General features: G+C 64.0%; 96 protein-coding genes, 2 tRNA genes, 1 rRNA gene and 1 pseudogene (1 of these 100 running past the window's edge). 47 read left to right on the top strand and 53 right to left on the bottom strand.

The annotated features are described in order from the left end of the window. Positions 1 to 75 carry the 5' end (the start) of a hypothetical protein gene (locus tag O0881_RS16970; RefSeq protein ID WP_289912305.1) on the bottom strand. Its footprint begins 444 nt before the window's first position, so only the first 75 of its 519 coding nucleotides appear in the window; the start codon lies at positions 73 to 75; its stop codon lies beyond the left edge, outside the window. Positions 76 to 298: 223 nt separating this feature from the next. Between O0881_RS16970 and O0881_RS16965 the strand changes: the two genes are divergently transcribed. Together O0881_RS16965 and O0881_RS16960 are read left to right on the top strand one after the other, a co-directional pair. Further along, positions 299 to 451 (top strand): hypothetical protein, encoded by a 153-nt coding sequence (locus O0881_RS16965; RefSeq protein WP_168208500.1) that lies wholly within the window; start codon positions 299 to 301, stop codon positions 449 to 451. A 24-nt stretch (positions 452 to 475) separates the two neighbouring features. Beyond that, positions 476 to 715, top strand: coding sequence for a hypothetical protein (locus O0881_RS16960; protein ID WP_099378551.1), 240 nt, complete (start codon positions 476 to 478; stop codon positions 713 to 715). Between the two features lie 72 nt (positions 716 to 787). Here O0881_RS16960 and O0881_RS16955 read toward each other — a convergent pair whose 3' ends face one another. Both O0881_RS16955 and O0881_RS16950 read right to left on the bottom strand, forming a co-directional pair. After that, a complete protein-coding gene (locus O0881_RS16955; RefSeq protein WP_289912304.1) occupies positions 788 to 5,221 on the bottom strand; it encodes a translocation/assembly module TamB domain-containing protein in 4,434 nt (1,477 codons plus the stop codon). After that, positions 5,221 to 7,134: an autotransporter assembly complex family protein gene (locus O0881_RS16950; protein WP_289912303.1), complete on the bottom strand. Its 1,914-nt coding sequence runs from the start codon at positions 7,132 to 7,134 to the stop codon at positions 5,221 to 5,223. The genes O0881_RS16955 and O0881_RS16950 overlap by 1 nt, the downstream gene beginning before the upstream one ends. A gap of 221 nt (positions 7,135 to 7,355) precedes the next feature. Between O0881_RS16950 and queC the strand changes: the two genes are divergently transcribed. Next, positions 7,356 to 8,081 carry a 7-cyano-7-deazaguanine synthase QueC gene (gene queC / locus O0881_RS16945; protein ID WP_289912302.1) on the top strand — a complete coding sequence of 242 codons (726 nt, stop codon included), beginning with the start codon at positions 7,356 to 7,358 and terminating at the stop codon, positions 8,079 to 8,081. A 78-nt stretch (positions 8,082 to 8,159) separates the two neighbouring features. Continuing rightward, positions 8,160 to 9,065: a sterol desaturase family protein gene (locus tag O0881_RS16940; protein ID WP_289912301.1), complete on the top strand. Its 906-nt coding sequence runs from the start codon at positions 8,160 to 8,162 to the stop codon at positions 9,063 to 9,065. On the opposite strand, the gene O0881_RS16935 is transcribed toward O0881_RS16940, so the two are convergent. Further along, on the bottom strand, positions 9,049 to 9,768 hold the full coding sequence (locus O0881_RS16935) for an AraC family transcriptional regulator (RefSeq protein ID WP_289912300.1): 720 nt from the start codon (positions 9,766 to 9,768) through the stop codon (positions 9,049 to 9,051). The genes O0881_RS16940 and O0881_RS16935 overlap by 17 nt on opposite strands. 288 nt (positions 9,769 to 10,056) lie before the next feature. On the opposite strand from O0881_RS16935, the gene O0881_RS16930 reads away from it, so the two are divergent. Beyond that, positions 10,057 to 13,038: a CHASE domain-containing protein gene (locus O0881_RS16930; RefSeq protein ID WP_289912299.1), complete on the top strand. Its 2,982-nt coding sequence runs from the start codon at positions 10,057 to 10,059 to the stop codon at positions 13,036 to 13,038. Here the strand turns inward: O0881_RS16930 and O0881_RS16925 are convergent, their stop codons facing one another. Next, the gene (locus O0881_RS16925; RefSeq protein WP_289912298.1) at positions 13,039 to 13,425 is read right to left on the bottom strand and encodes a hypothetical protein; all 387 of its coding nucleotides are present in this window, start codon (positions 13,423 to 13,425) and stop codon (positions 13,039 to 13,041) included. A 212-nt stretch (positions 13,426 to 13,637) separates the two neighbouring features. On the opposite strand from O0881_RS16925, the gene O0881_RS16920 reads away from it, so the two are divergent. Beyond that, a complete protein-coding gene (locus O0881_RS16920) occupies positions 13,638 to 13,874 on the top strand; it encodes a hypothetical protein (RefSeq protein ID WP_143451398.1) in 237 nt (78 codons plus the stop codon). Positions 13,875 to 13,996: 122 nt separating this feature from the next. Beyond that, positions 13,997 to 14,509, top strand: coding sequence for a hypothetical protein (locus O0881_RS16915; RefSeq protein WP_152252198.1), 513 nt, complete (start codon positions 13,997 to 13,999; stop codon positions 14,507 to 14,509). A 23-nt stretch (positions 14,510 to 14,532) separates the two neighbouring features. On the opposite strand, the gene O0881_RS16910 is transcribed toward O0881_RS16915, so the two are convergent. The 5 genes from O0881_RS16910 to O0881_RS16890 all read right to left on the bottom strand — a co-directional run bounded on the left by O0881_RS16910 (position 14,533) and on the right by O0881_RS16890 (position 22,257). Then, positions 14,533 to 17,715, bottom strand: a complete 3,183-nt coding sequence (locus O0881_RS16910) for a CusA/CzcA family heavy metal efflux RND transporter (protein ID WP_289912297.1) — start codon at positions 17,713 to 17,715, stop codon at positions 14,533 to 14,535. Between the two features lie 25 nt (positions 17,716 to 17,740). Beyond that, complete coding sequence (locus tag O0881_RS16905; protein WP_289912296.1) at positions 17,741 to 18,946, bottom strand: efflux RND transporter periplasmic adaptor subunit; 1,206 nt, start codon at positions 18,944 to 18,946, stop codon at positions 17,741 to 17,743. A gap of 12 nt (positions 18,947 to 18,958) precedes the next feature. Next, positions 18,959 to 20,197 (bottom strand): TolC family protein, encoded by a 1,239-nt coding sequence (locus O0881_RS16900; protein WP_289912295.1) that lies wholly within the window; start codon positions 20,195 to 20,197, stop codon positions 18,959 to 18,961. Between the two features lie 107 nt (positions 20,198 to 20,304). Next, on the bottom strand, positions 20,305 to 20,667 hold the full coding sequence (czcI, locus tag O0881_RS16895) for a cation efflux protein, CzcI family (RefSeq protein WP_289905660.1): 363 nt from the start codon (positions 20,665 to 20,667) through the stop codon (positions 20,305 to 20,307). 42 nt (positions 20,668 to 20,709) lie between these two features. After that, the gene (locus O0881_RS16890) at positions 20,710 to 22,257 is read right to left on the bottom strand and encodes a C13 family peptidase (protein ID WP_289912294.1); all 1,548 of its coding nucleotides are present in this window, start codon (positions 22,255 to 22,257) and stop codon (positions 20,710 to 20,712) included. Positions 22,258 to 22,442: 185 nt separating this feature from the next. On the opposite strand from O0881_RS16890, the gene O0881_RS16885 reads away from it, so the two are divergent. Continuing rightward, a complete protein-coding gene (locus tag O0881_RS16885; protein ID WP_289912293.1) occupies positions 22,443 to 24,386 on the top strand; it encodes a GAF domain-containing sensor histidine kinase in 1,944 nt (647 codons plus the stop codon). 233 nt (positions 24,387 to 24,619) lie between these two features. Here O0881_RS16885 and O0881_RS16880 read toward each other — a convergent pair whose 3' ends face one another. Further along, on the bottom strand, positions 24,620 to 26,125 hold the full coding sequence (locus O0881_RS16880) for a DUF3369 domain-containing protein (protein ID WP_289912292.1): 1,506 nt from the start codon (positions 26,123 to 26,125) through the stop codon (positions 24,620 to 24,622). Positions 26,126 to 26,560: 435 nt separating this feature from the next. Between O0881_RS16880 and O0881_RS16875 the strand changes: the two genes are divergently transcribed. Together O0881_RS16875 and O0881_RS16870 are read left to right on the top strand one after the other, a co-directional pair. Then, positions 26,561 to 27,064 (top strand): DUF3016 domain-containing protein, encoded by a 504-nt coding sequence (locus O0881_RS16875; RefSeq protein ID WP_289905656.1) that lies wholly within the window; start codon positions 26,561 to 26,563, stop codon positions 27,062 to 27,064. Positions 27,065 to 27,209: 145 nt separating this feature from the next. Beyond that, positions 27,210 to 27,752, top strand: coding sequence for a DUF3016 domain-containing protein (locus O0881_RS16870; protein WP_289912291.1), 543 nt, complete (start codon positions 27,210 to 27,212; stop codon positions 27,750 to 27,752). On the opposite strand, the gene O0881_RS16865 is transcribed toward O0881_RS16870, so the two are convergent. The 3 genes from O0881_RS16865 to O0881_RS16855 all read right to left on the bottom strand — a co-directional run bounded on the left by O0881_RS16865 (position 27,740) and on the right by O0881_RS16855 (position 30,604). Then, positions 27,740 to 28,540 carry a transporter substrate-binding domain-containing protein gene (locus O0881_RS16865; protein ID WP_289912290.1) on the bottom strand — a complete coding sequence of 267 codons (801 nt, stop codon included), beginning with the start codon at positions 28,538 to 28,540 and terminating at the stop codon, positions 27,740 to 27,742. The two genes, O0881_RS16870 and O0881_RS16865, sit on opposite strands and share 13 nt — an antisense overlap. A gap of 41 nt (positions 28,541 to 28,581) precedes the next feature. Further along, positions 28,582 to 29,025, bottom strand: coding sequence for a thioesterase family protein (locus O0881_RS16860; protein ID WP_077399141.1), 444 nt, complete (start codon positions 29,023 to 29,025; stop codon positions 28,582 to 28,584). A gap of 130 nt (positions 29,026 to 29,155) precedes the next feature. Next, the gene (locus O0881_RS16855) at positions 29,156 to 30,604 is read right to left on the bottom strand and encodes a PQQ-dependent sugar dehydrogenase (RefSeq protein WP_289912289.1); all 1,449 of its coding nucleotides are present in this window, start codon (positions 30,602 to 30,604) and stop codon (positions 29,156 to 29,158) included. Between the two features lie 216 nt (positions 30,605 to 30,820). On the opposite strand from O0881_RS16855, the gene O0881_RS16850 reads away from it, so the two are divergent. Next, positions 30,821 to 31,927 (top strand): S-(hydroxymethyl)glutathione dehydrogenase/class III alcohol dehydrogenase, encoded by a 1,107-nt coding sequence (locus O0881_RS16850; protein ID WP_034753481.1) that lies wholly within the window; start codon positions 30,821 to 30,823, stop codon positions 31,925 to 31,927. Positions 31,928 to 32,045: 118 nt separating this feature from the next. Then, positions 32,046 to 32,279, top strand: coding sequence for a hypothetical protein (locus tag O0881_RS16845; protein ID WP_034784311.1), 234 nt, complete (start codon positions 32,046 to 32,048; stop codon positions 32,277 to 32,279). 12 nt (positions 32,280 to 32,291) lie between these two features. On the opposite strand, the gene O0881_RS16840 is transcribed toward O0881_RS16845, so the two are convergent. Further along, positions 32,292 to 33,296, bottom strand: a complete 1,005-nt coding sequence (locus O0881_RS16840; protein WP_251349285.1) for a helix-turn-helix domain-containing protein — start codon at positions 33,294 to 33,296, stop codon at positions 32,292 to 32,294. A 115-nt stretch (positions 33,297 to 33,411) separates the two neighbouring features. Between O0881_RS16840 and O0881_RS16835 the strand changes: the two genes are divergently transcribed. From O0881_RS16835 to O0881_RS16825, 3 genes are all read left to right on the top strand, one after another. Continuing rightward, positions 33,412 to 36,363 carry a DUF6701 domain-containing protein gene (locus tag O0881_RS16835; protein ID WP_289912288.1) on the top strand — a complete coding sequence of 984 codons (2,952 nt, stop codon included), beginning with the start codon at positions 33,412 to 33,414 and terminating at the stop codon, positions 36,361 to 36,363. Positions 36,364 to 36,450: 87 nt separating this feature from the next. Continuing rightward, positions 36,451 to 37,149 carry a dienelactone hydrolase family protein gene (locus O0881_RS16830; protein ID WP_289899433.1) on the top strand — a complete coding sequence of 233 codons (699 nt, stop codon included), beginning with the start codon at positions 36,451 to 36,453 and terminating at the stop codon, positions 37,147 to 37,149. Positions 37,150 to 37,281: 132 nt separating this feature from the next. Then, on the top strand, positions 37,282 to 37,698 hold the full coding sequence (locus O0881_RS16825; RefSeq protein ID WP_251349283.1) for an SRPBCC family protein: 417 nt from the start codon (positions 37,282 to 37,284) through the stop codon (positions 37,696 to 37,698). Between the two features lie 38 nt (positions 37,699 to 37,736). On the opposite strand, the gene O0881_RS16820 is transcribed toward O0881_RS16825, so the two are convergent. Continuing rightward, a complete protein-coding gene (locus tag O0881_RS16820; RefSeq protein WP_289912287.1) occupies positions 37,737 to 39,353 on the bottom strand; it encodes a M28 family peptidase in 1,617 nt (538 codons plus the stop codon). 135 nt (positions 39,354 to 39,488) lie between these two features. On the opposite strand from O0881_RS16820, the gene O0881_RS16815 reads away from it, so the two are divergent. From O0881_RS16815 to O0881_RS16805, 3 genes are all read left to right on the top strand, one after another. Further along, a complete protein-coding gene (locus O0881_RS16815) occupies positions 39,489 to 40,334 on the top strand; it encodes an alpha/beta hydrolase (protein WP_289912286.1) in 846 nt (281 codons plus the stop codon). 272 nt (positions 40,335 to 40,606) lie between these two features. Next, a complete protein-coding gene (locus tag O0881_RS16810; RefSeq protein ID WP_251349280.1) occupies positions 40,607 to 42,763 on the top strand; it encodes a DEAD/DEAH box helicase in 2,157 nt (718 codons plus the stop codon). Between the two features lie 438 nt (positions 42,764 to 43,201). Then, entirely contained in the window at positions 43,202 to 44,857 is a 1,656-nt protein-coding gene (locus tag O0881_RS16805) for a PAS domain-containing methyl-accepting chemotaxis protein (protein WP_099665611.1), read from the top strand. Between the two features lie 35 nt (positions 44,858 to 44,892). Here the strand turns inward: O0881_RS16805 and bamE are convergent, their stop codons facing one another. The 5 genes from bamE to O0881_RS16780 all read right to left on the bottom strand — a co-directional run bounded on the left by bamE (position 44,893) and on the right by O0881_RS16780 (position 48,341). Continuing rightward, complete coding sequence (gene bamE / locus O0881_RS16800) at positions 44,893 to 45,201, bottom strand: outer membrane protein assembly factor BamE (protein ID WP_289912285.1); 309 nt, start codon at positions 45,199 to 45,201, stop codon at positions 44,893 to 44,895. Beyond that, complete coding sequence (locus O0881_RS16795) at positions 45,198 to 45,986, bottom strand: hypothetical protein (protein ID WP_099665609.1); 789 nt, start codon at positions 45,984 to 45,986, stop codon at positions 45,198 to 45,200. Before O0881_RS16795 ends, bamE begins: the two co-directional genes overlap by 4 nt. A 62-nt stretch (positions 45,987 to 46,048) precedes the next feature. Continuing rightward, positions 46,049 to 46,408, bottom strand: a complete 360-nt coding sequence (locus tag O0881_RS16790; RefSeq protein ID WP_289912284.1) for a nucleotide pyrophosphohydrolase — start codon at positions 46,406 to 46,408, stop codon at positions 46,049 to 46,051. Beyond that, positions 46,405 to 46,866, bottom strand: coding sequence for a GNAT family N-acetyltransferase (locus O0881_RS16785; RefSeq protein ID WP_289912283.1), 462 nt, complete (start codon positions 46,864 to 46,866; stop codon positions 46,405 to 46,407). The genes O0881_RS16790 and O0881_RS16785 overlap by 4 nt, the downstream gene beginning before the upstream one ends. Positions 46,867 to 46,901: 35 nt before the next feature. Beyond that, on the bottom strand, positions 46,902 to 48,341 hold the full coding sequence (locus tag O0881_RS16780; RefSeq protein WP_289912282.1) for a cytochrome P450: 1,440 nt from the start codon (positions 48,339 to 48,341) through the stop codon (positions 46,902 to 46,904). A 113-nt stretch (positions 48,342 to 48,454) separates the two neighbouring features. On the opposite strand from O0881_RS16780, the gene O0881_RS16775 reads away from it, so the two are divergent. Then, positions 48,455 to 49,312 (top strand): helix-turn-helix domain-containing protein, encoded by an 858-nt coding sequence (locus O0881_RS16775; RefSeq protein ID WP_289912281.1) that lies wholly within the window; start codon positions 48,455 to 48,457, stop codon positions 49,310 to 49,312. Between the two features lie 10 nt (positions 49,313 to 49,322). On the opposite strand, the gene ilvB is transcribed toward O0881_RS16775, so the two are convergent. Beyond that, positions 49,323 to 51,077: a biosynthetic-type acetolactate synthase large subunit gene (gene ilvB / locus O0881_RS16770; protein ID WP_289912280.1), complete on the bottom strand. Its 1,755-nt coding sequence runs from the start codon at positions 51,075 to 51,077 to the stop codon at positions 49,323 to 49,325. Between the two features lie 99 nt (positions 51,078 to 51,176). Here ilvB and O0881_RS16765 point away from each other — a divergent pair, with 99 nt between their 5' ends. Together O0881_RS16765 and O0881_RS16760 are read left to right on the top strand one after the other, a co-directional pair. Next, positions 51,177 to 51,638 carry an Lrp/AsnC family transcriptional regulator gene (locus tag O0881_RS16765; protein ID WP_070217690.1) on the top strand — a complete coding sequence of 154 codons (462 nt, stop codon included), beginning with the start codon at positions 51,177 to 51,179 and terminating at the stop codon, positions 51,636 to 51,638. Positions 51,639 to 51,731: 93 nt separating this feature from the next. After that, the gene (locus tag O0881_RS16760; protein ID WP_289912279.1) at positions 51,732 to 54,233 is read left to right on the top strand and encodes a TonB-dependent receptor; all 2,502 of its coding nucleotides are present in this window, start codon (positions 51,732 to 51,734) and stop codon (positions 54,231 to 54,233) included. Here O0881_RS16760 and O0881_RS16755 read toward each other — a convergent pair. After that, the gene (locus O0881_RS16755) at positions 54,230 to 54,907 is read right to left on the bottom strand and encodes a response regulator transcription factor (protein WP_289912278.1); all 678 of its coding nucleotides are present in this window, start codon (positions 54,905 to 54,907) and stop codon (positions 54,230 to 54,232) included. The two genes, O0881_RS16760 and O0881_RS16755, sit on opposite strands and share 4 nt — an antisense overlap. Beyond that, positions 54,904 to 55,812, bottom strand: coding sequence for a histidine kinase (locus O0881_RS16750; RefSeq protein WP_289912277.1), 909 nt, complete (start codon positions 55,810 to 55,812; stop codon positions 54,904 to 54,906). Before O0881_RS16750 ends, O0881_RS16755 begins: the two co-directional genes overlap by 4 nt. Before the next feature lie 436 nt (positions 55,813 to 56,248). On the opposite strand from O0881_RS16750, the gene O0881_RS16745 reads away from it, so the two are divergent. From O0881_RS16745 to O0881_RS16725, 5 genes and pseudogenes are all read left to right on the top strand, one after another. Next, a complete protein-coding gene (locus O0881_RS16745) occupies positions 56,249 to 57,064 on the top strand; it encodes an NF038120 family PEP-CTERM protein (RefSeq protein ID WP_289912276.1) in 816 nt (271 codons plus the stop codon). Position 57,065: 1 nt separating this feature from the next. Beyond that, positions 57,066 to 60,230, top strand: coding sequence for a S8 family serine peptidase (locus O0881_RS16740; RefSeq protein ID WP_289912275.1), 3,165 nt, complete (start codon positions 57,066 to 57,068; stop codon positions 60,228 to 60,230). Between the two features lie 85 nt (positions 60,231 to 60,315). Then, positions 60,316 to 61,005: pseudogene (locus O0881_RS16735) on the top strand (AIM24 family protein). 17 nt (positions 61,006 to 61,022) lie between these two features. Continuing rightward, entirely contained in the window at positions 61,023 to 61,664 is a 642-nt protein-coding gene (locus O0881_RS16730) for an AIM24 family protein (protein ID WP_034784288.1), read from the top strand. Between the two features lie 3 nt (positions 61,665 to 61,667). Continuing rightward, a complete protein-coding gene (locus O0881_RS16725) occupies positions 61,668 to 62,405 on the top strand; it encodes an AIM24 family protein (protein WP_152252167.1) in 738 nt (245 codons plus the stop codon). 6 nt (positions 62,406 to 62,411) lie between these two features. Here the strand turns inward: O0881_RS16725 and O0881_RS16720 are convergent, their stop codons facing one another. Both O0881_RS16720 and O0881_RS16715 read right to left on the bottom strand, forming a co-directional pair. Beyond that, complete coding sequence (locus O0881_RS16720; RefSeq protein WP_289912274.1) at positions 62,412 to 63,218, bottom strand: enoyl-CoA hydratase; 807 nt, start codon at positions 63,216 to 63,218, stop codon at positions 62,412 to 62,414. Between the two features lie 42 nt (positions 63,219 to 63,260). Further along, positions 63,261 to 63,890 carry a head GIN domain-containing protein gene (locus O0881_RS16715; RefSeq protein ID WP_251349266.1) on the bottom strand — a complete coding sequence of 210 codons (630 nt, stop codon included), beginning with the start codon at positions 63,888 to 63,890 and terminating at the stop codon, positions 63,261 to 63,263. A 176-nt stretch (positions 63,891 to 64,066) separates the two neighbouring features. On the opposite strand from O0881_RS16715, the gene O0881_RS16710 reads away from it, so the two are divergent. Next, positions 64,067 to 64,624, top strand: coding sequence for a flavin reductase family protein (locus tag O0881_RS16710; protein WP_077399216.1), 558 nt, complete (start codon positions 64,067 to 64,069; stop codon positions 64,622 to 64,624). A 157-nt stretch (positions 64,625 to 64,781) separates the two neighbouring features. On the opposite strand, the gene gdhA is transcribed toward O0881_RS16710, so the two are convergent. The 5 genes from gdhA to O0881_RS16685 all read right to left on the bottom strand — a co-directional run bounded on the left by gdhA (position 64,782) and on the right by O0881_RS16685 (position 71,466). Further along, a complete protein-coding gene (gdhA, locus tag O0881_RS16705) occupies positions 64,782 to 66,125 on the bottom strand; it encodes an NADP-specific glutamate dehydrogenase (RefSeq protein WP_099665596.1) in 1,344 nt (447 codons plus the stop codon). A gap of 206 nt (positions 66,126 to 66,331) precedes the next feature. After that, a complete protein-coding gene (locus O0881_RS16700) occupies positions 66,332 to 67,579 on the bottom strand; it encodes a DUF819 family protein (RefSeq protein ID WP_289912273.1) in 1,248 nt (415 codons plus the stop codon). A gap of 184 nt (positions 67,580 to 67,763) precedes the next feature. Continuing rightward, positions 67,764 to 69,125: a tRNA 5-hydroxyuridine modification protein YegQ gene (yegQ, locus tag O0881_RS16695; protein ID WP_289912272.1), complete on the bottom strand. Its 1,362-nt coding sequence runs from the start codon at positions 69,123 to 69,125 to the stop codon at positions 67,764 to 67,766. A 92-nt stretch (positions 69,126 to 69,217) separates the two neighbouring features. Continuing rightward, positions 69,218 to 70,606, bottom strand: coding sequence for an FAD-binding oxidoreductase (locus O0881_RS16690; RefSeq protein WP_289912271.1), 1,389 nt, complete (start codon positions 70,604 to 70,606; stop codon positions 69,218 to 69,220). Positions 70,607 to 70,827: 221 nt separating this feature from the next. Continuing rightward, on the bottom strand, positions 70,828 to 71,466 hold the full coding sequence (locus tag O0881_RS16685; protein WP_289912270.1) for a TetR/AcrR family transcriptional regulator: 639 nt from the start codon (positions 71,464 to 71,466) through the stop codon (positions 70,828 to 70,830). 105 nt (positions 71,467 to 71,571) lie between these two features. Between O0881_RS16685 and O0881_RS16680 the strand changes: the two genes are divergently transcribed. Further along, positions 71,572 to 72,780, top strand: a complete 1,209-nt coding sequence (locus O0881_RS16680) for a TCR/Tet family MFS transporter (RefSeq protein WP_289912269.1) — start codon at positions 71,572 to 71,574, stop codon at positions 72,778 to 72,780. Here O0881_RS16680 and O0881_RS16675 read toward each other — a convergent pair. The 4 genes from O0881_RS16675 to O0881_RS16660 form a co-directional block, all read right to left on the bottom strand. Continuing rightward, a complete protein-coding gene (locus O0881_RS16675; protein WP_099665586.1) occupies positions 72,777 to 73,022 on the bottom strand; it encodes a DUF1059 domain-containing protein in 246 nt (81 codons plus the stop codon). The two genes, O0881_RS16680 and O0881_RS16675, sit on opposite strands and share 4 nt — an antisense overlap. A 66-nt stretch (positions 73,023 to 73,088) precedes the next feature. Further along, on the bottom strand, positions 73,089 to 75,443 hold the full coding sequence (locus tag O0881_RS16670) for an acyl-CoA dehydrogenase (RefSeq protein WP_289912268.1): 2,355 nt from the start codon (positions 75,441 to 75,443) through the stop codon (positions 73,089 to 73,091). 123 nt (positions 75,444 to 75,566) lie between these two features. Beyond that, positions 75,567 to 75,899 carry a hypothetical protein gene (locus O0881_RS16665; protein ID WP_077399256.1) on the bottom strand — a complete coding sequence of 111 codons (333 nt, stop codon included), beginning with the start codon at positions 75,897 to 75,899 and terminating at the stop codon, positions 75,567 to 75,569. A 561-nt stretch (positions 75,900 to 76,460) separates the two neighbouring features. After that, positions 76,461 to 77,636 carry a hypothetical protein gene (locus tag O0881_RS16660; RefSeq protein ID WP_289912267.1) on the bottom strand — a complete coding sequence of 392 codons (1,176 nt, stop codon included), beginning with the start codon at positions 77,634 to 77,636 and terminating at the stop codon, positions 76,461 to 76,463. Here O0881_RS16660 and O0881_RS16655 point away from each other — a divergent pair. After that, on the top strand, positions 77,635 to 77,805 hold the full coding sequence (locus tag O0881_RS16655) for a hypothetical protein (protein ID WP_289912266.1): 171 nt from the start codon (positions 77,635 to 77,637) through the stop codon (positions 77,803 to 77,805). The genes O0881_RS16660 and O0881_RS16655 overlap by 2 nt on opposite strands. Before the next feature lie 191 nt (positions 77,806 to 77,996). Here O0881_RS16655 and O0881_RS16650 read toward each other — a convergent pair whose 3' ends face one another. Both O0881_RS16650 and O0881_RS16645 read right to left on the bottom strand, forming a co-directional pair. After that, the gene (locus tag O0881_RS16650) at positions 77,997 to 79,148 is read right to left on the bottom strand and encodes a serine hydrolase domain-containing protein (RefSeq protein WP_289912265.1); all 1,152 of its coding nucleotides are present in this window, start codon (positions 79,146 to 79,148) and stop codon (positions 77,997 to 77,999) included. Between the two features lie 135 nt (positions 79,149 to 79,283). Further along, positions 79,284 to 79,359: transfer RNA gene (locus O0881_RS16645), tRNA-Phe, on the bottom strand. A gap of 119 nt (positions 79,360 to 79,478) precedes the next feature. Here O0881_RS16645 and O0881_RS16640 point away from each other — a divergent pair. Continuing rightward, entirely contained in the window at positions 79,479 to 80,249 is a 771-nt protein-coding gene (locus O0881_RS16640; RefSeq protein WP_289912264.1) for a hypothetical protein, read from the top strand. 45 nt (positions 80,250 to 80,294) lie between these two features. Here the strand turns inward: O0881_RS16640 and O0881_RS16635 are convergent, their stop codons facing one another. Continuing rightward, positions 80,295 to 80,726 carry a hypothetical protein gene (locus tag O0881_RS16635; RefSeq protein WP_289912263.1) on the bottom strand — a complete coding sequence of 144 codons (432 nt, stop codon included), beginning with the start codon at positions 80,724 to 80,726 and terminating at the stop codon, positions 80,295 to 80,297. A 208-nt stretch (positions 80,727 to 80,934) separates the two neighbouring features. Between O0881_RS16635 and O0881_RS16630 the strand changes: the two genes are divergently transcribed. Continuing rightward, positions 80,935 to 81,930 (top strand): cytochrome-c peroxidase, encoded by a 996-nt coding sequence (locus O0881_RS16630; protein WP_099665580.1) that lies wholly within the window; start codon positions 80,935 to 80,937, stop codon positions 81,928 to 81,930. Positions 81,931 to 81,972: 42 nt separating this feature from the next. Here the strand turns inward: O0881_RS16630 and O0881_RS16625 are convergent, their stop codons facing one another. From O0881_RS16625 to O0881_RS16615, 3 genes are all read right to left on the bottom strand, one after another. After that, complete coding sequence (locus O0881_RS16625; RefSeq protein WP_289912262.1) at positions 81,973 to 84,357, bottom strand: S9 family peptidase; 2,385 nt, start codon at positions 84,355 to 84,357, stop codon at positions 81,973 to 81,975. 92 nt (positions 84,358 to 84,449) lie between these two features. Continuing rightward, the gene (locus tag O0881_RS16620; RefSeq protein WP_289912261.1) at positions 84,450 to 86,708 is read right to left on the bottom strand and encodes an EAL domain-containing protein; all 2,259 of its coding nucleotides are present in this window, start codon (positions 86,706 to 86,708) and stop codon (positions 84,450 to 84,452) included. Positions 86,709 to 86,845: 137 nt separating this feature from the next. Next, a complete protein-coding gene (locus tag O0881_RS16615) occupies positions 86,846 to 87,652 on the bottom strand; it encodes a YggS family pyridoxal phosphate-dependent enzyme (protein ID WP_099665577.1) in 807 nt (268 codons plus the stop codon). Positions 87,653 to 87,744: 92 nt separating this feature from the next. On the opposite strand from O0881_RS16615, the gene ptsJ reads away from it, so the two are divergent. Both ptsJ and O0881_RS16605 read left to right on the top strand, forming a co-directional pair. Then, positions 87,745 to 89,046, top strand: coding sequence for a transcriptional regulator PtsJ (ptsJ, locus tag O0881_RS16610; RefSeq protein WP_289912647.1), 1,302 nt, complete (start codon positions 87,745 to 87,747; stop codon positions 89,044 to 89,046). Positions 89,047 to 89,079: 33 nt separating this feature from the next. Continuing rightward, positions 89,080 to 89,799 (top strand): hypothetical protein, encoded by a 720-nt coding sequence (locus O0881_RS16605; protein WP_289912260.1) that lies wholly within the window; start codon positions 89,080 to 89,082, stop codon positions 89,797 to 89,799. A gap of 52 nt (positions 89,800 to 89,851) precedes the next feature. Here the strand turns inward: O0881_RS16605 and O0881_RS16600 are convergent, their stop codons facing one another. Next, positions 89,852 to 90,157 (bottom strand): PsiF family protein, encoded by a 306-nt coding sequence (locus O0881_RS16600; RefSeq protein ID WP_046682222.1) that lies wholly within the window; start codon positions 90,155 to 90,157, stop codon positions 89,852 to 89,854. Between the two features lie 266 nt (positions 90,158 to 90,423). Between O0881_RS16600 and O0881_RS16595 the strand changes: the two genes are divergently transcribed. After that, positions 90,424 to 90,963 (top strand): DUF2058 domain-containing protein, encoded by a 540-nt coding sequence (locus tag O0881_RS16595; RefSeq protein ID WP_077399286.1) that lies wholly within the window; start codon positions 90,424 to 90,426, stop codon positions 90,961 to 90,963. Positions 90,964 to 91,095: 132 nt separating this feature from the next. Here the strand turns inward: O0881_RS16595 and O0881_RS16590 are convergent. Beyond that, positions 91,096 to 91,171: transfer RNA gene (locus tag O0881_RS16590), tRNA-Phe, on the bottom strand. A gap of 186 nt (positions 91,172 to 91,357) precedes the next feature. On the opposite strand from O0881_RS16590, the gene dkgB reads away from it, so the two are divergent. The 9 genes from dkgB (at position 91,358) to O0881_RS16545 (ending at position 102,111) form a co-directional block, all read left to right on the top strand. Beyond that, complete coding sequence (gene dkgB / locus O0881_RS16585; protein WP_289912259.1) at positions 91,358 to 92,182, top strand: 2,5-didehydrogluconate reductase DkgB; 825 nt, start codon at positions 91,358 to 91,360, stop codon at positions 92,180 to 92,182. A 1-nt stretch (position 92,183) separates the two neighbouring features. After that, a complete protein-coding gene (locus O0881_RS16580) occupies positions 92,184 to 93,113 on the top strand; it encodes an LLM class oxidoreductase (protein ID WP_289912258.1) in 930 nt (309 codons plus the stop codon). A 66-nt stretch (positions 93,114 to 93,179) separates the two neighbouring features. Further along, entirely contained in the window at positions 93,180 to 94,424 is a 1,245-nt protein-coding gene (locus O0881_RS16575) for an FAD-dependent monooxygenase (protein WP_289912257.1), read from the top strand. A 159-nt stretch (positions 94,425 to 94,583) separates the two neighbouring features. After that, positions 94,584 to 95,300, top strand: a complete 717-nt coding sequence (locus O0881_RS16570; protein ID WP_034785648.1) for a DsbC family protein — start codon at positions 94,584 to 94,586, stop codon at positions 95,298 to 95,300. A gap of 132 nt (positions 95,301 to 95,432) precedes the next feature. After that, a complete protein-coding gene (locus O0881_RS16565; protein ID WP_289912256.1) occupies positions 95,433 to 95,891 on the top strand; it encodes a (2Fe-2S)-binding protein in 459 nt (152 codons plus the stop codon). Between the two features lie 10 nt (positions 95,892 to 95,901). Continuing rightward, entirely contained in the window at positions 95,902 to 98,166 is a 2,265-nt protein-coding gene (locus O0881_RS16560; protein ID WP_289912255.1) for a xanthine dehydrogenase family protein molybdopterin-binding subunit, read from the top strand. Between the two features lie 13 nt (positions 98,167 to 98,179). After that, positions 98,180 to 98,788 (top strand): nucleotidyltransferase family protein, encoded by a 609-nt coding sequence (locus O0881_RS16555; protein ID WP_289905613.1) that lies wholly within the window; start codon positions 98,180 to 98,182, stop codon positions 98,786 to 98,788. A 117-nt stretch (positions 98,789 to 98,905) separates the two neighbouring features. After that, the gene (locus O0881_RS16550; protein WP_289912254.1) at positions 98,906 to 100,726 is read left to right on the top strand and encodes a M61 family metallopeptidase; all 1,821 of its coding nucleotides are present in this window, start codon (positions 98,906 to 98,908) and stop codon (positions 100,724 to 100,726) included. Positions 100,727 to 100,941: 215 nt separating this feature from the next. Continuing rightward, complete coding sequence (locus tag O0881_RS16545) at positions 100,942 to 102,111, top strand: GGDEF domain-containing protein (RefSeq protein ID WP_289905611.1); 1,170 nt, start codon at positions 100,942 to 100,944, stop codon at positions 102,109 to 102,111. Here the strand turns inward: O0881_RS16545 and O0881_RS16540 are convergent. The 7 genes from O0881_RS16540 to rpe form a co-directional block, all read right to left on the bottom strand. Beyond that, a complete protein-coding gene (locus tag O0881_RS16540; RefSeq protein ID WP_289912253.1) occupies positions 102,062 to 102,526 on the bottom strand; it encodes a hypothetical protein in 465 nt (154 codons plus the stop codon). The two genes, O0881_RS16545 and O0881_RS16540, sit on opposite strands and share 50 nt — an antisense overlap. A 19-nt stretch (positions 102,527 to 102,545) precedes the next feature. After that, positions 102,546 to 103,346: an indole-3-glycerol phosphate synthase TrpC gene (gene trpC / locus O0881_RS16535; protein WP_289912252.1), complete on the bottom strand. Its 801-nt coding sequence runs from the start codon at positions 103,344 to 103,346 to the stop codon at positions 102,546 to 102,548. 33 nt (positions 103,347 to 103,379) lie between these two features. Then, on the bottom strand, positions 103,380 to 104,423 hold the full coding sequence (gene trpD, locus O0881_RS16530; RefSeq protein ID WP_289912251.1) for an anthranilate phosphoribosyltransferase: 1,044 nt from the start codon (positions 104,421 to 104,423) through the stop codon (positions 103,380 to 103,382). Positions 104,424 to 104,488: 65 nt separating this feature from the next. After that, positions 104,489 to 105,052, bottom strand: a complete 564-nt coding sequence (locus O0881_RS16525; protein ID WP_099665565.1) for an aminodeoxychorismate/anthranilate synthase component II — start codon at positions 105,050 to 105,052, stop codon at positions 104,489 to 104,491. 1 nt (position 105,053) lies between these two features. Further along, the gene (trpE, locus tag O0881_RS16520) at positions 105,054 to 106,550 is read right to left on the bottom strand and encodes an anthranilate synthase component I (protein ID WP_289912250.1); all 1,497 of its coding nucleotides are present in this window, start codon (positions 106,548 to 106,550) and stop codon (positions 105,054 to 105,056) included. 269 nt (positions 106,551 to 106,819) lie between these two features. Further along, positions 106,820 to 107,524, bottom strand: a complete 705-nt coding sequence (locus tag O0881_RS16515; protein WP_289905609.1) for a phosphoglycolate phosphatase — start codon at positions 107,522 to 107,524, stop codon at positions 106,820 to 106,822. Then, entirely contained in the window at positions 107,524 to 108,198 is a 675-nt protein-coding gene (gene rpe / locus O0881_RS16510; RefSeq protein WP_077399332.1) for a ribulose-phosphate 3-epimerase, read from the bottom strand. Before rpe ends, O0881_RS16515 begins: the two co-directional genes overlap by 1 nt. A 165-nt stretch (positions 108,199 to 108,363) precedes the next feature. Between rpe and apaG the strand changes: the two genes are divergently transcribed. After that, on the top strand, positions 108,364 to 108,738 hold the full coding sequence (gene apaG, locus O0881_RS16505; RefSeq protein ID WP_034785627.1) for a Co2+/Mg2+ efflux protein ApaG: 375 nt from the start codon (positions 108,364 to 108,366) through the stop codon (positions 108,736 to 108,738). Between the two features lie 26 nt (positions 108,739 to 108,764). Here the strand turns inward: apaG and O0881_RS16500 are convergent, their stop codons facing one another. Next, positions 108,765 to 108,911, bottom strand: a complete 147-nt coding sequence (locus O0881_RS16500; RefSeq protein ID WP_167468630.1) for a hypothetical protein — start codon at positions 108,909 to 108,911, stop codon at positions 108,765 to 108,767. A gap of 94 nt (positions 108,912 to 109,005) precedes the next feature. Here O0881_RS16500 and O0881_RS16495 point away from each other — a divergent pair, with 94 nt between their 5' ends. Beyond that, positions 109,006 to 110,190 carry a murein transglycosylase A gene (locus tag O0881_RS16495; protein ID WP_306558300.1) on the top strand — a complete coding sequence of 395 codons (1,185 nt, stop codon included), beginning with the start codon at positions 109,006 to 109,008 and terminating at the stop codon, positions 110,188 to 110,190. Between the two features lie 40 nt (positions 110,191 to 110,230). Here the strand turns inward: O0881_RS16495 and O0881_RS16490 are convergent, their stop codons facing one another. Both O0881_RS16490 and O0881_RS16485 read right to left on the bottom strand, forming a co-directional pair. Further along, positions 110,231 to 110,668 (bottom strand): universal stress protein, encoded by a 438-nt coding sequence (locus tag O0881_RS16490; RefSeq protein WP_289912249.1) that lies wholly within the window; start codon positions 110,666 to 110,668, stop codon positions 110,231 to 110,233. Between the two features lie 137 nt (positions 110,669 to 110,805). Further along, a complete protein-coding gene (locus tag O0881_RS16485) occupies positions 110,806 to 112,125 on the bottom strand; it encodes an MFS transporter (protein WP_289912248.1) in 1,320 nt (439 codons plus the stop codon). Between the two features lie 63 nt (positions 112,126 to 112,188). On the opposite strand from O0881_RS16485, the gene O0881_RS16480 reads away from it, so the two are divergent. Together O0881_RS16480 and O0881_RS16475 are read left to right on the top strand one after the other, a co-directional pair. Then, positions 112,189 to 112,965, top strand: coding sequence for an enoyl-CoA hydratase (locus O0881_RS16480; protein WP_289912247.1), 777 nt, complete (start codon positions 112,189 to 112,191; stop codon positions 112,963 to 112,965). A 379-nt stretch (positions 112,966 to 113,344) separates the two neighbouring features. Further along, positions 113,345 to 113,933 (top strand): 16S ribosomal RNA (locus O0881_RS16475); the annotation flags it as partial.

Raw genomic sequence — 113,933 nt, 5'->3', positions numbered from 1 at the left:
TTTCTTCAGGCGCGAGTAGATGCGCCAGACCAGCAGCGGGACCAGTAACAGCAGGGCGAGGGTGGTGGTTTCCATGTATGCAATCGGGTACGGGTAAAACAGCGATTGTAAGCCAGATGGGGACGGGCGGCGATGCTTGTCAAACGGTAAAAGTTGCATGTTGACATTTACATGGCATGCAAGCACTATGCCTTGTCACGCCGTGCCGCCGGCCGCGGACGTCAAGCCGGCAGGCAAACATGGGCAGGCGGCGGGCATCTCGTGGTATGGTCTTCTTTTGTCCACCGGGAGGCCAGCCATGTCCGTCATCCATGCCCACCGCGCGCCCGACCCGGCGCCCGTCGATGAACCCATGCCGGCGCCGGAGCCGCAAGAAGCGCCCGGGCACCATCCGGGGCCCGTGCACCCGGTGCCGCAGGACGATCCCGTGCCGCACCCGCATCCCAGTTAATCTCGTCAAGAAAGGCTGTTTTAGATGGCAATTGTCAAGGAAGTCTACACACGCAAAGTCAGCGGAGAATCGTTCGACTATGAACTCGATTACACCCAGGGCACGGACGTGGCCTGGATTGCGCGCGTGTATCACGACGGCGTGCTGAAAGGTTCGCCCCATGGCGCGCTGACGGCCAACGTACTGTCCGGCCCTGCGCTGGAACAATACCTGCGTGCGTACGTCGAAGGCATGATCGAGCGGGGCCTCGACGTGGCCGAGTAAGTTTGCCTTTGCGGCAGATCAAAGAAAAGGGCGCCGAGGCGCCCTTTGTTGTTTCTGCATTTCAACGTCTGATTAGTCGAACGCCCACGTGTACAACACGTCCAGGGCATTGTTCGTGCCGGTCTGGAATTGCAGGGTGATGCGGCGGTTCAGCTTGTAACGCAGCTTGACCAGGCTCGTCGCCGTGCTCGTGCCTTGTTCGAACGTCAGGTAGGCGCGCGAGGACAGGCGCTTGCCGACGGTGACGACCGTGCTTTCCAGCCCTTGCGCCTGCGACAGGCCCACTTCGTCGAGTCCCAGCGAATTGGCCAGCTTGCCCTGCAAGCCGCCGCCGGAGCCGCCGAAGAGGGCGCCTGCTGCCGTCGTCAGCAAGGCCATTTCATCGCCGGCCGCCGTTTCCGCGCCGTGGCCCAGGATCAGCCAGGCCAGCTTGTCGCTGTCCGACACGCTCGGGGTAGACACCAGCTTGGCCGTCGGCGCCTGGGCCGTGCCGCGCACTTCCACGCCCGCTTCCACATTTGTTTCCGACAAGGCTTCGCCTTCGGGACGCTTGCGCACGGCCAGGATGTTCAGCGACGGGTTGTCGTAGGCGCCCGTGAAGGCGATCAAGCCCCGTTCGATCGACAGCTTTTGTCCATAGGCGGCGTATTGACCTGTGACAACCTTGATGCTGCCCGTCACGCGCGGCGCGGCGCGGTTGATGACCCTGGCGCGCACATTGCCCGCCAGGTCCGCATCGATGCCCATGCCGCGCAGGTGGAAGGCATTGCCCAGGTCAAATTCCAGGTCGATATTCAGGGGCAGCGACGGCGCTTCCTTGCTGCCCTTGACTTCCTTGCCCAGCACCACCACGTCGCTGCTTTGCGTGGGGGTATCCTGCGGCGCCAGTTCGATCAGCGCGCGGTTGGCCTTGAACTTGCCCTCGAAGCTGAAGCGCTTGTCGTTGCGGACCAGGGTGCTGTTGCCCGACAGGATCAAGGTGCGGTCGGGGCGCGACAGCGCCTGCAGCCGGTCCGCCATCAATTTCAGTTCCAGGCTCGCTTCGCCATTCGCAAAGCGTACCCAGCCATCTGCCTGTACCTTGCCATCGCCGCCGTCAAAGCTCAGGCGCTGCAATTGCAATTGATCGCCGGCCAGCTTGGCTTGCAGCACGCCATTGCGCAATTTCAAGCCCTGGTCGGCCCAGTTCACCAGCAGTTTGCTGCCGTTGATGTCGCCATTCAATTGCGGCGCGCCGATGGTGCCGCTGCCGGACAGCGCCACTTTCAAGGCGCCGCCCAGTTCCAGGCCTGGCTGGCCCGTCAGCGGCGCCAGCCAGGCCAGCGAATCGATGCTGGTCGTGCCCGTCAGGGAGAGGGCGCTGTCGTTGCTGATGCGCCCGCCCAGCATTTGCACGGTGGCATTGATATCGCTCTGCCCCGCGCGCGTGCCGTCCAGTTTCACGGCCAGGCGCAGTTGCTGGTTGGCAACATCCACGCGGGCGTCGAAGGTGCGCAAACCCAGCGCCAGCGGCTGCTCCACGCCCACCGTCACGTCGCCTTTTTCGCGGTAGATGTGCAACATGCCCGCCAGGGAGGGATCTTTCTGCTGCGCCGTCGGCACCTGCATGTCGAGCGACCACTGCGCGCCCAAGGTCAGGTCGCTGCGCGCATTGGCTTGCAGCGAGGGAATCACTTGCGCCAGATACGTCAGCGCCACGCCGGCCGCCTGGCCGGAACTGGTCCAGCGGGGACCGTTCTTGACCAGGCTTTGCATGGTGATGCTGCCCGCAGGCAATTTGATGGCGGTGTTGCCCACGCTGATCTGCTCCGGCTGGCCCAGGCCCGCCACGCCGCTGCCGGCAGGGCCCGCCACTTTCACGGGCACGGGCGCTTGCAGCACGAGCGCATAGCGGCCCTTGTTTTGCAGGCTGTCGATCGTGCCCGTCCAGCTGGCGCCGCTCTGGCTGCCGCGGATTTGCACGGTGGCATCGAAATCGTCGTTGCGCGCCGCCAGGCTCACGGTATGGCTGCCGCGCGTGCCCGTCGTGGCCAGGCGGGCGCTGCCCAGCTTGAAGGTGGGCGTGCTGTAGCCCGTGATGTCCAGGCTGCTGACCATGGGGTCGAGCGCGCCCTGGCCGGCGCCCACGCTGGCGCTGCCCTTGATGGATTTCAATTGCTGGTCGCCAAAGAAGGTCAGATCGCGGCCATCGAGCGTCAGCTGCGCGGCCGGCGCGTCCATCTTGCCGCTGACGGAGCCGGACGCTTGCAGCACGCCGGCAAAGCGGGGGCCCAGGGTCGACAGTTGCGGCGCATCAAGTTTCCACGTCAGCTTGTCCGTGGCGCCGCCCAGCGCGCCCTTGGCCAGCAGGCTGTTCGGCCCCAGGCGCAGTTCCGTATCCACGCTGTCGACCCGTTTCGCATTGGCCGACAGCTTGGCGTAGCCGGCCAGCGGGGCATTTTGCAAGGTCGATTCGCGCAGGGCCAGGTTGAGGGCCACTTGCCAGTCGCCGCTCAGGCGGCCGCTGCCGTTGAAATCCGCGTTGACGTTGCCGTTGGGCAGTGCAGCACCAAATGCGGCCGGGTTGATCTTTTGCAAGGAACCCGTCACTTTCAGTTCCGCTGCCTGCTTCGGTCCCGTCAAGCCCACGTCGCCGCTGGCATGGATGGCGCTGTCCGGCGCGGGACGCTTGCCGCTGGTTAAGCCAAGCCCTTTCGCATCGGCAACAAACGTCGTGCGCGGCTGCTGCATGGTGCCTTGCACCACGCCGCTGGCCAGCACGCTGCCCAGCAAGTCGGACTGCAGGGCGGACAGTTGCCGCGCATCGACGTTCCAGTTGAGTTTTTCGCCGGCGCCGCCGAAGTTGCCCTTGGCCGTCACGTTGTTCTTGCCCAGCGCCAATTGCACGTCGATGCCGCTGAAATGGGCCGCATCGGCCGTCAGCTTGCCCTTGCCGGACAGGGGCTGGTCGAGCAGCTTGCTGGGGCGCACGGTGAAGTCCGCATTCGCCAGCCATTGCGGAGCCACGTGGCCGCTGGCGCGCACGTCGAGGTTCAGGTCGGCCACGGGGAAGGCGCCGAAGTCGGCGGGATTGAGACGGCTGGTGCTGGCCACGGCCTTGAACGGTTGTTCATCCTTCAGGCTGATCTGGCCCGTCGCGTTGACGCTGCTTTTGCCCGCTTGCAAGGTCGCCTTGCGCAATTGCACGAGGGAATCGGCCAAAGTGGCTTCCACGTCCAGGCGCAGCTTGGCTTCGCCCAGCTTGGCGCGCAGGGTTTGTGTCTTGCCATCGCTGTCGAGCACGATATCGCCGACGATCTTGGTGCTGTTGATGCTGCTGTAAATGTGCTGCAAGTCGATCTTGTCTGTGTGCAAGGTCAGCTGCGCATTGCCGATGGGGGCATCGGCCGCGTCGCGGTTGAGCTTACCGCTGCCCGTGAATTTGCCTGCGGTGCCGAAATCGATGAGGGCCGACTCCAGGGTGGTGGCCGTCAGGGTGCCGCCCAATCTCGCCTCGAACTGACGCAGCGGCAGCTTTTGCTGGTCGATGGGGCCGGGTGTCGCGTGGTTGAGGATGGCCAGCTTGCCCGAGACGCTTTGCGCGCTTGGGCGCGTATCGATGGCGGCGTCGAGTTCCAGGCTCAGGTCCGCCTGCGGCAAGGTCGCGTCGAATTTGCCCGGATTGATGTTGCGGCCTTTGATGCTGGCCGAGCGCAGGATGATGACGGGGTCGAACGGCGCCAGCGCCAATTGGGCATCGGCCGTGGCCGCGCCCGCGCTGCCCTTGGCCGTGACGTTCAGCACATTCAGGTCGCCGCCCAGTTGCAGGGCCAGGGCGGCGGGTTTTTCGCCGGCGGCGGGGTTGATCTGCGTCAAGCCGGCTTTGCCTGACAGTTTGAACGGTTGCGTGGCGGCAATCGTCGCGCTGGCCGTGGCCTGGCCGAAGGGCGTGAGGGCCGAGGCGTCTTCCAGCTGCCATTGCGTCTTGTCGCCCGACAAGGTGAAATGGATCTTTTCAAATACCGTGTTGCCGCCCGGACTCACCAGGATCACCTTGTCCAGGCGCGCGTCGGCAATGCCGATCTTGAACGGCGAAGCCAGGCTGGCGGGCATCGTCGACGGTTCCTCGGAGGGCGCCGTGCTTTCCACGGACAGGCTGGCCACATGCAGTTCGCTGATCGCGATGCCTTCCGAGAAGAACTGGAACGGCGACCAGTTGATGTCGATATTCTCGGCCGTGATGTGCTGCGTCTTGCTGCGGTAGCTGACGTGGCCCAGGTGCATGCGGTTGTACAGCGAGCCGGATACGCCCGACACGGCGATTTCGCCGCCGCTGGCGCTGGCCACTTTTTGCACCAGCATTTGCAGGGTCGATTCGCGGCCCAGGAACCAGAAGGCGCCGCCCAGCAGCACGGCCAGGCTGGCGATGGCGATCAGCAGGTAGCGTACCCAGCGACGCGGTTTCTTCGCCGGAGGCGCCGGTGGCGGCGCGGCGCTGTTGGGGGACTCGGTAGTAATATCGGACATCAGAAAGTGAATCCCAGAGAGAAGTGCAAACGGTAAGCATGGACGGCGTGGCCATACGCCACGTCGACATTGATGGGGCCGACGGGGCTCTTGTAGCGCCCGCCCAGGCCGTAGCCCGATTTCGGCGTCATGGCCGCCTTCACGGTATCGGCCGCGTTGCCGGCGTCATAGAAGGCGGCAATGGCCCACTTCGGCTTGAACCAGTACTGGTATTCGGCGCTGCCGGTGAGCATGTAGCGCCCGCCGATGGTGGCGTCGCCTTCCTTCACGCCCAGTTCTTGGTAGCCATAGCCGCGCACGGACTGGTCACCGCCCGCGCGGAACAGGTAGACGGCCGGCACGCCGCGTTTTTCCTTCGAGCCCAGCGCGCCCATTTCGCCGCGCACGATCAGCTCGCCTTTTTCACCGAGCGGACGGTAATACACGGCCTTGCCGGCCACGCGCACGAAGCGCTCGTCCGTCAGCACGGGCAGCAGGGCGCCGCCCACCTGGGCGTTGATGACATAGCCCTTGGTGGGGAATAGCAGGCTGTCGAGGCTGCGCTTGGTGATGGCATAGGTCAGCGGCAAGCTCTTGCTGCGCGTCTGTTCCAGGCCCACGACGGTCTTGTCCTCGCTGAGGAACTCGAACGTCAGGCTGCGCTCGAGGTTGGTACCGCCCCAGTTGCGCTTGGCCGAGATGGTCGTGACGGCCGTGATTTCGTTGGAAATGTCGCTGCGCTCGAACGAGGCGCCCGCGCTGTCGTTGTAGCCGCGCTCGGTCGTTGGAAAGTAAAAATTGGCGTGCGCCGCCTGTTTCTTCGTTTCCATGGTGATCGCGCTCTTGAAGCGCGTGCCCCACACGTTCAGGTTGTCATAGTTGAGCTGGGCGCGATTGCCCGTGTTCGTACTGAAACCGAGACCGGCGCTGACGTTCTGCTGCTTGTTTTCCGTGACGCGCACCACCAGCGGCAGCAGCGGCGCGGGGCCGCGGTTGACGGGCTTGGCTTCGGCGGCGGCGCTGCCACCTTCGGCCTCGGCTTGCTGGCTTTCCTGGCCGGCCTCGATCTGCTCGCTGAGGATGCTGCTCATGTCGGCACTCACTTCCACGCTGGCAAAGTAGCCCGTGTCCTGCAGGCGCGCCTGCAACGATTGCAGCGCCGATTCGCTGTAGTACTCGCCCGGGCGTATCTTGTCGAGGTTGCGGATGATGCTGGGATCGTAGCGTTTCAAGCCTTCGATGCGCAGCTCGCCGAAGCGCAGCTCGGGGCCGCTGTCGAGCACCACCAGCAGCGAGACTTTATGCGTTTCCGGGTCGACCACGGCTTGCGTGTCGACCAGCTGGGCGCGCGGGTAGCGCGTCTGCACCACTTCGCGCAGCAGGGCGCGCTTGGCCGATTCCCAGTCGGCCTGGCGAAACACGCTGCCCGTCTTCAGGGACCAGCTGCGCTTCAGGGCTTCCGTATCGTAGGGCTCGCTGGCGGCCAGCGGCGGCGTGGGGTCGAAGCCGCGCAATTCCAGCTCGACCTTGTCGATGGTGACCGCCTGGCCCGGATCGACGTCGACGATGACGACGGGCTTGGCGCCCGACGTATCGACGCGCACCGTGACGACGGGCGTATAGTAGCCGGCCGTGGCGATGAGGTTCCTGGCTTGCTCCGGCGTATCACGGACGAGGCGCTGCAATTGCTCGCGGTCCATGCGCGGGTTGCCGCGGAAGCGTTCCAGGTCCAGGTTTTTTTCGAGCAACTCATCGAGGTCGCCCGGTGCATTGACCTTGACCTCGTACTGCAGCGGGGCGGGCGCCGCTTCCGTGGCGGCGCTGTCGGCGGGCGCATCTTGCGCGCTCTGTTGCCCCCCCTCCTGCGCGGCGGCCTGGGCGATGGGGAACAGCAAGATGACACTGCCGGCGGCCGCCAGTGTCAGTTGACCCATTGCTTTTGTCACTACTTGTGCCAAAATTCGTGGTCGTATCGCCTTGCCGGCAGCCGTATGCCGTATGGGTCGTGCAGAAAACATGGTGCTCCAGATAAGTAAATGCTGACTGCATGTTACCGGAATAGGTAAACTGATGGCGGACGAATAAGTATTTTTTGCATGGGGAATCTCGTTTCCCCGCGCACTATTGGACAGAACAAAACTCAAAGAAAGAAATTATGCTAGCAACGGACTCCGCACTGGTGCTCTTTAGCGGTGGACAAGATTCCACCACCTGCCTGGCCTGGGCCTTGAAACACTATAGCCGCGTGGAAACTATCGGCTTTGACTATGGACAGCGCCATGCGATCGAACTGACCGTGCGTCCCGGCGTGCTGGAACAGATGCGCCGGCAATCGCCCGAGTGGGACAGCCGCCTGGGCCAGGATCACATGATCGACCTGTCCCTGATTTCCGCCATTTCCGATACGGCCATGACGCAGAACGTCGAGATCGTCATGCAGGAAAACGGTTTGCCGAACACATTTGTTCCTGGACGCAACTTGCTGTTCATGACGGTGGCCGCCACCGTGGCGTACCGCCGCGGCTTGACGGTGCTGGTCGGCGGCATGTGCGAGACGGATTTTTCCGGCTATCCGGATTGCCGCGACGACACGATGAAGGCCCTGCAAGTGGCCCTGAACCTGGGCATGGATACGCGCCTGAAGCTGGAAACGCCGCTGATGTGGCTGGACAAGGCGCAAAGCTGGGACCTGGCGGAAGACCTGGGCGGCCAGCCGCTGGTCGACCTGATCCGCAGCGGCACGCATACGTGCTACCTGGGCGAGCGGGGAGAGTTGCACGACTGGGGCTATGGCTGCGGCACCTGCCCCGCCTGCGCCCTGCGCGCGAATGGTTACCAGCAGTACGCGGCGCGCAAGGCTGCGAAACTGGCCGCCAAATAAGCAGTTTGCGCCGTTTCTTCAAGCGGCGGGGCGGGGGACAAGGCCATGCTGTGGTTTTTGCCACAGGAGCGTCTTGCCATGAAATCCCTCTTTGCCGCGCTGTACGGCCCCGTGTTCTGGGCCGGCTTCATCGGCGCCGCCACCGTGCTGGTGGCGCTGTGCCAACTCCCCCTCCGGGTCTTGCCGCCCTTGCTGCTGCTGGCCCTGCTCACATCCTTCCTGGCTGAGCGTTACCTGCCGTATGACGGCGCGTGGAACCACGAGCATGGCGACGGCTGGCGCGACATTGCGCACGCGCTCGTCAATGAAGCGCTGTACCTGCTGGGCCTGGCCATCTTCCCCCTGCTGGCCGGGCACCTGGCGCTGGGGCCGTTCTGGCCCGGCCAGTTGCCGTTCTGGGCGCAGCTGCTGCTGGCCATCCTCATCGCCGACTGCGGTATCACGCTCGTGCATTACCTGAGCCACCGCTATTATTTTCTATGGAAACTACATGCCGTGCACCACAGCGTGACGCGCCTGTACGGTTTCAACGGCTGGATGAAACACCCGCTGCACCTGCTGCTGGAAGCGGCGGGCGGCATGCTGCCCTTGTTGCTGCTGGGCATACCGGAGCGTGTCATGGGCGTGCTGGCGTTTGCCGTGGCGATCCAGTTGCTCTTGCAGCACGCGAATGTCGACATGCGCATGGGGCCATTGCGTCACGTGTTTGCCTGGGCGCCATTGCACCGTTTTCACCACATGAAATACGGCACGGCGGGCGACGTGAATTTCGGCCTGTTCTTTACCTGCTGGGACCGCTTGCTGGGCACACGTTTCGACGCGCCCGGCTACCGCATGCGGGGCGAAGACCTGGGCATCGGCAGCCGTCCCGATTACCCGGCCGCGTACGGGGCGCAACTGCTGGAACCGTTCCGCGCGGAAGAGGGCGTGCGTGCACCCGAGTTGCCGGAAGGCTTGCGCGCGCCCCTCAATCGAGCAGCTTGACGTTGAGCTGGCGCAAGCTGCGGTCGGCGCGCACGCCGAACAGGCTGCGCATGGTGCGCGAAAAATGCGCGGCATCGGCAAAGCCGGCGCCGTGGGCCGCTTCCGTCAGGGTGCTGCCGAGCAAGATGAAACGGATGGCCAGGCGCAGGCGACGCCACAGCACCAGCCGCCGCACGGGCAAGCCCAGCTGGGCGCTGAACAGGCGTTCCAGCTGGCTCAGCGACAAATGCGCCGCCTCGGCCACGGCGGCCGCGCTGACCTTGCCTGACAACAACGCATCGACCTTGTCCAGCGCGCGCCGCAAGCGGGGATCGGGCAAGTGTTCGCGCGGCTGCGCCTGCAGCGCGGCGGCCAGGCTGTCCAGGCTGGGCATGCCTGCGCTGCCGGCTGCAGCCAGCAGGGCCGGGCCGCCCAGGCGCTGCGGTTCCGCATAGATGGTCAGCATGGGCGCCGGGGCGGCCAGGATGGCGTGCGGACGCAGGCTATCGACCAGCAAGTGCCGCGCCGTGTGGACGATGCCGTCGAGCTCGGCCGTGAAAGGCGCCCCGGTGCTCAGCATCAACTGGTGCGCATAATGGGCGTGGCTGGCCGTGGCGCCCGCCGCGCCATGCAAGATGGCGAAGTCCGGCGCCAGCCAGAGTGTTCCTTGCCAGCTATCCTGTTGCAAACGCGACTCCCAGGTGATGGATTGCGGGGCGATCATATCAGCGAGTGGTGGATTGTTTTCACGGCATCGAATTTTCCTGGAGCACACATCATTGCATTGGCGCAATGTGTGATTTTTTTAATACAATATTCAGCATTGCAAGGCCGCCCGCTGTAACGTACTATCATTCTCATCGACTACCGATGGTAGTCCTGCAGCCCGCCGCCAGCCACGTCGCTGGCCGTGAAGCGGTTTGATATCCGTTCTGCTTGTCATCCTGTCATGCCTACACGCGCGTCTACGTCGTGGTTTGCTGGGCCAGTGTCGCACTGGGTGGGACCGCGCGTGCTGGCCGCCCTGGTGCTGGCGCTGTGCCTGGGATTGACGTATGGCGCCTGGCGCAATGCCCACGATGCCAGCGAACAGCAGGTGCGGGCCGATTTCGATTTCCGCGTGCACGAGCTGGTCAACAACATCGCCGGCCGCATGCAGACCTATATCCAGGTGCTGCACGGGGTGCAGGGACTGTATGCCAGTTCGCAGGAAGTCACGCGCCGCGAATTTCATGCCTACTTGGCGGTGCAGCAGGTGGACCGCCACTTTCCCGGCATCCATGGCATCGGCTACCTGCCGCTGTTGTCCGGCGCGGCCCTGGCGCGGCATGAAGCGAGCGTGCGCGCGGAAGGCTATCCCGGCTATGCCGTGCGTCCGCACGGCCAGCGCGCCTGGTATGCGCCGATCACCTATCTGGAACCCTTGAGCGAGAGCAACCTGCTGGCCTTCGGCTACGATATCGGCTCCGAACCCGTGCGCCGCGCCGCGCTCGAACAGGCGCGCGACACGGGGCAAGCCGCCATGACGGGCAAGATCCACCTGGTGCAGGATGGCGGCAGCGCCCAGTCGCATGGTTTTCTCATCGTGCTGCCCGTGTATGAGAATAGCTTGCTGCATGGCAGCGTGGAGCAGCGGCGCGCCGCCTTGCGCGCCTGGGTATTTGCGCCATTTCGCATGGGCGACCTGATGGCTGGCGTGGGCGGCGAGAGCGCGCGCCAGCTGGACCTGGAAATCTATGATGGCGCGCAACTGGCCGAGGCGGCCCTGATGTATGACAGCTTGCCGGGCGCCTTGTCGTCTGCCGCCTCGGACAGCCTGGTGGCGCAGGAAACGATCACCATCGCCGGCCATGCCTGGACCTTGCGCGTGCGCGCCATGCCCGGTTTCGATGGCGAACTGCTGGCGCGGCCCCGCCTGGTGGCCTTGACCGGCTTGCTGGCCAGCATCGTGCTGGCGCTGACCGCCTGGCTGCTGGCGGCGGGCCGCGCCCGCGCCCAGGTGGCGCTGGCGCGTTCGAGCGAACTGACGGGCCAGCTGGAGCAGGGGCAGGCGAGCGTGCTGGCGATGGCCGAGGCGGCGCAACGCAGCCAGGCCATGCTGCGCAGCATCCTCGATTCGACCATCGACGGCATTCTGGTTGACAACATCGATGGCCGCATCTTCACGTCGAACCGGCGCTTCCGCGACCTGTGGCAAGTGCCCGACGCGCTCGACTGGCAAGCCGACGGCGCGGCGCTGGTGCGCCATGTGGAAAGCCAGCTGGAGCAGGCGGCGCCTTTCCTCGGAGCACGCGTCCATGCGCCGCACGGCCACCGCGAGCGGCGCGACGTGCTGCACCTGCGCGATGGGCGGGTGGTCGAGCAATATGTGCGCAGCATGCAACTGGGCAATGAACAGGCGCGCTTGTGGACCTTCCGCGATATCAGCGAGCGCAGCCAGATGGAGCGGCGCGAGCATACGCGGCGGCAAGTGCTGGAAATGCTGGCCACGGGCGCGCCGCTGGAACGGGTGCTGGAAAGCGTGGTGCTGAGCGTGCAAGCGGACCATCCTGCCATGCTGTGCAGCATCTTGCTGCTCGATGAAAGCCGCCACCGCCTGGTGCTGGGCGCGGCGCCGGGCTTGCCCGCGTTCTTCAACCTGGCCAGCCATGGCCATGACCTCGACACCCTGCAGGGCGTGCATGGCATCGCCGCGCAAGCCTTGCGCGATGACCTGCGCGTGATCGTGGGCGACTTGCACGCCGTTGCCGATGCGCAAGAGACGATGGAACTGGCGTGGCGGGCCCAGCTGCAATCGTGCTGGGCCGAACCCGTGCGTGGCGGCTCGGGCAAGCTGCTGGGCGTGCTGATGGCGTATCACCGCCAGCCCACCTTGCCGGGCGCGGCGCACCTGGCGCGGCTGAGCGAGGCGGCGCACCTGGCCGGCATGGCCATTGAGCAGGCGCAAGTGGCGCTGGCCCTGCGCGCCGGCGAAGCGCGTTTCCGCAGCCTGTACGACCATGCGCCCGTGGCCCTCTGGGAACAGGACTGGTCGGCCGTGCGCGCCGCGCTCGATGTTCTCGAGCAAGCGGGCGTGCGCGACCTGGGCGCCCATTTCCAGGCCCATCCGGAGGCGCTGCAGCGGCTGGCGGGGATGGTGCGCATCATCGATGCGAACGGCGCCGCGCTGGCGCAAGTGCGCGCCAACGAGGACGACCAGCGTCGCGGCGCGCTGGGCCTGGCGCAGAATTTCGACGACAGCGCCTTGCCGCGCTTTGGCGATGCGTTGCTGGCGCTGGCTGGCGGCGCCCACCTGTACGAGTGCGAGAGCAGCTTCGTGCGTCTCGATGGTGCGGCGCGGCAAAATGAATTGAGCTTGCTGGTGATGCCGGGCCATGCGGACAGCCTCGATTTCGTCATGGTGTCCTCGCTCGATATCACCGAGCGCAAGCGCATGAACGCGGAACTGCTGCAACTGGCCACCACGGATTTTTTGACCGGCTTGCCGAACCGGCGCCATTTCATGGCGGCGCTGGAAAACGAGCATGCGCGGCTGCAGCGCGAGCTGGCCAGCTGCGCCAGCGTGCTGATGCTCGACATCGATCACTTCAAGCGCGTCAACGACGAGTACGGCCACGCGGTGGGCGATGCCGTGCTGCGCCACCTGGGCGCACTGATGTGCCAGGCGCTGCGCAAGGTCGACGTGCCGGGCCGCGTGGGCGGCGAAGAATTCGCCATCTTGCTGCCTGGCACGGATCTGAGCGCCGCCGCCGTGTTTGCCGAACGGCTGCGCCGGCGCGTGGCGGAAAGTTCGCTGACCATCGATGGCGGCATTGTGATCACCATCACGGTGAGCATCGGCATGGCCGCCATGGCCGGTACCGATGCCGATTGCGATGCCGTGCTGGCGCGCGCCGACGAGGCGCTGTACCGGGCCAAGCGGGGCGGGCGCAACCGCATCGAACAGAATGACGGCGGCGGCGACGGTGTGCTCAGCAAGTTCATGGCGCAGTGATTACAGGCTGTGCTGACGCGCTTGCGCCTGCTTGCGGTTGCGGCTGACGATCAGCCAGACGATGGCGACGGGAATCAGCAGCGGCAGCAGCACGGGTGTGCTCAAGGCCAGCGCCAGCACCACGCAGAGCGCCACCACCGCGATCAGCACCACGCCCACGCCGGCCAGGACCACTCCCGTGATGACGGCTGCGCACACCACCGCGATGGCGGCGATCAGCAAGCCGCCGCCGGCAAACACCAGGCCGAACAGCCACTCCAGCGGCCCGTCGACATCGTCGCCGTTGAACTGCATGTGCATGTCGCTGCCACTGCCACTGCCGCTGATCTTGTCGAGGAACAGGCAGGCGAGCATGACGATGAGGATGAAGGTGAGCAATTTTTTCATGATAGGCCTCGGTGTGTGGGTGATGGGGTGTTGCATGCTCACACTGTAGGGATGCGCCCGGCTTGCCGCCAGCGGCGTGCGACAGGCTGTCATTTTCACGGTATGGAAGGCGCTGGGGGCCAGAAAAACACTGATCTGGAACAAGATTTCTTTTCTTGTAATGCGCGCAAGCCGTCCTATACTGAATACCTCAGTCTCGCAAGGAGGGCAACATGCTTTTGTTTGCAGATACCGGGGATCAATCGCTATCCCCCCCTGATCATCGCACCATGCGCCAGCGTAGCGCCACGCAGTCCTGCGCCGAGCCCGTCGGCGCGCCATCGGCGATACCGCCGATCATCATCAACCCCTTCAATTACCATGCGCCGCTGCCGGCCATCGACCCGCGCTGGGTACCGCCCGGTCCGCCGTTGACCTGGCCCAACCGGCCTGCCATGTCCATGTGCTGACAGCCGCCGTGGCGGCAGGCTGCCTCGTGTTGTATGACGTGCCGTCGCGCTTGCGGCAAGGCGGCACGGGTGGGCGTTTTCGACTATCATGCTAGCCCCGACCTTCCATCACGAGCACCGCCATGAGTACCGATTTCCCCGATTTTTCCGACGAAGCAGCCGAGCAGGACAACGACGCCCCGATCCAGGAGCCGCGCCTGTGGGTAGGCAATGGCTGGACGGCGCGCGTGATCAAGAACGAGGAAGATGAAGGCTGGGCCGTCGCCATGATCAAGGATGGCGAACCGGAGCCAGCGCTGGTGGGCCCGTGGACCATGGGCCGCGACAAGAAAAACCCGAAGCCGCTCGACGTCAACGCGTTCAACACGCTGGTCAAGACGGCCTCGGAAGTGCTGCGCCGCCACGAGCAGCAGCTGCATGCGCAATTGCACAAGAACCTGTTCGTCGCCACCGACGAGGGGCAGATCAAGGTGATGTTCGACATCGTCCCCGACGAAGACCACCCGTACGCGGAACTGAGCGCCTACGACGCCGACGGCGAACAGATTGCCAAGGTGCGTACCTCGGCCGCGTTCAAGTTCAATGCGACATCTGCCGCGAACTGGATCGAAGGCGGCTACCGCCGGCCGGGTTAAGCCGATTGCGGTAGCGCTTCCCTCTATTTACTCAGCTGTACCGCCGCGCCTTCGGGCGCGGTGCGCATTTCCACCTCGTCTTCCTTGCGGTACGCCAGCCGGTACAGCAGCGGCAGCACCAGCAGGGTCAAGGCCGTCGACGACAGGATGCCGCCGATCACCACGGTGGCCAGCGGCCGCTGCACTTCAGCCCCCGTGCCCGTGGCAATGGCCATCGGCACGAAGCCCAGCGAGGCCACCAGCGCCGTCATCAAGACGGGCCGCAGGCGCGTGATGGCCCCTACGCGTATCGCCTCCTGCAAGGGCATGCCCTGTTCGCGCAGCTGGCGGATGTAGGCGATCATCACCAGGCCGTTCAGCACGGCCACGCCGGACAGGGCGATGAAGCCCACGGCCGCCGAGATCGACATGGGAATGTCGCGCAGCCACAGGGCGACGATGCCGCCCGTCAAGGCGAACGGGATGCCGCTGAACACGAGCAAGCCATCCTTCACGTTGCCGAACATGGCGAACAGCAAGACGAAGACGAGGGCCAGCGCCACGGGTACCACCAGCTCCAGGCGTTTCGTGGCCGACTGCAATTGCTCGAACTGGCCGCCCCAGCTGGTCCAGTAGCCGGCGGGAATGGCCACCTGCGCTTGCAGCTGCTGCGTGGCGTCGGCCACGAACGAGCCGATGTCGCGGCCGCGCACATTCGCGCTGATGACGATGCGGCGCTTGCCGTCTTCGCGGCTGATCTGGTTCGGCCCCGGCGCCACTTGCAGGCTGGCCACTTCGCCGAGCGGGATGAAGCGCGCGCGGCCTTCCGCCGCCGCGCCCAGGGGCAGGGCGATGGGCAGGCGTTTCAGTTGCTCCAGGTCGCTGCGCAGGCTGTCGGGCAGGCGCACGACGATGTCGAAGCGGCGGTCGCCCTGGAACAGGGTGCCCGCTTCCTGCCCGCCGATGGCCGTGGCAATCGCCGACTGCACGTCGGCAATGTTGAGGCCATAGCGGGCCGTCTGCTCGCGGTCGATCTGCACCGTCAGCATGGGCAGCCCCGTCGTCTGCTCGACCTTCACTTCCGTGGCGCCCGGAATCTTGCCCAGCACACCGGCGATCTTCGCCGCCGTGCCGTCGAGGACAAGCATGTCGTCGCCGAACAGTTTCACGGCCACGTCGCTGCGCACGCCGGAAATCAGTTCATTGAAGCGCAGCTGGATCGGTTGCGAAAACTCGTAATTGTTGCCGGGCAAGCTGCTGGCCGTCGCTTCGATTTCCGCCAGCAATTGCCCGCGCGATTTCTTCGGTTCCGGCCACTGGTCGCGGGGCTTGAGCATGATGTAGCCGTCGGAAATATTCGGCGGCATGGGGTCAGAAGCGATCTCGGCCGTTCCCGTGCGGGCGAACACGCGCGCGATTTCCTTGTGGTTGCTCATCAGCTTGTTTTCCAGCTGTTGCTGCATGGCCAGCGATTGCGTCAGGCTGGTGCCGGGGATGCGCAGGGCCTGGATGGCGATGTCGCCCTCGTTCAGGCTGGGCACGAATTCGCTGCCCATGCGCGTAGCCAGCAAGCCCGACAGCACCACGGCCACCGCCGCGCCCGTCAGCACGACGGGCGTGTTGCGCATCACCTTGTCCAGCAGCGGCGCATACCAACGCTTGGCGGCGCGCATGATGGCGTTTTCCTTCTCCGCCACCTTGTCGCCGATAAACAGCGCCACGGCGGCCGGGATGAAGGTGATCGACAGCAGCATGGCGCCCAGCAGGGCGATGACGACCGTCAGGGCCATCGGCGTAAACATGTGGCCTTCCACGCCCGTCAGCGCGAAGATGGGCAGGTACACGACCATGATGATCAGCTGACCATACAGCAAGGGCCGGCGCGCCTCTTGCGATGCCGCAAACACTTCGTGAAAACGTTCTTGCAAGGTCAACGGCCGTCCCAGTTTTTGCTGCGCATGGGCCAGGCGGCGCACGCAGTTTTCCACGATCACCACGGCGCCATCGATGATGATGCCAAAGTCCAGCGCCCCCAAACTCATCAGGTTGGCGCTCACGTGGTATTGCACCATGCCCGTAAACGTGAACAGCATGGCCAGCGGAATCACCATGGCCGTGATGATTGCCGCGCGGATATTGCCAAGGAACAGGAACAGGATGGCGATCACCAGCACGGCCCCTTCCAGCAGGTTTTTCTTCACCGTATTGATGGCCTTGTCGACCAGCACCGTGCGGTCATACACGGTGACGGCGTGCACGCCTTTCGGCAGGCTGCGGTTGATCTCCACCATTTTCTTGTCGACGGCTTGCGAGACGGCGCGGCTGTTCTGGCCGATCAGCATGAACACCGTGCCCAGCACCACTTCACGGCCGTTTTCCGTGGCCGCGCCCGTGCGCAGCTCGCGCCCCAGCACCACGTCGGCCACGTCGCGGATGCGGATGGCCACGCCCTGCACATTGGCGACGACGATGTTGCCGAGGTCGTCCTTGGACGCCACCTGGCCCGGCGCGCGTATCAGCAGTTGCTCGCCCTGCCGTTCGATGTAGCCGGCGCCCACGTTGCTGTTGTTGCGCTCGAGCGCCGTCACCACGTCTTGCAGGCTGATGCCGTAGGCGGCCAGTTTTTCCGGGTAGGGCGCTACCTGGTATTGCTTGGCGTAGCCGCCGATGGCATTGATTTCCGTCACGCCCGTGACATTGCGCAACTGCGGCTTGATGATCCAGTCCTGGATTTCGCGCAAGTCCGTCGGCGTGTACGGCGTGCCGTCGGGCTTTTTCGCGCCGTCCTGCGTTTCCACCGTCCACAGGTAGATTTCGCCGAGGCCCGTGGAAACGGGGCCCATCTTCGGTGTGATGCCTGCTGGCAAGCTTTCCTTCGCTTCCTGCAAGCGCTCGTTGATCATCTGGCGCGCAAAATAGATGTCCGTGCCATCCTTGAAGATCACGGTCACTTGCGACAGGCCGTAGCGCGACAGCGAGCGCGTCTGCTCCAGGTTGGGCAAGCCGGCCATGGCCGTCTCGATGGGGAAGGTGACGCGCTGCTCGGTTTCCAGCGGCGAATAGCCGGCGGACTGGGTATTGATTTGCACCTGCACATTGGTGATGTCGGGCACGGCGTCGATGGGCAGCTTTTGATAGCTGTAGATGCCCAGGCCAGCCATGGCGGCCACGGCCAGCATCACCAGCCAGCGCTGGTCGATGGCAAAGCGGATCAAGCGTTCAAACATGATGGTTTCCTTAGCCTTGACGTGATCAGTGTTCGTGACCGGCGGAGTCCTTGCCCAGCTCGGACTTCAGGACGAAACTGCCTTGCGCTGCGTACGGCGTGCCGGCGGCCAGGCCCTGCTTGATGTGCGTCAAGCTGCCATCGCTGCGGCCCGGCACCACGGGCGTGGCCTGGTAGCCATCTTTCACCTGCACGAAGACGACGGGCTTGTCTTCCACCGTCTGGATGGCCGTGCTCTGCACGGTGACGGGCGCGTCCGCTTCGCCGGACACGACTTCCACCGTGACGAACAGGCCCGGGCGCCACGCCATGTCCGGGTTCAGCAAGCTGATGCGTGCCTTGGCCGTGCGCGTCTGTTCGCCCAGCAGCGCGCCCACATAGGTGATCGTGCCTTGCGCGCTGGCATCAAACGCGGACGCTTTCACCTCCGCCTTGCCTCCCATGCGCACGGTGGCCAGGTCTTTTGCCGGCACGGCGATTTCCGCCCACACGGTCGACAGGTCGGAAATGACGAAGATGTTCGCATCTTCCTTGACGGCTTCGCCCAGCGTGATGTGTTTTTCCAGCACCATGCCGTCGAACGGCGCGCGGATGTCGTAGCGGTTCAGCGGGCCCTTGCTGGTGGAGTTGGCACCCAGCGCGCTGAGCTTTTGCTGGGCATTCTGCACGGCGATTTCCGCTTCGCGCCACGCTTGCTGCGCCTGCAGATAATCTTGCTCGGCCGAGATTTTTTCGCGCCACAATTTTTCTTCGCGCTCATACGTGGAGCGGGCCAGCGACAGCCGCCGCTGCGCCGACAGCAGTGCGCTGCGCTGTTCCGACAGTTCCGTGCTGGCGATGACGGCCAGCACTTGCCCCTTTTTCACCAGCTGGCCCAGGTCGGCGTGCACGGCTTCCACCACGCCAGCCAGACGCGGCACGACGTGGGCCGTGCGGTCTTCATTGAAGCGTATTTCGCCGGGCAGGGCCACCGTCGTCTTGATGCGGCCGGGCGCGGCCGTGGCGATGACGACGCCGGCTGCGCGGCTTTGCGCAGCCGTCAATTCCAGCTTGCCTTCCACTTCTTCGTGGCCGTGTTCGTCTTTCTTTTCCACATGTGCTTCCGCCTTGGCGGCCGGAACTGCCGGGGCGCTGGATTTGCCCGTGCCAAGGATGAGAACGGCCAGCACGATGCCGGCGGCGGCGATGGAAGCGATGGCGATCGCCTGCTTTTTGTTGCGTGTGATGTTCATGGAGGGTGTTCCTTACAGAGGAGCTGGTGTGCCCAGCAGGCGCTCGATGTCGGCGGCGGCGTGCTGCGCTTCCGTCAGCGCGCGCAGGTATTGGTTTTTGGCTTGCAGCAAGGTGCGTTGGGCGTCGAGCACGTCGAGGAAGGCGAACTTGCCGAACTCGAATCCCTTGCTGGCCGCGTCGTAGGCGCTTTGCGCGCCAGGCAAGATGTCCTGGCGCAAGCTTTCCACGTCGAGCCTGGCCGTGGCCAGGCGTTCGCTGGCGGCGGCAACCTTCGTCTGCACATCGATGCGGGCGGCAGCCAGCTCGTCGCTGGCCTTGTCGCTGCGGCGCAAGGCGTCGAGCTTGTTGCCCGCATTGCGGTCGAACAGGGGCAGCGGCAGAGCCAGGCCGATGATGGCCTGGTTGCGGCCCAGCTCTTCCGAGCGCTTCATGCCGATGCTGAGCGTGACGTCGGGCGTGGCACGCCGCTGTTCCACGTCGAGCATGGCTTGCCGCTGGGCCAGTGCGCTTTGCGCGTGGCGCACGGCAGGGGCCTGGGCCATGCGCGCTGCCAGTTCGCTGGCGGCGGGCAGCTCCGGCAAGGTTTCCAGGCGTCCCTCTGCCAGTGTGAAGCGGGGCGTGGCATTGCCCCACAGGGCGGCCAGGCGCTGGCGGGCGCTGGCCAGGGTGCTGCGCGCCAGGTTCAGTTCCAGCCGCACGCTCGCTTCGGCCACCCTGGCGCGGGTTTCCTCGACCGGGGACGCCTTGCCGGCCGTCACCCTGCGCGCCGTGATGTCGCTGGCGCGCGCGGCCAGCGCCTGCGCGCTGTCGGCCAGGCGCAAGCCTTCCTGCGCGGCCAGCACGTCGACAAAGGCGGACGTGACGGCGGCGCGCGTGTCCGCCTGTTGCAGGGACAGGCCCGCCTGCGCCAGGTCTGCGCCGCGCTGGGCGACGGCCGTGCGCGCACCCCGCTTGCCGCCCAGCTCGATGAGCTGGTTGAGCTGCACGGTGGTGCTGCGCGTGGCGCGCCGCGTGTCTTCCAGCACGGTTTGCAATTCCGGGTTGGGCAAGGCGCGCGCCTGTTGCAGGGCGCCCCCTTGCGCCGCCAGTTCATGGCGGGCGGCCGACAGGGTGGCGTTGCCGCCCTCCGCCAGGGCCAGCGCGGCGGGCAGGGTCAATGGGCCGGCGGGCTCCTGCGGAGCTTGCGCATGGGCAATGTTGCCGGCCAGCAGGCCAGCAGAGAGTAGCAATAGATAAATGGATCGGTGCATCGAATTCTCCAAGGTATGGAAAAAGAATTCGACGGGACGCGCAGGCCTGCGCCCGGATTATCTCAGGGCGCGCATTGCGCTATGACAAAAGGGGACGTCCCGTCGGCCTAGATGGCCGACGACCAGTCGGGGCGTTTGGGAGCGTCCGGGATGTGGGAAGCGTAAAAGAAGGGGGAGGTGTCCGCGTTCACGGACGCCATGTCGCCGACGGGCAGGCTGGAGCCGGCCGGCAGCCATGCGTGGCCGATGCCATGGCAGACGTTGCAATCGCTGTGCGGCTGGCCCTTGGATTGCTTGTCAGTCTTGTCGGCCACGGGTTTCTTGTCCGCATCCGCCTTGTGCTGGTGGCTGTGGTGGCCCAAGTGCTGCGCCGCCTTGCCTTCCTCGTGCAGGCAATACGCGCTCGCCGCAGCCCAGGACATCTGGAGCGGAAGCACGAACAGCAGCAAAATGAGGAAGAATTTACGCATGGTGACGGCTATTGTACAGAAAGGCGGGCGGGCGTGCCCATGTCAGCGCGGCTGGGCGCGCCACGCTTTCAATTGCGCGGCGATGGCCTTGCCCTGGAACAGTTGCGGCTCGGAATGCTCTTCCGCTTCCATGCCGCCCTCGTTGAAATCGGCCGCTTCGCGCGCCTGCACCAGCACTTTGGCCTTGTCGAAGGCTTCCGTGAAGCTGCTGCTTTTCGGCAAGGCTTCCTTGAAATACGCTTCGCTGAAATACGTAAAATCGTTCTGGTCGTCGCAGCCGAACGAGGTGCGGTCGCTGCGCGCGGCCGTGATGATGAGGGTGTTGTCATCTTTCAAGGGGGCAATGAAGCCGCCCGCATAGCAGGCCGAGATCACGATGACTTTCCAGCGGATGCCGCTGTGCTTGAGCATGGACGCCAGCTCTTGCGCGGGCAGGCTGTGCAAGTCCATGCCGTTTTGCGCCAGCGCCAGTTCGTGCTCGGGCGAGCCGTGGCTGGTGAGGAACAGGAACAGGATGTCGTTGGCCTTGTCCATCTTCGCACCCAGCGCGTCGAGGCTGGCGGCGATGCTGGTGCGCGTGGCCATCGGCTGCTGCGCCACCGTGTTGCGGCTGTTGACGAGCATCAAGGAGCGGCCCACGGTGCCGTAATCGCGGTCGAACTGGCGCTGCACGAAGGCCGTTTCGCGGTGAAACACTTCCTGTGCGCCATCGCCGGCCACGCCCAGCAAATACAGATTGATCTTTTTCGCCGCATCGCGTGGCGCGATGCGGGCCAGGGCGCCGTCGAGCAAGGTGCGCTGGTTGTACAGGGCCAGCTCGATATTGTCGCGCGTGAGCTTGTCCAGGGCCGGATCGTCCAGCTGGCCTTCCGTCCAGTTGCCGCTGTCTTCGCGCCGGCCGTCCGCCTGCGCCACTGCATAGCGCAGCACGCCCTTGCCGTCGAACTGGCCATTCTTGAAGCCGCCCCGGTATTCGTCGCCCTCGGCCGTGCGCAGCACGCCCTGGCCCTCGAATTTCCAGTCCTTCAGCTCGCCTTCGTAGTGGATGCCGTCGCTGGTGGTGACGGTGGCCTTGCCCTGCACCTGGCCCTGGACGAATTCGCCTTCGAAGACGGTGCCGTCCGTGTCGGTCAGCTTGCCGGCGCCGTGCGGGCGCCAGTGCTTGAAATGGCCTTCGAAGGTGGCGCCGTCGGCACCCTGGAAGCGGCCCACGCCCTCGAAGCTGCCCTTGACGAAGTTGCCCGTGTAAATTTCGCCCTTGGGCGAGGTGTAGCGGCCGAGGCCGTCGAAGGCGCCCTGACTGAACGCGCCCGTGTATTCGACGCCGGACGCCTGGCGCAGCTTGCCCTGGCCGGAAAACACGCCGCGCGCGAAGCCCCCTTCGTAAAACGCGCCGCTCGCATATTCGAGCCGGCCCTGGCCATGCATCTTGCCCGCGACGAGGGGGCCGAAATAGCGTCCGCCATCGGCCGTTTCCGCCGCCGGCGCCTTGGCTGGCGCGGCGCACAGGGGCGGCATGCCCAGCGCGGCAAAGGCCAGCAGGCCGGCGAGGGTGTAGGGGCGAAGCGAGGCGCGTAGCGTGGCAGTCATGAGGACGGTCTGGTCTGTAGGAAGGGGCCTAGTCTGCCACTGTATTGCCAGCGTGGCAAATGCGCGCGTGGCGTGTGTTGCTCTGCCTCAAGGCAAGATTCTCCGTTTTATGCCGTGCCAAGGCTGGGCTGAACTGATAATATTGATTTTCAGAACATATACTTGCACAAGGTACATAGTCACCCATGGAAAGCCGCCTCAGCCGCCTGGAAGCCGTTCAAACCGTGTTGCTGGAAATCGGGCAGCGCTCGAGCACCTGCAGCGATATCAGTGAATTCCTGCAGGCGGTGCATGCGGCGCTGGGACGCATCATGTATGCGGCGAACTTCTATGTCGCGCTCAGCGACCGCGACGACGGCCTCGTGCGCTTTCCCTATTTTGTCGACGAATTCGACGCCGCGCCCGACCCGGACGAGGGCGTGCGTCTGGCCAGCGCCGCGCAGTCGCCCACGGCGTGGGTCATTGTCAACCGCAAGCAGCTGGTGATGACGGCCGACGACGACGCCATGCGCGCCATCGGCGGCGGCGCCTGGGGCGGGGGCACGGCGGCCGAGCACTGGATCGGCTGTCCGCTGCTGGACCAGCAGCACCAGGTGCTGGGCGCCATCGTCATCCAGAGCTACGACGCGCAGCACCGCTTCAGCCTGGAAGACCAGGCCCTGTTCGCGCTGATTGCCACGCACGTGTCGAGCGCGCTGCAAGGCATGCAAAGCATGGACCGGCTGGAAAAGGCGGTGCAGGAGCGCACGGCCCTGCTGGCGCACGAGGTGGCCGAGCGGCGCCGCGCGGAAAACCTGCAGCATGCGCTGTATGAAATCGCCAACCTGTCGGCGCAGGCATCCGATGCGACGACCCTGTACGCGCGCCTGCACGCCATCATCAGCGAGCTGGTGACGGCGAAGAATTTCCTCATCGCCCTGTACCACCCGGATAACAAGGACATCACGATCCCGTATTTCGTCGACGAAAAGGATGCGCAGGCGCCCGTAAAACGCTTTCATTACGGCATCGGCATGAGTTCCTATGTGCTGGCGCGGCGGCAAGCCTGCCTGCTCGATGCCGGCAGCTATGCGGCGCTGGTGGCCAGCGGCGAGATGGAAGAGCCGCTGGGCAATACCAGCATCGCCAGCTGGATGGGCGCGCCCATGCTGCTGGGCGACCGGAAATATGGCGTGATCATCGTGCAAAGCTATGACACATCCGTCGTGTATGGCCAGGCGGAACTGGACGTGTTGGCCTTCATGGCCAGCCACGTGGCCGTGGCGATGGCCCGCATCCAGGCCGACAGCGCCATGCGCCGCGCCAAGGAAGCGCTGGAAGAGCAGAACGCGGCCCTGAACAGCGCCCTGAGCGCCTTGCAGGAAGCGCAGTCGGAACTGGTGCGCCAGGAAAAACTGGCCTCGCTGGGGCGCCTGGTGGCGGGCGTGGCGCATGAAATCAATACGCCGCTGGGCATTTGCGTGACGGCTACCAGCCATTTGGTGCAGGAATTGAAGCTCACGCGCGAAGACCTGGAAGGCGGCCAGCTCGATGAAGATGGCTTGCGGCAATTTTTCGACATCATCGACCAGACCTTGCGCATCATGACGACGAACACGCAGCGCGCCGCGGCGCTGGTGCGCAGCTTCAAGCAGGTGGCTGTGGACCAGTCGTCGGACGAATTGCGCAGCTTCAACTTGCGCAAATACCTCGATGAAATCCTGCTGTCCTTGCAGCCCAAGCTGAAGGGCAAGCCCGTCAAGGTGGAGATCGATTGCGCGCCCGAGGTGCAGCTGCGCAGCTATCCGGGCGCCGTCTCGCAGATCGTCACGAACATGGTGGTCAATTCACTCGTGCATGGCTTTGTCGAAGGCGAGCCGGGCAAGATCAGGATCAGCGTGCGCACGGCCGGCGAGATGCTGGAACTCGATTACAGCGACGACGGCATGGGCATGGACAGCGCCACCCTGGGCCAGCTGTTCGACCCCTTCTTCACGACCAAGCGGGGCTCGGGCGGCAGCGGCCTGGGCGCGCATATCCTGTACAACCTGGTGACGGGGCCGCTGGGCGGCACGGTGAAGGTGGTCAGTGCGCCGGGGATGGGATTGCACTACAAGATACGCTTCCCGCTGGAACCGAAGAGCGCTTGAAAACCTGAAAACGGCGGGCCGGAGACGCGGGCCTGAGAAAATGCCGATGGCGGCGTTGCAGCTCCTTGCCGTACATGCGTACTGTCTGCGTCGCTGCGCCTTGCCCTCGACATTTTTCAGGTCCGCTTGGCCCGGAATGCCCGTCTTGGAGACCTGGGCCGAAGCGTGTTTTGCCGGCGTGCGTATTGCTCAGGGGGCACTTGGTTCTTGGACGAACTGCGTAATCCGGTCTGCTAGTCTGGAAAACGTTGATTCAACGCAAGCGCCGCATCGAGATTTGCAATCAGCAATTCCACATACTGCGGGTCCAGGTGGCTGCCGCTCACTTCGCGCAGGTAGCCCACCACGCGCTCCAGGGGCCAGGCGTCCTTGTAGCAGCGCTTGTGCATGAGGGCGTCGAAGACGTCGGCCACGGCGGCGATGCGCGCGTATTTGTGGATGTGCTCGCCGGCCAGGCCTTGCGGGTAGCCGCTGCCGTCGTATTTCTCGTGGTGCTGGTGGGCGATCACGGCGGCGGCCTTGAGCAGCGGACGCTGCGAGCCGTCGAGGATGGACATGCCCACCGTCGGATGCTGCTTCATGATTTCCCATTCGGCCGCGTCGAGCTTGCCGGGTTTCAGCAGCACGGCGTCGGGCGTGGAAATCTTGCCGATGTCATGCATGGGCGCCGCATGGCGCAGCACCATGGTTTCCTCCGCCGACATGCCGGAGGCTTGCGCCAGCAGCTGGCACACTTCGGCCATGCGGCGCACGTGGTTGCCCCCTTCGTGCGAACGCGATTCGACCACGTCGCCCAGGCGCAGGATCAGTTCGGCCTGGGTATCGGTGATTTCCTGCGTCAGCAGGATATTGTCGAAGGCGATGGCCACGCCCGAGCAGAACACTTCCAGCAGCTGCGCATCGAGGTCGGAGATTTCTTCCACGCCCTTGAGTACCAGCAAGGACGCCTTGCCGCTGCTGTTCGGGAAATAGCCGACATAGGTGTCGCCGTGCAGGCGCGAGATCTTGTTGCTCTTGGCGTCGTCCAGCTGCGACAGCAGGGACGGGCTGAGGATGCCGTCGTCCGTGTCGCCGATCTGCGCGAGGATTTCATAATCCTGTTCGCCCGAAATGGCGCTGGCGCCGCGCAGGCGCAGCAGCATGCTCGTTTCCAGGCGCAGCAGGGCGACGACTTGCTGCAGCAGGCCGCTGGCGAAGTCGCGCAGGTTGCGCTGCTTGAAGATGTGCGCCGAGGCGGCGATGACGCGCTCGAGTCCCTCGCGGTAATGGAGCTGGGCCTGACGAGCCTCTTCCACCTTCATGATGTCGCGGTAGGCGCGCAGGGCGGCAAAGGTGGTGGTGAACAGCTTGGTGCGGTCCAGTTCCGTCTTTTCCTTGTAGTCGTTGATGTCGTAGTTGACGATCACCCGTTCTTCCGGCGCCTGTCCCGGCTGCCCCGTACGCAGCACGATGCGCGTAAACTGGTTGCCCAGGTCTTCGCGCATCCAGCGCGCCACTTCCAGGCCGCTGTCTTCGCGCTCCATCACCACGTCGAGGAAGACCAGCGCGATGCCGTCTTCGCGCGCCAGCACCTGCTTGGCTTCGGCGCCGCTGTACGCATGCACGAAGCTCAGCGCGCGGCCTTCCAGGCGGAAACGGCTCAGCGTCAGTTCCGTGATGTCGTGGATGTCGGGTTCATCGTCGACGAGCAGGACTTTCCAGGGGGGTAACTTGGGCGAGGCTGAAGACAAAAATGACATAAGGACGAGTTCCGCTAAAAGGCATAACTGACGCAATGCTGAGACGCCTGCGCCAGACTAAGCTGTGCGCCACCACTGGCGTTGCGCGTTTTTCGGGCGCATTTTGTCGATTGTAGACTGACAGCTAAGTATTAACAATAAGCAAGAACAATTGACTAAAATCATGCAACATCCATGCCAAAAAGGCACTTTAAATCCATGCTGCTGACACTATCTATACTTTATCGCTTAGGCAACTATATTTTCAAGACAATACTTTGTTTTAGTTAATATTGCCAATGAATCTGTAAAAAAATACGGCGTCTTGCTGTTCTGGCGGAAAAGCGGAAAAGTAACAAGGTATGAATTACGCGCCAGAATGGAAGGTAGCGCGTTATATTAAACAAGCATAAGAAAGTGGCGCCATGCCACGCACATTTCCTGAAAGGGTACATCATGCAAAAGCAAACGACGCGCGCCCTGATCGCCGGTCTGGCCTTGCTGGCCAGCAGCGCGGCCTGGGCAGGAACGGAAGTGCATTTCAGCAAGCCGGATCAATTCACGGATGTACCGTTCGACCCGCACGAGCGGGAAGAGGTGTTGAAAGAACTGAGCCGGCATTTCGAAAAGCTGGGCGCATTGCTGCCACCCGGGCAGACCTTGAAAATCGACGTGACGGACGTGGACCTGGCGGGACGTGAAAATCCCAACCTGCGTGCCGGCCAGGATATCCGCGTCATGAATGGCCGGGTCGACTGGCCGCGCATGCGCCTGCACTATGTGCTGGAACAGAATGGCAAGGTCATCAGCAGCGCCGATGCCGCGCTGTCCGACATGTCTTACCTGAGCCGTATCAATCCTTACTTCAGCAATGAAAAGTTGCGTTATGAAAAGCTGATGATCGACGAATGGTATGCCGATACCTTTGGCATCAAGGTCAAGCGCAAGGCCCGCAAGTAGGCTGCGCGGCTGGGCGCCGGGCCTGCGCTGCACGAAACGTATTGCGCTCCGGAAATTTTCACTTCAGGCTATAGTCAAACGGGAAACAGGCAGATGCCGGCATTGCGGCAGCTGCCTGCCCGTGAACTTTCTGAAAGGAATGCATATGCGTATTTCCAGCATGACGAAGGCATGGATAGCCGCCTTGGCGCTGGCTGCTGGCAGCAGCGCCTGGGCAGGCGTCCAGGTGACGTTCGACAAGCCCGACGACTATTCCGATGTACCGTTCAGTTCGCGAGACCGGGAGCAGGTCCTGGAGGGCCTGGCCAATCACTTTAGCTGGCTGGGCAAGGGCTTGCCGCATGGACAGGAACTTCGGATCGAGATCACCGATGTCGACCTGGCGGGGCGCGAAGACCCGGCGCGCCGCGGCGCCTTCGATGTGCGCGTGATGACGGGCCGCGCGGACTGGCCGCGGCTGCGCTTGCGCTATACGCTCGAGCAGCAGGGCAAGGTCATCGCCAGCGGCAATGCCTACCTGTCGGACATGTCCTATTTGCAGCATATCAATCGTTATCCCAGCAACGATGCCTTGCGCTATGAAAAGCGCATGATCGACGATTGGTTCAAGAATACCTTCGGCGTCCAGCCCCAGGGTCGCAGCCGTCCCGTCATGACCTTGCAGCCGCGCGACGTTCAGCGCAAATAAGCGTGTTCGATGCGCGCCAGCTGGCCGCTTTGGCGCAGGGCCAGCAGGGCGGCATTCATCTGCGCGACGAAGTCGGCCTTGTAGGCCGGCGTGTTGCGCGCGCTGTAGGCGATATACGTGGCTTCGGACGACAATTCCAGCACTTCATGCAAGGCAAAGCCGTAACGGGCCAGTTCGCCGCCCAGCCGGCGCGCCGTGTGGCGTGCCGCGCCGCGGTCGCTGGCGTAGCAATCGATGCGCCGCAAGGCCAGTTTTTTCAGATTGGCTTCATTGCCCTTGGCCGCTTCCAGGCGCAGCAGTCCCTCGCGGGCCGGCGCCATCAGTTTTTCCGAGAGTAAAAAACCCGTATTGACGCCGATGGTCAGGCCGGCAAAGTCGGCGGGAAACCGCGTGCGCGGCGTGCGCATGACGGCGTCATGGCAAAACAGCACCACCGATTCGCGGTACAGCATGGCCGAATACGGCTGCACGTATGGCCGTTCCGTCTTGCGTCCGGGCGGAAACAGGCCGAAAACCTGGCCCTTTTCCAGCGCGTCGAGGCCCCGCTTCCAGGGGCGCGGCTGCAGTTCCAACCGGTAGCCGGGCATCGCGCTGGCCGCCTGGCGCAGGATATCGACATACATGCCCTTGAAGACGCCGTTTTCCACATAGCTGTACGGCGCATAGTCGTCGTCGCCGTACAGGATGACGGTTTGCGGCGCGGCATGGCCGATGCCGGGTGCGGCCATCGCGCAGACGGCGGCCAGCAGGCAGGCGCCGGCGCGGCGCAGGTCAATTTTACATATCATCCTGACAAGCATACAGGATGATGGCCGGAATGTACCGCGCCTCAATCGATCCAGTTCACCTGTGGGAACTTGCTGCCGAAATCTTCCGGCATGGGCACGACCTGGCTGAGCTTATAGTTGAAAAACACAAAGCCGGACTTGGCCATCGCGATCAGGGTGCTGTCGCGCGGACGCGTGATGCGGAAAGTGATGTCGCCGCCATACTTGTTGAAATCCATGACGCCCACTTCGAACAGCAACTGGTCGCGCGCATGGGCTTCGGCGCGGTAGGTGGTGGCCAGGTCGGTGACGATGATGCCGGTACCGTCCGCTTCGATGTCGCGCACGCCATATTCGAACAGGAAGCGGGCGCGGGCCTCGGAAATCATGGAAATCATGGAATCGTTGCCGAGATGGTTGCCGGCGTTGATGTCCGTCGTGCGTACCGTCAGTTGCGAGGAATAGCAGTACTGGTCTTCGGGAAATTCAAGTTTCAAACGGGCCATGGTGTTCTCTTGGGCTGGTGCGCAGGGCGCGGCGAAAATGCCAATTCTAGCCGGTTCCCCGCACCCCGTCGAAAAATGCCGCCCCAGGTGTGCGCCGCCATGACTGCTTGCGCGCGCTATTTACAGACGCTTATTTGCGTACGATCCGGTACACCTTGCCCGTGCCGCTCAGCATGTACAGCTCGTTTTGGCCATCCTGGCCGAACGAGACGATGTTGCCCACGTTCGCGATACCCCAGTCCGTCACGGCGGAGGCCGTGCCATTGCTGTAGCTGAAACTTTTCAGCCAGCCGCTGCAGTAGTCGGAATACAGGTATTGCCCCGCCAGTTCCGGCAGGGCTGCGCCCCGGTACACATAGCCGCCCGTGATCGAACAGCCGCCGGCCGTATCGTGGCCGTAGGTGATGACGGGCAAGACCAGCCCCGTCTGGTTGCAGCTGGGGCTGTTGTAGCACTGCGCGCCTTCCATGATGTTCCAGCCGTAGTTGTTGCTCGCCTGGCTCACGGGCCGCACGTCGACCTCTTCCCAGCTGGCCTGGCCCACATCGGCGATATACAGCAGCTGGGCCGGCACGTCGAAGGCGTAGCGCCACGGATTGCGCAAGCCGTAGGCCCAGATTTCAGGGCGTCCGCCCGCCGTGGCAAAGGGATTATCGGGTGGAATGGTGTACGGCTGGGCGACGCTGCTGGCGTTGACGTCCAGGCGCAGCAGTTTACCGAGCAGCACATTCGTGTTTTGCGCGTTGCCGGGCGGGTCGCCGCCGCTGCCGCCGTCGCCCGTGCCCGCATACAGATAGCCGTCCGGGCCAAAGCTGAGCAAGCCGCCATTGTGGTTGCTGAACGTGGGGTGGGCAATCGTGAGGATGCCCAGCGCCGACAGGGGATCGGCCACGTTGGCGTTGCCGGCCGACACTTGCCGCCGCTCGATGACGATGTCGCCGGCCAGGTTGGTGTAATAGATGAAGAAATAACCATTGCTGGCGTACTGCGGATGAAAGGCCAGCGACAGCAAGCCCCGTTCGCCGCTGGTGGTGGTGAGCGTACTGATGTCGAGGAAGGGCGTGGCCAGCAGGCTGCCGTTCTGCACCACGCGGATGCGGCCGGCCCGTTCGACAATGAACAAACGGCTGTCGCCCGGCGGCGCCGTGAGGAAGAGGGGAGCATCCAGTCCGCTGGCCACTTCCTGCAGGCGCAGGGCCAGCGGCGTGGCTGCCGCATACGTGACGCTGGCGCTGGCCGTCGCGCCCGCAGTGACTTGCACCTGCTGCGTGACGGGCGTGGGCGACAGCGTCCCCGTGCCTTGCGTCACGCTGGCGGCGCCAACCGCGTAGGCGCCGGGCGCCAGGCCGGTGAGCGTGGTGCTGGCCGTCAGCGTCTTGCTGTACGACGCAGGCCCCGTGACCGTGACGGCGCCCGCCACGCCGGCCGGCAAGCCGCCGATGGTGACCGTCAGGTTTCCCGTGGTGGCGCCCGGCGCAGGGTGGTGATGGCCGCCGCCACAGGCAGCCAGCAGCGCCAGGCAGCATGCCAGCAGCAGGGCCAGCCAGGGCGGCGGCAAGCGGGAAAGGAAATGGCGCATGTCAGTCTCCTGCGGGAACGACGCAATGGCTGCTCAAGAGGGGATGGGCTTGTGCCAAGAATGCGCGTCTTTGCGGCGGGAAGTTTGAGCTGGCGCAAACGTACGGTGGCATCGGACAAATGCGCCGCGTTTTCAGACAAGCGCGCCGGCACTTGCGCCACGGCGCCCGCCGGCGCCCGATAATGGCGCATCTGAAACCGAGCAGGAATGACACACATGAAAACCAAAGCCGCGATTGCCTGGAAAGCGGGCGCCCCGCTGACCATCGAAGAAGTCGACCTGGCCGGCCCGCGCGCCGGCGAAGTGCTGGTCGAGCTGAAAGCCACGGGCATCTGCCATACCGATTACTACACCCTGTCCGGCGCCGACCCGGAAGGCATCTTCCCCGCCATTCTCGGCCATGAAGGCGCCGGCGTCGTCGTCGACGTGGGCCCGGGCGTGACGACCCTGAAAAAGGATGACCACGTCATTCCCCTGTACACGCCGGAATGCCGACAGTGCAAATTCTGCCTGTCGCAAAAGACCAATCTGTGCCAGGCCATCCGCTCCACGCAGGGCCGCGGCCTGATGCCGGACGCCACCAGCCGCTTTTCGCTGAATGGCCAGCCGCTGTTTCACTACATGGGCACATCCACCTTCTCCAATTACATCGTTGTGCCGGAAATCGCCCTGGCGAAAATCCGCTCCGACGCGCCGTTCGACAAGGTGTGCTACATCGGCTGCGGCGTGACGACGGGCGTGGGCGCCGTGCTGTTCTCGGCCAAGGTCGAGGCGGGCGCCAACGTGGCCGTGTTCGGCCTGGGCGGCATCGGCCTGAACGTGATCCAGGCGGCGAAGATGGTGGGCGCCGATAAAATCATCGGCATCGACATCAATCCGGCGCGCCAGGCCATCGCGCGCAAGTTCGGCATGACGCATTTTATCAATCCGAACGAGGTGGAGAACGTCGTCGACGCCATCGTGCAACTGACGGATGGCGGCGCCGATTATTCGTTCGAGTGCGTCGGCAACACGACCCTGATGCGCCAGGCGCTCGAGTGCACGCACAAGGGCTGGGGCAAGTCCTTCATCATCGGCGTGGCGGCGGCGGGCCAGGAAATTTCCACGCGTCCATTCCAACTGGTGACGGGACGCGAATGGCGCGGTTCGGCCTTCGGCGGCGCGCGGGGCCGCACGGACGTGCCGAAGATCGTCGACTGGTATATGGAAGGCAAGCTCAACATTGACGACCTGATCACGCACCGCTTGCCGCTCGAACGCATCAACGAAGGTTTCGACCTGATGAAGAGCGGCGAATCGATCCGTTCCGTCGTGTTGTATTAATTTTATCTGACTGTACTCATTGCGCAACACTTGACGGACGGGGCAGGGCGGCGCGCTGTACTTCGCCGCGTGCCCCTGCTAGTGTGAAGACATCACCGCCTTGCTTCGGGAGCCGTCCATGTTTGCCACTGCCTACCTCGCGACCTTGCGCCGCATGCTGCCCGTCTTCCTCGGCGCGGCCCTGTCTTCCCTGTTGGCCTTGTGGTGGAGCAATGCCGCCAGCCTCGCCACGCCCGCCATCTGGCTGGCGCTGCTGGCCACGTATCTGCTGTGCGCACTCCTGTTTACGCCGCTGGCGCGGCAGAGCCGCCAACTGGCGACGCGCCACGTGCGTCACGGCAAGCCGCGCTGATACCCGCTGCGCCTAGCGCGCCGTGCTGGAAAAGCGCTCGCGGTAATCGCGCGGCGTGATGGCGAGTTTCTTTTGAAACAGGCGGCGCAGCCTGTCCTCGCTGTGCAAGCCCGCCTGTACGGCCACCTGTTTTAAGGAAGACACATTGTCTTCCAGCAAGCGACGCGCCACTTCAAAGCGGGCCGTGTCGATGAATTCCGTGGGACTGGTGCCCGTTTCGCGCTGGAACACGCGCGTGAAATTGCGCTCGCTCATGGCCAGCCTGGCCGCCAGCAGCGGCACGGTAAGCTCTTCGGCAAGATGCTCCATGATCCAGCCCTGCAACTGGCGGATGGTCGGGTGCGTCGTCATCTGGCTCGACAGGTGCACGGAAAACTGCGACTGGCCGCCGGGCCGCTTCAGATACACGACCAGGTCGCGCGCCACTTCCAGCGCGATATCGCGGCTGAAATCGTCTTCCACCAGGGCCAGCGCCAGGTCGATGCCGGCCGTCACGCCGGCCGACGTCCAGAATTTCCCTTCCCGCACAAAAATCGCATCGGCATTGACCTGTATCAATGGATAGCGCTGGCGCAGGCTGTCCACGGCGCTCCAGTGCGTGGCGGCGCTCTTGCCGTCGAGCACGCCGGCCTCGGCCAGGAAGAAGCAGCCCGTGCACAGGGCCGCGAGGGTATCGATGCGCGGCGCCGCCTCGGCCACCCAGGCGGCGAGGGCGGGAATGTCCTGCAAGACTTGCTCGACGTGGTGGCAGCCGACGATGACGGCCAGGTCGGGCAGCCGGTTCACATCGAGCGCCTTGCTGGCGTGCAGCGACATCAGGGTGTCCGACTCGACCGGGCCGACGGCTGTCGAGGCGATGCGCACGTCGTAGCCGCCGGGCAGATTGCGCAGGCGCAAATGGGTGTTGGCGTAGTCAAACACTTTCATGGCGCCGATGGCTTCGAGCGCCTTGAAGCCGGGATAGACGATGATGTCGACGGTGCGCAGGGGGAATTCTTTGGGGCTTTGCTTGATCATGCGATATGCGCGAGGGGGATAAATACTGCCATAATGCAACAACAGCGATGGCGTAGGTTAGCATGAAATAATCCGCGCGCCCGCTGGCTTCCCACCCACCGGATTCCTCGATATCGTGCGCTTACTCCACATTTTTGCCGCCCTGACATTGCTGCTGGGCTCAACCCTTGCCCACGCGGCCACGCTCAACTTCAATGGCGGCGCCGTCAGCGGCTGCACCCTGCCGGCGTCCAGCACCCAATATACTTGCGCCTCGCTGGCGCTGAGCTCTACCGACGTCATCGTCATCGGCAGCGCGTATGCCGTGACGGTCAACAGTTCCCTGGCGATGAGTTATAACCAGGGCTTGACGATGAGCGGCGACGCCACGCTGACGGTCAAGGGCAACCTGGATATCAAGGATATCAATCCGCCGAACCTGAAAGTAACGGGGGGCAACCTGACAGCCGAAGGCGGCACTTTCCTCATGGGCGCGCAGGAACAGACCGTCACGGCCAATATTTCGGCCACGACCATCAAAATGGGCTCGAACAACGTCAAGGTGACGGGCAAGATCAGCGCCAAGGGCCCGGTGGAAATTGCCTCGGGTTCCGTCATCAACGGGGCCATCAGCGGCACCGTCGTCAACATCCTGCCCGCCAGTACCCGCATCCAGGGCGATATCACGGCGACCACGTCGCTGACCATCGGTTCCGGCAGCCAGGTGACGGGCAACCTGAAATCGCCGACCATCGACTTGAAGGCCTCGGGCCTGCTCGTCACGGGCGACGTGGACGCGAGCAATTCTTTGACGATCGCCTCCGGCAATGGCATCAAGGGCAATGTGGACGCTGGCGAGGTGACCCTCGACTCGTCCAACGCCTATATCACAGGCAACGCCAAGGTCGACCACATCACTCTGGGCTGGCAGGGCCGGGTGCAGCAAACCATTACTTGCAAGGCGTATACGCCATCGAACCCGTGCAGTTGCGTGACGAACAACAGCGGCTGGGCCTTCAATGAACCGATGGGGCCGAAGTGCGGGCCCGGTACGCCGACCGGACTGCACCATTTCCAGATCGAGCACCCGCTGACGGCGCTCACTTGCCAGGTACCCACGGTGACGGTGACTGCCTGTGCCGATGCCAACTGCAGCGCGGTGTACAAGGGTAGTCCCAGCCCCAGCGTCACCGTCAGCCCGGGCGGCGTGCCGACGCAGATCGATACCAGCGGCGTCAATCCCAATGTCACGGTGCGCCAGACCACGGTGGGCATCGCCACCCTGAGCCTGGTCAGCACGCCCGCCACGACGGGCGCGCTGGTGTGCAAGAGCGGCGGCAATACGAGCAATTGCCAGATCAGCTTTCTCTCCAGCGGCTTCCAGGTAAGCGGCGTTCCGCGCTACGCGGAGGACGTGGCCGTACTGGAAATCAGCGCCTTGCAGACCTCGTCCGGCAACAGGGACGTGTGCGTGCCCATGTTTGCCAGCCAGACCAAGCAATTGAACCTGACTTGCGGGTACAGCAATCCGGACAAGGGAACATTGCCTGCGCGCATCTTTGACAGCGTCCAAAATAGCTATGTCGCCCTGGCTGGCAGCGACCAGAGCAGCTGCGCCGTGGCGAGCACCAAGGTGAATGTGACGTTTGGCGCCGATGGCGTGGCAAAGCCGAACATGCTGTATGCCGACGCGGGTGCGCTGATCCTGACGGCTGCCTACAAGCCGGACAGCGGCAGCGACAAAGGTTTGGACATGAAAGGCAACGGCACGGTCGTCGTGGCGCCGAAGAAATTTCTGTTCACGACGCTGGCGCCGATTCAGCGCGCGGGCCTGGCGGCAGCGCCCCTCGTGGCGGGGACGACCATCACGTTATCGGCCGTCAACGCGGCCGGTGCCGTGACGAAGAATTTCGGCAACGAAAGCGGTGTCGCCGTGCAAACAGTCGTGCTCGACCGTAATCTGCTGGCGCCGCTCTACACAGGCGTAGTCAATCCGCAGGTCAGCGGCGATCTCGATTTCGTGACGAAAGGGGGCATCATCACGGCGCCGCCGCTGGTCTGGCCAGAAGTGGGCAAGATCAATTTCACGGCCGCGCTGCAAAACGGTTATCTGGGCAGCAGCCTGACGTCGCCGGGGACGAGCGACCCCGTGCTCTTTTATCCGCACCACTTTGTGACGGAACTGGTCGTCAAGCAAGTGGACCTCCCGGGGGGGACGAAGACGGAGTTTCCTTTCCCGTGCAGCGCGCCGCTCGTGTGCGCCGGCAACCGCGCCGTGTATTCGCGCCAGCCCTTCGACCTGACCATCCGCGCCCAGACGGCCGCCGGCAACGAGACGAAGAACTTCGACGCCAGGAATGCCGACATCAACAAAACGCAGGTGCCGCTGGTCCCGTATGACGCGGCCACGGGGAACAACAAATATCCGCCCACGGCGCCATCGGGCAGCACGCTGACGGATGGGGCAACAGTACCTGCGGCCGTGACGGGCGTACCCGTCACCAGTTTTACCAATGGCGTTGCCACGCGCGCCATCGCCTACAGCTTCCCCGCCGCCTATGCCGTGCCCAAGGAGCCGACAGCGCTGGCATCGCCGACGGGGCTGCTGCTGCGCGCGACGTATGCCTATCCGGCGGCTGGCAATGTGAGCTCGGCGCCGGCCGATGGCAAGGAAGCGCAGCTGACCGTGTTCACGGGCCGCCTGATGGTGCCGCATGACTACGGTTCCGAGCGCTATCCCGTGCGCCTGGCCGTGCAGGCGCAGTACTGGGACGGCAAGACCTGGGTCACCAGTCTGCTGGACAGCATCAGCGCCTTCGGCAGCGCGCAGGTGGTGTTTGCCAATTGCAAGAAAACACTGGCGTGCAAGGACTTTGCATTTCCCGCTGGCACGACTATTACTTATACGTTCGACAAGGGCATCTTGCCGTCGAATAGACGCTTGATTGTGGCGGCGCCCGGCGCCGGCAAGACCGGCAGCGTCGATGTGTCCGTGCCCGGCATCGCGTACTTGCCCAGCACCGTGGGCACCGTCGTCTTTGGCGTCTTCAAGTCGGGCCCGGTGATTTACCTGCGCGAGATGTATTGAGCCAGGACAAAGGGTGGGCGCAGAAAGAGGGAAAAACCAGTAACATGCCTGGCTGTGGCATTCCCCCAACCTCAGACTGGAGTTTCTATGAGCACAACATCGCAGTGGATCGATATCGCCGGCCCGGACGGCAGCTTCCAGGCTTACCTGGCCGTGCCGCACGTGGGCAAGGGCCCCGCCATCATCCTGTTGCAGGAAATTTTCGGCGTCAACGAGCACATCCGCGCCGTGGCCGACCAGTACGCGGCCGATGGCTATGTGGTGCTGGTGCCTGACCTGTTCTGGCGCGCCGGTGCGCACATCGAACTGGGCTATGACGCGGACGGCTGGAAGCGCGCCGTCGAACTCATGCAGGCTACCGATAACGAACATGCCTTGAGCGATATCAAGGCCACCATCGCCGTCCTGCGCGCGCGTCCGGAAGTGACGGGCAAGCTGGCGTCCGTCGGCTACTGCTTCGGCGGCCGCTTGTCGTTCCAGACGGCCGCGGCTGGCCTGGTCGACGCGGCCATCGCCTATTACGGCGGCGGCATCCAGAACAAGCTGGACCTGGCCGACCGCATCCAGGTGCCGCTGCTCATGCATTTCGGCGGCCAGGACAGCCACATTCCGCCGGAAGCCGTGCAAAAGATCGCCGAACGCTTCGAAGACCGGCAAGACGTGGAAATCCATATCTACCCGGGCGCCGAGCACGGTTTCAACTGCACCCACCGCGACAGCTACCAGCAGCGCGCCGCCGCCCACGCGCACGGCAATTCCTTGATTTTCCTGGCGGAAAACCTGTAAGGCTGTCTCGCCAGGCCGGCCAGTCGTTATTCTCGAGCTCAATACGCGCCCAGCAACAAAGCCGCATGGGCGCTAAAATAGCGGCTGTGCCGGGCAACGCCCGGCAAACCTGGATGAGGAACCGAATTAAAGATGGCCCAAGTAATTGTTTCTGTAACATTGGCGGCAAGCGCCGAACGCGTGTGGGATTTTATCGGCGGCTTCCAGTCGCTGGCTGAATGGTCGAGTTCGATCAAGACCAGCCTGTCCGAACACGGCGGCCGCGTGCGCCGCCTGAAAACCACGGACGGCGCCATCATCGCCGAACGCCTGCAAAGCTACAGCGAGGCGGACAAGAGCTACAGCTACACCATCGTCTCGGGGCCGATCCCCGTCAAGAACTACCGCTCCACCCTGCGCGTCACGGGCGAGCCGGGCGGCGCTTCCTGCGTGGCGGAATGGGCTAGCGAGTTCGACGCGGCCGAAGGCGTGGAAGAAGTCATGGTGGGCGCGTTCCAGCACCTGTATGAAACGGCATTCATTGACTTAAAACGCATCATGGCAATTTGAATGAAAACACCGGCACAGGCCGGTGTTTTTCATGGTGCCTAGCGTTTCACCTTGCCAAACGCTTCGCCCTTGTTCCATGTAGGCAAATTCTTGTCGTTCGCCACTTCATAGCCGAGGTTCAGGGTGAATTGCGCCTGCTGCACCATGCCCGATAAATCCCACGACGGGTGGTATTCATCCGTTACCTGGTGGTAATCCTTCTTGAACGCCACCAGGCGCTCGCCGGACGCTTTCGGCTCCTTGACGAAGTCGAACGAGCCGTCGCCGGAAAACACGGCCGAACCCACGTTGAAGGCGGGCACGCCAGCCTTGGCAAACGCAAAATGGTCGGCCCGGTAAAACGCGCCGGACAGGTCGGGAATGGTGGGCGCCAGGCGCAGGCCTATGCGCTTGGCCACCTTGGCGGCGCTCGCGTACAGGCTGCTGCGCTCGGCGCCGGCCACGCCGATGTCGTGCGTCTTGCCGACGAAATTCATGCTGTCGAGGTTCAGGTCGGCGGCCGTTTTCGCCAGCGGCCACAGGGGCTTGCGCGTGTAGGCCGTGCTGCCCAGCATGCCCGTTTCCTCGCCGGCCGGCCACAGGAAGATCTGCGTGCGCCGTGCAGGTTGTTTTACCGCAACTTGCGCCATGGCCAGCAGGGCCGCCGCGCCCGAGGCATTGTCGATGGCGCCGTTGTAGATGTGGTCGCTTTGCCCTGAGCGGGCGCTGCCTTCGTCATCCTTGCCCAGGTGGTCCCAGTGGGCCGAGTAAATCACGGCTTCGTCCTTGAGTTTCGGGTCCGTGCCCGGCACGATGCCGGCCACGTTGAATTGCTCGATGCTGCGGATCTGGCTGTTCAAGACCACCTTGACCGTCGCGTTCAAGGCCACGGGACGGAACTCGCGCGTTTCCGCCTGCGCGCGCAAGGCGTCCAGGTCTTGTCCTCCCGCCTGGAACAGGGCGCGCGCCATGTCTTCCTGCAGCCAGCCTTCCATCGCATTGCCCGCGCCGGCCAGGTTGAAGCGTTCATGGCCGAAACCGTTGGCCGGCACCGACCACGGATACGACGCGGACGCCGTCGTGTGGATCAGCAGCACGCCGGCCGCGCCCTGGCGCAGCGCTTCCTCGTACTTGTAGACCCAGCGGCCGTACCAGGTCAGCGACTTGCCGGCAAAGCGGTTCGGCTCGGCAACGGTCGGCTGCGGGTCGTTGACCATCAGGATGACCATTTTTCCTTTTAAATCAGCACCCTTGAAGTCGTCCCACTGCTCTTCGGGGGCGCGGATGCCGTAGCCGGCGAACACGACGGGCGCGTCGAACGCCACTGTCTGCTGGCCATTCGCCGCGCCAAAGACGATGTCCTGGCCGAAGGCGGGGGACAAGGTCTTGCCGCCCGCGCTGAAGGTCACTGTGCTCGATGGCAATGCCTTGCTGCCGACGATGGTCAGCGCCTGACGATACGTGCCGTCCGGCAAGGGTTGCAAGCCGGCCACGGCCGCCTGCGTCTCCAGGTAGCGCACGGCCAGGTCGCCGCCGCGCTGGCCCGTGCCGCGTCCTTCCAGCAAGTCGTCGGCCAGGAAGGACAGGTGGGCGCGCAGGGGCGCCTCGGCAACGAGCGGTTGGGCGAGGGTAGCCGTGCTGAACAGGCTGGCGGCGAGGACGAAGGGAAAACGCATGACAACTCCAAAAGTGAATACGGGAAAGCAAAGCAGCGGTAATCTTACTCTACCGCAATGCTCTGGCGTAGCGCGCGGCGCGCGCCAGCCGATTGGGGCCACAATGGCTGCCGGTCCACCGACAAGGAGCGTTCCATGACTCGCCCTGACTTGCAATCGAGTAATACCCTGCGTACCGCCGACGGCACCTTGATCTACTACAAGGACTGGGGCAGCGGCCCGCCCGTCGTCTTCAGCCACGGCTGGCCCCTGTCGTCCGACGCCTGGGAAGACCAGATGTTCTATCTGGCCTCGCGCGGCTACCGCGTCATCGCGCACGACCGGCGCGGCCATGGCCGTTCCAGCCAGCCGTTCGGCGGCAACGACATGGATACCTATGCCGACGACCTGGCCGCCCTGATCGCCGCGCTGGACTTGACGGGCGCCACCCTCGTCGGCCATTCGACGGGCGGCGGCGAAGTGGCGCGCTACATCGGCCGCCACGGCACGCAGCGCCTGGCCGGCGCCGTGCTGGTGGGCGCCGTGCCGCCGCTGATGCTGCAGACGGCCGACAATCCGCTGGGCTTGCCGCTGTCCGCGTTCGACGCCATCCGCGCGGGCGTGCAGGCCGACCGCAGCCAGTTTTTCCGCGACTTGAGCGAGCCCTTCTATGGCTACAACCGGCCCGGTGCGGAGCCGTCGCAAGGCGTGCGAGACAGTTTCTGGCGGCAAGGCATGCAGGCGGGCATGCCGGCCGCCTACCTGTGCATCAAGCAGTTTTCGGAAATGGATTTCACGGGCGACCTGGCCAGATTCGACGTGCCGACCCTGGTGATCCATGGCGACGACGACCAGATCGTGCCGATCGCCGCCTCGGCGCGCCGCACTGCCGAACTCATCATCGGTAGCACATTGCTCGTGTATGCGGGCGCGCCGCACGGCCTGGCGACGACGCACAAGGATAGGCTGAACGAGGACTTGCTGGAGTTCTTGCGCACCTGAAACGGGGGCGGGCGCCGTGGCGGCGAGGCGCCCGCCGTAGCTGTTGCCACACAGAACAGGCGCAGCCGGCATATTGTTGTGTATCGTTTAATGTTGGCAAAATCACGCGCCCAATGCGTGCGGATCGCCGATTTTTCTGGCTTTTTTACGTAGATATGGCGCAAAAAACGGCGTTCTGCGGCATGCAGCCACCCGGTAAGGTCCAGTAAAGAGTAAACTAGCAGATACACTCTTTCGCATTGGGCGATTCGAGCGAACTTGTGAGTGATTTCATGTCTGATACACCAATTTCCTTATTTTCCGACCTTAACCTGAGCGAGCCGCTGATTCGCGCGCTCAAGGATGTCGGTTACGAAACACCGTCGCCTATCCAGGCGGCGACGATTCCATTATTGCTCGCGAACCGCGACGTGCTGGGTCAGGCGCAAACAGGCACGGGTAAGACCGCCGCCTTCGCCTTGCCGATCCTGTCGCGCATCGATCTGAAACAAAGCTCACCCCAAGCCCTGGTCCTGGCACCGACGCGCGAACTGGCCATCCAGGTCGCCGAAGCGTTCCAGGTGTACGCCGCCCACATCCCCGGCTTCCACGTGCTGCCGATCTACGGCGGCCAAAGCTACGGCCCGCAACTGTCGGCCCTGCGCCGCGGCGTGCACGTCGTCGTCGGTACGCCTGGCCGCGTCATCGATCACCTGGACAAGGGTTCGCTCGACCTGTCCAAGCTGAAAACCCTGGTGCTCGACGAAGCCGATGAAATGCTGCGCATGGGCTTTATCGACGACGTCGAACGCATCTTGCAAGAAACGCCGGAAGGCCATCAAACGGCCCTGTTCTCGGCCACCATGCCTTCCGTCATCAAGCGCATCGCCACCACCTACCTGGTGAACCCGGCCGAAGTGACGGTGGCCGCCAAGACGGGCACGGCCGACAACATCCGCCAGCGCTACTGGCTGGTGTCGGGCATGCACAAGCTCGACGCGCTGACCCGCATCCTGGAAGCGGAAGCGTTTGACGGCATGATCATCTTCGCCCGCACCAAGCTGGGCACGGAAGAGCTGGCCGGCAAGCTGCAAGCCCGTGGCTTCTCGGCTGCCGCCATCAATGGCGACATCCAGCAAGCCCAGCGCGAGCGCACGATCCAGCAGTTGAAAGACGGCAAGATCGACATTTTGGTCGCAACCGACGTGGCCGCCCGCGGCCTGGACGTCGAGCGCATCAGCCATGTCGTCAACTACGACGTGCCGCACGATCCGGAAAGCTATACCCACCGCATCGGCCGCACGGGCCGCGCCGGCCGCAGCGGCGAAGCGATCCTGTTCATCACCCCGCGTGAAAAGAACTTGCTCAAAGCCATCGAACGCTCGACCCGCCAGCCGATCGGCATGCTGGAACTGCCGACGATCCAGGCCGTCAACGACGTGCGTATCGCCAAGTTCAAGGAACAGATCAGCGAAACCCTGGCCTTGGGCGAACTGGAACAGTTCCAGTCGCTGATCGAAGATTTCGAACGCGAGCAAAACATTCCCGCCATCGAAATCGCCGCCGCCCTGGCGAAGATGGCGCGTGGCAATGTGCCTTTGTTGCTGGACAAAAACAAGGCGCGCGAGCAAGCCACGTGGCAAGACGACCGTCCTGCGCGCCAAGACCGCTTTGACCGCCCTGAACGCAATGACCGTTTCGAACGCAATGACCGCTTCGACCGTAACGAGCGCAGCGAGCGCCCGGCCTTCCCGAAAAAGGAACGCATCCAGCGTCCAGCCGACGCCGGCATGCAAACCTTCCGCATTGAGGTAGGTCATCAGCATGGCGTGAAGCCGGGCAATATCGTGGGCGCCATCGCCAACGAAGCGGGCATCGATTCGAAAAACATCGGCCGCATCGAAATCTATGACGACTACAGCGTCCTGGACTTGCCAGACAGCATGCCGAAAGAATTGCTGGATCAGCTGAAAACCGTGTGGGTGGCGGGCCAGCAGCTGCGCATCAGCCGCGACGGCGACGCACCGGACCTGGCGCCGCCAGCCGCGCCACGCAAGCCGTTCGCCGCCAAGTCCGCGCCAGCGTTCAAGGATGCGCCGGCGGACGCGGGCGAAGTTGCCCCGCGCGCGCCGAAGAAGGAACGTCCACGCCCGGGCGTGACGGCTTACCGCATCGAAGTGGGCCGTGAGCACGCCGTTACGCCAAGCAACATCGTCGGCGCGATCGCCAACGAAGCGAACCTGGAAGCCAAGCATATCGGCCGCATCGATATCTTTGACAACTACAGCGTGCTGGACTTGCCGGAAGGCATGCCGCCGGAAATCCTCGACCACCTGAAATCGGTCGTCGTTTCGGGGCAGAAACTGCGCATCAGCCTGGACGATGGCACGACGGAGCGCAAGCCTGCGCCGCCGCGTCCGAAGTCGCCACCCCGTAAAACGTACAAGTAAGCCATCCCCACGGGCGCTCCGGCGCCTGTGTCGCGGATTGGAGACACATCCCCCACTGGCGCATTCGCGCCAGTTTTTATTTTCCCTCAAGAAATAAACATGGTTGCCGCGTTATGGTTGGCGGCAGGTATTGCCATCTGCCGGCAATGGCCACGGCTCCTTTGCATATTTTTATCGGTGCAAACGCCATATTTATTGCCTGCTGCATCGATACATAATTTTTTATTAATTATTGTATATGCACGCAATTTAAATTTTGCATTTCAATAAAATCAATCAAGTTGAATCAAAGTAAATCCTAAAACATAAATGAATTGACTTTTATTAAATTGTTTGACTGGCGTCACTGTCGCCGAGGCGATATATCATGGGTGCTTGATGTGGTATATTGTTTTTATGTTTTTGTTATGCTAGTTGAAAAAAAATAGAGGAGCGACGATGCGGGTCAATACGCCAATCACGCAAAATGAATACGTATTAAATGAAGGCATGACGATTGTTTCCACCACGGATTTACAGGGAAACATCAATTACGCCAATCAGTATTTCATTGAAGTCAGCGGTTTTTCAGAAATGGAACTGCTGGGTGCGCCACAGAATATCCTGCGCCATCCCGATATGCCGGCCGAAGCGTTTGCCGACCTGTGGGACACCATCAAGACGGGCATGCCCTGGACCGGCATGGTCAAGAACCGCTGCAAGAATGGCGATTTCTATTGGGTCTTCGCCAATATCACGCCCGTCATCGAAAGCGGCCGCCCGATCGGCTATATGTCCGTGCGCACCAAGCCCACGCGCGAGCAGATCAACGAAGCGGCAGCCCTGTATAAAAGTTTCAAAGACGGCAATTCCGCCAACCTGGCGATCCGCAATGGCCGCGTCGTGCGCCAGGGCTGGGCCGCCAAGCTGGCCGAGTGGCGCAAGCTGAGCTTGTCGCAAGACCTGGCACTGCATTGCATCGTCTTCGGCGTGGTGCTGGCCATCCTCGGCTGCGCCGTGTGGAATATCGACGGCGACACGAGCACGGCCACGCGCAGCTGGCTCAGCGGTGCCGCCGCTGCCGCCGTGGCGCTGATGCTGTATTTCTGGGCCCATCTGCACAATTCCCTCGTCGCCCCGCTGGGCGACGCCATCACGGTGGCGCGCAAGATGGCCGGCGGTGACTTGACGGGCGTCATCGACAAGGTGCGCGACGATGACATGGGTCAATTGATGGCGGCCTTGCGCCAGACCAACATCAACTTGCACAGCATCATCGGCGACGTGCGCGCCAACTTCGAGGATATCCGCATCACCACGGCAGAAATTGCCACGGGCAATATGGACTTGTCCAGCCGCACGGAATCGCAGGCGTCCAGCCTGGAGCAGACGGCGGCCAGCATGGAAGAACTGACGTCGACCGTGCAAAACAGCGCCGACCATGTGGCCACGGCCAACGATCTGGCGGCGCAAGCGTCCACCGTGGCGGCCAAGGGCGGCACCATCGTCAGCGAAGTGGTCACCACGATGGATGAGATCAGCAGCTCGTCGCGCAAGATTCTCGACATTATCGGCTTGATCGACGGTATCGCCTTCCAGACGAATATCCTCGCCTTGAACGCGGCCGTGGAAGCGGCCCGTGCGGGCGAGCACGGTCGCGGCTTCGCCGTCGTGGCCGGCGAAGTGCGCAGCCTGGCGCAGCGTTCGGCAACGGCTGCGAAAGAGGTGAAAAACCTGATCGACCATTCGATCGCCACCGTGAACGCGGGCAGCGTGCTGACCAGCAACGCGGGTGCCACCATGGCGGAAGTGATCGCCTCGGTAGCCCGCGTGACGGAAGTGATGGACGAGATTTCCTCGACCACGCGCGAGCAGAACCAGGGCATCGGGCAAGTCAACCAGGCCGTCATCCACATGGATGGCATCACGCAGCAGAATGCGGCGCTGGTGGAGCAGGCGGCTGCGGCCGCCACCAACCTGGCGCAGCGCACCGACAGCGTGGCCCAGTCGATCGGCATCTTCAAGCTGAAGGCGTCGCCCAAGCGCAAGGTTGCCGGCGTGGGCCGCAGCGTGGGCGCGGGCGTCGCGTCGCGGGCCTTGCTGAAGGCACGATAAGCATGTCAGTCCCGCCAGCGCCATGCTGGCGGGAATCACTTCCGTACCCGGTACACCTCGCCGCCGCGCACCTGCTTCACCACCCCATCCCCGCCAAACAGAATCACATATTCCCCCTGCGCGCCCGAGGCCGCCGGATAGGTGTACATCCACACTTCCTTGCCGCTGTCGAAACGGATGGATGTGCTGTCGCCCAGCGCGGCGCGCACCTGTTCGCGCGTGCTGCTGCCCACTTGCACCGTCTGTTCCAGGGTGGCGTAGGGAACATTCTTGCTGGCTTGCAAGGCGCGCGTGCCGGAGCAGGCGGCCAGCAGCGTCAACAAGATCAGCGACAGCCACTTCATGGCGCCACCTCGTCCATGTAAGTAAATTCCAGCAGGGTGTCGTCCGGCCAGTTGCTATCCCACAAGGGCGCGTAATACGTGCGATCAAGCAAGACCTGGCAATCGCAATAGGGCAGCGAGGCGGGCGTTTGCTCGCCGCCCGCGTACAGCATGGTGAACGGCAGCGCCAGGCGGCGCTCGCCGTGCACGAGGGTCACGCCGAACAGGGGACGGTCCGTGAAGAACAGATAATTGCCATCCGGCTCGGAACACACTTTATCTGTGCTGTAGAGCATGCTGGACAGCCAGGCGATGATTTGCGGGTCGTTCGAGATCAGGCCGGAATCCATGCCGGCGCGGCATTCCAGGCGCAAGTCGCCCAGGCGCCGCGTGCCGGGCGGCAAGCCGGGCGTGATGACTTGCGCGCGCCAGCTCATGGTGGTGGCCTTGCGGTTGGCCAGCAGCACGGCGTCTTCACGCGCCGCTTGCGCATTGCGCACGGGGGCAAAGCTGTTGTCTTCGGCCAAGGGCAAGGGGATGCTGACCGTGTCGCCGGCGATGCGCAGCTGCACACCGGCCATGTCCACGCCGGGCTGGCGCGGCAGCAAGCGGAAGCGCAGCACGGCCTGCGGCGCCAGCGCATGGTCGCGTTCGAAGCGGTCCACGCCCTGCAGCATCTTGCGGTAGGACTTGTCGACGGGGTCGCGTGTGGCGTCCACCTTCACCTGCGGCACGGGCGCGGTTTGCGCCAGCGCAATAGGTCCATGGAGCAAGCCTATGATCAGCAGTAATCGATAAATACGCATGCCTGAATGCTACGCCTTTTTGCGCATCCGCCACGCACGGGTGGGCGTGTCTGTACTCGCTATCAGTATTCGCTGTATTTGCGCGCGTCGCCGCGCACCTGCTGCGCCGGGTATTTCTGTGCGTTCAGTTGCATCTTTTCCAGCACGGCCGCGTGCAGGTCGACGCCGCTCTTGTCGGCCAGGCGCACCAGGTACATCAGCACGTCGGCCAGTTCGTGGCGGATGCCCGTGCGCTTCGCCTCGTCCAGTTCGCTATCCGCGCCCGTGGCCAGCCACTGGTAGTGTTCCGCCAGTTCCGCCACTTCCACGGACAGGGCCATGGCCAGGTTTTTCGGCGTGTGGAACTGATCCCAGTCGCGTTCGTCGGCAAAGGCGCGCAGGCGCGCGCGGATGTCAAGCAGGCTGTCGGCGGGCGCGCTCATGCCGCCGCCTGCAACGGTTTTTCCATGAAGACACTGAATGGGTCGTCGGGATAGTCGCCGTACGGTCCGCGCCGCTGGTAGCCGTGGCGCGCGTACAGGGCGATCGCCTCGGGCTGGTGGATGCCCGTTTCCAGGGTCAGCAAGCGGCAGCCGCGCGCCAGCGCCTGTTCTTCCAGCAAGGCCAGCAAACGTTTCGCCAGGCCCAGTCCCCGGCTGTCCGGGTGCACGTACATGCGCTTGAGCTCGCCGAAAGCGGGCGTGACGACGATGGCGCCGCAGGCCCGTGCCGCGCCGGCCGCATCGCGGGCGACGGCAAACAGCAGGGTATCGGACGGCACGGACGCCAGGTCCAGCGAGTAGACGCACTCGGCCGGATACAGGGTCTGTTGATATGCATCAAGCTCGGCGATCAGGGTTTGCACGTCGGCTTGCTGCGGCGATTCCAGGCGGATGGTCATGGGGAGGTCGAATGAATGGGACTTCCCCCATGGTATCACTGCGGCCGCGCCAGGCGCAGCGTCAAGCCGATGGGCGACATCACAAAACCCATCAGTTCCTGCGCCTCGCCGCCATCGGGCGTGTCGACGCCGGCGATGTCGAAGCTGCCCAGCAGCATGGCCATGGCGATCTTGATTTCCAACAAGGCCAGGTAGCGGCCCGGACACGTGCGCAAGCCGGCGCCGAAGGGCATGGCGGCGCGCTTGTTGTTCGCCTCGCCGCCTTCGGCCAGCCAGCGCTCGGGCTGGAAGGCTTGCGCGTCGGGAAAGTGCGCATCGGACACCGTGTCGTGGCGCATCACGCACCACACGAGGGTGCCGGCCGGCACGGCGATATCGGCGATGACCGTGTCGCGCAGCGCCTCGACGGGCAGGAAGGGGGCCACGGGCTTGAGGCGCATGGCTTCGCTGGCGCAGGCGCCCAGGTAGTCGAGGCTATCCATCTGCTCGATCGTGAAGCGGGCCGCGTCGGGCGCCAGGCGCCGCACTTCATCGCGCGCCCGCGCCAGGCTGTGCGGATGGCGTTGCAACAGGTAAATCATCCAGGACAGCGTATTGGCCGTCGTATCCTCGCCCGCCAGCAGCATGGTCAGCACATTGCCGGCCACGGCGCGGTCGTTCACGCCGCTGTCCTTTTCGTCGGCGGCGGCGATCATCGCTTCGAGCAGGTTGGGCGGACGCTCGCGCCGTGCCGGGTCGCGCGCCATGCGCGTGCGCGCCTGCTGCACCAGGTCGGCCACGGCGGCGGACAGGGCCGCCACGTCGCGGTCCAGGCGGCGGTCGACGGGCAGCTTGACGTAGCGCCAGTACGGGAACATCGACAGGCTGCGCCGCGCCACGGCGGGCAGGATGGCGTCCATGTGGCGCTGGATCACGTCTTCGCCCGCTTCCAGCGTATTGACCTCGGTGCCGAAGGCGAGGCCGGCGATGATGTCGACCGTGTAGCGTTTCAGGTCGCCATCGAGGTCGATCGCTTGGCCTTGCGTGGCGGCAAGATGCCAGCGCCGCCGCAGGCGCTGCGCCACCGTCGCCAGCGCCGGGAAGTAGGCCTTGACGGCGCCGGGCGCCATGCCGGCCATGACCATGCGGCGCTGGTTGCGCCATTCCGTGCCCTCGGCCAGGAACAGGCCGGGGATGCCGCCCATTTCCTCGGAAACGATGGAACTGCTCAGGGGGCGGCGAAAGCCGTCGGGCCGGTCGCGCAGCACGGCGGCGACGGCCTCGCTGTCGGCCACCACCAGCACCAGGGTGCGGCCGAACCAGGCGCGCAGGTAGGGGCCGTAGCGCCGTACCCACTCTTCCACGTCGCGGTGGATGCGCGTGAGCTTGATCTGCAGGCTGTTGCCGACGATGGGCAGGGCGAATGGCCCCGGCAGGCGGCGAATCTGGCGCAGGGCCGTGGTGGCGGGCGCGGCGGGGTGATCGAGCGGGGGCATGGCGTACTCCTGGTGGATGGCGACAATGACTTCACTGTAGCGCGCTTGCGCGTCCGCGTCTTGAACGAATACGACATCGGGCGCGGCCGGAAATTGCCGGTACAATCGTCGCCATGCCTGCCGCCCCTACGCCCCTGACCCGCCTGATCGCGCCGCGCACGGCGCTCGCTTCCTGCGTGCGCGCCTTCCTCGTGCGCGACACCACGGGCTGCGCGCCGTTGCCGCCGGCGCAGCGCCTGAACCGCTTTCCCGCCGCGCCCATGTGCAGCATCGTCTGGACCGTCGCGGGCGACGTGGAAGCGGCAGCGCCGGGCCTGTCGCTGCGGGACGTGCGCATGCCGCCCGCGCTGTTCGGCGGCCCCCGTTCGTATCCGCTGGTCAGCTACAACCCCGGCCCCGTGCATACGTTTGTCGTGATGTTTTACCCGGCCGCCCTGCATGCGTTGACGGGCGTCTCGATGGATGGCTTGCTGGACCAGTTCCGCCCGCTCGACGCGCTGTTCGATGGGGACTGGCTGGCCCTGTCGGACGCCGTGCTGGCGGCGCCCGACGATGCGGTCCGCGTCAGGCTGGTGGAGGATTTTCTCGCGCCGCGCTGGGCGCTGGCGCGCAAGAGCGGCGACCATCCTGCCGGCGCCGTGCAGGACTGGGTGCGCCGCCTGGCCGTGCAGGCGGCATCGACGGGCCTGGCCAGCAGCGCGCGCAATATCGAGCGCCGCATCAAGGCCTGGGCCGGCCAGCCCATGCGCACCTTGCGCCGCATGCGCCGCGCGGAACAGCTGTTTCTCGACGAGCGCGGCGCCATCCTGCAGGGCACGGCGTCCTGGTCCGATGTCGCCGCCAGCGGCGGTTACGCCGACCAGGCCCATTTTTGCCGCGAGACGCGCGAAATCACGGGCTTGAGCCCCACCGAGCTGGCGCGCGCCATGCGCGACGATGAAAGCTACTGGATATACAGGGTGTGGAGTTGAACAGGATTTGTTACCCGGTGTAGACGACGCCTTTGCGCAAGGTCACTTCATGGTGCCCCGCGCCGGGCGCCATCATGGGGAAGCAGTTTTCCGCGCCATGCACGCGCACGTCGAGGAAGTACGGGCCCTCCGATGCCAGGCAGGCTGTCAATGCCGCATCGAGCTCCTCGCGCCGGCTCACCGTGTGCGCCTGCCAGCCGAACGCGCGCGCCAGGGCGACGAAATCGGGCAGCGCTTCCGTGTAGCTGTGGCTGTAGCGCCCGCCATGGATGAGTTCCTGCCACTGGCGCACCATGCCCATGTAGCCATTGTTCGACAACACCACTTTCACGGGCAGGCGGTGCTGCACGGCCGTGGCCAGTTCCTGGATATTCATCAAGATCGACGCATCGCCGCTGACGCACACGACGCGCTTGCCCGGATGGGCGATCTGCGCGCCGATGGCGGCCGGCAAGCCATAGCCCATGGTGCCGGCGCCGCCCGAGGTGAGCCAGCGGCGCGGCTGCTCGAAGCGCAAGTGCTGCGCCGCCCACATCTGGTGCTGGCCCACGTCGGTGGAAACAATGGCGTCGCCGCCGTCCATGCCGTCCAGCGCCGCCTGCAGGCGCCGCATCAGCGCCTGCGGCGCGATCACCTCCGGCGTATCGTCGAACGCCAGGCTGTCCTGGGCGCGCCAGGCGTCGATGCGCTGCCACCACGGCTGGCGGTCCGCCAGCAGGCGTCCGCGCAGCTGTGCCAGCAAGGCGGCCAATACGGGGGTGCAATCGCCGCGCAGGGCCACGTCGGCGCGCACCACCTTGTGTATGGAGGCCGGGTCGATGTCGATGTGGATGACCTTTGCGCCAGGACAAAACGCATCCAGGCGGCCCGTGACCCGGTCGTCGAAGCGGGCGCCGACGCAGACGATCAGATCCGCATGGTGCATGGCCAGGTTCGCTTCCAGGGTGCCGTGCATGCCCAGCATGCCGAGGAAGGCCGGGTGCGAGGCGGGAAAGGCGCCCAGGCCCAATAAGGTCAGGGTGCACGGCGCGGCGGCCAGTTTCACCAGTTGCTGGAAGGCGGCGCAGGCATCCAGGCCGGAATTGACGAGGCCGCCACCGCCATAGAACACGGGCTGGCGCGCGCCGGCGATCAGGCTGGCGGCCCGTTCCAGGTCGGCGGGCTGCGGCAGGGCGGCGGCAGATGCGGCGGGCGGCGGCGGCGCGTGCTGCGTGACGGGCGCCAGCTGCAGATCCTTGGGAAAATCGACCAGCACGGGGCCGGGCCGCCCCTGCGTGGCCTGGATAAATGCTTCGTGCACGACGGCGGCCGTTTCCTCGGCCGCGCGGATTTGCCGGTTCCACTTGGTGACGGGGCGCGAAATGCCCAGCGCGTCGCATTCCTGGAAGGCGTTGGTGCCGATGCTGGTGCTGGCCACCTGGCCGCTGATGCAGATGACGGGCACCGAATCGCACAGGGCGTCGAGCAAGCCCGTGGTGGTGTTGCTCATGCCGGGGCCGGACGTGACGAAGACGACGCCGGGCCGGCCCGTGCTGCGCGCATAGCCTTCGGCCGCGTGCACGGCCGCCTGTTCGTGGCGCACCAGCACGTGGCGCAAGCGGGGCTGCGCGTGCAGCGCGTCGTACAGGGGCAGCACGGCGCCGCCCGGGTAGCCGAAGACGGTGTCGACGCCCAGGGCCAGCAGGGTGTCGATCAGGGTGCTGGCGCCGTTGCGCGGCGCAAGATCGGCGGCGGGAGCGAGGAGGGGAGCGGGATCGGGTTTCATGGCCTTATTTTCTGCCTGATGCGGCAGAAAAGGCTGCTGGTTTTCTCGTATAGAATGCGATATTCAGCAAAATTTGCTGTGAAATAAGGATATGACAGAATGAAGCTGGACAAATTCGACCTCGCCATCCTGACGGCCCTGCAGCAGGATGCCCGCATCAGCCTGCATGACCTGAGCGCCAAGGTGGGCCTGACCTCGTCGCCGTGCTGGGCGCGCATCAAGCGCATGGAAGACGATGGCGTCATCGAAGGCTACACGGTGAACGTCAACGCGGCCAAGGTGGGGCTGGCCGACACCGTCATCGTGCAAGTGACCCTGGACGACCATTCCGACCAGGCATTGTTCGAATTCGGCCACGCGCTGGCCATGATCCCGGAAGTGCTGGAAGCGTTTCTTGTGTCCGGCGACTACGATTACTACCTGCGCATCGCCGTGAGCGACACGCGCGACTATGAACGCCTGCTGCGCGAGCGTTTATATAAAATTCCCGGCATCCGCCACAGCAAATCGAGTTTCGTGTTGCGCCAGCTCAAACAGAGTTATTTGCCCTTGCAACGCTAGTTCCCCCGCACGGCGGGAGTTTTTCCCTGGTTCCCCGATGGTGGCTGTCCGATACTGGACGCAATAAAAACCACGATAAAACTGGGGATACGCATGAAACTGACTTTATTGGCCGCCGCCGCCATGGCGCTGTGCCAGGCGCAGGCCGCCGACCTTGCCGCTGACGCCAGCCTGGCCGCGAGCCTGGCCACTTCGGGTGACTTGCCCACCGTCATCATCACGGGCAGCATGCCGCTGCCCACCGTGGACCAGCCGCGCGACACCCTGGCCGCGCCCGTGCAGACGGCCAGCGCGCAGCAGATCGCCCGCAGCGGCGCGCTCGACATCTCCGCCTTCCTGCGCCGCAACCTGGGCAGCGTGTATGTGAACGAGGTACAGAACAACCCGTTCCAACCCGACGTCAGCTACCGCGGCTACACGGCGTCGCCCCTGCTGGGCACGCCGCAAGGGTTGTCCGTCTACCTCGACGGCATGCGCCTGAACCAGCCGTTCGGCGACGTCGTCAGCTGGGACTTGATCCCGCGCATGGCCATCGCATCGCTGACCCTGATGCCGGGCTCGAATCCCCTGTTCGGCTTGAATACCCTGGGCGGCGCGCTGGCGCTGCAAACCAAGGATGGCCGCAGCAGTCCCGGCACGGCCATCGAAGCGCGCCTGGGTTCTGACAAACGGCGCGCCGTCGAGGTCGAGCATGGCGGCAGCAATGCGCAAGGCTGGCACTGGTATGTGACGGGCAACCGTTTCAAGGAAGACGGCTGGCGCGACGATTCGCCGTCCGACGTGCGCCAGGTGTTTGGCAAGCTGGGCTGGAGCGATGCGCGCACGGACATCGCCGTTACCGTGGCCCACGCGGACAATGCGCTGACGGGCAACGGCTTGCAGGAACAGCGCCTGCTGGCGCGCGATTACCGCAGCGTCTATACCAAGCCGGATTTGACGGAAAACAAGTCGACCCTGCTGAACCTGACGGGCAAGCACCAGGCCGGCGCGGCCTTGCTGCTGTCCGGCAATGTGTACTACCGCAAGATCGACACGCACACGTTCAATGGCGACTTGAACGACGAGTCGCTCGAGCAGTCCGTCTACCAGCCGGGAGCGGCCGAGCGGGCGGCCCTGGCGGCGGCCGGCTACACGGGCTTTCCCGCCAGCGGCGCGAACGCGGCCAATACGCCCTTCCCGAAATGGCGCTGCATCGCCAATGTGCTGCTGAACGACGAGCCGGCCGAAAAATGCAATGGCATGCTCAACCGCAGCCATACGCGGCAGGAAAACTATGGGTTTTCGGGCCAGTTCACCGCGCTGGCCGAGCTGGCGGGAGCGCGCCATGCCGTCACGGCCGGTGCCGCCTTCGATGCCAGCCACGCCACGTTCCGCCAGACGAGCCAGTTCGGCTACCTGAATCCGGACCGCAGCATCACGCCTGTGAACTTCTTTGCCGACGGCACGGAAATCGATGACGACGGCACGCCCGTCGACAACCGGGTCGACTTGAGCGGGCGCATGCGCACGTGGAGCGTGTATGCGAGCGACAGCATTGCGTTCAATCAAGATATTACCTTGACCGTCTCCGGCCGCTACAACCGCAGCACGGTGCGCAACCGCGACGCCATCACGCCAGGCGGCGGCAGCGGTTCGCTCGATGGCGACCACCGTTTCAGCCGCTTCAATCCCGCCATCGGCCTGGCATATGCGCCGGCCGCGGGCATCAGCGCGTATCTTGGCTACAACGAAGGCAGCCGTACGCCGACGGCCATCGAACTCGGTTGCGCCGACCCGGAAAACCCGTGCCGCCTGCCCAACGCCATGGCCGGCGACCCGCCATTAAAGCAAGTCATCACGAAGACGTGGGAAGCGGGCGTGCGCGGCCAGTGGGGCGAGGTGGCCCGCTGGAGCGCGGGCGTGTTCCGCGCGGAAAATCACGACGATATCCTGTTCGTGGCCGACAACCAGGCGGGGTTTGGCTATTTCAAGAATTTCGGCAAGACGCGCCACCAGGGCGTGGAGCTGGCGTTTGATGGCAAGGCGGGCATGCTGGACTTCGGCGTCAACTACACGTGGCTGCAGGCGACGTATCAAAGCCGGGAGCTCGTCAACGGCAGCGCCAACAGCAGCAGCGATGCGGACGCGCCCGGCCTGGAAGGCAATATCGTCATCACGCCCGGCAAGCGCATTCCCTTGACGCCCAGCCATATCCTGAAGGCGCACGTGGATATTCAGGGCGGACGCGACTGGACGCTGGGCCTGGCCATGACGGCCGTCTCCAGCGCGTATGCGCGCGGCAATGAAAACAATGCGCACCAGGCGGGAGGAATGTCGTACCTGGGCGCGGGCAAGAGCGGCGGCTATGCGGTGGTGGAATTGAACGGCAAATACCAGCTGACGCCCCGCCTCAGCGTGTTTGCCCAGGTGAATAACCTGTTCGACCGGAAATATGCGACGGCGGCCCAGCTGGGCGCGACGGGTTTCGACGCCAACGGCAATTTCGCCGCCCGCCCGCTGCCCGCCGTGAACGGCGAGTATCCGATGGTCAATGCGACGTTCTATGCGGCCGGCGCGCCGCGCAGCGTGAACGTGGGCGTGCGCTACGCGTTTTAAGGATGGACCTGCTCGATGATGCCATTGCGCAGGGCCAGGTGCACCAACGCGGCGGGGCCGGGCACGTCGAGCTTTTCCTTGATGCAAGTCTGGTGGTTGGCCACCGTCTTGCTGCTGACGTGCAGCAGGCGGGCGCAGTCGGCGGCGCTGCGGCCTTCGGCCAGCAGGCGGAAGATTTCGAATTCGCGCTGGCTCAGGCTGCTCAAGCGGTCCGCTTCCATGTTGGCCGTGCCTTGCAGCACGCCGGGCGCGCTGTGCGGATCCAGGTAGCGCCGGCCCGCGTGGGCGGCGCGCACGGCGTCGACCAGGTGTTCCGGGTCGGCCTGCTTGCTGACGAAGCCGCAGGCGCCGCCGTCAAACGCGCGCGCGATCAGCTGGGGCGTGTCGTGCATGGTAAACACCAGCACGCGGGCGCTCGCGTCGCGCGCGAGCAGTTTGCGCAGCAATTCCAGGCCGCCGATGCCGGGCATGGACAAATCCGTCACGCAGACGTCGGGCGCATGCTCCTGGTACAAGCCATACGCCGTTTCGCCATTGCCCGCCTCGGCCACGACGGCGATGTCGCCGCCCTGTTCCAGCAGGCGCCGGTAGCCCGTGCGTACCACGGGATGGTCGTCCACCAGCATCACGCGGATCGGCCGCATGCCGCTGTGCATGGCGTTCATGGCGCTCATGCCGCGCACCGTGCCGCCAGGGCCACTTCGATGCGCAAGCCGTTGCCCAGCGCGCTGATCCAGCGGATATGGCCGCGAAGGCCCGCCACGCGTTCGCGCATGCCCAGCATGCCGAAACCGTCTGCTGGCGTCTTGTCCTGGCGCAAACCCCGGCCATTGTCTTCGATGGCCAGGTGCAGCAAGCCGTGCGCATCGGCGCGCAATTCCACCGTGGCCCGGTCGGCGCCCGCGTGGCGCGCCACGTTCGTCAAGCCTTCCTGCACCAGGCGGTAGATGGCGGTGGCGGTGCTGTCGTCGAGGCCGGCGGGGATGGCGTGCGGCGCGAAATGGCAGGCGATGCCGTGCTGCTGGGCCCAGCTGTCGCACAGCGCCTGCAGCGCTGCTTCCAGGCCCAGGCTGTCGAGCACGGGCGGGCGCAGCCGGCGCAGCATCGTGCGCACCATCGCGTGCAGCGCTTCCGACGAGCGGGCGATGCTGGCGGCGCACGCCTGCACGTTCGCCTGGTCGCCATCGCGTGCGCGCAGGATGTAGCTGGCGGCGGCGCGGATGGCCGTGCAGTCCTGTCCCACTTCATCGTGCAGCTCGCGCGCCAGCGCGCAGCGCTCCTCTTCCTGCGCGCGCAGCAGGCGCTGCGTGAGGGCGCGGTTTTGCGCCAGCAGCAGCGCCACCTGGCGGCCGCGCCGCACGGCAAAGCCGGCCAGCGCCAGCACCAGCACCAGCAGGCTCAGGGCCAGTTCATCGAGCTGCCAATGTTCCTGGCGCCAGAGTGACTGCGTCAGCCGTTCGGCCAGGTCCAGCCTGGCGGCCAGCAGGAAAAAAGCCAGCGCCAGCGCACAGCACAGCAGGACGGTCCGGCGCGGCCGGGCGTGCGCGCTTGCCTGGGCGCCAAATTGATGGTGTTCCATGATGCTGCTCCCTGAGCACGGTCGATCTTCTTGTTGTGCAAGCTTCATGCCATCGGCGCAAGGGCGCGAGGGGCTGCTCATGTGGGGCGGAGGGGACAGGCAAGTGTTCCAGGATGGAACAGGTGTACCGCGATGTGACGGGGAGGACGACGCGACAGGCGCGGTTTTCGAGCTTATCCGAAGTCGGGCCGGCCCGCTGGCGTACGCGTCTGCAGTGCGCGCTCTTGTTGTTCAAATGTAACGTTGAGATTCCTCAAACTTTCATAGATAAAACAAAACAAAGTTTCGCGGAGTTAGATAAAAAATAAATAAATGATATTAAAAATATGATATTTGTTTTATGCGATTTGCTATATTTGTTGACACTTTTGTGAAAAAGCTGAAAGCGGGCGCCAGACCTGCCGACCTATCTATCCACAACAATCAAGGGAATAGAATGAATCGTTTATCACATGCGCGGGTATCGCCCGCCACCGCCAATCCGCCCGCTACCCGCGGTCGCGTCGCCGTCCTTGCCGCGCTGGCCACCTTGTCCGTGCTGGGCTCGGCGCCGGCCCTGGCCGGTGTCCTGACTTTCGACAACTTGCGTCCCGACGTGTATGAAAGCGGCCAGACGCTCAATACGTCGAGCTACAACCTGCTGTTCCTGGCCGACCCGACGACGGCGGCCGGCGGCGGCGTCAGCGGCGTGGGCGCCATCCTCGATGGCCGCGTGGGTTCGTCGTGCGATATCGCCGCCTGCCCGCAGGGCGCCAGCGGCAATTACCTGGCTATCCTCAACGATGGCGGCGTGAATTTCACGCGCGCCGACCACCAGGCATTCACCCTGGCCGGTTTCGATTATTCCTTTATCGCTCCCGTGTCCGGCTTGCCGAACCAGAATTGGGGCCAGCTGCAGCTGAGCGGCACCCTCAGCGACGGCCAGGTGATCAGCACCTCGCTGGCGTTTCCCGGCCAGGGCAGCGATGGCAATTACCATTTCCAGAGCGCTTCCCTGCTGGGCGGCTTCAGCAACTATGCGTTTACGGGCCTGAGCTTCAATGCGTGCATCTTCAACGACACGGGCGCGTGCAGCAATTCCCTCGATTTCCCCGCTTTCAACCAGGGCCAGTTTGCGCTCGACAATATCAATATCAGCGCCGTGCCGGAACCGTCGACCTACATGCTGATGCTGGCCGGACTGGGCGCCATCGGCATGCTGTCGCGCCGCCGCAGCGGCAAGTTCGCCGCCTCCACCGTGCAAGGAGCATGAGATGAAATTACGTCCCGTTTCACTCGGCATCCTCTTGCTGGCCGCCAGCCTGGCGCAAGCGGCGCAGGCGCAGGAACGCCGCTCCTACATCGTGCAACTGGTCGACAAGCCGGCCGCCACCTACACGGGCCAGGTCGACGGCCTGGCCGCCACCAAGCCGGCTCCGGGCGCGCGCATCAACGTGGGCGCCGCCGATGTGCAGGCCTATTTGAGTTACCTCGACACCAAACAGGCCGCCGTGGCCGGCACCGTCAGCGCGGCGGAAATCACGCACCAGTACAGCGTCGTCTTCAACGGCTTTTCCGCCTTGCTGACGGACGATGAAGTGCGCGCCCTGAAGAAAAACAGCGGCGTGGCCAGCATCAGCGCCGACTCCATCCTGCAGCTCGACACCAGCTACACGCCCAGCTTCCTGGGCCTGGACAAGCCGGGCGGTATCTGGGAGCAGCTGGGCGGCAAGGCGCACGCGGGCGAAGACATCATCATCGGCATCGTCGACAGCGGCATCTGGCCCGAGAACACGGCCTTTGCCGACCGCCTCGACGAGAATGGCGTGCCCAGCCACAGCGGCAACAACGTCGTGTATGGCGCGCCGCCGGCCAGCTGGCAGGGCACTTGCCAGACGGGCGAAGGCTTTAGCGCCGAGAATTGCAACAATAAGCTGATCGGCGCGCGCTACTACCGCGCCGCCACGTCGGCGCTGCACTGGACGGAATTCATGTCGCCGCGCGATTCCGTCGCCGGCCTGACGGGGCACGGCGGCCACGGCACGCACACGGCGTCCACGGCCGGCGGCAACAATGGCGCCCTGGCCACCTCGAACGGCGTGTCGCTGGGCAAGGCGTCCGGCATGGCGCCGCGCGCCCGCATCGCCGCCTATAAGGTGTGCTGGACGGCCGCCTCGACGGGCCGCAACGGCTGCGCCACGGCCGACAGCGTGGCCGCCATCGACCAGGCGGTCAAGGATGGCGTCAACGTCATCAACTTCTCCATCGGCCCGAACGCGGGCGGCGGCGCCTTCGACGAACCGACGGAAGTCGCCTTCCTCGGCGCGGCGGCGGCCGGCGTCTTCGTTGCCACGTCCGGCGGCAATTCCGGCCCGGCCACGCCCGCACCGGACGTGCCGGCGCCCGTCTCGCACATCAGCCCATGGCTGGCAACGGTCGCCAATTCCACCCACAACCGCCTGTACGCGGCCAACGTCACTCTCAGCAATGGTACGAAACTGGAAGGCGCATCGAGCAATGCGAATACGCCGGCGCTGCCGCTGATCCAGTCGCGCGACGCGGGCCTGGCCGGCGTGCTGCCGACGGATGTCAACTTGCTGCGCTGCTTCGGCGTGGCCGATGCCACGTCGGCGTATCTGGACCCGGCGAAAGTGGCGGGCAAGATACTCGTGTGCGACCGTGGCGGCAACGTGCTGGTCAACAAGAGCGCGAACGCCAAAACGGCGGGCGCGGCGGGCGTGATCATCGCCAACGTGGCCGGCGGCGCCAACACCGTCATCAACCAGGCGCATGCGCTGTCGACCGTGCACCTGGCGCAGGCGCAGGGCGACGCGCTGAAGGCTTTCCTGGCGGCGACGCCCGACGGCACGGCGGCATTGGGCGAAATCCACACCACCGCCGACACGACGGTGCAGGCGCCGATCGTCAGCGACCGTTCCTCGCGCGGACCGAACGTGGCCAATGCGAACATCCTGAAACCGGATCTCTCGGCGCCCGGCACCAACGTGCTGGCCGGCGTGACGGCCGACCTGACGCAGGCGCAGCGCGATGCCGTGGCGGCGGGCGGCGTGGCGCCGGCGGCCGAGTGGGATTTCTATTCCGGCACTTCGATGGCCAGCCCGCACGTGGCCGGCGTGGCGGCATTGCTCAAGCAGCAGCATCCTGACTGGTCGCCCGCGGCTATCAAATCGGCGCTGATGACGACGGCCTTCAGCACGTATTCGGATGGCTTGAACGGTTCCGTGTCGTGGGATGCCACGGCGAAGACCTCGGGCCAGCTGCCGTGGGGCCAGGGCGCCGGCCACATCGCGCCGAACAGCGCGGCCGATCCGGGCCTCGTGTACGACATGTCGGAAATCGACTATGCGCGCTTCCTGTGCGGCCTGAACCTGAAGGTCTACAGCGCCGCCACGTGCCAGGCCATCGGTACGATCGCGGCCTATAACCTGAACCTGGCGTCGCTGACGGCGGCCAACGTGCTGGGCACGCAAACCCTGACGCGCACGGTGACCAACGTGGGCGCCAGCAGCGCCGTCTACAACGTCTCGGCCAGCTTGCCCGGCTACACGGTGGCGGTGACGCCTACCAGCCTGAACCTGGCGCCGGGCGCCAAGGGCCAGTTCCAGGTCAAGCTGACGCGCACCACGGCGCCGGCCAATACCTGGACCTACGGCGCCCTGAGCTGGACGGATGGCACGCACACGGTGCGCAGCCCGCTGACGGCGCGCGGCACGGCCCTGGTGGCCATTCCGCTGGTCAGCAGCGAAGCGGCCACGGGCAGCAAGGTACTGACCCTGGGCACGGGCTTCTCGGGCGCGCTGGTGGGCGTCAAGTCGGGTCTCGTCGAAGCCGTGCGCCAGGCGCGCACGATCGGCCAGGCGACGACGGGCGCCGCCGCATCGGCTGCCTGCAAGGCGGGCGGCGCCACTGGCGTGAACGTGCACAATGTGGTGATCCCGGCCGGCACCCTGGCGGCACGCTTTGCCACCTACGATGCCGAAACGACGGGCGGTGCAAATACCGACATGGACATGGAGGTCTACAACGCCGCCAATGTGCTGGTCGGCAGCAGCGGCAATGAAAGTTCCAATGAGCAAGTGGAACTGCGCCTGCCCGCCGCTGGCACCTACAAGGTGTGCGTGATCGGCTTTGCGCCGCAAAACGGCCAGGCCGACTACACCTTGTCGTCGTGGGTACTGGCGCCGGGCTTGTCGAATGGCGGCTTCAAGGCGCTGATGCCGGGCACGGCCTACACGGGCGGCACGGCGACTGTCTCGCTGAGCTGGTCCAACCTGGCCGAAGGCAAGCGCCACCTGGGCGCCGTCGGCTACCAGGTGGCTGGCGTGGTGCAGGGCGTGACGGTGGTCGAGGTCAATACCAACGATCCCGTGCCGCTGTTCCAGAACGCGCGCGGCGCCAAGCCGGTGCTGGCTGAGTAAACCGTGCTTTGCTTGAACGCAAGGCGTGCCTCCGGGCACGCTTTTTTTTATTTACCCACCCCCGTTCGGGAGGAATAGCACTTGCATGGCGGTAACGCCAACGGTATCTTGTCGGATAGCCATGGCTTTGTGCCCTGGCATTCTTGGGGAGTCGCGCGTGACCAGTTTCCGCACCAATACCGACCGCCTGCTGGAAGTGCGCCTGCAGGATGAAAAAGTGCTGGCGATTGCCGGCGCCATGGTCGCCTATACGGGCAGCATCAAATTTGAAAAATCCCTGCTCGGCGGCGAGGGCCTGTTCGGCGCGCTCAAGCGCAAGGTGACGAACGAAGGCATGTAGGTGATGCAGGCAGCCGGCACGGGCACCGTGTTTTTCGCGCAGAATGCGGCCGAGATCACCGTCATTCCGTTGACGGGTGAAAAGCTGACCATCGAAAGCAGCAGCTTGCTGGCCTACGACACGAGCCTGAAGACGGGCACCAGCTTTGCGGGCTTGCGCGGCGCCAGTTCGGGCCAGGGCCTGTTTTCCACCACCGTAGAAGGCCCCGGCAACCTGGCCGTCATTTCGCGCGGCAACCTGATCATGCTGGAAGTGACGCCTGCGCACCCGCTGCGCGTGGACCCGGACGCCTTCGTCGGCTTCAAGGGCGATATCCGCCAGGAATTCGTCTTTGACGTCAACTGGCGCACGATGATCGGCCAGAGCTCGGGCGAATCGTACCAGCACAAATTCACAGGCCAGGGCGTGGTGTTCATCCAGCCCGCCGAACGTTAAGTCAGCGAGGACCCGCGATGCCTGTCTATCAGCAAATCAATGAAAAGATGCTTGAGGTCAAACTCGGCAATGAAGAAGTGTTCGCGCGCAAGGGCGCCATGGTGTCCTACCAGGGCGACGTGGCGTTCAGCCGTTCCTTCCTGGCCGGCCAGGGCGTGCAAAGCCTGGCCATGCGCGCCGTCACGAACGAGGGCTATGCCCTGATGTCGGCGCGCGGCACGGGCAGCGTGTTTTACGCGCAGGGCGGCCTGTTCGTCACCATCGTCCCCGTGCGCGGCGAAACGTTTTATGTGGAAAGTGATTCCCTGCTGGCCTTCGATGCGCGCCTGACGGCCGGCACCATGTTCCTCGGCAACCAGGGCGGCGTGCAGGGCGTGGTGCGCGGCATGGCCTCGGGCCAGGGCTTGTTTACCACCACGCTGCAAGGCACGGGCGAAGTGGCAATTTTGTCGGACGGCAATGCCATCGGCTTGCCCGTTACGCCGGACGTGCCCGTGTTTGTCGACCCGCAAGCGTATATCGGCCACACGGGGCAGCTGAGCTCGACCATCGTCACGGACTTGAACTGGAAAACCTTCGTCGGCCAGGCGTCCGGCGAATCGTACCAGGTGAAATTCACGGGCCAGGGCACGGTCTACATCCAAGCGAGCGAAAGGTAAGCCATGACGATTTACAATCCCGATACCTTGCCGAAGAACGATAACCTGAACCGTTTTTCGTATGTCATCGACGTCAAGGAACAGATCTTCATTCGCAAGGGCAAGATGATTGCCTTCTATGGCGAGCTGCGCTTCGAAGCCATGGGCAGCAGCGTGCTTGACTTGATCGTGCGCAATGCCTTCAATGCACCGAAATACGTGCACCACTTTGTCGTGGCGCAAGGGCAAGGCCAGTTGATCCTGGGCGACAACGGCAACGACCTGGCGTGCTACGACCTGGACAACGCCAACATGACCATCCGCGCGAAAAACCTGCTGGGTTTTACGAAGGATGTGATTTGCCAGGAATCGACCTTGCCCGGTTATCTGACCATGATCGGCACGGGCAAGGTCATCGCCTCGTCGAACGGCCCCGTGCATTTCCTGGAATTGCCGTGCCGCGTGGATGAGCAGGCCGTGCTGGGTTGGGCCGATTGCCCCAGCCCGTCGTACCACTACGATTACGCCCACGTGCAGGGCTGGGCCTCGGCCGCCGGCGCGCTCACCGGTTTCAGTTTGTCGGGCGAGGAAAAGCAGATCGACTTCACGGGCGCCGGCACGGTGCTGGTGCAGTCGTCCGAGCTGGACGTGACGGGCAGTTCCGCCCTGATGCAGCTGCTGGCGCAATTGCCGCTGCTGGGCAAGGAAGACCTCGGTACCTTGAGTCTTTCTGTCCAGCAGCAGATGAAGGAACAGCGCTAAGCTGCTTTACGGCCGCGCCCAGCTTGGCGGCCGTTTTTCTAAAAAGGCAGTGACGCCTTCCTGCGCATCCTCTTCCATCATGTTGCGCGCCATCACGTCGCCCGCATACGCATACGCGTCGTCCAGCGGCAGCTGGCGCTGTTTGTAAAACATTTGCTTGCCGTAGCGGATGGCCGTCGGGCTTTTCGCCATGATCTGCTGCGCCAGGCGCGCCACGGCGTCGTCGAGCGCCGCGTCGGCCACCGTTTCGTTGATCAAGCCCCAGTCGGCGGCCGTGTCGGCGTCGATGAAGCGGCCCGTCACCAGCATGTCGAAGGCCCGCTTGGGCGACACATTGCGCGACAGGGCCACGGACGGCGTGGCGCAGAACAGGCCCACGTTGATGCCGGAGACGGCAAAGCGCGCGGACGCGCCCGCCACGGCCAGGTCGCAGCTGGCGACCAGCTGGCAGCCGGCCGCCGTGGCGATGCCGTGTACGCGGGCAATCACGGGCACGGGCAAGGCCTGGATGGCTTGCATCACGCGCGAGCATTGCGCGAACAGGGTTTGATAATACGCAAGCTGGCGCGTGGCCTGCATCTGGCGCAAGTCGTGGCCCGCGCAAAAGGCCTTGCCTTCGGCGGCCAGCACCACGCAGCGCACGTGCGGCTGCTGCGCGACGGCATCGAGCGCCTCTTGCAGCGCGGTCAGCATGGCTTCCGACAGGGCATTGAATTGTAGGGGACGGTTCAGGCGCAGGGTGACCAGGCCACCCTCGTCTTCGCGCAGCACCAGCGGCGCATCGTTATCCTGGGTTTCGGGTGTTGCGGTCATGCGGTCTCCCTGGCCTGATGGCCTTGTTTTTTTTAGGAAATCTTACTTGGCGGCATTGACGCTGCCGATGCCGGCGATCGACTTGTGCACGATCTTCGGCTTGCCGTAATACGTCAGTTCGCCCATGCCGCGCACCACGGCGTTCAGTTCGCCCGAGGAATACACCTTGACGGAGCCGATGCCTTCGAAATTGACGTCGACGTTTTTCGCCAGCAAGGCTTTCGTATCGACTTCGCCCACGCCTTGCGCCTTCAGGCGCAGCCAGTCGACCTGGCCATCGGCGGCCAGGCGGCCCGCGCCCTTGTAGCTGATGTCGACTCTTGGACCATTGAGCTTGGTCAATATCTTTTCGCCCGCGCCTTCCGCGATCAGCTTGCGCAAGGTGGGCATGGTGATGATGATGCGCGGGTCGCCTTCCGTTTTCTTGATGTCCTTGTCCTTCATGGAAATTTTCAGTTCGCCATCGACCACTTCCGTGATCACGCCGCTGAGGAATTTCTGGTCGCCGCGCAGCAGCAGGCTTTGCTCCTTGCCCGATTCGACTTCGATGCTGATGGGGCCGCGGATATCGATGGCGTTGAAGGCGCCGACCGTGCGGGTTTGCTCGTCGGCATGCGCGAGGGTGGAGAGGCAGGCAAGGGACAGGACTGACAACAGGAACAGAGGGCGCATGACGGTTTCCTTGAGTAGTTGATCAGTGTATTCTATTGTGCAACATCTCCATTGGGGAGAATTTTGCGACGAATGGCACAAATCGCGGCGCGGATGATACGGCTGCCAGCGGCCAGCCGCGCGCCCGGCAAGGCGCCGTTGGGCTATGCTGTGGCGTACCGCGTCCTGGAGACTGCATGAAAAATTACCACAAAGAAGATTATCCCGTCGCCGACATCCGGCGCTTCCTCGAACCGGGGCCGGTGGTGCTGGTCAGTTCAACGTGGCAGGGCGAAAGCGACGTCATGACCATGGCCTGGCACATGCTGATGGAATTCACGCCATCCTTGCTGGGCTGCTTCATTTCCGACGCGAACCACAGCTATGAAATGATCAAGCGCAGCATGGAATGCGTGATCAACCTGCCCACGGCCGACATGGTCGACCAGGTGGTCGCCATCGGCAATTGCAGCGGCGCAGACACGGACAAGTTCACGGCCTTCGGCCTGACGCCCCAGCCGGCCGAGCAGGTGGGCGCGCCCCTGATCGCCGAGTGCTACGCCAACTTCGAATGCAAGCTGGCCCAGGTGGCGGGCAATCCGAAGGGCGGCTTCTTCATTTTCGAGTGCGTGAAAGCCCACGTGGCCACCTCGCCCAAGTTGCCCGAAACCCTGCACTACCGTGGCAATGGCGAGTTCATGGTATCGGGCCGCACCATCAGCCGCAAGAGTCTGATGAAGCCTGAAATGTCGTAGGACACCTGACCAAACCTACTGCGCGTCGATATAGGCGGCCTGCGATGCTCACCGTACCCGAGTACGGTTGCGCTTCTCGGCCACCTCTCTCTTCCGCTCGCTACGGTTTTGTCAGGTGTCGTTAATTCTCAAGATGCTCCCCGTATCTGTCCTGGGGTTAAATGACACCCTGCGCCAGCATCGCATCGGCCACTTTCACGAAGCCGGCGATATTGGCGCCATCCACATAGCTGACGGAACCGTCCGCGCGCGTGCCGTATTGCTTGCATGCGGCGTGGATGCCTTGCATGATCTGCAGCAAACGCGCATCGACTTCTTCGCGCGGCCACGATATGCGGGCCGCGTTCTGGCTCATTTCCAGGCCGGATGTCGCCACGCCGCCCGCATTGCTGGCCTTGCCCGGCGCGTACAGCACGCCGGCCGCTTCGAAGGCCTTGGCGGCCTCGATGGTGGTGGGCATGTTGGCGCCTTCGGCCACGCATTGCACGCCATTGGCGATCAGGGTGCGCGCAGCGTCGATGTCCAGCTCGTTTTGCGTGGCGCAGGGCAGGGCGATGTCGACCGGCACATGCCATGGCGACACGCCCGCCTCGAAGCGCACGCCCGTGCGCGCGGCGTAATCGCTGACCCGGCCATACAAATGATTCTTGATTTCCATCAGGATGGCCAGCTTTTCCGGCGTGAAACCTTCCTCGTCGATGACGGTGCCGCTCGAATCGGAGACGGTGATGACTTTCGCGCCCATGGCCATGGCTTTTTCCACCGCGTATTGCGCCACGTTGCCCGAGCCGGACACGGACACGCGCATGCCTTCGAACGAGCGGCCCCGCGTTTTCAGCATTTCTTCGGCGAAATACACGGTGCCGTAGCCCGTCGCTTCCGGACGCATCAGCGAGCCGCCGAAGCTGGCGCCCTTGCCCGTGAACACGCAGTCGGCGCGGTTGCTGAGTTTTTTCATCATGCCGGCCATATAGCCCACTTCACGCCCGCCCACGCCGATGTCGCCGGCCGGCACGTCCGTGTCCGAACCCACATGGCGGAACAGTTCGCTCACGAAGGCTTGGCAGAAACGCATCACTTCGCCCGGGCTCTTGCCCTTCGGATCGAAATCGGCGCCGCCCTTGCCGCCGCCCATCGGTAACGTGGTCAGTGCATTCTTGAACGTTTGCTCGAAGGCGAGGAATTTCAGTACGGACAGGGTCACGGACGGGTGGAAGCGGATGCCGCCCTTGTACGGCCCGATGGCCATGCTGTGCTGGATGCGGTAGCCGCGATTGACTTGCACTTGCCCATGATCATCGACCCACGACACGCGGAACATCACCACGCGTTCCGGCTCGATCAAGCGTTCCAGCAAGCCTTGTTCCGCGTATTTCGGGTGCTGTTCCAGGAATGGCCACAAGCTCTCCATGACTTCGGTGACGGCTTGCAGAAACTCGGGTTGACCTGGATTGCGTGCGGCGACATGCTGGACATACTCGTGAGCAGATGCGTATTTCATCAGAATTCCATGGAGGTAATCGGTTATTTGGGCAACTATCATCGCAGATTTCGCACGAAAATGGTGCGGAAATTTGGTTTTGAGGGGTTTCTGCTACATTGTGGTGATTTTTTAGGGGTCTGCGGCCGATGCGAGTGGTAAACGACAACGCCAGCCCGAAGGCTGGCGTTGTCGTTGCGGATCGCCTGGTCAAGCCAGGGCAGGCGTCACCCCGCCATGCTGCGCAAGATCAAGCCCGTGATGTAGGCGCCGTAGGTGCCCAGCGCATAGCCGAGCACGGCCAGCAGCACGCCGACGGGCGCCAGGGCCGGGTGGAAGGCGCTGGCGATGACGGGGGCCGACGCGGCGCCGCCGATGTTCGCCTGCGAGCCCACGGCCATGAAGAACAGGGGTGCGCGGATCAGCTTGGCGACGAGCAGCATCAAGCCGCCATGCACGGCGATCCAGATCAGGCCCAGCAGGAACAAGAACGGCTTGTCGAGCAGCGCGCCGAGGTCCATGTGCATGCCGATGGTGGCCACCAGCACGTACAGCATGGCCGAGCCGATGGTCGATGCCCCCGCGCCTTCCAGGCTGCGCGCCCGGGTAAAGCTGAGCAGCAAGCCGAAGGTGGTGGCCAGCACGACGATCCAGAAGAAGTTCGACGTCAGGCTGTAATCCTGCAGGCGCCATGCGGCGGGCAAGGTATTGATCCAGCTGATGATGGGGGCGGCCAGGAAGTGCGACAGGCCCGTCACGCCCAGGCCCACGCCGAGGATGATCATGATGTCCGTCAGGGTGGCGACGCGCGCGTGCTGGGCGCGGTAACTTTCGATGCTGTCCTTGAGCGCATTGATGGCCGTCAAATCGGCACCCGTCCAGCGGTCGAAGGCGCCCGCGCGGCCTGCCAGGAACAGCAGCACGGCCGTCCAGACGTTGGCCACCAGCACGTCGACGGCGACGAACTGGCCGAACAGGGTGGCGTCCACTTCGAACACTTCCTTCATGGCCGCCTGGTTGGCGCCGCCGCCTATCCACGAGCCGGCGACGGTCGTCATGCCGCGCCAGGTGTCGCCGGCCACCGTTTCCGGGTGGATCAAACGCAAGGCTTCGAACGAGACGAGGGCGCCCAGCATCACGCCCAGGGTTCCCGTGAGGAACATGATGATGGCCTTGGGGCCGAGGCGGATGATGCCGCCGAAATCGATGGCCACGCACAGCAGCACGAGCGCGCTGGGCAGCAGGTAATCGCGCGCCACGGCGTACAGGCCGGACGTGTTGCCGTCGATGATGCCAAACGTGTTGAGCAGTGCCGGGATCAGGTAGCACATCAGCAGGGAGGGGATATACGTGTAAAACTTTTTCCAGAAGCCGTCCGGGCGGGAAGCGGTCCAGAAGACGGCCCCCAGGGTCATGGCGAGCAGGCCGAGGACGACGGCGTCATTGGCGATCAGGGCAGAGGTGGCAGGTGGCATCGGGGATTCCGGTGAACGTGTCAGGGACGCACGGGAATCCGATAAGGCCCCCGGGCGCAGGGTGGCCGTATCGTATAGCAATGTTGAAGCCTAAACAAATTATTTAGGCCGTGTCAGCGGGAATTTTTCTTGTCAAATCAAACACTTACATACTGGTTCGCCACCCCGTGCTCCAGACTGGCGGTTACAAATAGCGCGCCAGCAAGGCCTTGTCGAGGGCCCCGTCGAGTTCGATGCGCACGAAGTGGCCGCTGCCCGGCGCCACCTGGATCTCGCTGCCATCGTCGGCCAGCATGCGGGTAATGGTGAAGTCGCGGTTGCCGCCCGGATGCACGGCTTCGATGCGGTCGCCCACGGCGAAGCGGTTTTTCACGTCCACCCTGGCCCAGCCGTCCGTCACGCCCAGCACGTCGCCCACGTACTGGCTGCGGTCCGCCTCGGACGCGCCGCGCATGTAGTTCTGGTGCGCCTGCGTGTGGTGGCGCTGGTAGAAACCATCCGTATAGCCGCGGTTGGCCAAGCCTTGCAGCTGGCCCAGCAAGCCGATGTCGAAAGGCCGGCCCGCGATGGCGTCATCGATGGCCTGGCGGTAGACTTGCGCCGTGCGCGCCGCGTAGTACAGCGACTTGGTGCGGCCCTCGACCTTCAGCGAATCGACGCCGATTTTCACCAGGCGCTCGATGTGTTCCACGGCGCGCAAGTCCTTCGAGTTCATGATGTAGGTGCCGTGCTCGTCTTCGAGGATCGGCATCAGCTGGCCCGGACGCTGGGCTTCTTCAATTAAATATGGCTGGTCGGCCAGCGGGTGGCGCGGCTGCTGGTGCAGGGCGGAAAACGCGTTGTTGTCGGCCTCGGCCAGCGCCTGGTGGAATTCCAGCGGCACCACTTGCATGCCGCCCAGGTCGCCGCTGGCGTCTTCGGCGGCATTTTTCACTTTGTAATCCCAGCGGCAGGAATTCGTGCACGTGCCCTGGTTCGGGTCGCGGTGGTTGAAGTAGCCGGATAGCAGGCAGCGGCCCGAATAGGCGATGCACAGGGCGCCGTGGACGAATACTTCCAGTTCCATTTCCGGGCAGCGCTGGCGGATTTCCTCGATCTCGTCGAGCGACAGTTCGCGCGACAGGATCACGCGCGTCAAGCCCATGCGGTGCCAGAATTTCACGTCGGCCCAGTTGACGGCGTTCGCCTGCACGGACAGGTGCACGGGAATCTCCGGCCACTTGTCGCGCACCATCATGATCAGGCCCGGATCGGCCATGATCAGGGCGTCCGGGCGCATGGCGATCACCGGCTCCATGTCGCGCAAATACGTCTTCAGCTTGGCGTTGTGGGCGAAGATATTGCTGGCGACAAAGAATTGCTTGCCGCGCGCATGCGCGCCGTCAATTCCCTCCTGCAAGGCTTGCAAGGTCGAAAAATCGTTATTGCGCACGCGCAAACTGTAGCGGGGCTGGCCCGCGTAGACGGCGTCGGCGCCATAGTCGAAGGCGGCATGCATCTTGGCCAGGGAACCGGCAGGCAGGAGAAGTTCGGGAGCGTGGCGCATGGAGGAGGGGCAAAGCCGGCGATTGTAAGCGGGCGGCGAGCGCATTGCATTGCCCTGGATCAAGGGATTGCAAGGCGCTGCGCCGTGGCAGCCTAGGCGGCCGGACAGATGTTCTGGTTGGCGCGGAACAGGTTGGCGGGATCGTATTGCTTCTTGATGCGCGCCAGGCGCGGATAGTTCACGCCATACGCGTCGGCCGTGCGCCCGCTTTCATCCTCGGTCAGGAAATTGACGTACACGCTGCCCGTCGCATACGGCGCCGCGTCGTTGAAAAACTCGCGTGCCCAGGCGATGCAGCGCGCGTCATCGGCCGGCTCGTCCCAGCGCGTGTGCACGTTCATCACGTACAGGGCGTCGCGGTGCGGATAAGCCGTATCCTGGGGCGCCGGCCGGCTCGCCTGCGCGCCCAGCAGGCCGAGGAAGATTTCGCATTGCGGCGTCGGCAGCTTGCCGGCATGGCGGATGACGGTATCGATGGCCGCATCGCTGAGCTGCGTGAAGTTGTGCGATTTCCAGTAATTGCGCGCGCCCGGCGTGAGCAGGGCATCGAAGGCCTGTTGCCAGGCCGTGTACGGCATGCTGCCCAGGTGCATGCCCAGCGGCTGGCCGAAGCTGCCGATGCGCTCGATCGCTTCCTGCATGGCGGCAGATTGCACGGGTGAAAAGACGGGCAGGACCAGCACGTCCTGGCCGTGCACTTCCGGCGGCAGGAAGGGCAGCGGCGGCGCCTTGCGCAAGACGGCCCAGACGGTCAATGCATCGGGCATGCCGTCGACGAAATCGCGGTATTTCGTCAGCACCGCCTTGGCTTGCGCGTAGGGAAACACGATGAGGCCGGCCGTCACTTGCGGCCCCACCGGATGCAGCTGGAACTCGAAGCGCGTGACCACGCCGAAGTTGCCGCCGCCGCCGCGCAAGGCCCAGAACAGGTCGGGATGCTCCGTCGCGCTCGCATGCAGGAATTGTCCGTCGGCCGTGACGACGTCGGCCGTCAGCAGGTTGTCGGCCGCCAGGCCCAGCGTGCGGCTGAGCCAGCCAAAGCCGCCGCCTAGGGCCAGTCCTGCCACGCCCGTGGTGGAATTGATGCCCAGCGGCGTGGCCAGGCCGAACGCCTGGGCCTCGTGGTCGAAGTCGTGCAAGGTGGCCCCGCCTTCGACGTGGGCGCGGCGTTGTTGCGGATCGATATGCACCGAGCGCATGCCCGACAGGTCGATCACCAGGCCATCGTTGCACAGGGCGCTGCCGGCGATATTGTGGCCGCCGCCCCGCACGGCCAGGGGCAGGCCGTGGTCGCGCGCATATGCCAGCGCCGTGCGCACGTCGGCCGTGCCCGCGCAGCGCGCGATGAGGGCCGGATGCCGGTCGATCATCGCATTCCAGACGGCGCGCGCGCTGTCGTAGCCGGCGTCGTTCGTTTGTAACAGTTGCCCTCTCAATGAGGCTTGCAACTCATTGAGCTGGCCGTTCGTCAAGGTATTCATCGTGTACCTCCCAGCGGCTGCATGCGGTTATGGGTATGGTGACGGGAAGCAGGAGGACTGTCCCCGCGTGCCGGCCTGCATGCATCGTTTGCCAGCGCGTGGTTTCATGATAGGAAGGCACCAGACGGTACGCAAGCCCAGGTGCTGGCAAATGAAACAAGGAAGTGCGAGGGCTTGCGCTGCGACAGACGATGGGCCGCCTGAACGATGGGGCTGCCGCTTCAGGCGTAGGGCGTGCCCGCCATGGCGGCGTTCAATCCCGTGTGCCCGCGGTCTACCAGGGACAGGAAGCCGGCCTTGGCCAGTTGCGCGTCGCCATGTTGCGCGAAGGCACGGTGCGCTTCGATGAGGGCGGTGCTCCAGGTGGCCAGCAGCAGGCTGGCCGCCAGGCGGGCGAGGGGATCGTTCGCATCGCGCCCCGTGGCGTCGGCCAGCGCTTGCGCCACCACGTGCGCCAGCTCGTCGCGGATCGCCCGCGCCCGCGCTTTCAAGGTAGCGCTGGCCTCGATGGTGGCAATGAAGCCCTGGCCGGCGGCAGAAAACGTGAGATAGGGACTGTCCTCGGCCGCCAGGCGGTGCGCCAGCAGGCGCAGGGTTTCGACGGGAGCGATGGCGGGATCGCGCTGGCGCAGGGCGTCGCGCAGCAGTTCGCGTCCCTCTTCCTCGCGGTCGAAGAACATGTCTTCCTTGCGGGGAAAATGGTTGAACACCGTCATGCGTCCCACGCTGGCGGCCGCCGCGATCTCGTCCACCGTCACTTGCTCGAAGCCGTGCACGAAGAACAATCGCGTGGCGGCATTCGAGATGGCTTGCCGGGTGGCAAGGCGTTTGCGGGAGCGGAGGTCGGCAGGAATCGTCATGTTGCCCCGATCATACACGAAGTGTACTGAGTACAGATAATGCTTGATGGTGCGGCAAGATGGGGAATACTATTTATGTACTGAGTACATATTTAGATTGAGTATATGAAGAAATCCCTTCCCGTGGCGGCGCTGCCCGTCATTTTCGCCACTGTCGTGCTGGACGCCGTCGGCATCGGCCTGGTCTTCCCCATCCTGCCGGCGCTGCTGCGGGACGTCACGCATGCCGATAACGTGGCGCCGTATATCGGCATCATGACGGCCCTGTACGCGTTGATGCAGTTCATCTTTGCGCCGGTACTGGGCGCGTTGAGCGACCGCCTGGGCCGGCGTCCCGTGCTGCTGCTGTCGCTGGCGGGCGCGGCCGTCAATTACCTGTTCCTCGCCTTCGCGCCCAGCCTGTGGATGCTGTTGCTGGGGCGCGCCATCGCTGGGTTGACGAGTGCCAACGTTTCCGTGGCCACCGCCTACATCGCCGACATTTCTCCCGAGAACCAGCGGGCGCGCCGCTTCGGCTTGCTCAACGCCATGTTCGGCGCAGGCTTCATCATCGGCCCCGTGCTGGGCGGCGCGCTGGGCGATTACGGGCTGCGCCTGCCGTTCATGGCGGCAGCCGTCTTGAATGCGGGCAATCTGTTGCTGGCGTGGTTGAGCTTGCCCGAATCACGAACGCCGACACGCGGAAAAATCGACCTGGCGGCATTGCATCCCTTGCGCCCCTTGCGCTGGGTTTTCTCGGAGAAAAGCTTGCTGCCGATCACCGTCATCTTCTTTACCTTCAGCGCGGCCGGCGAAGTGTATGGTGTGTGCTGGGCCTTGTGGGGACACGACGCGTTCGCGTGGAACGGGCTGTGGATCGGCCTGTCGCTGGGCGCTTTTGGCGTGTGCCAGGCGCTGGCCCAGGCCTTCTTGCCCGGTCCGGCCGTGAAACTGCTGGGCGAACGCGCCACCATCCTGACGGGTATCGCCTGCGCCTGCGTCGCGCTGCTCGTCATGGCGTTTGCCACGCGCAGCTGGATGATCTTCGCCATCATGCCCGTGTTCGCCCTGGGCGGCATCGGCGCGCCGGCCTTGCAGTCGCTGGCGACGCGGCAAGTTGCCGAGGACCGGCAAGGCCAGTTCCAGGGCGTGCTGGCCTCGGCCGTGAGCCTGGCGTCCGTGCTGTGCCCGCTGGTGTTTTCCAGCATTTACTTTGGCGTCAGGGCGCACTGGCCCGGCGCCGTCTGGCTGTCCGTGATCGTCGTGTACGCGGCGCTGGTGCCGCTCGTGCTGGGCTTGCGCTTGCAGAAACCGGCGCAAGCCCTGGCAGGCTAGTGCGCGTGCGAGGCCCCGCTGCTGCCGGCCTGTCCCGTCATGGGCAGGTGTTCGGGCGGCATGCCGTCCTTGAACAGTTGACGCAGCTGCTGGCGCAGCTCCGGCGTGTCGTGGTGATGGTGTACCGAGACCGCGTGTTCCACGGCAATACCCAATAGCTCTTCCTCGCTGTCGGCCGAGATGGCCACCGAGCAATGTGTGTCGCTTGGAAATTCCCGGCAATCGATGAATTTGCGCGTCATGATCGACTCCTTTCTGCAAAGAGCGGGCACCGCGCCCGCTCCATTCAGTATAGGTCGCAAATTCGCCTAGGCGGCGCGGCTGCCGGTATCGGCCTCGTGCACGGGCAAGTGTGCCGGCTGCGCCGCGTCGGCCGGAAAATCGTCGACCTGGATCAAACCGTCGGCCAGGCGCGCATATTCCAGCAAGGTATTGTGCTCCTGGCAGCTGACGGCGCCTGCCGCCTTGGCTGCGGCCAGCCACTGTTGCATGGCGGACAAGCTTTGCGGCAGGTGCCGCAGGGCCGCGCCTGCGGGCGTGTCTTTCAGGCGTTTTTCGATGTGCAGCACGTCGGGCAGCAAGGCCAGCGCCCGCTCCGCGCAGGCGACGGGGTCTGCAGCGTCGCTGGCGACATGGCCGTCGGCCAGCAGCCGTTCGCGGTCGGCGCCCGGCGTTTGCAGGGCCAGCGCCACTTCACTGCCCAGTTCGTCGGATGGCGGATGGTGTGGCAGGCCAAACGGGAACAGCAGGGTGCGCAGCAGCACGGCCAGCCCGCGCGCGGGGAAATTGTCGAGCACGCCCGTCAAGCCTTGCTGGGCCTTGACCAGCGCATCTTGCAGCGACCAGTGCACATACGGCAGGTCGGCGGCGAAACGGCCATCGTCCTCGTAGCGCTTGAGCACGGATGAAGCCAGGTACAGCTGCGCCAGCACGTCGCCGAGGCGGGCGGACAGCCGTTCCCGGCGCTTGAGTTCGCCACCGAGCACGAACATCGACATATCCGTCATGACGGCAAACGCCGTCGACAGCCGCGTCAGGGCGCGGTAATAGGGCGCCAGTTCCGCGGCGCCGTCGTCGGGCACGGCTGCCAGGCGCGCGCCGCCCAGGCCGTACCACAGTCCCCGTGCCAGGTTGCCCAGGACAAAGCCCACGTGGCCAAAGAAGGCCGCATCGAAATCGTGCACGGCCTTGCGGCCGTCGCTTTCGCTGACGGCGGCCATTTCCCTGAGCACATAGGGATGCGCGCGGATGGCACCCTGACCGAAGATGATCAGGCTGCGCGTGAGGATGTTGGCGCCTTCGACGGTGATGGCGATGGGGATTTGCTGGTAGGCGCTGGCGAGGAAATTGTTCGGTCCCACGCAGATGCCCTTGCCGCCGAGAATGTCCATGCCATCGTTGACGAGCGCGCGCCCCCGTTCCGTGACGTGGTATTTGACGATGGCGGAAATGACGGCCGGCTTTTCGCCCAGGTCGACGGCGTGCGCGGCCAGGGTGCGGGCCGCATCCATCAAGTACAGGTTCGCGCCCATGCGGGCCAGCGCTTCCTGCACCCCTTCGAACTTGCCGATGGGCATGTTGAACTGGCGCCGCACGGCCGCATACGCGCCGGTGCCGCGCACGGCCATCTTGCCCATGCCGACGCTGGACGAGGGCAGAGAGATAGCGCGGCCGGCGGCCAGGCACTCCATCAGCATGCGCCATCCTTTCCCCACTTGCGCCTGGCCGCCGATGACCCAGTCGATGGGAATGAAGACGTCGTGGCCCGAGGTGGGACCGTTCTGGAACGCGGCGTTCAAGGGATGGTGGCGGCGGCCGATCACCACGCCGTCGTGGCTGGCGGGGATCAGGGCGCAAGTGATGCCGGGCGCATCGTTGTCGGAGAGCAAGTGTTCTGGATCGCTGGTCTGGAATGCCAGGCCCAGCAAGGTTGCCACGGGCGCCAGCGTGATGTAGCGCTTGTTCCACGTGAGGCGGAAACCGACAGTGGCGCGCCCTTCATGCATACCCATGCACACGACGCCCAGGTCGGGGATGGCGGCCGCGTCGGAACCCGCATACGGGCTGGTCAGCGCAAAGCAGGGAATCTCCGTGCCGGCAGCCAGGCGCGGCAGGTAGTAATCCTTCTGTTCTTCGGTGCCGTAGTGCAACAGCAGTTCGGCCGGCCCCAGCGAATTGGGCACCATCACGGTCACGGCCAGGGCCGAGCAGCGGCTCGACAGCTTCATCACCACTTGCGAATGCATGTAGGCGGAGAATTGCTTGCCGCCGTATTGTTTCGGGATGATCATGCCGAGGAAACCCTGGCTTTTCATGTAGTCCCAGGCTTGCGGTGGCAAGTCGAGTTGCTGCTGCGTTTCCCAGTCGTTGACCAGTTCGCACAGCCGCTCGACGTCGTGCTCAAGAAAGTGGCGCTCCTCGGCAGTGAGCATGGCACGGCCGTACGCCAGCAGCTTGGGCCAGTCGGGCCGGCCGGAAAACAGGTCCGCATCCCACCAGGTAGTGCCCGCCTCGAGCGCATCGCGTTCCGTCTCGGACATGGTCGGCAAGATGCGCTTGAACAGCGCGAGCAGGTGCGGCGCAAGCAAGGCGCGGCGCACGGGGCCGGGCGCAAACAGTAAAGCCAGGCCCAGCAGGGCCAGCATCAGTATGATCGTCAGCATGCGATATCTCCCTGTGTAATAACTACAGGGTAGGCCGATGCGGCCGATGTTACTGTGCGGTACTGCGCATACGCACAACGCCAACCGCAGGGGTTGGCGTTGTGGTGTCTGGCGCGAGGCGTATCAGCGTTGCGGAACGACAATCACCGTGTCGCCCGTCTTGCCCTTGGCGCCCGTGTCTCCTTTGGCGCCTTCATCGCCGGCAACACCAGCGTCGCCCTTGGCGCCATCGTTGCCTTGCATGCCGCTGTCGCCGGTCTGGCCCGTGGCGCCGGTGGCACCCGTCGCACCGGCAGGGGCTTCGGCGCCCTTGGCACCGGTAGCGCCGGCAGGACCAGGCGCGCCGGCAGGGCCGGGAACGACTTGTACGACGGTAGGCGCGGGTGGTGCTTCGCGCTGGCAAGCGGTCAGGGCGAGGGTAGAGGCGAGCGCGAGCAATATCAGGGTAGTTTTCATGATGCATCCTTTGGCAGTGTGCCGTGATGTACGGAACGGCTCGACGGCGTCGGGCGCGAGTTTCGCATGGCGGTATGACGGAGAGAATCGGATCAGGTAGCCGTTGCGCCGTGTCGCGCAGGGCGCTGGCGGCGGGAAGGGATGTGGTCTGCCTGCAGCATGGGCTTTTGGACAGCCGCAGTCCGTACGTTTGCGTACATAGCGGCGGGTGGGGTGGAGGTTTTGTGCAAGGACAAACAGCCAACCCGAAGGTTGCTGTGGCTGTTCAAATTGGAGTGGCAGCACCGCGACTGAGGGCCTGGTGCTGCCTGACACGCTTATTTGACGGTCAAATCTGCCTGGGCGGCAGGGGCCGGCGACGAGTCGCCACCACCGCCTCCGCCACCGCATGCAACGAGCACACACGCGCTAAATACAAGTGCCAGAGGCCTCATCGAACTTGTCCATTCTCAATAGTGACGCCTGTGCTGGCGCCGCCTTGAAACGGCCATGGCTGCGCCAGAGCCGGGCCTTTGATGTAACTTAAATCCAGGATGGTGACCGGATGGGCAGTTGGGAAAATTACAGCGTGACGGGTTCCGGCGTGAGCATGTAGCGCGTATATTTGCCATCCCCCAGGTCGCAGAAGCCTGCCGCCCACAAGCTGCCATCGGTCTTCTGGATGAAGGAGCATGCGCTGCCAGCCCATGCGGCGGCAATCCCGGTACCGACTTGCCGGAAGGCACCGCGATTGAATTGGCCATCGCCGAACTGGCCGTTGTTGCCATCGCCGCCTGCCCACAAGGTGCCGTCGGACTTGACGGCAAGCGCATAATAGGTGCCTGCCGAGATGCTGACGAAGCCATCTCCCACCTTGACTGGCGTGGCGGCAGTGGGCGTGGCGGCGGGCGACTGGTTGGGCGCGTTGCCGCCCCAGTTCCACAGCGAATGATCCGCCTTCAAGCCATAGACCGCATCGTAGCTGGTGGCAATCGCCATATAGCCATCCGCAATCTTGACCGGTGTAAATGGCTGGTCGGCCAGATTCTGCGTCCATGTCCACACCGAGCCATCGCGCTTGAGGCCCAGTGACGCCCCGCCACTGCCACGGGCGATATCCACGTAACCCGTGTCTATCATGCGCGGCGTCAGCTCAGGTTCGATGGCGTTGGGTTGCTGCAGGCTACGCGCGCCCCAGACCCACAGGCTGCCGTCTTTTTTCAGGGCTTCGGCGTTTTCGCCGGCGACGCTTCTCTCGCCTTTGACGACGACCTTGACGAAATCGCTGCCGATCTGCACAGGAGTGGCGTTTGAGCCGCTCGTGCCATTGCCCTGGATGCCTGCGTCATTGCTGTTGCCCCAGCTCCAAAGCGAGCCGTCTTTCTTGATGGCCAGGGTGGCAGCGATGCTGACTGCAACATCGGCGTAGCCGTCGCCGATCTTGACCGGCGCGGGCTGGAGAGGGTTCCAGCCCCAGAGTGTGCCATCAGATTTGAGGGCGGCGTAGCGCCAATTCAGGCTGGTGACGAATGCGGCAATCGCCTGATAGTCGACGGAGAGCTTGTGCAATGGCGATGCGGCGCCGGCGCTCGCGGACACGGCACCCTGGCGCGTTCCCGATTGCCCGGTCGGTGTGCAGCTGAATTGACGCTGCGTGCTGCTACCCCCGCTGAGCTCGGCGATGCCTGCGCAGTCCGTCAACGCAAACTGCATCTTGTCCGTCAGATTGCTGCCGGTAACAGTAAAGGTGGTGACCATGCCGATGTTGGCCCTGGCCGGCGAAACGGCGCTGACCTCGGGCGGCAGGGGTGTTGGCAGCGTTGGCGGTGTCGGGGGAGGAGCGGGAGGCGATGTCGGTGAAGTACTACCGCCGCCGCAGGCACTCAAGGCGAGCACCAAGCTGGTCGCTGAAACAAAACGCAAATGAGTCATGGGAATAGGGTTTATAAAATTGCATGATTGTAACTTAAGTCATATTGTCACACGGCATTATTGTTTTCGGCGCCAGCAAACAAAAACGCCACCCGAAGGTGGCGTTTTGATCAGTACTGCTGCATTCTTGCTGGCCCGGGGCGGAATCGAAGCAGCGGCACGAAGATGTGCCAAACAAGGCCCGGCCTACTGCGCGCTTTCCATGGATGCCACGGTGTCGAAAATATGCGCCAGCGCGCTTTCCATGGCGCCGGCGGTGGCGTCGCCGCTCTGGTTGGTGATGATGTAGACCCCGAGCTGATATTTGGGAACGATGTAGGCGTAGCCTTGCGCACGCGGCACACCGCCATGGTGGACGTAATGCGTGCCCAGCCGGCGATTCGTGCCGATGTTCCAGAAATAGGCAATGCTGAAGTCATCCTGAAAGCGTAGCAGCGGCTTGTGCGATTCGACGACGGCGGGATGGGCGCTCAATTGCAGGCGCAGGTACTTCGCCATATCCGGCATGGTCGACTTCAGGTTGCCGGCGGCCCCCCAGGGCAGTTGCGGCATCGGTGTCGTGATGACGGGATTGTCGCTGTGGTAGCCGGGCGCCAGCCGGCCGGCATCCCTGGCTGCGATTCTCAGCCTGGTATCGTGCATGCCGGCTTCGCGCGCGAGAAATTGCGTGAGCAGCACTTCATAGGGCATGCCGTAGATGGTTTCGAGCGCGTGCGCAACGAGTTCGGTGCCGGCGCTGGAATAGGCGTAGTCCTTGCCCAGCGGACCGTTGATGTTGACTGTATGTAAGTCCTGCCAGAATTGGGGTTGTCCGTAGTTGGCATAGGCTGCGTTGAGTTTTGCCGGCGTGGCGTGCGCCGTGAAATCCTGCAATACAGTGTTCACCTGCAATGGCAGCATGCCCGGCATATTGCTGGTGTGCGTGATCAAATGGCGCAAGCGCACGGGCTGCCCCTGCGACTGCAGGTTCGGGTAGGCGGCCGGCAGGTATTTTTGTATGGGATCGTCGAGCGCCGCCTTCCCATCGAGCACCGCGTTCGCCAGCAGCAGGCCGGCAAAGGTTTTGCTGACTGAACCGATTTCATACAGCGTTGTATCGTTCGGGGGATTGGCCTTGCCGGTCTCCAGCTCGCCTTGATGCAGGATGAATTCCTGGCCGCGATAAACGACGGCTATCGAGGTCGCGTGCAGCAGTTTCGACTGCAGCAGGGTGGTCGCGGTCTGGTGCATTGCCGCAGGAATGTCATGCGCGGGCGCCGTGGCCGCGGGCTTGCAAGCTGCCAGCAGCAGTGTCATTCCTGTTGTGATTGCGGCGAGTCTGATCATCATGCGCACCATCCAGTGGGGAGGGGCATTCTCGCACAATGGGTTCGGCGGCGACAGAAAAAAGTCACGCGTACGGTTTTGCCAGAGGGGGGAACGGCGGTGCCGGACAAAAGAAAACGCCACCCGAAGGTGGCGTTTTTTTATTCTTGGTGGCCCGGGGCGGAATCGAACCACCGACACAAGGATTTTCAATCCTCTGCTCTACCGACTGAGCTACCAGGCCAAGGCGGCGAATTATAGCAGAAAGACTTTCCACCTGACCAGAGCTGGCTGTGTTCAAATGCAACAGATGGCCAAAACATGGTGTTTTGGCATCCTTGTATGACCGAAAGGGATGTGGCGATGCAGCGACGTATTGGAGTGCAAGGCCTGGCGGTGGCGGGCTTGTTCGGTTTGTTGTGCGGCGCGGCGCGGGCCGACGGGGTGGCCGAGCTGAACGCGGCGCTGGCGCGCTTGCAGGGGCAGATGCCGATCAAGGCGCAGGTCGAATCGAAAACTTGGCGCCGCGAAGGCGAGGGCAAGGCGGCGGAAGAGGATAGCGGCCAGGCCACGGTGGCGGTCGAGGGCGGGCCGGCGGGCTTGCAGGTGCTCTACAGTAAGGAACTGCTGGCGAAAGTGGAGGCCGAGCAGCGCGCCAAGGTGAAGGATCCGAAGGCCAAGGCGCCGATCGGCTTTGCGCTGGGGGAAATGAAGGCGACGGAGCTGCGCGCCATGGTGTCGGCGGCGGATGCCCTGTCGCGCGAGATCGAGGAAGCCGTGTTCAGCGGCGAAAAAATGGATGGCTACAAGGGCAAGCCGGCGCGCCTGCTCAGCTTTACCTTGTCGCTCGACAAGGTGCCTGAGAAAGACCGCAAGTATGTGAAGAAGTTCGAAGGCGGCCTCGATGTGTGGATCGCGGCGGACGGCACGCCGCTGGCCAGCCATTTCCACGTGGATGTGAGCGGGCGCGCCTTTGTCGTCATCAGCTTTACGCAAAAGACGGACGAGACGCGCCAGTATGGCGTCAGCGGCGACCATTTATTGCTCCTGCGCAAGGAAAGCAAGAATGCCATGTCGGGCGCGGGCGAGAAGGTGGAAAGCAAGATCGTCAAGACCTTGCAATTGCAGTCCTGACTGAACTGTTATAGAGCCTCATAAGCCGCTGAATCAGCGGCTTTTTTACATGGCCGAGTTGCCGCCCAGGCCGCTCTTTTGCAGCACGCAGCGCCCTGCCTGGCAAGTGGCGCCCGGGTCCGTGATGATGGCGCAGGTCGACATCATGCCGTCCGCCTGCTGCTGTTTGCGGCTCGCCTCGGCTTGCGCCTGGGCCAGTGCCTTGAGTTTTTTGCCGTCATTGCTTTTGCTGGACCACGCCAGATAACGCTCGGGGCCGCCGCAAGCCTTGGCGCCGATGGCGATGGTCTGGCATTGCTGGGTGGAATCGCAAGCGGCGGCGCCCACTTCCGCCTGGATCTGCGCCAGCAAGCCGGCATTGCCGGGGGCGGGCGGCGCATCATCTTGCGTGGGGGCGCTGCCGCAGGCGCTGGCGGCCAGCAGCAGGAAGCTGGCGCACGCGGCGCGCAGCAGGGCGGAGTAGGTTGGCGTTTGCATGCGTTCATCATGTGCCACGCTTGCGTAAATGGCAAGCGCGATTCGCACTTGGGCAGAACCTTGATCCCGGTCATTTTCCTTATTAACTAGTCAAAGTTAATATAAATCAACATCCAACCAGCGATGTACGGGTGGCAACCGGGCCGGTGCGCTGCATTCCCGCGCCGGCGCGCGCCGCCGATTCGGGAATGTTTCCAGGAGTTAGACTATGCGCCGCACCTTATCCCCCTTCCTCTTCATCGCCAGCCTGACTTTCGGCAACGTGCTGCACGCCGCCGACAAGGAGCCGATCCAGCCGATCACCGCCGCCAAGGTGGCCAATCCGGCCATGGTCGAGCTGGGCAAGAAACTGTTTTTCGATCCGCGCCTGTCGCGCTCGGGCTTTATCTCCTGCAATAGCTGCCATAACCTGAGCATGGGCGGCACGGACAACATCAAGACGTCGATCGGCCACAACTGGCAGCGCGGACCCATCAATTCGCCTACCGTGCTCAATTCCAGCATGAACGTGGCGCAATTCTGGGATGGCCGCGCCAAGGATTTGCAGGAGCAGGCGGGCGGCCCCATCGCCAATCCCGGTGAGATGGCTTTTACGCACGAGCTTGCCATCGACGTGCTGGCCTCGATTCCCGCTTACCGCGCGGAATTCAGGCAAGTGTTTGGCCAGGATAAATTGACCATCGAGCAAGTCACGCGCGCCATCGCCGCCTTTGAAGAGGTGCTGGTGACGCCCGGTTCCCGCTTCGACCAATGGCTGTCGGGCAAGAAGAGCGCGCTGACGAAAGACGAGCTGGCTGGCTACCAGCTGTTCAAATCGAGCGGCTGCATCGCCTGTCATAACGGTCCCGCCGTGGGCGGCAACACCTTCCAGAAGATGGGTGTTGTCGAGCCGTACAAGACGGCGATGACGGCGGAGGGACGCTCGGCCGTGACGGGCAAGGATGCGGACCGCTTCAATTTCAAGGTGCCGACCCTGCGCAACGTGGAGCTGACGTATCCCTACTTCCACGATGGCGAGGCGGCAACCCTGACGCAAGCCGTCGACGTGATGGGCCGCTTGCAGCTGGGCCGCACCTTTACGCCTGATGAAAATGGCAAGCTGGTGGCCTTCCTGAAAACCCTGACGGGCAAGCAGCCGCACATCGTGCTGCCGATCCTGCCGCCATCGTCGGACACGACGCCGCGGCCCGTGCCGTTTGACTGAATGAGTCCATGAAAAATGCCCGCATCAAGCGGGCATCGGGGTTTATTTCAATGTTCTCTGGAACAACTGATAGATGCGGCGGTACTCGTCATACCACGCTTCCGGCTGCACGAAGCCGTGGCGCTCCATCGGGTAGCTGGCCATTTCCCAGTTATCCTTTTTGAGCTCGATCAAGCGCTGCGACAGGCGTACGGAATCCTGATAGAACACGTTGTCGTCGATCATGCCGTGGGCGATCAGGAGATTGCCCGTCAGTTTGTCGGCGTATTCGATCGGCGACGAGATTTTATACGCTTGCGGATCGACGTCCGGCGTGTTCAGGATATTCGCCGTGTACTCGTGGTTGTAGGTGGTCCAGTCCGTCACTGGACGCAGCGCGGCGCCGGACTTGAAGATTTCCGGCGCGCGCATCAGGGCCATCAGGCTCATGAAGCCGCCATAGCTGCCGCCATAGATGCCCACGTTCTTGATGTCGCCCTGGTGCTGCTGCGCCAGCCAGTGGGCGCCGTCGATGAAATCTTCCAGTTCCGGGTGGCCCATCTGGCGGTAGATGGCCGTGCGCCAGGCGCTGCCGTAACCGAGCGAAGCGCGGTAATCGACGTCGAGCACGATGTAACCCTGCTCCACCAGCAGGTTGTGGAACATCTGTTCGCGGAAGTAGACGGGGTAGCGCTCGGTCACATTCTGCAGGTAGCCGGCGCCGTGCGCAAACATGACGATGGGATATTTCTTGCCCGCTTCCAGCTGGGCCGGGCGGTACAGCTTGGCCCAGATCGGCGCCGCGCCATGCGTGGACGGCAATTGCACCAGTTCCGGCATGACCCAGCTGCGCGCCTTGAAGGCGTCGCTGCGCGTATCCGTCAGGATACTGGCCTTGCCGCCGGCAACGGAAATCGTCGCCAGCTGGGCCGGCATATAGCTGGTCGAATAGCGCAGCAGCAGCTTGCCGTTATCGGGCGACAGGCCGAAGTTTTCCACGCCTTTCAAATTCGTCACTTCGCGCGCGCCGCCCTCCTTTGCCGTGCTGGCGCACACTTCATACGTGCCGGGCGCCTGCCGGTTGCACATGAAATACGCGGTTTTGCCGTCGCGGCTCCATTCGACGGCGCTCACTTCCCACTGGCCGCTGGTCAGGGCGCGTGCCGGGGCCGCGCCCGTTTTCGTGTACAGGTGGGCGTAGCCGCTTTCTTCGGACAAGTACCACAGGGTGGCGTTGTCGGGCAGCCAGCCGAATTCGTCGGCGCGGCGGTTGACCCAGGCTGCATCGCTGATGCGGTGCACGGGCACGAGGGCGGCGTTGGCCAGGTCGACGTTGGCGAGCCAGCCATCCTTGTTGTCGATGGCGCGGATGCGCACGGCTGCCTTGCCGCCGTCGTCGGTCCAGGCGATGCCGTCGCGCTGGGCGTCGATGCGCACGGCACGGTTGCCTTTCAGCGGCGGCAGCTTCTGTTCGGCGCGCATGGCGGCCAGCGGGTCGGTGGCGATGCCGGGCAGGTTATCGAAGGCGATGTCGCGCACCTGCCCCGTGCGCAGGTCGGCCAGTTTCAGGCTTTGCGCGATCGGCATGTTGCGGCCCACGCGCGTGCGTTCGTCGTCCGCTTCCGGATAGCCCGTTTCCGTGACGTAGCGGGCCAGTTTGCCCAGCTTGCCCTTTTCGGCGGCCTTGTCCTGCGTGACGAACAGCAGCCAGCGGCCGTCCGGCGACAGGGCGCTGCCGGAAATGGTGACTTTGTCGCCCAGGTAGATCGGTTCCGGTGCGCGCGTGGCGTCCAGGCGGCGCTCTTCATGGCGGCGTTCGCGGCTGGCGTCGCGGTCTTCCTTCTGGCGCGCCAGGTTGACGATCAGGCGCAGCTGCAGTTCGCGCAGGGCGTCCGCTTCCGGCTTGGCGTCCGGGTCCTTGACGGCGCGCAACAGGGCCACGGGGGCGCTCAGGCGGTCAAGCCGGTTCCAGCTGAACCAGTCTGTGCCGCTGCGGTATTGCACGGCGCCGCCGTCGGCGGAGTATTGCGGGTCGCTGATGGCGGACACGCCGCGCGTGATCTGGATCAAGGCGCCGCTTTTCAGGTCGCGCTCGAACAAGTCGCCGTTGCGCAGCAGGATGGCGCGCGTGCCGGCCCGGTTGACCACCATGTGCTGGCCGTCGAGATTGGCCAGCTGCGCATCGTCGACCTTCTTGCCGCTATTGAATTTGGCGTTCGCGCTCGGCAATTGATAGGTGTCGCGCAGGGGCGAGCCGAGGCGTTTCTGCTTGTAGTAGAGCTGGCCATTCCAGCCCCACCATGCCGCTTCGACGGGCGTGCCGATCCAGTCGGGATCGGCCATGGCCTGGTCCAGGGTGATGGGCGTGGGTGCGGTGGATGGAGCCGCATGGGCGGCGGGGAGCAGAGAGAGCAGCAGGAGCGGCAGCAGGGGAAGAACCAGACGCATCGGGGATCACTTTAATCAAAGGGGATGGTGAAGGTACAGGCTATGAGGCCGGTATTCTAGCGGAGGAGTTTCGTACAGGAAATGTCGGAAAGCTAAGCCTGATACCGGGCCAGCCAGGCCAGAAAGTCGTCCAGAGGCATGGGCCGCGCATACAGGTAGCCTTGCAAGCCGTCGCAATCGTGGGCGAGCAGGAAGTCGGCCTGCTCCTGCGTTTCCACGCCTTCGGCCACCACGCGCAAGCCCAGGTGGCGCGCCATGGCCAGTATCGCTTGCACGATGGCCGTGTCGCGCGCATCGTGCGGCGTGTCGTCGATGAAGCGCTTGTCGATTTTGAGTTCGTACAGCGGCATCGAGGTCAGGTAGGCGAGGCTGGAATAGCCGGTGCCGAAATCGTCGATGGAAAAGCGGATGCCCAGGGCCGCCAATTCGCGCATGCGCGCCAGCGAGGCGTCGCGCTGGTCGATCAGCAGGCCTTCCGTCAGTTCCAGGATCAGGGCGCCGGCCGGCGTGCCGTGTTCGGCCAGCGCCGCCTGCACGCGGGCGGCGAAATCGGGCTGGCGAAACTGGGCCGGACTGACATTTACAGACAGGGCGACGGGCTGCCCCGCCCGCGCCAGCAGGCTGGCGGCGCGGCACGCCTCGCGCAGTGCCCAGTGCCCGAGCCTGACGATCAGCCCCGATTCCTCGGCGATGGGAATGAAGATGCCGGGCGCGATATGGCTGCCGTCCGCCTGCGGCCAGCGCATCAGCAATTCGGCGCCCGTCACCCGGCCATGGCGGTCGACCTGCGGCTGCACGTGCATGCACAGTGCATGGGCATCGAGGGCGCGCGCCAGCGCCCGTTCCAGGGTCAGGCGGCGCTCCACGCCCGCCTGCATGGCCGCTTCAAAGAAGGCGATGCCGTTGCGTCCTTCCGCCTTGGCGCGGTACATGGCGATGTCCGCTTCGCGCAGCAGGTCGTGCGCCTGCTGGCCCGCCTTCGGCAGCAGGGTCACGCCGATGCTGGCGCTGCAATGATAGGACTGCCCGTCGATATCGAAGTCGCGCGCGATGGCGGCGCGGATTTTCTCGGCCACCTGGGCCGCCGCGCGGGCGGCGCTGTCGAGGTCTTCGGCCAGGTGCGCCAGCAGCACGACGAATTCATCGCCGCCGATGCGCGCCACCGTGTCGGCCTTGCGCATCAGCTGCGCCAGCCGTTCGCCGGCCAGGCGCAGCAGCGCGTCGCCGGTGGCGTGGCCGCGCGCGTCGTTGATGTGCTTGAAGTGGTCGAGGTCGATGAACATCAGCGCGCTGATGGTATTCCCTCGCGGCGCGGCGGCCAGCAGGTGGCCGATGCGGTCCATCAGCAGGCGCCGGTTGGGCAGGCCCGTCAGCACGTCGTAGAAGGCCAGGCGGTGGATGTCCGCTTCCGATTTCTTGCGCTCGTCGATTTCGCGCTCGACGGCCACCCAGTGCGTCTGCTTGCCGTCCGCATCCGTGAACGGCGCCAGCTCCGCTTCGACCCAGTACGCCTTGCCGGCCTTGTTGTAATTGAGCAATTCCGCCCTGGCCGGCTGGGCGTTGGCCATGGCGGCGGCGACGCGCGCCAGTTCGCCCGCATCGGTGGCGGGGCCCTGCTGGAACAGCAGGCTGCGGCCCAGCACTTCGGCGCGCGCATAGCCGCTGCTGCGCTCGAAGGCGTCGTTGACGAAGATGATGCGCGTGGCCGGCGCCGCGCCGCCGGGGGCATCGGTCACTTCGGCGAGCATCACCATGTCGTTCAGGCGGGCCAGCGCCGTGGCCGTCAAGCGCAGGTTGGCGTTCAGCTGCGACAGGGCCTGGCTGCTGCGTTCCAGGTGGCGCAGCAGGAAGGCGCAGGACAGGGTCAGCACGGCGGCGATGAACAGGAAGTTCAGGGCCACGATCAGCGCGCGCAGCACGGGGGAGTCGGGCACACCCTGCACGTGCAGGGCGACGTCGGGATGCAAGCCGAGGAAAAAGATGGTCAGCGAAGTCAGGGCCAGGGTCGACAAGGCTGGCCGCATCCCCAGCAGCAGGGCCGCCAGCACGGGCATGAGCATCATGTAGATCTGGCTGACGGGGCCGATTTTCAACAGCAGGCCCACGCCCACCAGGTAGGCGACGATGAGGAATTGCCACACGCGCCAGCGGTAGGGCATGGCGCGCAGATGCCAGATGAGACCGACCCAGCCGATGGCCAGCACGTCGAGGGCGACTATGGACCAGATAGCTTCGCGCGCCGCCAGCAAGGCGCTGGGGATGGCGGTGATGATGCCAAGCAGCAACACCACCTGCAGCAGGCGCGAAAAAATCTGTCCGCGCCAGTGCGCGAGATCGTTTGACGCGGCCACGCTGCCGTCCTTTCCCCAGGAGCTGTGCTGCCGAGCTGAGCAGTATGGTAAAAATATTACGCGCTATCTTTATGCATGTCATCTTGATCATTCGGCATGGTTGACTGCGCGGCTACCTGCGGGGCGCGTCGGGCCGCCTACTCCGTCTGCGCCGTGGGCCAGTAGTGGCTGTCCGGCGTGTCCCGCGCGCCGAAGATGGCCTGGCCGACCCGCACGACGGTGGCGCCTTCTTCGATGGCGATTTCATAATCGCCGGACATGCCCATCGACAGCTCGTCGAGGCCGATGCCAGGCGGGGCGTCCTGGCGCAGGCGGTCGCGCAGTTCGCGCAGTAGCACGAAGCAGCGGCGCACACGCACCGCTTCCGCCGACAACAGGGCCAATGTCATGAATCCGCGCACCCGCAGCGCCGGGAAGGCGGGCAGCTGGCGCAGGAAAGCAGCCACTTCGTCCGGCGGCAAGCCGTACTTGCTGGCTTCGCCCGACGTGTTCACTTGCACGAATACGTCGAGCCCGCGCCCTTCCGCCTGCAGGCGCCGTTCCAGCGCCTCGGCCACGCGCAGGCTGTCGAGGGCCTGGAACTCGCTGGCAAAGCGCGCCACCAGCTTGGCCTTGTTGGTCTGCAAATGGCCGATCACCGACCATTGCAGGTCGGCCAGGTCCGCCATCGCTTCCCACTTGCGGCCCGCTTCCTGCGGCTTGTTTTCCCCCAGCAGGCGGCAACCCGCGGCATAGGCCAGGCGCAGGCTTGCCTCGGGCTTGGTCTTGCTGACAGGCAGCAGGCGCACGCCGGCCGGATCGCGCCCGACCCGCTGGCATGCGGCCGCCATGCGCGCATGCACCGCCGCCAGATTGCGGCGGAAGTCGTCCACGGAAACGGCCTGCGGCCAGCGCCCATGCTGCGCGTGCATGGTGGGAGTGGGCAGGGGAGTGTCATTGTTCATGTGTCAGCCTTGTGTCAGCCTAATGAGCGGCAGGAGTCGCCGCAGTGATGTATGATTGTCCTATGCCAAAATATATCATGTCTGAGACCATCATGAAGATGACGGGGAAAACCGCGGCGCAGCTGTTCGACAGCATCCGCGCGCTGACGCAGGCGGGCGAACTGCCGCCGGGCCAGGCGCTGCCGACCGTGCGCGAGCTGGCGGCGACCTTGGGCGTCAACCGCAATACCGTGTCGCTGGCGTACAAGCGCCTGGTGACGGCCGGGATCGCGGTCACGCAAGGGCGCCTGGGCACGGCCATCCGCGCGCAGCGCGATCCCGGCGAGCAGGAAGGCTTGCTGCCCGGCTCGCCGCTGGCCGACCTGGGCGGCGGCAATCCGAACCTGGCCTGGTTGCCCGATATCGGCGCGGCCCTGGCGCGCAAGCCCTACCGTCCGCGCCTGTATGGCGAGGCCACGCTGGACCCGGCGCTGGAAGCCCTGGCGCGGCGCTGGCTGGCCGGCGATTGCCCTGAGGGCCACGACATCACCCTGACGAATGGGGCGGTCGATGCGGTCGAGCGCCTGCTGGGCGCGTACCTGGTCGCGGGCGACAAGGTGGCCGTGGAAGACCCGTGCTTCGTCAGCAGCATCAACACCTTGCGCATCGCGGGGCTGCACGCCGTTGGCGTGGCGGTCGATGCCGAGGGGATGCAGGCCGGGGCGCTGGAACGGGCGCTGGCGCAAGGCGCGCAAGCCGTCATTGTGACGCCGCGCGCGCACAACCCGACCGGCTGCAGCCTGAGCGCGGCGCGCGCGGACCAGCTGCGCGCGGTGCTGGCCGCTTATCCGCACGTGCTGGTCATCGTTGACGACCATTTTTCGCTGTTGTCCGTCGCCGGCTACCGGGACGTGATTCCCCCTGCCGCCCGGCGCTGGGCGCTGGTCCGTTCGGTATCGAAGATCTTCGGCCCCGACCTGCGCCTGGCCGTCGTCGCCAGCGACGGACAGACCGCCCGCCGCCTGCGCCTGCGCCTGGCGCCCGGCACGAACTGGGTCAGCCATCTCTTGCAGGATGCCGTGAGCGCCTGCCTGTCGTCGCCGGACGTGCTGGCGCAGGTGGCCCTGGCCCGCGCAGACTATGCGCGCCGCCGCGGCATCCTGGCCGATGCGCTGGCGGCGCAAGGCCTGGTTTGCGCCAGTCCCGCCGATGGCTTGAACCTGTGGCTGCCGCTGCCGGGCAGCAGCCAGGCGGCCGTGCTGGCGCTGGCCAGGCATGGCTGGCTGGTGCGCGGTGGTGAAGCGTTCGGCGTGCAGGCGCCGGCGCAGGGATTGCGGATCACCGTGTCGACCATGGATGAAGCGGGCGCGCAGGCGTTCGCCGGCGTGCTGGCTCAGGTGCTGGGCCGGCCATAGTTTTTTAATTCCTCGCCACAGAAAGGGAACATCATGAAAGTCCATTTCATCGTGCATGAAGCGTTCGAGGCGCCGGGCGCCTACGAGACATGGGTGCGCGAGCGCGGCTACGCGGCCACGTATTCCCGCGTCCACGCCCATGAGCCGCTGCCCCCGTCCATCGCGGACATCGACCTGCTGGTCGTCATGGGCGGGCCGCAGTCGCCGTCGACGACGCGCGAGGAATGCCCGCATTTCGACGCCGCGGCCGAACAGGCCCTGATTGCCGCATGTGCCGCGGCGGGCAAGGCGGTCGTCGGCGTCTGCCTGGGGGCGCAACTGATAGGCGCAGCCCTGGGAGCACGCCAGGCACACAGCCCTGAAAAGGAGATCGGCAAGTTTCCCGTCATGCTGACGGCGGAAGGGCGGGCGAACGACAAGTTTGCCCATTTCGGCGATGTGCTGGAAACCGGGCATTGGCATAGCGACATGCCGGGCCTGACTGACAGCGCGAAGGTCATCGCCTGTAGCGAAGGCTGCCCCCGCCAGATCATCGAATACGGCAAGCTGGTGTACGGCTTCCAGTGCCATATGGAGTTCACGCCGGAGGTGGTCGAACTGCTGATCGCCGCGTCGGAAGCCGAACTGGCCATGCTGGAGCCGCACCGCTTCGTGCAGCCGCCAGCGGTCTTGCGCAGCCACGACTGGCACGCCATGAACGGCCAGCTGTTCGGTTTCCTTGACCGCCTCATGCAGGCGTACGCATCGCCGTAAAAAAACGCCAGCGTCGACGCTGGCGTTGGGGGGGGGCAAACAGGCGAGGCGCTTATTTCTTCGGCGCGCTCAGGCATTCCTTCATGAAGGCTTTGCGGGCATCGCCCTTCATGTCCTTGGCGTCGACATTGCACGCTTTCATCTTGTTTTGCTGCGTCATGGCCGGTGCCGGCTTGGCGCTCAGGCATTCCTTCATGAAGGTCTTGCGTTCATCGCCTTTCTTGCCGGCGGCGTCCGCATTGCAGGTCGTCATCTTCGATTGTTGGGCCGTCTTGGCGACAGGCGCCGCTTCCGGTGCGGCGGCAAAGGCGGTGCTGGCAAACGCGGCGGCGATGCAGAGGGCGATTAATTGTTTCATGGCAAATCCTTGTAGACGCAGTCGGTGGAAGGGAGCGATGCAATCGGCAGACAATGCCGATATGCAAAACGTAACTAACTATATGACATTTATCAACAAAATTTCCACTCGAGTGTGTCTTTTTGTTACTGGCAGGCAGAAGGCGCCCGCCAGCCGGCCCGGGCAGCCATGTTGCGGCGGCAGCGCCCCTGTTTTTTGCTATGCTAGCGTCTTTCCACCGGCCGATGCCGCTGTCTTGGCCGGCGCACCCTCAATACGGAGTAGTTATGGTCTCGTTGCAAGAGCAGTTTTTAAAGGCCGGCCTGGTCGACAAGAAGAAGGTCAAGCTGGCCAACCAGGACAAGAGCAAGCAGAAAAAGGACGAGCGCAAGAGCGGCACGCAAAGCGTCGACGAAGTGCGCCTGGCCGCGCTCGAGACCCAGCGCAAGAATGCCGAGCGCGCGCGCGAACTGAACGCCCAGCGCGACGCGGCCGCCAACCAGAAGGCCATCGTGGCGCAGATCGCGCAAATGGTGCAAAAGAACCGCCAGAGCAAGGGCAACAACGGCGACGTGCCGTACAACTTCACATTTAATAACAAGATCGAGCGCATCTACGTGACGGCCGCCGTGCAAGCCCACCTGGTGGCGGGCCGCCTGGTCATCATCTGCCTGAACGGCGCCGTGGAACTGGTGCCGCGCATCATCGCCGACAAGATCGCCGAACGCGACCCCGCCATCGTCGTGCGCGTGAAACAGGCCAGCACGGAAGTGGACGAGGACGATCCGTATGCGGCGTTCCAGATTCCTGATGATTTGATGTGGTAAGAGGGATGTTTGCCCGGCGCTGACGGCGCTGGGGGAGTGGTTGCGGGCCGGAAACGGCCTGCGTATCGTGTAGACAGTCCACAAACAAAAACGCCACCCGAAGGTGGCGTTTTTGAATGTAAAACATATTCTTGGTGGCCCGGGGCGGAATCGAACCACCGACACAAGGATTTTCAATCCTCTGCTCTACCGACTGAGCTACCAGGCCAAGGTGGCGAATTATAGCAGACCAAAACGGGAATGCAAGAGCCGGCTGCGACTTTTCCCCGATTTCCTGCATGGGCATGGTCTTACTTGCCTGTGGATCAAATATGATTTGATATCAGCGGTATTTTTCTCAACAAAGAATGGGCGCATAGTGTGGCCATCGACATTGACTTGAGAGGATTACCGCATGAACGCCACCGCAAATCGCACCGCCATCCCTGAAATCGGCCTGGGCACCTTCCGTCTGCAGGGGCAGGTCGTCATCGATTCCGTCACCACGGGTCTCGACGTCGGCTACCGCCATATCGACACGGCGCAAATCTACGGCAACGAAGCCGAAGTGGGCCAGGCGCTCGCCGCCAGCCCCGTCCCGCGCGACGAACTGTTCGTCACCACCAAGATCTGGATCGAGAACCTGCAGCGCGACAAACTGATTCCCAGCCTGAAGGACAGCCTGCACAAGCTGCAATTGGAGCAACTGGACCTGACCCTGATCCACTGGCCGTCGCCGCAGGACGCCATTCCCGTCGCCGAATACATGGCGGCGCTGGCGGACGCCAAGGCGCAAGGGCTGACCAGGGCCATCGGCGTGTCGAATTTCACCAACGCGCAGCTGCGGCAAGCGATCGATACGGTGGGCGCATCGGAAATCGCCACGCAGCAAATCGAGATCCATCCGTTCCTGCAGAACCGCAAGGCGATCGATTTCGCGCGCAGCCAGGGCATCCACATCACGGCCTACATGCCGCTCGCGTACGGCAAGGTGGTCGTCGATCCCGTCATCATGGCCATCGCGGTAAAACATGGCGTGACGCCGACGCAAGTGGCGCTCAGTTGGTCGCTGCAGCAGGGCTTTGCCGTGATCCCGTCGTCCACCAAACGGGCCAACCTGGAAGCGAACCTGCATTTCCAGCGCATCATCCTGTCGCCGGACGAGATGGCGCAGATGGCCACGCTCGAGCGGGGCGAGCGCTTGGCCAACCCGGACGGCCTGGCGCCGCAGTGGGACTGATATGGGCGCCATGACCAAGCTTGGACAGGGCGGTTTCAGCATCGGCCTGGAACTGCCGCTCGATAATGACTGGACGTCCACGGGGCGCCAGGCGAATGCGGCATCGGTCCGCGTGCCGGGCGAACCGGATCTGCGCCAGCATGCGGAACTGGCAAAACTGGCCGACCGCCTGGGCTTCCGGGCGCTGTGGCTGCGCGACGTGCCTTTATATGACCCGTCGTTCGGCGACGCGGCCCAGGTCTTCGAGGTATTTACCTACCTGGGCTACCTGGCCGGCATCACGGAGAACATCTTGCTGGGCACGGCCGCCGTGGTGCTGCCCCTGCGCGAGCCTGTATTGACGTTAAAAGCGGCGGCCAGCGTCGACCAGTTGAGCGGCGGACGTTTGCTGCTGGGCGTGGCCAGCGGCGACCGTCCTGTCGAATATCCCGTCTTCGGCCGCGACTTCGAGCAGCGCGGCGCCGCGTTCCGCGAACAGGTGGCCATGCTGCGCGACTGGGGCGAGACGCATCTGCCGCCCGGCATCCGCCTGCTGCCCAAGCCGTCCGCGCCCTTGCCGCTGCTGGTGGCGGGGCTGGCGCAGCAGTCGCCCGCCTGGATAGGCGAGCAAATGGATGGCTGGCTCGCCTATCCGGGCACGCCGGACGACCATGCGCGGCGCTCGGCGCAATGGCGCGCCGTCGCCGGGGAAGATAAACCCTACGTCAGCTTCATCCACCTGGACCTGGACGAGGACCCGAATTTGCCGCTGCAGCGCTTCCGTTTTGGCGCACGCACGGGGCGCGAGGGTCTGATTGCCGAGTTGACGGCCATGCGCGACGCCGGCGTGCGGCACATCGGCTTGCAGCTGCGGCAGAACCGCCGCCCGCTGGCCGAGACGATGCAGGAGATCGCGGACCACGTGCTGCCCGTCTTTCATGGCATCGCTTGATCTGGGACACGCGTCCTGTACTTCCGGACTATCTGAAAAGGGTGGGGCAAACGCTATAATGGCCGCATGAACAGTCCCACTCCCCCTACCATGCGGCGCTTCATGCATAGCCACAGCGACGTTTGCATCGTCGGCAATGGCGCCATCGCGAAAACCACGGCGCTGGCGTTTGCCCAGGCAGGACAAAGCGTCACCCTGTTATCCCCGGTGAGCCCGCCTGCGCCCACATCCCCTTCGGCCGCCAAGCCGGTCGAAGCCAGCTGGGATGTGCGCGTGTATGCGCTCAATCACACGGCGCACCAGCTGCTGTCGTTGCTGAAGGTATGGGGCGCCCTGGAGGCCGACAGGGTGGCGCCCGTCGACGCCATGCTGGTCAACGGCGACGGCGCGCAGGCGGGCGGACTCGGTTTTGACGCGTATGGCGCCCATGTGGGCACGCTGGCGTGGATCATCGAAGACCGAAACCTGGGCCAGGCGCTGGACGCCGCCCTGAAATTTGCGCCGAATGTCAACGTGGTGCAGGGCCGCGCCAGCCGCCTGGAATGGACGAACGACTCGGCCATCGTGCATCTCGATGGCGGCGACACCATCACTTGCGCATTGGTAGTGGGCGCGGATGGCGCCCAGTCGTGGGTGCGGGGCCAGTGCGACATCGGCCTCGATTACCGCTCCTATGGTCAGCGCGGCGTGGTCAGCAACTTCGCCTGCGAAAAGCCGCACCATGGCGCGGCCCACCAGTGGTTCACGGGCAGCGAAGGCATCGTCGCGCTGCTGCCGCTGCCGGGCGACCGCGTCTCGCTGGTCTGGTCGGCGCCCGATGCGCTGGCCGACACCTTGATGGCCGAATCGGCCGACGCCCTGGCCGCGCGCCTGGCCGCCTACTGCCACGACAAACTGGGCAAGCTGACGCCGTTGCAGCCGGAGCTGGTGCGCGCCTTCCCATTGACCCTGATGCGCCCGCACGCCATGGTGGCGCCGCGCGTGGCCCTGGTGGGCGACGCCGCCCACGTGGTGCACCCGATGGCCGGCCACGGCATGAACCTGGGCTTTGCCGACGTGGCGCAGCTGGTCAAGACGATCGCCGAACGCGAAGCGCACCGCGGCATCGGCGACGAGCGCGTGCTGGCCCGCTATGCGCGCGCGCGCAAGGAAGACGTGCTGTTGATGCAGCTGGCCACCGATGGCCTGGCGCGATTATTTGGCGCCGACCTGGAGCCGTTGCGCGTGGTTCGCAATTTGGGATTAAACTTGCTGGATAAATTACCGGCCCTGAAGCGGAAAATGATCGCGCACGCATTGGGACATCAGTAAATATCAGCGAATCTTAAGATATCGCCGGATAATGGCAGGTGTGAAAATTCAAGGTCGCCGCAGCTGGTCTGCGGCGATCGTTTTGTCAAAGAGATAACGATGCCGGGCCAGGGGGCAGTTCCGCCAGGCGTTTCAAGTGGAGAAGTGATAGTGATAAAAATGAGCAGAATCGCATTGGTACTGGCCTCGGGCCTGATGATGTCGTGCGCCGGCGCGGAAACGCCAACGGAAGCGAACATCAAAAAGCTGATCGAGCCGCGCCTGGGCGAAGGCGCCAAGGTCGATTCGGTCAAGGAAACGCCGTACGGCGGCCTGTATGAAGTGCGCACGGGCGGCGACATCCTGTACACGGACAAGGCCGCGCAATACCTGTTCGTCGGCCACGTCTTCGACGCCAAGACGTCGCAAGACCTGACCAAGGTGCGCCTGGACGAAGTCAACCGCATCAAATTCTCCGACTTGCCGCTCGATTCCGCCATGAAGACCGTCAAGGGCAATGGCAAGCGCGTGATCGCCGTGTTCGAAGATCCGAACTGCGGCTATTGCAAGCGTTTCCGCCAGAACGCGCTGAAGGAAATCGACAACGTCACCGTCTATACCTTCATGTACAACATCCTGTCGCCGGATTCCATCGTCAAGTCGCGCAATGTCTGGTGCGCGCCGGACCGCAACAAGGCATGGGATGACTGGATGTTGAACGGCAAGGCGCCAGCCACGGTGGCCGCCACCTGCGCCAATCCGCATGAAAAAATCCTGGCCCTGGGCCAGCAATTACGCGTGTCGGGCACGCCTGCCATCTTCTTTGCCGACGGCAGCCGCATTCCGGGCGCAGTCGATGCGAAAACGCTGGAACAGAAATTCTCGACCATTAAGTAATCCGGGCTGTCGCCAGGAAGGCTGGACGGCGCGCCCTCGCAAGGCGCGCTTTTTTTTGCACTTTTTTCCGCTGTCGTATCATCAAGTGTTGTTTGTAGACGCCATAACAATTCAAAAAAGGAGAAGCAGCAGATGATTACCCTGAATATCAACGGACGCGACACGCAGGTCGATGCCGATCCTTCCACGCCCATCCTGTGGGCGCTGCGCGATAACCTGAACATGACGGGCACCAAGTTCGGCTGCGGCATGGCGCTGTGCGGCGCCTGCACGGTGCACCTCGACGGCCAGGCCATCCGCTCGTGCATCACGCCGATTTCCTCCGTCGGCACGCAAAAGATCACCACCATCGAAGCGATGGAAAACGACCAGGTGGGCAAAGCCGTGCAGGCGGCGTGGGTGCAGCACGACGTGCCGCAATGCGGCTACTGTCAAAGCGGCCAGGTGATGAGCGCGACGGCGCTGCTGCGCACCAACAAGGCGCCCAGCGATGCCGACATCGACGGCGCCATGAGCGGCAATATCTGCCGCTGCGGCACCTATCAACGGATCCGCGCGGCCATCAAGGACGCGGCCAAGACCCTGGCCTGAGGAGAGCGACATGCGTATCGAATGGTTGAATCAGGAAGCATTGCAGCATGGCGGGGTGACCCTGGGCGCGGCGCTGGCATCGGCCCCTGTTACCGTGGCCGATGGCGTGTCGCGGCGCGGTTTCATGAAGGCCGGCGCAGTGGCCGGGGGCGGCTTGATGCTGGGCTTTTTCCTGCCGGGCGCAGGCAAGCTGGCGCAGGCGGCCGATGCCGCACCCGCCAAGCCCGTGTACGCGCCAAACGCTTTCCTGCATATTGCCCCCGATAACACGGTGACGGTGCAGGTGAACCGGCTGGAATTCGGCCAGGGCGTGCAAACGAGCTTGCCCATGCTGATCGCCGAGGAACTCGACGCCGACTGGAGCCTGGTGCACGGCGCGCTGGCACCTGCTGGCGAGCAGTACAAGGATGCCGCCTATGGCATGCAGATGACGGGCGGTTCGGGCAGCATCGCCCATTCGTTTACGCAGTACCGCGAAATCGGCGCCAAGGCGCGCGCCATGCTGGTGGGCGCCGCCGCCGCGCAATGGAAAGTCAGTCCCGACCAGGTGCGCGCCGCCAAGGGCGTGCTGTATGGCCCCGGCGGACAAAAGGCCACGTTTGGCGAATTTGCCGACGCGGCGATGCGCCAGCCGGTGCCCGTCACCGTCAAGCTGAAGGACCCGCGCGACTTTGCCATCATCGGCAAACCCGTGAAACGCCTGGACGCGGCCGCCAAATCCACGGGCAAGCAGCAGTTCGGCATCGACTTCAAGCCGCCTGGCGCGAAAGTGGCCATGGTGGCGCGCCCGCCCGTGTTTGGTGCGAAAGTGGCGAAATTCGACACCAGCAAGGCGAAAGCCATCAAGGGCGTGCTGGACGTGCTGGAAGTCAAAACCGACCGTGGCGGCAGCGGCGTGGCCGTCATCGCCGAAGGCTACTGGCCGGCCAAACAGGGGCGCGACGCGCTGGTGATCGAATGGGACACGAGCGCCGTGGAAAAGGTCAGCAGCGACAAGCAGCTGGCCGCCTTCAAGGCGCTGGCGAAAACGCCGGGCACCGTCGCCAAACCTGCCGACATGGGCAAGCTGGCCTCGGCGCCGAAAAAGATCGAAGCCGTCTACGAATTTCCCTACCTGGCGCACGCGCCGATGGAGCCGCTCAATTGCGTCGTCGACCTGCAGGCAGACAAATGCACAATGTGGGTGGGTTCGCAATTCCAGACGGGCGACCAGGCGGCCATCGCGGCGACCTCCGGCCTGAAACCGGAGCAGGTGACCCTGCACACGATGATGGCCGGCGGCGGCTTCGGCCGGCGCGCCGTGCCCTCGTCCGACTACGTGGTCGAAGCCGTCAACGTCGCCAAGGCGTACCGGGCGGCGGGCAAGGGCGGCCCGTTAAAGCTGATGTGGAGCCGCGAGGATGACATCAAGGGCGGCTACTACCGGCCGTCGCACGTGCACCGCGCGCAGATCGGCCTCGACGCCAAAGGGAAAATCCTCGCCTGGGACCACACCATCGTGGGCCAGTCCATCATGGCCGGCACGCCGTTCGAAGCCTTCATGGTGAAAAATGGCGTCGACGGCACCATGGTCGAAGGCATGGGCGAGCCGTACACCCTGCCGATGAAACTGTCCGTGCACACGGTCAAGGCGAACGTGCCCGTGCTGTGGTGGCGTTCCGTCGGCTCGACGCATACGGCCTTCGTCATGGAAACTCTGATCGACGAAGCGGCGCACGTGGCGAAGATGGACCCCGTCGCCTATCGCAAGCAGCTGATCGACGCCAAGCATACGCGCCACATCGCCGCGCTGGACCTGGCCGTGGCCAAGTCCGGCTATGGCAAGAAGAAGCTGCCGAAAGGGCAGGCCTGGGGCGTGGCCATGCATGAATCGTTCAATTCCGTGGTGGCCTACGTGGTGACGGCGTCGGTGGTGCAAGGCGCGCCCAAGCTGCACCAGGTATGGGCGGGCGTGCATTGCAACCTGGCCGTCAATCCCCTGACGATCGAGGCGCAAGTGCAGGGCGCCGCGCTGATGGCGCTGGGCATGACGATTCCTGGCGCAGCCATCACGCTCAAGGATGGCGTGGTGGAGCAGCAGAACTTCGGCGACTACCCCGTGCCGCGCATGCCCGACATGCCGGTAATCGAGGTGCACCTGGTGCCGTCTGGCGATGCGCCGACGGGCATGGGCGAGCCAGGCGTGCCGCCGCTGGCGCCCGCCTTCGCCAACGCGCTGTTCGCGCTGACGGGCAAGCGCCTGCGCAAGCTGCCTTTTGATTTGGCGGCCGCATGACGGTAGCGGTTTTTTGAGCACGGTCGGCATCTTGCTGGCAGCCGGAAGGGGACGCAGGTTCGACCCTTCCGGCGTGCAGAACAAATTATTGCAGCCATTGGCGGAAGGACCGCACGCGGGTCTGCCGGTGGTGGTGGCGGCAGCGAGGAACATGCTGGCTGCCTTGCCGCGCGTGCTGGCCGTGGTGCGCCCCGACGATGCCGAGGTCGCGCGCCAGCTCGGTGCGCTGGGCTGCGAGGTACGCGTCTGCCATGATGCCGACACGGGCATGGCCGCCTCGCTCACCTGCGCCATCGGTCACGTGCGCGGCGCGCCGGGCTGGCTGATCGCCCTGGGCGACATGCCTAGTGTGGAAGCGGCTACAATCGCCGCCTTGTCGCACGCCATCGGCGATGGCGCGCGCATCGCCGTGCCCGTGTTCCAGGGACGGCGCGGCAATCCTGTCGCGTTCAGCGCCTTTCACTTGCCGCTGCTGCTGGCACTCGATGGCGACCAGGGCGCGCGCAGCATCGTCAACAGCCATGCCGTGTGCGAAGTAGCAGTGGACGACAGCGGCATCTTGCGCGATATTGATACACCTGACGATTTGTCGCCGGCGCCTGGCGCGCCTGGGCGATTGTAGAACATCCATGCCAGACACGAGGAAAACATGAAGAAAGCACCGATTCAAAAAATCACCGCCAAGGCGGGAGCCAAGGCAAGCGGCAAAGCCACAAGCAAAGCCGCGGCAAAAACCGCAGTGAAAACCGCACCGGCCGCCGGCATCATCTACAGCATTGCCGCAGCCGACCTGGCCGGTCACATGTTCAAGGTGACGTTGACCGTCAAGTCGCCGGCCGCCATCGGCCAGGTATTTGCCTTGCCGGCCTGGATTCCGGGCAGCTACATGATCCGCGAATTTTCGCGCAATATCGTCAGCATCCGCGCCGAGTCCGAGGGCAAGGCCGTGGCGCTGACCAAGCTGGACAAGCATTCGTGGCAAGCCGCCCCGTGCAAGGGCCCGTTGACCGTCGAGTATGACGTGTATGCCTGGGATTTGTCCGTGCGCGCCGCCCACCTGGACCAAAATCACGGCTTCTTCAACGGCACCAGCGTGTTCTTGCGCGTGCTGGGCCAGGAGGCCGAGCCGCATGAAGTGCATATCGTGCAGCCGAAGGATGCGGCCTGCAAGACGTGGAAAGTGGCCACCACCCTGCCGGAATTGAAAGCGAAACGTTATGGCTTCGGCAGCTACCAGGCGGCCAACTACGACGAGCTGATCGACCACCCGGTGGAGATGGGCGACTTCGCGCTGGCCACTTTCACCGCGCATGGCGTGCCGCACGATATCGTCGTCACGGGCAAGGTACCTAACCTGGACCTGGACCGCCTGTGCCGCGACCTGAAAGCCATCTGCGAAATGCAGATCGCCTTCTTCGAGCCGAAGACAAGGAAAGCGCCGATGGACCGCTATGTGTTCATGACCATGGCCGTCGGCGACGGATACGGCGGCCTGGAACACCGCGCCTCGACGGCGCTGATCTGCGCGCGTGCGGACCTGCCGACGACGGCTTCAAACAGCACGGAAGTCGGCGACGGCTACCTGAAATTCCTGGGCTTGTGCAGCCATGAGTACTTCCACACCTGGAACGTCAAGCGCATCAAGCCGGCCGCCTTCGCGCCGTACAACCTGCAGGCGGAAAGCTATTCGCCGCTGCTGTGGCTATTCGAGGGCTTCACCAGCTATTACGACGACCTGATGCTGGTGCGCGCGGGCCTGATCGACGAGGCAGCCTATTTCAAATTGCTGGGGAAAACCGTCAACAGCGTCTTGCGCGGCAGCGGCCGCACGAAGCAAAGCGTGGCCGATTCCAGCTTCGACGCCTGGGGCAAGTACTACCGCCAGGATGAAAACGCGCCGAACGCCATCGTCAGCTACTACACCAAGGGTTCGCTGATCGCGCTGGCCTTCGATCTGACACTGCGCACGAAGACGAATGGCGAAAAGTCGCTGGACGACGTGATGCAGGCCTTGTGGCAGCGTTATGGCCGCGATTTCTACAAGGGCAAGGGAGAAGGCAAGGGCCGCGGCGTGACGCCGGCCGAAGTCGAAGCCCTGTTCGATGAAATTGCCGGCACGCGCCTGAAACCGTTCTTCGAGCGCTACATCCGCGGCACGGACGATGTGCCGCTGGCGCGCCTGCTGGCGCCGTTCGGCGTGAAATACAGCGATGCGCGCAAGGCGGAAAAGGCCAGCCTGGACGTCAACCTGGGCCGCGACGGCAACGATGCCAAGCTGGCGCAGGTGCACCAGGGCGGCGCGGCGCACGTGGCCGGCCTGTCGGCGGGCGACGTGCTGGTGGCCATCGATGGCTTGCGCGTGACGGGTAACCCGGCCAACCTGGACACCTTGCTGGGCCGCTACGCCGTCGGCGCCAAGGTGGCCATCCACGCCTTCCGCCGCGACGAGCTGATGACGTTCACGGCCGTGCTGCAAGGCGACCGCGTGCCCGGCGTCAGTCTGGCGCTGCTGCCGGCGCCGAAGAAAGCCACGGGGCCGAAGCGTCCTAGTGCGGCATGATGCTCATGCGGTAAGACAGAAAACCGGCCGTCACTGGCCGGTTTTTTATTTCAAGCAGCAATTTCCCAAATGCAACTTATCCGGTGAAACTGGCGGCTTGCCATCATATTTACTGCAAATGAACTAATTTTTCTTTAACTAAACTAAAATTGCCGAACCGCTTCTTTTAGATCGCGCCCAACGTGCAAACCCTCGATCCTCGAACGATTATGCTGATGACGACCCTGATGTGCGGGGCGATGAGCATCGTCATGTTCTCGGTGTATCGCAGTTTCCGGCGCGAGGTGCATGGCCTGGGGCATTGGGCGGCCGGCTTGCTGTTGCTGGTGTGCGCGTCCCTGCTGTTCGGCACCCGCGAGGTGCTGCCGCCGGCATTGTCCATGATCGCGGCCAATGCGGCGCTGGTGGCCGGTATCGGCCTGTCGATGCTGGGCACGGAGAAATTCTTTGGCCTGGCGCCCAGCCGCCGCGCCTATCTGCTGATACTTGCCCTGGCCATCGCCGGCAATAGCTGGTGGTTGCTGGCGCAGCCCGATTTTTCGGCGCGCGTGGCGGTCTTTTCCCTGCTGGTCTTCCTGTTTTATGCGCGCCAGGTGCAACTGGTATGGCGCCATGGCGAGCGCCATTTCTCGAGTTTTTTCTTTGCCGCGCTGATGCTGATGCAAGCCGTCGTGGTGCTGGCGCGCGGCGTGTCTGCCTTGCTGCATGGCGGCGCCAGCGTGAACCTGACGGTGGCCGGCACGCCGGCCGGCATCTATCTGGCGGTCGCCAATTTCATGGCGCTGCTGCTGACGGTGGGCTTCATGACGATGGCGACGCGCCGCCTGCAGCAGATACTGGAGCGCCGCTCGACCCACGATCCGCTGACCCAGGTGCTGAACCGGCGCGGCTTTGGCGACGCCTATGCGCGCGAGATAGACAATCTGCGCCGCCGCCGCTTGCCGTTGACATTGCTCAGCATCGACCTCGATTACTTCAAATTGATCAATGACCGCCACGGTCACGCGGTGGGTGACCGGGTGCTGGCGCACGTGGCCACCGTTATCAAGGGCGCCTTGCGCGAATCGGATTGCGTGGCGCGTTTCGGCGGCGAGGAGTTCGTCGTGCTGATGCCGGACATGCCGGCGCATAATGCGTTGGGCGTGGCAGAACGCATCCGCGCCTTGCTGCGCGAGCCCAGTCATACAGGGCTGCCACCGTGTACGGTCAGTATCGGCGTCGCTTGCCAGGCGTCGGTGGTGGAAGGGCTGGAACAGCTGTTGTCGCGCGCCGATGCGGCCCTGTACCTGGCCAAGGAACGGGGACGCGACCGCATCGAACTCGATACCGCCGCGTTTACTGTGGACCGGACAAGGTCCGCAGCTGGAATTGGTACTGGTCGTTGAACAGGAAGGTTTCGGAGAAATCGAAGGTCCGGGCGTGGCGGTGCATCAGGTGTGACGCCGGCGGAAAGAGGGTGGGCACGCGCCGCACGGCGGCCAGCGCCGCGGCCGATGCTTCGCTGTCGCGCGAACGGTGCACGTGCACGCTTTTCAGCTCGCCGTCCGGGCCCACGCTCAGGTCGAGCACGACGATGGCCGGCAGCATGGGCGGCAGGCGCCCGCTGAACGTGTAGGCGGCGTTGGCCGCCATGATCTGCTGTGCCACCAGCGACTTGTAGGCGTCGATGCTGGCGGCCAGCTGTATCGCGGCCGGCGTGCGAGGGGGCGTGGACGTGGGCGTGCTCACCGCCGGCGGGGCCGCGGTCTGGCAGGCCGACAGCAGGCTGGCGGCGGCAAGGACGATAATTCCGTATCTCATGCTACCAGCCTACCATGGTTTAACCGAACAGGCGTTCCAGCTCCACGCCGGGGTCGGGCGCGCGCATGAACGCTTCGCCCACGAGGAAGCTGTGGATGTGCGCATCGCGCATGCGTTGCACGTCGGCCGTGCCGTGGATGCCCGATTCCGTGATGATCAATTTGTCTTGCGGGATGCGCGGTAACAGCTTGATGGTCGTGTCGAGCGACGTTTCGAAGGTGCGCAGGTTGCGGTTGTTGATGCCGATCAATGCGCTCTTGAGTTTCAGGGCCGCCGTCAGTTCGTCGCCATCGTGGCTTTCGATCAGCACGCCCATGCCCAGTTCGTGGGCGCACGCTTCCATCTCCGCCATCAGGCCATGGTCGAGCGCAGCGACGATCAGGAGGATGCAGTCGGCACCCATGGCGCGCGCTTCATAGATCTGGTACATGTCGACCATGAAATCCTTGCGCAGCACGGGGATGGCGCAGGCGGCGCGCGCCTGCTGCAGGTACTCCACGGATCCCTGGAAGAACTGTTCATCCGTCAGCACGGACAGGCAGGCCGCGCCATGCGCGGCATAGCTGGCGGCGATATCAGACGGGCGGAAGTCGGCGCGAATGACCCCTTTCGACGGCGACGCCTTTTTCACTTCGGCGATGATGCCGGGCTTGCCGGCGGCGATGTGCTGGCGCAGGCTCGCTTCGAAGCCGCGCAGGCCGGCGCGCAGGGCGCTGTCGCTTTCCACGTCGCCGCGCAGGCTGGCCAGGCTGCGGCGGGCCTTGGCCTTGGCCACTTCATCGGCTTTCACGGCCAGGATTTTATCGAGTATGTCGGACATGATGGTCGCTATTCTATAAAGGAGGGCGGCAGCTTACGCTTGTGCCGGGGTGCCCAGCTGTTGCGTGACCTGCACGAATTGCGCGAGTTTCGCCAGGGCCGCGCCCGAACTGACGGCGGTGCGCGCGCGCGCCAGGCCGTCTTCGATCGAACTGGCCACGCCGGCCGCGTACAGCGCCGTGCCCGCGTTCAGGGCGACGATGTCGGCGGCCGCACCGGGCTCGCCGCGCAGCGCTTCCATCATCTTGGCTTTCGATTCCACGGAATCGGCCACCTTCAGGTTGCGGCTGGCGATCATCGACATGCCGAAGTCTTCGGGATGGATTTCATATTCACGGATTTCGCCGTTGACCAGTTCACCGACCATGGTGGCCGCGCCCAGCGACACTTCATCCATGTTGTCGCGGCCATACACGACGATGGCGTGCTGCGCACCCAGGCGCTGCAGCACGCGCACCTGGATGCCGACCAGGTCGGCGTGGAACACGCCCATCAAAATATTCGGCGCGCCGGCGGGATTGGTCAAGGGGCCCAGGATATTGAAGATGGTGCGCACGCCCAGCTCGCGGCGCACGGGCGCCGCATGCTTCATGGCCGCGTGGTGATTCGGCGCGTACATGAAGCCGATGCCCGTTTGCGCGATCGACTGGGCGATCTGCTCGGGCTGCAGGTTGATGTTGACGCCCAGCGAGTCCAGCACGTCGGCGCTGCCGGACGAGGAAGACACGCTGCGCCCGCCATGCTTGGCCACGCGCGCGCCGGCGGCGGCGGCCACGAACATCGAGGCGGTGGAAATATTGAACGTGTGCGCGCCGTCACCGCCCGTGCCGACGATGTCGAGCAGGTTGGTGGTGTCGGCCATGGGCACCTTGGTGGAAAACTCGCGCATCACTTGCGCGGCGGCGGCGATTTCGCCGATGGTTTCCTTTTTCACGCGCAAGCCCATGGTGAGGGCGGCGATCATGGTGGGCGACATTTCGCCGGACATGATCTGGCGGAACAGGTACAGCATTTCGTCGTGAAAGATTTCGCGGTGTTCGATGCAGCGCAGCAGGGCTTCTTGTGGTGTGATCGGCATGATGCTTCCTTCTTCAATGATGGCGCAGGAGGACACTGATGGCACGCCGTGGCGTGCGCGGAAAATCAGCGCTCGAGAAAGTTCTTCAGCAGGGCGTGGCCGTGCTCCGAGAGGATCGATTCGGGGTGGAACTGCACGCCCTCGATATCGTATTCCCGGTGGCGCACGCCCATGATTTCGCCGTCGTCCGTCCACGCCGTCACTTCCAGGCAGGAAGGCAGCGAGGCGCGTTCGATCGCCAAAGAGTGGTAGCGGATCACTGTGAAGGGGCTGGGCAAGTCTTTGAAAACGCCCACGCCCGTATGCGCGATGAGGGAAGTCTTGCCATGCATGACTTGCTTGGCGCGGATGACGTTGCCGCCAAACGCTTCGCCGATGGCCTGGTGGCCCAGGCACACGCCCAGTATCGGTTTCTTGCCGGCGAAGTGCTTGAGCACTTCCACGGAAATGCCCGCCTGTGCCGGCGCTTTCGGACCGGGCGAGATGCAGATGCGGTCCGGGTTCAGCGCCTCGATCTGTGCGATCGTGATTTCATCGTTGCGGTAGACCCGCACGTCTTCGCCCAACTCGCCGAAATACTGCACGATGTTGTAGGTGAAGGAGTCGTAGTTGTCGATCATCAGCAGCATCTTAAAACCCTCCATCCAGGCCATCTTGCACTTGTTCGGCGGCGCGCAGTACGGCACGCGCCTTGTTTTCCGTTTCCTGCCATTCCATTTCGGGAATGGAGTCGGCCACGATGCCGGCCGCGGCCTGCACGTACAGCATGCCGTCCTTGACCACGCCCGTGCGGATGGCGATCGCCACATCCATTTCGCCGCCAAACGACAGGTAGCCGCAGGCGCCGCCGTAGATGCCGCGCTTGGTGATTTCCAGTTCGTCGATCACTTCCATGGCGCGCACTTTCGGCGCGCCCGTCAGGGTGCCGGCGGGGAAGGTCGCGCGCAGCACGTCCAGGTTCGACAGGCCATCTTTCAGCTTGCCTTCCACGTTCGAAACGATGTGCTGCACGTGCGAGTATTTTTCGATGACCATGCGGTCGGTGACTTGCACGCTGCCTGTCTCGGCGATGCGGCCGATATCGTTGCGCGCCAGGTCGATCAGCATCACGTGCTCGGCGATCTCTTTCGGGTCGGCCAGCAGCTCGGCCGACAATTCGGCGTCGCGCTCTGGCGTGGCGCCGCGCGGACGGGTGCCGGCGATCGGGCGCAAGGTGACTTTCTTGCCGCCGTCCGCCGTCTTTTCGTTGCGCACCAGAATTTCCGGCGAGGCGCCGATGATCTGCATGTCACCGAAATTATAGAAGTACATATACGGCGACGGGTTGAGCGAACGCAAGGCGCGGTACAGTGTCAGCGGCGAATCGACGTAAGGTTTGCGGATGCGCTGGCCGATCTGCACCTGCATCAGGTCGCCCGCCATCACGTATTCATGCGCCTTGGCGACGGCCTTCAGGTAATCTTCCTTGGAAAAGTCGCGGATGGTTTCCGTGCGCACGGAAGCGCTGGTGACAGGCGCATCGACACCGCGGCGCAGCATCATGCGCAAGTCCTTCAGGCGCTGCTGCGCTTTCGAAAACGATTCGGGCTGCGTCGTGTCGGCGTAGACGATCAGGTAGAGCTTGCCGGACAGGTTGTCGATGACGGCCAGTTCTTCCGTCACCATCAGCTGGATGTCGGGCAGCTTCAAGTCGTCTTTCGGCGCGCCGCCGGCGAGTTTCTTCTCGATGTGGCGCACGGTGTCGTAGCCGAAGTAGCCGGCCAGGCCGCCGCAGAAGCGCGGCATGCCGGGGCGCAGGGCCACCTTGAAGCGCGACTGGAATTGTTCGATGAAGTCGAGCGGATTGCCTTCGTGTTCTTCGATTACGCTGCCGTTCTTGACGATTTCGGTGCGTTTGCCATAGCTGCGCAGCACGGTCGTGGCGGGCAAGCCGATGAAGGAATAGCGGCCGAAGCGTTCGCCGCCGACGACGGATTCGAGCAGGAAGGTGTTCTTGCCGCCTTGTTGCGCCTGTGCCAGTTTCAGGTACAGGGTGAGCGGGGTTTCCAGGTCGGCGAACGCTTCCGCGATCAGGGGGATGCGGTTGTAGCCTTGCTGGCCCAGCGATTTGAATTCGAGTTCGGTCATGTTTCTCTCCATGCCGTCAGGGTATGAGTGTGCATAGTGCACAAACCCTGCGGTGGGTTATCAAAAAACTTGCCGGGACACGCAACGTGCGCAACATGCGCAAACGACGTGTGTACAACCGGCAGCAATCGTAACGGCTCGGCCCTTAAGCCTGCCAGGATTGCCAGCGTCGCCAAAGCCAGGCCTCAATCGAGCCGGTTTGGGTGACATTGTGTTTTTTGATGAGAAACGTGTTCACGATATGGTGTTGGGTTTGGTCAGTATGCCGGTTAGTTTTGCATGCCAATAAAACGGGCTGCTTCGAGCAGTGTCTTTACTATACCATCGGAATCGGTATCGTGTATAGAGTGTCCGTGATTGTAGCCGTACGGTACCGTCAGTACGGGGCAAGCCGCAGCCCTGGCCGCTTGCGCGTCATTCGATGAGTCGCCGATGGCCACCACTTTGGATGGCGGCAGGTCGAAGTCCGCGCACACTTGCAGCAGCGGCATGGGGTGCGGTTTTTTCTGCGGCAGCGAATCGCCGCCATAGACGATCTCGAAATACTGATCCAGGTTTTTCAGTTTCAGCAGGGGCAGGGCGAAGGCGATCGGCTTGTTGGTGACGCAGGCCAGGCGCAGGCCCGCCGCCTTCATCGCCGACAATCCCGCTTCGACCTCCGGATACAGGGTGCTGAACTGGCCATTGATGGCCAGGTAGTGACGCTGGTAGCCCTCCATCGCCTGCTCGAAACGCTGTTCCACGCCGGCGTCATCGAAGTCGAGCGCCAGCACGGTGCGGATCAGGTTTTCCGAGCCCTTGCCCACCATCAACTTGATGGCATCGGCGCTGATGGGCGCCAGGTCCAGTTCGGCGCGCATGCCATTGATGGCGACATGAAAATCGGGCACGGTGTCGAGCATCGTGCCATCGAGGTCGATGATGGCGGCGCGCACGCCAGCCAGTACGTGGTCTTTCACCGTGCCCGCTTGCATCAGTTGCCCACCGTTTTGGCCAGTTCGGCGCGCATGGCGTCGATGACGGCCTTGTAGTCCGGCTTGCCGAAGATGGCCGAGCCGGCGACAAAGGTGTCGGCGCCGGCGGCGGCAGCGGCGGCGATGTTGTCGATCTTGATGCCGCCATCGACTTCCAGCATGATGTCACGGCCCGACTCGTCGATCATGCGGCGCGCTTCGGCGATTTTCTTCAGCGCTTGCGGAATGAAGGACTGGCCGCCGAAGCCCGGGTTGACGGACATGATCAGGATGATGTCGATCTTGTCCATCACGTGTTCCAGGTAATGCAGCGGCGTGCCCGGGTTGAAAACCAGGCCCGATTTGCAGCCATTGTCGCGGATCAACTGCAAGGAACGATCGACGTGATCCGACGCTTCCGGGTGAAAGGTGATGATGTTCGCGCCAGCCTTGGCGAAATCCGGGATAATGCGATCGACAGGCTTGACCATCAGATGCACATCGATGGGCACTTGCACGTGCGGGCGGATCGCTTCGCACACCAGCGGGCCGATGGTCAGGTTCGGCACGTAATGGTTATCCATCACGTCGAAGTGGATGATGTCGGCGCCGGCGGTAACGACGTTGCGCACTTCCTCGCCCAGGCGGGCAAAGTCGGCGGACAGGATGCTGGGAGCGATACGGAATGTTGTCATGGTGAAGTAGCCAAAGGATAGAAAATGCGATTTGCGCTATTTTACGCCTGACGCCGTTACCATGCCTCATTGAAGTACGGTGAAACACAGAATACGCATCGCGCGATGGCCAATGCGTCGCGCGCGACACACAATATGACTGGCAATGTCTGAAGAGGAATGACGATGGCGACTTATGAATTTACGGTAACGGTCAAAACGCAATATCTGCCCGATCAATCGGCACCGGACCAGGGGCGGCACGTGTTCAGCTACACGATCCGCGTCGTCAACACGGGCACGGCTGGCGCGCAACTGATTTCGCGCCACTGGGTCATCACGGATGCGAACAACAAGGTGGAAGAGGTGCGCGGCCTGGGCGCCGTCGGTCACCAGCCGCTGTTGCAGCCGGGCGAGCAATTCGAATATACGAGCGGCACCATGCTGGGCACGCCGCAAGGCTCGATGCACGGCGAATACTTCTGCGTGGCCGAAGACGGCCATCAGTTCGAAGCGCCGATTCCCGAGTTCGTGCTGTCGGTGCCGCGCACCCTGCATTAAGGAAACGCCGGGGGGGGCTTGCCCCCTTATTTCAGTTTTTCGGTGGCGTCCTGTTCTTCACTGAGCTGCTTGCGTGCCGGCGGTGCGGGCTTTTTGCCCGAATACATGGTCCACCAGACTATAAATGCCAGCAAGAAGAACGCCACCAGCGCCTCTATCATCAAGATCCACATACGCATCCCTATGTTATTTACCCGCAGCCCATTTACCAGCCGTCTGTTTACACGCGGTAGTCTACCTGTTTCAATCGGCGCCGTCGCGCTTGTCTTGTCCGCCTGCACCACGCCGCCCGTCGCGCCGCCCGCTGCTTCCAGCGGCAAGGCGCCCGCCATTGCGCCGACCGTCGTCAAGCCTGTGCCTGCCAAGCCGGCCGATGCCAAGGATGCCACGGACGTGGCGGCGCCCACCTTCGTGCCCGCCAAGTTTGCCGCCTTGCCAGGCTGGGCCCGCGACGACATGCGCGCCGCCTGGCCCGCCTTCATGGCTTCGTGCGGTGTGCTGGTGAAACGGCCGGACTGGAAGGAATCGTGCACCATTGCGCGCCAGGTCAATGCCGACAGCGACAAGGCCATCCGCCTGTTTTTCGAGACCTTCTTTGTGCCAAATCAAGTCGTCACCGCCGATGGCGCCAATACTGGACTGGTGACCGGTTATTACGAGCCATTGCTGCACGGCGCGCGCAAGCGTGGCGGCCCATATCAGACACCGCTGTACAAAGTGCCTGACGACTTGGTCTCGGTGGACTTGTCCGGCGTGTATCCGGAACTGAAAAACATGCGCTTGCGGGGCAAGCTGGTCGGCAAGAAGGTGATACCGTACGCAACCCGCGCCGATATCGAGCGCGCCACGTCCGTCACGGGCAAGGAATTGCTGTGGGTGGATGACGAAGTCGAGGCGTTCTTCCTGCAAGTGCAGGGTTCCGGGCGCGTGCAGCTGACCGATACGCAGGAAACCGTGCGCGTGGCGTACGCGGATCAAAACGGCCATCCGTATAAATCGATCGGCCGCTACCTGGTCGACAAGGGCGAGCTGACCCTGAGCCAGGCATCCGCGCAAGGCATCAAGGCGTGGATCGCGGGCCATCCCACGCGCAAGGATGAATTGTTCAACGCCAACCCGAGCTATGTCTTCTTCAAGGAAGAGCGCTTGCCCGATCCGAAAGTGGGGCCGAAGGGCGCGTTGGGCGTGCCGCTGACGCCGCAGCGCTCGGTAGCCATCGATTCGCGTTTCCTGCCGCTGGGTGCGCCCGTATTCTTGTCCACCACGCAAGCCAATAGCGAAATTCCCATGCAGCGCCTGGTGATGGCGCAGGATACGGGCGGCGCCATTCGCGGGCCGATCCGTGTCGATTATTTCTTTGGCTTTGGCGCGGAAGCGGCCGAGAATGCGGGCCGCATGAAACAGAGCGGCGCCGTGTGGGTGTTGTTGCCGAAGCAGGCGCCGGCGCGCTGAGTTTCTCGCGGCGCCGGGCGGGGATTGCGCTAGCGCAAGGTTAGCGCAGGACCATGACTGGCAGATGGGTATGCGCCAGCACTTTTTGCGTTTCGCTGCCCACGAACAGCTTGTTCAAACCCTTGCGGCCATGCGAGGCCATTAGGATGATGTCGCAATGGTAGGTTTGCGCCGCATTGACGATTTCATCGTGCGGGCTCGGCGATACGGCCACCACGCCTTCGAAAGGCACGCCGGCGTCACGCGCCGCTGCGCCGATCTTGTCGATGGCGCGTTGCGAGGCTTCCTGCATCTGCTGTTCATACAGGCTGGCGTCGAGCACGATGCCGCCGTCGGCCATCGGCGAGAACGGGAAGGGCTGCACCACGCTGATGGCGACCAGCTTGGCTTTGTTCAGCTGGGCGAAGGCGAGGGCGGTCTCGGCGGCTTTGTCGGACAACGGCGAACCGTCGGTGGGAAATAAGATGGCGTTAAACATGGCGTGCTCCTCAAGTGATGTAAGACAGCTTATGGATTTACATCAATTAAAACCTTGATATAAATCAAACCTCGCAGGCTTTGGCGTGAATAGTGTCGCCAAAGCAATCTTTTAGCAGTGTATGCCCGTTCATCGCTTCAGGTGCGCACGCTACGCAGCGGCGTGCCCCACACCATGGCGACCGTCAACAGGATGCTGCCGGCCGCGATACAGGCCAGGCCATTGCGCACGCCAAAGTGTTCCGCGATCCAGCCGGCGGCCAGCGCGCCCAGCGGCGCCGTCGCCACCGTCAGGAAGCGCATGGTCGACGTCATGCGGCCCAGCATGGGATCGGGCGTCACCTTCTGGCGCAGGCCCAGGTAGGGAATAAAGAACAGCATCACGCCGCAATCGAAAAAGAACATCAATATGGCATACGCCACGGCGCTGGCGGCCGCGCTGCCGAACAGTGCTGCCGGAATCGTCGGCGTCAGGGCAAAGCACACGGAGGTGGATGCCAGGCCGATCAGGATGGTGCGGCCGGCGCCGTAGCGCTTCGTCAATGGCTTGACGATGAAGGCGCTGAGTAGTACGCCGGCGCCGCCCAGCATCTGCGTCATGCCGAGCACGCCAGGACTCATGCCCAGATCGCGCGTGGCGAACAGCACCGTCAAGGCCATGCTGGCGTAAAACAGGAAGTGCCAGATGCCGGCGCCCCAGGCCAGCGCGCGCAGCAGCGGCTCGCGCCACACGAACAGCAAGCCGTCGGCGATGTCGCGCAAAGCGTGCTTGTCGGATGGCGCCGGGTGTGGGTCGCGCACGCTCATGGCGCGCAAATTGAAGACGGAAATCAGATAACCGCACGCCGTGCACAGGATGGCGACGGGCGCGGACAAGACCTGCACCAGCACGCCGGCCAGGCCGGGACCGATCAGGCGCGAAGCCGATTCGGTGGCGGCAAATTTCGACTGCGCATCGATCAAGCCATCGCGGCCCACGAGGAAAGTCAGAAACACCTGCTCGGCACCGCCGCCCACGACGAAGCCCGTGCCGATGATGAACCCTACTATATATAACCACGGCATCGACAGCACGCCGCACCAGTAAGCCACTGCCACGCTGGCCAGGGCCAGGCCGGACATGCTTTCGCTGAACAGCATGATCGGGTGCTTGCTGCGCCGGTCCAGCAGCACGCCGACGGGCAAACCGAACAGGGCGAACGGCAGCGCCTGCAAGGCAACCAGCACGCCCATCTGTTCCGGCGTCGCATGCAGTAACAGCACCGCGCACAGGGGCAGGGCCAGTGAGGTGATCTGGGCGCCGAAGCAATTGAGGCCGTTGCTGAACCACAGGCGGCGGAAATCGACGCTGGCGGCGCTGCCGTCGCCGCGCAGGTAATGGGCGCAGTACTGGAAGAGGGAGGAGAAAATATCTTGCTCGATATGAAAATGATCAGGCTCACAATAATAGCAGCGCACCTGCCGCGCCGCTGCCGTTAGCCGCTACAATCGTTGTCACCGTGTTCATCCAGAGGAGACTATATGCAATACGAAGACTTGATCATCGATATCCAGGACAAAGTGGCGGTCATCCGCCTGAATCGCCCGAAGGCCTTGAATGCCTTGAACGACAACATGATGAATGAGCTGGGCGACGCCTTGCTGAAGTTCGACGCGGATGACAATATCGGCTGCATCGTGCTCACTGGCAACGAAAAAGCGTTTGCCGCCGGCGCCGATATCGCCGCCATGGCCGATTACACCTACCCGGACACCTTTACCCAGGGCTACATCAGCCGCAACTGGGAACATATCTTGCGCGTGCGCAAACCTGTGGTGGGTGCGGTGGCCGGCTATGCGCTCGGTGGCGGTTGCGAACTGGCCATGATGTGCGATTTCCTGATCGCCGCCGACAGCGCCAAATTTGGCCAGCCGGAAATCAAGGTCGGCGTCACGCCGGGCGCGGGCGGCACGCAGCGTTTGCCGCGCGCCATCGGCAAGGCCAAGGCCATGGATCTGCTGTTGACGGCGCGCACCATCGATGCCGCCGAGGCGGAGCGCATCGGCCTGGTGTCGCGCGTCGTGCCGGCCGATAAGTTGCTGGAAGAAACCCTGTCTGCCGCCAAGACTATCGCCGCCATGCCGACCTCGGTGGCCATGATGATCAAGGATTGCGTCAACCGCGCCTTTGAAACCACCTTGACGGATGGTGTCGCCTACGAGCGCCGCTTGTTCCAGGCCGCCTTCGGTACGCCTGCACAAAAAGAAGGCATGCACGCTTTTCTGGAAAAGCGCTTGCCAAACTTCGACGGTCTTTGATATGATTCGCCTCCCCGATGAGACGCACTAGTTTGCGGCACAAAAGGGACAGCCTTCAGGGGCTGGGTAGTAAAAAAGAAGGTTGACGAAATGACCGAAACGCTTCATACTCTTCCTTCTTCGCAGCTGACAAACACAACGCTTTGTCGATAGCGCGAAAGCAGTAACCGAATACAGTTCTTTAACAATTAACAGTCGATAAGTGTGGGCATTTGATGTAAGTGCAGCAGCGATCTTCGGATTGCTGTAATACTTAAAATATCAAATGTTCACAAGAAATAATGAAATAGGCGCTACGAAAGTAGTGGCCTGTCAGTTTTTTGAGTGAGCGACCCGTTAGAAATAACGGTGCCGGTAAAACGGCAAAGTAACAGAGATTAAACTGAAGAGTTTGATCCTGGCTCAGATTGAACGCTGGCGGCATGCCTTACACATGCAAGTCGAACGGCAGCACGGAGCTTGCTCTGGTGGCGAGTGGCGAACGGGTGAGTAATATATCGGAACGTACCCTAGAGTGGGGGATAACGTAGCGAAAGTTACGCTAATACCGCATACGATCTAAGGATGAAAGTGGGGGATCGCAAGACCTCATGCTCGTGGAGCGGCCGATATCTGATTAGCTAGTTGGTAGGGTAAAAGCCTACCAAGGCATCGATCAGTAGCTGGTCTGAGAGGACGACCAGCCACACTGGAACTGAGACACGGTCCAGACTCCTACGGGAGGCAGCAGTGGGGAATTTTGGACAATGGGCGAAAGCCTGATCCAGCAATGCCGCGTGAGTGAAGAAGGCCTTCGGGTTGTAAAGCTCTTTTGTCAGGGAAGAAACGGTGAAGGCTAATATCCTTTGCTAATGACGGTACCTGAAGAATAAGCACCGGCTAACTACGTGCCAGCAGCCGCGGTAATACGTAGGGTGCAAGCGTTAATCGGAATTACTGGGCGTAAAGCGTGCGCAGGCGGTTTTGTA

This window comes from Janthinobacterium sp. SUN100 (assembly GCF_030397705.1).
Lineage (GTDB): Bacteria > Pseudomonadota > Gammaproteobacteria > Burkholderiales > Burkholderiaceae_D > Janthinobacterium > Janthinobacterium kumbetense.
Note: the sequence above shows the minus strand (reverse complement) of the source record. Positions and strands in the feature narration are given on the sequence as shown.

Bases quoted from the DNA above. Each gene is read 5' to 3' on its own strand.
- O0881_RS16675 (WP_099665586.1), bottom strand. From the start codon at position 73,022: ATGACGCGCAAATTCATCGATTGCCGGGAATTTCCAAGCGACACACAT.
- O0881_RS16660 (WP_289912267.1), bottom strand. From the start codon at position 77,636: ATGGTCACCACCTTTACTGTTACCGGCAGCAATCTGACGGACAAGATG.
- O0881_RS16515 (WP_289905609.1), bottom strand. From the start codon at position 107,524: ATGCAAGCGGGCACGGTGAAAGACCACGTACTGGCTGGCGTGCGCGCC.
- O0881_RS16810 (WP_251349280.1), top strand. From the start codon at position 40,607: ATGTCTGATACACCAATTTCCTTATTTTCCGACCTTAACCTGAGCGAG.
- O0881_RS16600 (WP_046682222.1), bottom strand. From the start codon at position 90,157: ATGAAACAATTAATCGCCCTCTGCATCGCCGCCGCGTTTGCCAGCACC.
- O0881_RS16715 (WP_251349266.1), bottom strand. From the start codon at position 63,890: ATGCGCCCTCTGTTCCTGTTGTCAGTCCTGTCCCTTGCCTGCCTCTCC.
- O0881_RS16785 (WP_289912283.1), bottom strand. From the start codon at position 46,866: ATGACCATCCGCCTGGAATCGCCGCAGCAAGCCGACGTGCAAACCCTG.
- O0881_RS16880 (WP_289912292.1), bottom strand. From the start codon at position 26,125: ATGTCATTTTTGTCTTCAGCCTCGCCCAAGTTACCCCCCTGGAAAGTC.
- O0881_RS16960 (WP_099378551.1), top strand. From the start codon at position 476: ATGGCAATTGTCAAGGAAGTCTACACACGCAAAGTCAGCGGAGAATCG.
- O0881_RS16480 (WP_289912247.1), top strand. From the start codon at position 112,189: ATGCAATACGAAGACTTGATCATCGATATCCAGGACAAAGTGGCGGTC.
- O0881_RS16915 (WP_152252198.1), top strand. From the start codon at position 13,997: ATGAGTACCGATTTCCCCGATTTTTCCGACGAAGCAGCCGAGCAGGAC.
- trpD (WP_289912251.1), bottom strand. From the start codon at position 104,423: ATGCCGATCACACCACAAGAAGCCCTGCTGCGCTGCATCGAACACCGC.
- O0881_RS16725 (WP_152252167.1), top strand. From the start codon at position 61,668: ATGACGATTTACAATCCCGATACCTTGCCGAAGAACGATAACCTGAAC.
- O0881_RS16900 (WP_289912295.1), bottom strand. From the start codon at position 20,197: ATGCACCGATCCATTTATCTATTGCTACTCTCTGCTGGCCTGCTGGCC.
- O0881_RS16765 (WP_070217690.1), top strand. From the start codon at position 51,177: ATGAAGCTGGACAAATTCGACCTCGCCATCCTGACGGCCCTGCAGCAG.
- O0881_RS16955 (WP_289912304.1), bottom strand. From the start codon at position 5,221: ATGTCCGATATTACTACCGAGTCCCCCAACAGCGCCGCGCCGCCACCG.
- O0881_RS16490 (WP_289912249.1), bottom strand. From the start codon at position 110,668: ATGTTTAACGCCATCTTATTTCCCACCGACGGTTCGCCGTTGTCCGAC.
- O0881_RS16865 (WP_289912290.1), bottom strand. From the start codon at position 28,540: ATGATATGTAAAATTGACCTGCGCCGCGCCGGCGCCTGCCTGCTGGCC.
- ilvB (WP_289912280.1), bottom strand. From the start codon at position 51,077: ATGAAACCCGATCCCGCTCCCCTCCTCGCTCCCGCCGCCGATCTTGCG.
- O0881_RS16750 (WP_289912277.1), bottom strand. From the start codon at position 55,812: ATGGAACACCATCAATTTGGCGCCCAGGCAAGCGCGCACGCCCGGCCG.
- O0881_RS16630 (WP_099665580.1), top strand. From the start codon at position 80,935: ATGCGCCGCACCTTATCCCCCTTCCTCTTCATCGCCAGCCTGACTTTC.
- O0881_RS16605 (WP_289912260.1), top strand. From the start codon at position 89,080: ATGAAAGTCCATTTCATCGTGCATGAAGCGTTCGAGGCGCCGGGCGCC.
- O0881_RS16780 (WP_289912282.1), bottom strand. From the start codon at position 48,341: ATGCCCCCGCTCGATCACCCCGCCGCGCCCGCCACCACGGCCCTGCGC.
- O0881_RS16850 (WP_034753481.1), top strand. From the start codon at position 30,821: ATGAAAACCAAAGCCGCGATTGCCTGGAAAGCGGGCGCCCCGCTGACC.
- O0881_RS16760 (WP_289912279.1), top strand. From the start codon at position 51,732: ATGAAACTGACTTTATTGGCCGCCGCCGCCATGGCGCTGTGCCAGGCG.
- O0881_RS16580 (WP_289912258.1), top strand. From the start codon at position 92,184: ATGGGCGCCATGACCAAGCTTGGACAGGGCGGTTTCAGCATCGGCCTG.
- O0881_RS16655 (WP_289912266.1), top strand. From the start codon at position 77,635: ATGCCGATGTTGGCCCTGGCCGGCGAAACGGCGCTGACCTCGGGCGGC.
- O0881_RS16745 (WP_289912276.1), top strand. From the start codon at position 56,249: ATGAATCGTTTATCACATGCGCGGGTATCGCCCGCCACCGCCAATCCG.
- O0881_RS16910 (WP_289912297.1), bottom strand. From the start codon at position 17,715: ATGTTTGAACGCTTGATCCGCTTTGCCATCGACCAGCGCTGGCTGGTG.
- O0881_RS16855 (WP_289912289.1), bottom strand. From the start codon at position 30,604: ATGCGCCATTTCCTTTCCCGCTTGCCGCCGCCCTGGCTGGCCCTGCTG.
- O0881_RS16720 (WP_289912274.1), bottom strand. From the start codon at position 63,218: ATGACCGCAACACCCGAAACCCAGGATAACGATGCGCCGCTGGTGCTG.
- O0881_RS16775 (WP_289912281.1), top strand. From the start codon at position 48,455: ATGCCTGCCGCCCCTACGCCCCTGACCCGCCTGATCGCGCCGCGCACG.
- O0881_RS16790 (WP_289912284.1), bottom strand. From the start codon at position 46,408: ATGAGCGCGCCCGCCGACAGCCTGCTTGACATCCGCGCGCGCCTGCGC.
- O0881_RS16575 (WP_289912257.1), top strand. From the start codon at position 93,180: ATGAACAGTCCCACTCCCCCTACCATGCGGCGCTTCATGCATAGCCAC.
- gdhA (WP_099665596.1), bottom strand. From the start codon at position 66,125: ATGAAATACGCATCTGCTCACGAGTATGTCCAGCATGTCGCCGCACGC.
- O0881_RS16565 (WP_289912256.1), top strand. From the start codon at position 95,433: ATGATTACCCTGAATATCAACGGACGCGACACGCAGGTCGATGCCGAT.
- O0881_RS16500 (WP_167468630.1), bottom strand. From the start codon at position 108,911: ATGTGGATCTTGATGATAGAGGCGCTGGTGGCGTTCTTCTTGCTGGCA.
- O0881_RS16670 (WP_289912268.1), bottom strand. From the start codon at position 75,443: ATGCTGACGATCATACTGATGCTGGCCCTGCTGGGCCTGGCTTTACTG.
- O0881_RS16890 (WP_289912294.1), bottom strand. From the start codon at position 22,257: ATGACTGCCACGCTACGCGCCTCGCTTCGCCCCTACACCCTCGCCGGC.
- O0881_RS16820 (WP_289912287.1), bottom strand. From the start codon at position 39,353: ATGCGTTTTCCCTTCGTCCTCGCCGCCAGCCTGTTCAGCACGGCTACC.
- ptsJ (WP_289912647.1), top strand. From the start codon at position 87,745: ATGAAGATGACGGGGAAAACCGCGGCGCAGCTGTTCGACAGCATCCGC.
- O0881_RS16925 (WP_289912298.1), bottom strand. From the start codon at position 13,425: ATGAAAAAATTGCTCACCTTCATCCTCATCGTCATGCTCGCCTGCCTG.
- O0881_RS16870 (WP_289912291.1), top strand. From the start codon at position 27,210: ATGCGTATTTCCAGCATGACGAAGGCATGGATAGCCGCCTTGGCGCTG.
- O0881_RS16935 (WP_289912300.1), bottom strand. From the start codon at position 9,768: ATGATCGCCCCGCAATCCATCACCTGGGAGTCGCGTTTGCAACAGGAT.
- O0881_RS16710 (WP_077399216.1), top strand. From the start codon at position 64,067: ATGAAAAATTACCACAAAGAAGATTATCCCGTCGCCGACATCCGGCGC.
- O0881_RS16860 (WP_077399141.1), bottom strand. From the start codon at position 29,025: ATGGCCCGTTTGAAACTTGAATTTCCCGAAGACCAGTACTGCTATTCC.
- O0881_RS16540 (WP_289912253.1), bottom strand. From the start codon at position 102,526: ATGAGATACGGAATTATCGTCCTTGCCGCCGCCAGCCTGCTGTCGGCC.
- O0881_RS16885 (WP_289912293.1), top strand. From the start codon at position 22,443: ATGGAAAGCCGCCTCAGCCGCCTGGAAGCCGTTCAAACCGTGTTGCTG.
- O0881_RS16920 (WP_143451398.1), top strand. From the start codon at position 13,638: ATGCTTTTGTTTGCAGATACCGGGGATCAATCGCTATCCCCCCCTGAT.
- O0881_RS16690 (WP_289912271.1), bottom strand. From the start codon at position 70,606: ATGAATACCTTGACGAACGGCCAGCTCAATGAGTTGCAAGCCTCATTG.
- O0881_RS16815 (WP_289912286.1), top strand. From the start codon at position 39,489: ATGACTCGCCCTGACTTGCAATCGAGTAATACCCTGCGTACCGCCGAC.
- O0881_RS16570 (WP_034785648.1), top strand. From the start codon at position 94,584: ATGAGCAGAATCGCATTGGTACTGGCCTCGGGCCTGATGATGTCGTGC.
- dkgB (WP_289912259.1), top strand. From the start codon at position 91,358: ATGAACGCCACCGCAAATCGCACCGCCATCCCTGAAATCGGCCTGGGC.
- O0881_RS16615 (WP_099665577.1), bottom strand. From the start codon at position 87,652: ATGAACAATGACACTCCCCTGCCCACTCCCACCATGCACGCGCAGCAT.
- O0881_RS16840 (WP_251349285.1), bottom strand. From the start codon at position 33,296: ATGATCAAGCAAAGCCCCAAAGAATTCCCCCTGCGCACCGTCGACATC.
- O0881_RS16830 (WP_289899433.1), top strand. From the start codon at position 36,451: ATGAGCACAACATCGCAGTGGATCGATATCGCCGGCCCGGACGGCAGC.
- O0881_RS16640 (WP_289912264.1), top strand. From the start codon at position 79,479: ATGCAGCGACGTATTGGAGTGCAAGGCCTGGCGGTGGCGGGCTTGTTC.
- queC (WP_289912302.1), top strand. From the start codon at position 7,356: ATGCTAGCAACGGACTCCGCACTGGTGCTCTTTAGCGGTGGACAAGAT.
- apaG (WP_034785627.1), top strand. From the start codon at position 108,364: ATGGCGACTTATGAATTTACGGTAACGGTCAAAACGCAATATCTGCCC.
- O0881_RS16825 (WP_251349283.1), top strand. From the start codon at position 37,282: ATGGCCCAAGTAATTGTTTCTGTAACATTGGCGGCAAGCGCCGAACGC.
- O0881_RS16730 (WP_034784288.1), top strand. From the start codon at position 61,023: ATGCCTGTCTATCAGCAAATCAATGAAAAGATGCTTGAGGTCAAACTC.
- rpe (WP_077399332.1), bottom strand. From the start codon at position 108,198: ATGACAACATTCCGTATCGCTCCCAGCATCCTGTCCGCCGACTTTGCC.
- O0881_RS16740 (WP_289912275.1), top strand. From the start codon at position 57,066: ATGAAATTACGTCCCGTTTCACTCGGCATCCTCTTGCTGGCCGCCAGC.
- O0881_RS16700 (WP_289912273.1), bottom strand. From the start codon at position 67,579: ATGCCACCTGCCACCTCTGCCCTGATCGCCAATGACGCCGTCGTCCTC.
- O0881_RS16560 (WP_289912255.1), top strand. From the start codon at position 95,902: ATGCGTATCGAATGGTTGAATCAGGAAGCATTGCAGCATGGCGGGGTG.
- O0881_RS16795 (WP_099665609.1), bottom strand. From the start codon at position 45,986: ATGCGTATTTATCGATTACTGCTGATCATAGGCTTGCTCCATGGACCT.
- O0881_RS16665 (WP_077399256.1), bottom strand. From the start codon at position 75,899: ATGAAAACTACCCTGATATTGCTCGCGCTCGCCTCTACCCTCGCCCTG.
- O0881_RS16650 (WP_289912265.1), bottom strand. From the start codon at position 79,148: ATGGTGCGCATGATGATCAGACTCGCCGCAATCACAACAGGAATGACA.
- O0881_RS16805 (WP_099665611.1), top strand. From the start codon at position 43,202: ATGCGGGTCAATACGCCAATCACGCAAAATGAATACGTATTAAATGAA.
- O0881_RS16685 (WP_289912270.1), bottom strand. From the start codon at position 71,466: ATGACGATTCCTGCCGACCTCCGCTCCCGCAAACGCCTTGCCACCCGG.
- bamE (WP_289912285.1), bottom strand. From the start codon at position 45,201: ATGAAGTGGCTGTCGCTGATCTTGTTGACGCTGCTGGCCGCCTGCTCC.
- O0881_RS16905 (WP_289912296.1), bottom strand. From the start codon at position 18,946: ATGAACATCACACGCAACAAAAAGCAGGCGATCGCCATCGCTTCCATC.
- O0881_RS16875 (WP_289905656.1), top strand. From the start codon at position 26,561: ATGCAAAAGCAAACGACGCGCGCCCTGATCGCCGGTCTGGCCTTGCTG.
- czcI (WP_289905660.1), bottom strand. From the start codon at position 20,667: ATGCGTAAATTCTTCCTCATTTTGCTGCTGTTCGTGCTTCCGCTCCAG.
- O0881_RS16625 (WP_289912262.1), bottom strand. From the start codon at position 84,357: ATGCGTCTGGTTCTTCCCCTGCTGCCGCTCCTGCTGCTCTCTCTGCTC.
- trpE (WP_289912250.1), bottom strand. From the start codon at position 106,550: ATGACCGAACTCGAATTCAAATCGCTGGGCCAGCAAGGCTACAACCGC.
- yegQ (WP_289912272.1), bottom strand. From the start codon at position 69,125: ATGCGCCACGCTCCCGAACTTCTCCTGCCTGCCGGTTCCCTGGCCAAG.
- trpC (WP_289912252.1), bottom strand. From the start codon at position 103,346: ATGTCCGACATACTCGATAAAATCCTGGCCGTGAAAGCCGATGAAGTG.
- O0881_RS16595 (WP_077399286.1), top strand. From the start codon at position 90,424: ATGGTCTCGTTGCAAGAGCAGTTTTTAAAGGCCGGCCTGGTCGACAAG.
- O0881_RS16965 (WP_168208500.1), top strand. From the start codon at position 299: ATGTCCGTCATCCATGCCCACCGCGCGCCCGACCCGGCGCCCGTCGAT.
- O0881_RS16950 (WP_289912303.1), bottom strand. From the start codon at position 7,134: ATGGGTCAACTGACACTGGCGGCCGCCGGCAGTGTCATCTTGCTGTTC.
- O0881_RS16635 (WP_289912263.1), bottom strand. From the start codon at position 80,726: ATGCAAACGCCAACCTACTCCGCCCTGCTGCGCGCCGCGTGCGCCAGC.
- O0881_RS16525 (WP_099665565.1), bottom strand. From the start codon at position 105,052: ATGCTGCTGATGATCGACAACTACGACTCCTTCACCTACAACATCGTG.
- O0881_RS16845 (WP_034784311.1), top strand. From the start codon at position 32,046: ATGTTTGCCACTGCCTACCTCGCGACCTTGCGCCGCATGCTGCCCGTC.
- O0881_RS16545 (WP_289905611.1), top strand. From the start codon at position 100,942: ATGACGACCCTGATGTGCGGGGCGATGAGCATCGTCATGTTCTCGGTG.
- O0881_RS16680 (WP_289912269.1), top strand. From the start codon at position 71,572: ATGAAGAAATCCCTTCCCGTGGCGGCGCTGCCCGTCATTTTCGCCACT.
- O0881_RS16940 (WP_289912301.1), top strand. From the start codon at position 8,160: ATGAAATCCCTCTTTGCCGCGCTGTACGGCCCCGTGTTCTGGGCCGGC.
- O0881_RS16755 (WP_289912278.1), bottom strand. From the start codon at position 54,907: ATGAGCGCCATGAACGCCATGCACAGCGGCATGCGGCCGATCCGCGTG.